This window comes from Vibrio sp. QJM3NY_21 (assembly GCF_057785975.1).
Genome location: NZ_CM173513.1, coordinates 2,592,592 through 2,707,934 on the forward strand (window position 1 = coordinate 2,592,592; position 115,343 = coordinate 2,707,934).

The window sequence follows — 115,343 nt, forward strand, 5'->3', positions numbered from 1 at the left end:
GTACAGATACTGAAGCGATTTCGCCACAAGCGAATAGACCTTGAATTTCAACGTCTGTACCGTCTTCAGTTTGTTTGATTGCTTGACCAGAAACCTGTGTAGGAACACCGCCCATCATGTAGTGACACGTTGGGATTACAGGAATTGGTTCTTTAACAGGATCAACGTGAGCGAAGGTACGAGAAAGCTCACATACACCCGGCAGACGAGATTCAAGCGTCTCTTTACCTAGATGATCAAGTTTCAGCTTGATGTGTGGACCCCATGGACCATCACAACCACGACCTTCACGAATCTCAACCATCATCGAACGAGCTACAACATCACGACCTGCTAAATCTTTAGCATTCGGAGCATAACGTTCCATGAAGCGCTCGCCGTCTTTATTGAGAAGGTAACCACCTTCACCACGACAACCTTCTGTTACCAAAACACCTGCGCCAGCGATACCCGTTGGGTGGAACTGCCACATTTCGATGTCTTGCATTGGAACGCCTGCACGAATCGCCATACCAACACCGTCACCAGTGTTAATGTGTGCATTCGTTGTTGATGCGTAGATACGACCAGCACCACCAGTAGCAAGGATTGTTGCCTTCGCTTTGAAGTAGCAAACCTCGCCCGTTTCCATACAAAGCGCGGTAGTACCTAAGATTGCACCATCTTCGTTTTTAACAAGATCCAGTGCATACCACTCAGAGAAAACCGTCGTTTTGTGTTTAATGTTTTGTTGGTAAAGCGTATGAAGCAGTGCGTGACCAGTACGGTCAGCTGCCGCTGCAGTACGAGCCGCTTGCTCACCACCAAAATTCTTAGATTGGCCACCAAACGGACGTTGGTAAATACTGCCGTTATCAAAGCGAGAAAATGGAAGACCCATTTTTTCTAATTCGATAACTGACTCAGGGCCATTTTTACACATGTACTCGATAGCATCTTGGTCACCGATGTAATCGGAACCTTTAACCGTATCGTACATGTGTTGTTCCCAGTGATCTTCATGCGCATTACCAAGAGCAACGGTGATACCACCTTGCGCAGATACAGTATGAGAACGAGTTGGGAAAACTTTAGAAAGCAATGCACAAGATAGGCCTTGCTCAGAAATTTGTAGCGCGGCGCGCATACCAGCACCACCAGCGCCAATTACTACAGCATCAAACTCACGAACAGGAATAGTCACTTACGCACCCCACAAAATAAACAGACCAGAGAAGAAATATCCTAGAAGAACCGCAACAACACCGACTTGAAGACCAACGCGCAATTTTGCACATTTGATGTAGTCAGTTAGTACTTGCCACAAGCCGATCCACGCGTGAACCAAAATTGAAGTAAGTGCTAACATGGTGAAGACTTTAGTGAAGGTACCACCAAAGAATTGCGTCCAAGATGCGTAAGAAATATCACCTGAGAAAGCACAGAAGCTCACTAGGTAGATAGTGTAAAGCGTCATAATGATGGCTGTTGCACGAATCAATAGATAATCATGCACACCATTACGACCAAAAGTAGAAACGTTGTTTACCATACTAAGATCCCCGCTAGTAGAGACAATACCGCTGTTGCTGCGAATGCAACCTTCGCGCTCTTAGCGCCAGATTCCAGCTCTTCAAAGTGACCAAGGTCCATAAGAAGGTGACGAATACCACCAGCAATGTGGTAAGCCAAAGCGGTTAAAATGCCCCACAGAATAAACTTCACGAAGAAACCGTCGACAATGTCGCTAGCTTCCATAAAGCCTACAGGGGAAGAGAGGGAAATGGATAGTAACCAAAGCAGAATTCCGATCGCAACAAAAGTAATCACCCCAGACACACGGTGTAGGATGGAAGCTATTGCTGTGATAGGAAAGTGGATGGTCTGTAAATCTAAATTAACAGGTCTTGTCTTTCTTTCTTTCACGGGCTCGCTCACTCAGCTCCATTGAGCATGATGGTCATTAAATAACCTTATGTATTGTTATGGACAAAATTTGATTGCAAACCTTCAAAATTTAACATTAACTTAACAAATAACGTAGGTTGAGCCTTAGATAATTGTAAAATAATTGTTAACAGCTAGGTTTCTGAAGACACCTCACATTTCTTCTTAGCCTTGCATTTATAAGGTTTTAACCAAACTTTTCAGCGCCACTATACGGCTGGCAACATTCTAATACAATTGATGCAACAAATAATGCTACACAGAACAGATTTTTAACGAATTTAATGTAAAAAACACTAACAAGTGCACACAAAGCTGCAGAAAAATTGACTTTCTCACGTAAGACCAGTAAAAAAATGGCACATAAACATCCTGGACGGATTAATAATAACAAAGGAGATTGTTATGGCGGATAAGAAAGCTACCCTTCATATTGAAGGTCAAGCACCGATCGAATTGCCGATTACAGAAGGTGTACTTGGTACTCCAGTCATCGACGTTCGTACACTGGGTTCTAATGGTTTTTTCACTTTTGATCCTGGTTTTCTTGCCACTGCATCTTGTGAATCGCAAATAACTTATATTGACGGTGGAAAAGGTATCCTTCTACACCGTGGTTATCCAATTGATCAACTGGCCAATAACGCTGATTACTTAGAAGTTTGTTACATTCTTTTATACGGCGAAGCTCCTTCTCGAGCTCAATACGAAGAGTTCAAGACGACAGTCACACGTCACACCATGGTTCACGAGCAAATTGCTAGTTTCTTCCACGGCTTCCGTCGTGACGCTCACCCAATGGCTGTTATGTGTGGTGTGGTAGGTGCGCTTGCTGCGTTCTATCATGATTCATTAGATGTTAATAACGACACACACCGTGAAATTGCGGCATACCGCCTAATTTCTAAGATGCCGACACTGGCTGCAATGTGTTACAAATATTCTATCGGTCAACCGTTTATCTACCCGCGCAATGACCTAGGCTACGCAGAAAACTTCCTACATATGATGTATGCAAACCCATGTGAAGAATATGAAGTAAACCCTGTTGTCGCTCGCGCAATGGACAAAATCTTTACGTTACATGCTGATCACGAACAGAATGCTTCAACGTCAACGGTTCGTTTAGCAGGTTCTTCGGGTGCAAACCCATTTGCTTGTATTGCTGCTGGTATCGCTTCTTTGTGGGGTCCTGCTCACGGTGGTGCTAACGAAGCTTGTCTAATGATGCTTGAAGAGATCGGTAGCGTAGACAACATTGAAGAATATGTAGCAAAAGCAAAAGACAAAGATGACCCATTCCGTCTAATGGGCTTCGGTCACCGTGTTTACAAAAACTACGATCCACGTGCAACAGTAATGCGTGAAGCGTGTCACGAAGTACTTAAAGAGCTAAACATTCAAGATCCACTACTAGACGTAGCAATGGAACTTGAGCGCATCGCTCTTTCTGACGAGTACTTTGTTTCTAAGAAGCTATACCCGAACGTAGATTTCTACTCAGGTATAATTCTGAAAGCGATCGGTATTCCTGTATCAATGTTCACAGTAATCTTCGCGATGTCTCGTACTATCGGTTGGATTGCACACTGGAACGAAATGCACAGCGATCCGACGAACCGTATCGGTCGTCCTCGTCAGTTGTATACTGGTGAAGAACAGCGTGATTTCCAAGCTCTACACGAGCGCGAATAGTAAAGTTTAAACTTTTCTAATCGATTGAAATCAAAAAGGGTTGATGTATTAACATTAACCCTTTTTTGTATTCCAGTATTTCGTATCACTTCAATGAAGGTACAAATATCCAGAAAGTCATAACCTCTAAACGTGGTTACACTGGATTATCAATATCGATAAATTCTACATCTAAGTCATGCTCTTTCGCTAACCACTCACCTAATGCCTTCACACCATAACGTTCTGTTGCGTGGTGGCCTGCTGCAAAGTAATGAATATCTTGCTCACGTGCAGAGTACGTTGTGCGCTCTGAAATTTCACCAGAGATAAATGCATCAATACCTTGAGACGCAGCTAACTCAATGTAGTCTTGACCACCACCAGTACACCAACCAACAGTCGTAATCATTTTATCTTGGTTTTCTGGAGTGATATGTAATGGCTTGCGGTTCAAAGCTTGGCCAATCTTTTCTGCGAACTCTGCACCAGTCATTGGTGAACTCAACTTACCAAACATCGCAACAGATTGTGGATGCCCTTCCAAGCCACCTTCAACTTCAATGTCGAGCAACTCTGCAAGCTTGGCGTTGTTACCAAGTTCAGGGTGGATATCAAGTGGTAAGTGGTAACCCAAAAGGTTGATGTCGTTTTTAATCAGAGTTCGAATGCGCTTACCCTTCATACCACGAATGGCTTCTGACTCACCTTTCCAAAAGAAACCGTGATGGACTAATAAAGCATCTGCGTTCAGTTCTACCGCTTTATCAATTAATGCTTGAGAAGCTGTCACACCAGTAACAATGCGCTTTACTTGAGAAGTACCTTCCACTTGAAGACCATTAGGACAGTAATCTTTAATCTGCTGTGGCTGAAGTTTTTCGTTAAGTAGCTTTTCTAATTGTAAGTTATTCATTTTTCTTTCCAGCTTAACTTTATAATAACGTCGTTATATCAATTTACGGGTAGAATGTCGAAAGCCCCACGATGAGTTTATGAGGAACCGATGACAGCACTGCAACGTTTTTACCAATGGGTCATCGACTCACCGCCGTTACTGAAAATTAAGCCACCGATTTCCGATCTTGGTGCATTCTTAAGCACCCATGCCATCGACTCATCACACACTTATAACGGAAACCCAAGGTTAGGTTTCCTCTACCAGCATCTATGTGAACAAGTCATTGAAGCCTCACCTGATTATTCGGTCAAGTACGATGAGATTCAAATTAATGTTGAGGGAAGAACACTCGGTGCTATCGACTTTATTTTAGAAGAAGAAAATAGCCAGAAACTGCAACACTGGGAAGTCGCGATCAAGTTTTACCTGCTCCATGAACAGACATGGTTTGGTCCTAACTCTCATGACCAATTGGATAAGAAGTTAGACAGGATGCTCACCCATCAACTTGGCATTTCCTCTTCAGCGGCGTTTGTGGAGCAATATCCAGAGATCGATGTCGACTCAAAACATCTCCTCATGCAGGGTCGTCTATATACCAACCCATTCTTAGATCAAAAAGTACCTACTGAATGTTTGGGCTATGACATTAATTCAAGCCAAGTAAACGGTTTTTGGTGTTATCAAAACCAAGCCCATTTAATTACTGATGTACTCTACCCTCTCACCAAAGAGCAATGGGCAGCTGGCACTGATGACTTCACCTGTGAACCTATCACCGAGTTTGGTGATCGCTTCGTTCATGGGCAAACTAAATCAGGGCAGTTTTGGTTTGTGATGCCACAAAGTTGGCCACACGGTTAAGACAATCTACTCATTTGCAAATTAATTCAAACACTTAGCCTTAACCGCTATACCCACAAGCTGATAAAAAAGGGCTGATGCTTTCACATCAACCCTTTCACTATTTACTTGATGACTCTACTAATCGGTATTCGATTATAGGCCAGCGGCTGCAAATACTTGATTAACAATCTCTTGAGCTTCTGCTTCGATTGCTTTCAGGTGCTCTTCACCTTTAAAGCTTTCACAGTAGATCTTGTAGATGTCTTCTGTACCTGATGGACGAGCAGCAAACCAACCGTTTTCAGTCGTCACTTTTAGGCCACCAATCGCAGCGCCATTACCCGGAGCGTGCGTTAGGCGTGCGGTAATTGGGTCACCAGCCAGCGTCTCAGCAGAAACCATCTCTGGAGACAGCTTCTTAAGTACGTCTTTTTGTGCACCGTTTGCTACCGCTTGAATACGGTTATACTTAGATTCACCGTGTTTAGCGGCAAGCTCTTCGTAATATTCTTGTGGGTTCTTACCCGTTACTGCTGTGATCTCAGCCGCAAGCAAACAAAGAATTAGGCCATCTTTATCTGTTGACCAAGGCGTACCGTCTTTACGTAAGAAAGATGCGCCAGCACTCTCTTCACCACCGAAACCAAACTGACCGTTGTATAAGCCATCAACGAACCATTTGAAACCAACCGGCACTTCACAAAGTTCACGACCTAAGTCGGCAACAACACGGTCGATTAGTGCACTTGATACTAGTGTTTTACCCACTGCAACGTCTTTGCCCCAACCTTCACGGTTACGGTATAGGTAGTCAATACAAACCGCTAGGAAGTGGTTTGGATTCATCAAGCCTTTTGGCGTAACAATGCCGTGGCGATCGTAATCAGGGTCGTTACCAAACGCTAGTTGATAGTCATCTTTAAGCGCCAGTAAGCCTGCCATTGCGTACGGAGAAGAACAATCCATACGAACCACACCATCTTTGTCTAGAGACATAAATTGGAACGAAGGATCAACCGCTTCACTGACCAGAGTAAGATCTAGGTTGTACGCTTTGCCAATTTGACGCCAGTAATCAATACCGCTGCCACCCAGTGGATCAACACCAATCTTGATGTTTGCTTTCTGGATCGCTTCCATATCAACCACGTTAACCAAGTCAGCGATGTAAGGAGCAACGAGATCAACTTCTTTCACTAGCTCAGACTGTTTAGCCTGTGCGATAGGAGTACGCTTTACACCTTGCATTTGCTCAGCAATGATGACGTTCGCACGATCTTCAATCGCTTGAGTTAGCTCAGCCTCAGCAGGGCCACCGTGTGTCGGATTGTATTTAATACCACCGTCTTGTGGTGGGTTATGCGAAGGCGTGATAACAATGCCGTCCGCTTTTTTGTCATTCACTAGGTTATGCGTAAGAATCGCGTGCGAGATACCTGGTGTTGGAGTAAAGCCATTGTTTTCTTGAATAATAACTTCAACATCGTTGGCTACAAGCACTTCTATTACAGTAGAAAACGCAGGCTCAGAGAGAGCGTGAGTATCTTTACCTAGGAAAAGAGGCCCTGTTGTACCTTGCTCAGCACGAACTTCAGCCACCGCTTGTGCGATCGCTAGGATGTGGTTTTCATTAAATGTTGATTTGTCTGCTGTACCACGGTGACCTGAAGTACCGAACAGTACTTTGTGGTCTGGGTTAGTAGCATCCGGTTGCTGTAAGAAATAGTTAGCAACTAAAGCCGGAATATTATGAAGATCTTCCTGCTGAGCTTTCTGCCCAGCACGAGGGTGCATAGCCATTTTTCGACATCCTTATATATAAAATTTAAAAACAAAAAAACCTCATAATATCTTCTTATCCATGGATATTATGAGGTTTAAATCAGATTTCGTTAAATTGAACCTGTTACTTTTTCTATCAATTCTGCTTGGAAACTCATGCGGCTCATAAGCTGTTCAACCATTTGTCTTTTACGGCTAGTGTTATTATTAGTTATAACCCAAAAAGGACTTTGTGGAATGGCTTTAGGCTTCGTTGTGTTGCCGTTTGCTAGCAAGGTCTCTTCGTTGTCTGCAAAGTAAACACGCTTGCGGCCTTTTACTTGAGTTGCTTCTGAAAAGCTTAAAGGGTCGATTTTATGCAGTGTCGATAACACAAGCATGAAACGATCAATGGCTTTCTTCAGTGATGCAAACTCATCTGATATTAGTAGTGAGCGCATTTCTTTAACACCATCGAACTTCTCTGGAGTAAAGCCTACCTCTTTGCTAACAACGATACCTTTTGGCTCAACGATTTCTTCGATCGGAACCATGCCTTGGCTATCAACCTGTAATAAGCGGCGCAGAATATCTGAAGCGCTTTCGCCAATACGTTCTGTCTGACCCGCAATAAAACGGTATAGGTCCTCATCAACCTCAATTGTTTTCATTCGCTTTTCACAATCTCAATGTTTAAACTCAGGGGGATTATAGCGAGATCCGCGCGGATACTCTACGTCAAACCCACCATGAATAAGATAAAAATGTCAGTACAGCTCAACTATAAATTAGAAGGTGCGGGTCACACCATTGTTTTGATCCATGGATTATTCGGTAATCTGGACAACCTTGGCTTGCTCGCTAGGGATCTGAAAGCCGATCACCAGGTACTTAGCATCGATCTACGCAACCACGGTCAATCCTTCCATAGTGACACTCACAGCTATAAAGCAATGGCACAAGATGTGGCTCAACTACTGAATGATCTTGAGTTAAATGATGTCACTGTGATTGGTCATTCCATGGGTGGCAAGGTAGCGATGGCGCTGACACAACATCTTACGCTGCATAAATTGATTGTCTTGGATATGGCACCAGTCGCGTACACCCAAAGTCGTCACGACAACGTATTCGCCGGCCTACAAGCCGTAATAGAAGAAAAACCGACATCACGCTCAGACGCGCTTAAGATCCTCGCAAAACATATCGAAATTGATGGGGTTCGCCAGTTCTTGACCAAATCTTTGTTCAAAACGGAACAAGGCATCATGGAATGGCGCTTCAACGTTGCTTCGTTATTGAGCAACTATCCACAAATTATTGGTTGGGAACCGATCGAGAAAACCTCGGTCAAAACCTTGTTAATAAAAGGTGGGGATTCTGATTACCTCACAGCTGAGCATCAAACCGCCGTTCAACAGCAGTTTTCCAACGCAAAGGCTCATGTTATCGCTAACACGGGACACTGGTTACACGCGGAAAAGCCAGCCGAAGTACTCCGTGCAATAAGAAAATTCATCGCTTAGATAGGTTGATTAGTCGATATAAATGAGAGCTGTGTAATCACAGCAGATTAACTTTATCTCACAACAGTGATATAGTGCGCCCAAGCAAATTTGGTATATAAGGTTCCCATGCTTTACGACTACATGAACATCATTGAATCCATTGGTTTAGATCTTCTGTTTGCCGCGATTTTCTTTCTAATCGGAATGGCAATTAAAGACGTTCTAAAGGAAGGAAATGTTCCTGCATTTGGTCGTCGCATCGTATGGTTAGTACTTTTCCTTGGCTGCGCAGGTTTTATCGCAAAAGGGATAATCCAACTAAGCTGGGAAGGAACTGGAATCTAACGATTTCCTCCGAACTTTATTACACCGACAACAGACAAAATGAAAGGTAATGATTCTATGGCAAGTGTAGGTCTCTTCTTTGGTAGCGATACAGGTAACACTGAAGCTGTTGCTAAGATGATTCAAAAGCAATTGGGCAAGCAGCTCGTTCAAGTTCAAGACATTGCAAAAAGCAGCAAAGAAGACATCGATAACTTCGATCTACTGCTGCTTGGTATCCCTACGTGGTACTACGGCGAAGCACAATGTGATTGGGACGACTTTTTCCCTGAGCTAGAAGCTATTGATTTTTCAACTAAGCTTGTTGCTATCTTTGGTTGTGGCGACCAAGAAGATTACGCAGAATACTTCTGTGATGCTATGGGTACTATCCGTGACATCGTTGAAGCGAAAGGCGGTACTATCCTAGGTCACACATCAACTGAAAGCTACGAATTCGAAGCATCGAAAGGCTTAGTTGAAGGCGATGACAGCCAATTCGTTGGTCTATGTATCGATGAAGACCGTCAACCTGAGCTAACTGATGAGCGTGTATCTAACTGGGTTAAACAAATCCACGAAGAAATGTGCCTAGCAGAGCTAGAAGACTAATTCTCTAGCGATTGTTAATTGTTACAATTAATGACCGATATGTAGATATGAAAAAACCTCCTTATAGGAGGTTTTTTGCTATTTAATGTTCATCAATCAACACTCAGCTTCTAATGCTTCGTCATCCTCTCTGAACTGCGGCTTCTTTCTCACATACAGGGTTCGCTGAATTTCTGACACCACATTCCCCTGCTTATCTTTAACGTGGATAATAAATTCGGGGAAGCACTTCTCACCAAGCTGTGTCTGACGATAGATATCATCCAGTTGCCCTTGGCTTATCTCAAAATCTGCATACAAGTCGGATTGACCCGGCTTGATAAAGTTAATACTCGCCTCTTTATCCCAAACATAATATCGCTCACCTAAAATACCCATTAACATCAAAGAGTAAACTGGATCGGTAAGAGAAAAGATACTGCCGCCATATTGAGTACGATTGGCGTTCTTATTCCACCAGCGCAGCTTTAGTATCGTCTTAACAACCCTAAAGTCAGGGCTAATGTGAGCTATTCGAATTCCCGATCCCCAAAAAGGAGGCCAAATATTGAGAGCAAATTTTACAATGTTGGGTTTATATATTTTTGCGAGTTGCTTATTCATAACAACATTCCATGTTCATATCAGAAACACCGTCAGCTTGACTGGTCATACCTCCACTATAAGTGAGATACTTCCAATTTACAAAACAGATTGTGATGTCAGTAAGTAACCCTTTGAAGTTCGTGGTTTATTGTTATGCCTGACTAAACTATAATGGTATTAATATTGAATTCTGTTAATTGCTGCAGATCATCAACAGGAAAGTATATGTCAGACAATAATCAAGCGCTAAAAGATGCTGGTCTTAAAGTGACCCTCCCACGGCTCAAAATTTTAGAAGTATTACAACAACCAGACTGCCAACATATTAGTGCTGAAGATTTATATAAAAAGCTGATCGACTTAGGTGAAGAGATAGGTCTTGCGACCGTTTATCGCGTACTGAACCAATTCGATGATGCTGGCATTGTAACTCGCCACCACTTTGAAGGTGGTAAGTCTGTATTTGAACTTTCAACACAGCATCACCACGATCACCTAGTATGTTTAGACTGCGGTGAAGTTATCGAATTCTCTGATGATCTTATCGAAGAAAGACAAAAAGAAATCGCTCAACGCTACAACGTACAGCTAACCAACCACAGTTTGTATCTGTATGGTAAAAGCATCACTGGGGATTGCAAAGGCAACCCAGACGCACATAAAGCGAAGAAGTAACACAGAACGCTGGCTTAGGCCGGCGTTTTTTATTTGGGTTGATACCGTATTAAGAATCACAGTAACTTGGCCCACAATTTGGTTATTTCCCAGACACAAAAAAACCGGCTCTAAGCCGGTTTTTTATTAAGCGTATCTTGAGAAACTAAGCTTTAAGACACTAAGCTTGGAAAAACAGAACTGAGAAAAACAAAGCCATTAAGCTTCAGTTTTACCCCAAGTATCACGTAGGCCAACAGTACGGTTGAATACTAGCGCGTCTGCTTTCGAGTCTTTCGAATCTACGCAGAAGTAACCTGTACGTTCAAACTGATACGCTTGCTCTGCCACACCTTCTGCTAGGCTAGGTTCAACAAAACCGTTTAGCGTAACAAGTGACTCAGGGTTAAGCGTTGCAGCGAAGTCATCAGCAGCGGCTGGGTTTGCCACAGTGAATAGACGATCGTACAAACGAATCTCAGCAGGCAGTGCTTTATCAGCCGATACCCAGTGGATAACGCCTTTCACTTTACGGCCATCTGCAGGGTTCTTACCGAGTGTTTCATTGTCGTAAGAACAGAAGATAGTCGTAATGTTGCCTTCTGCATCTTTTTCGATACGTTCAGCTTTGATCACGTAAGCACCACGTAGGCGAACTTCTTTACCTAGAACCAAACGCTTGTACTTCTTGTTTGCTTCTTCACGGAAGTCGTCACGTTCAATCCAAACTTCGCGTGTAAATGGAACTTCACGAGTACCCATTTCTGGCTTGTTCGGGTGATTTGCCACTGTCAGTGTTTCTACTGTATCAGCGTCGTAGTTTTCAATCACGACCTTGATAGGGTCAAGAACAGCCATTGCACGAGGTGCATTTTCGTTGAGATCATCACGGATACAAGATTCAAGTGAGCCGAACTCAATCATGTTCTCTTGCTTAGTCACACCAATACGTTTACAGAATTCGCGAATCGAACTTGAAGTGAAGCCACGACGACGCAAACCAGAGATTGTTGGCATACGTGGATCGTCCCAACCTTCAACTAGGTTTTCAACCACAAGTTGGTTCAGCTTACGCTTCGACATTACCGTATATTCAAGATTCAGACGGCTAAACTCGTATTGACGAGGTTGGCAATCAATCGTGATGTTATCTAGAACCCAATCATACAAACGACGATTATCTTGGAACTCAAGAGTACAGATAGAGTGCGTAATGCCTTCTAGCGCATCAGAAATACAGTGTGTGAAATCGTACATTGGGTAAATGCACCATTTGTCTGCAGTCTGATGGTGGTGAGCAAAACGAACACGGTAGATAACTGGATCGCGCATAACCATGAAAGATGAGCTCATGTCGATCTTAGCACGTAGACATGCTTTGCCTTCTTCGAAGCCACCGTCACGCATTTTCTCAAATAACGCTAGGTTTTCTTCAGGGCTACGATCGCGGTATGGGCTCGCTTTACCAGGCTCTTTTAACGTGCCACGGTATTCACGGATCTGCTCAGGACTTAGCTCGTCAACATACGCTAAGCCTTTATTAATTAATTCCACAGCATAAGCGTAAAGCGTATCGAAGTAGTTTGATGAGTAACAAATATCACCAGACCATTCGAAGCCTAACCAGCTTACATCATTCTTAATTGACTCAACGTATTCAACGTCTTCTTTTTCAGGGTTTGTATCATCGAAACGAAGATTACATTGTCCCTGGTAGTCCTGAGCAATACCAAAGTTCAAGCAAATAGATTTAGCGTGACCAATGTGCAGGTAGCCATTTGGCTCCGGCGGGAAACGAGTATGCACGCTACTGTGTGTACCATCCGCTAAATCTTTATCGATAATTTGGCGAATGAAATTCGATGGACGAGCCTCAGCTTCACTCATCTATAGCACCTCTATGTATTTAGTATTGTCAGAGAAAGTTATCTTTCATATCCGAGACAAAGGCGGCTTTTGCTGCCTATCAAAGATAGAAAGATCATTGTTGCTAATCATCCACAATTCTTCGCCTTTGCACAATAAGAACCATCAGTTAATTGTGATTATTTCTGCTATTCGATGAAGAATAGAACGAACCTTGTTCACTGGCCTTAAATGACAGGCACAAAAAAGCCTCCCGTGTGGGAGGCTTTCAATTTGAAACTTAGTTAAGAGCCGTTGTTACGTCTTAACAAGTACTTCCTTTACTATGGAAGTTTTACATCAGATAGGTCTTCACCTGCACCGATAGCTTTCATTTCGCCAGCGACGATTTCAGCTAGTGGGCCTAGGATAACCTGTAGGTTGTTCTCACCTAGTTTAACCACACCTTTAGCGCCAAGTTTCTTAAGAACAACTTCATCAGCGATAGAGCGGTCTTTAAGAGTTAGACGTAGACGAGTGATACAAGCATCAATTGAAGTCAGGTTTTCGTGACCACCCAGAGCTTTCAGGTATTGACGAGCAACGTCACCTTTTGGCGCGTCACCAGCAGGAGCTGCTGCAGCTTCGTCATCATCTTCACGACCTGGCGATTTCAAGTTGAAAGCGCGGATTGCGAAAGAGAAAGTGAAGAAGTATAGAGCACCGAATGCTAAGCCAATCAATAGTAGAGTGAATGGTTTAGTTGCTAGACCCCAGTTCAGTACGAAGTCGATTAGACCAGCAGAGAAACCGAAACCGTGCAGAGTACCAAACATGTTTGCCACTACTAGAGACAGACCTGTAAATACCGCGTGCATTGCGTATAGAGCAGGAGCTAGGAATACGAACATGAATTCTAGCGGCTCTGTGATACCTGTTAGGAATGAACAGAATGCAACTGAGAACAATGCGCCACCAACTTGGCTACGTTTTTCAGCAGGAGCAGCTAGGTACATTGCAAGTGCAGCACCTGGTAGACCGAACATCATTACTGGGAAGAAACCGTTCATGAATACGCCAGCGCCTTTATCGCCACCGAAGAAACGGTGTAGGTCGCCAGATTTAACTGTTTCAGTCACTTCTTTAACAACAGTAGTAATCTCTGGAGTTACTGAGTTAGCGAATGTGAATGTATGTTCTTGACCAACAACTAGAGTTTTAGCCAGTGCAGGGTCAACACAAAGTTGAGTGATGTTAGCGAATGCGCCTTGACCAGCAACGATGATTTCCTGACACGTACCCATACCGAACCAGAAGTATGAGTTCAATACGTGGTGTAGACCTACAGGGATTAGTGCACGGTTAAGAGTACCGTAAACGAATTGGCCAACAGCACCAGACGTTGATACCGCGTGAGCTAGTGCATCTAGACCAGATTGAATACCAGGCCAAACCACACCAGACACAGCACCTGCAACAAGTGCAAATAGACCGGCCATGATAGGTACTAAACGTTTACCCGCGAAGAAAGCCAGCCACTCAGGAAGGCGTGTTGCATGGAAAGCGTTGTAAGAGTGACCTGCGATGATACCTGCGAAGATACCGCCGAAGAATGACATGTTAACGTCTGCGTTAATTGTGGTTGCTGTTGCTGTTAGTACGAAGTAAGCAACTGCACCAGCAAGACCCGCTGCGCCGTTACCGTCTTTAGAAAGACCAATCGCGATACCTAGACCAAATAGCAATGGTAGGTTACCGAAGATAGCACCACCAGCTTCTGCCATGAATGGAATATCAAGTAAATCGCCTTGACCTAAACGTAAAAGAAGCGCCGCAATCGGAAGCGTTGCGATTGGTAGCATTAACGCCTTACCAAGCTTCTGTGCATATCCTAGAATATTCACCAGTTGTTTCCCCCTATAGGATTTTTTAGAATTCGTTTGAGAAACTTATTTTAGTCGCTCAATTTAGTCCTATTCAGTGTATTCAATTAATTTTGCTCCGCAAATTAAAACCTTACCATTTGTGATCGTAATCACCAGTTTTTACCAAATCCAGAGGTTTTTGCTAGCGAGATCATAAAACTTATTTTATCATTCAAAAAAATGAACGTTTATAGATAAAATCTAAACCTAACCATTAGGTAAAATGATGGTATCCCTGGGTTTACGCTGTCCAATAAACAATCATTAAAAGTGAACCTAAATGTATATCAATAATCAATTGTTCATATATTTTTCAATAACTTAAATAGCTTCCCATTTTGAAGCCGTTTGCCCATAAAAGATAAATCGTTACGTAAATGATGCTCGCAAACTAAGTCCACATTTAGGTAACGAACAAATTTTAAAGATCTCACGAAATAAGGATTAGCTGACTATGTACGCGCTAAGTAACTGTAAAATTTACACTGGTAGTGATGTTCTAACCGATCATGCTGTTGTAATCGAAAACGAACTGATCAAAAAAGTCTGTCCTATCTCTGAATTACCAGAAGGAGTCGAAGTTCGCGACCTAAACGGAGCAAACCTAAGCCCAGGCTTCATTGACCTACAATTGAATGGTTGTGGCGGTGTAATGCTTAACGATGAGATCACTGCAGACACAATGCAGATTATGCACAAAGCAAACCTTAAATCTGGCTGTACTAGCTTCCTGCCAACGCTAATCACTTCTTCTGACGAAGACATGCGCGCGGTTATTACCGCAGCTCGTGAGTATCACAACCAATACCAAAACCAATCTCTTGGCCTACACCTTGAAGGTCCGTATTTAAACGTCGCGAAAAAAGGCATTCACAGCGTCGATCACATTCGTAAATCAGACAGCGAAATGATTGAGCTTATCTGTGAGAACAATGACCTTGTTGCAAAAGTAACATTGGCTCCAGAACTCAACGACCCAGAACACATTGAGCGTCTGCGCAAAGCTGGTGTGGTTGTTTCGATTGGTCACACGAATGCAACGTACGCAGAAGCTCGTCAAGGTTTCGAATCAGGTATCACTTTTGCCACTCATCTATTCAATGCAATGACTCCTATGGTTGGTCGTGAGCCTGGCGTTGTTGGCGCGATTTACGATACGCCTGAGGTTTATGCTGGCATTATTGCCGATGGCTTCCACGTTGATTACGCAAACATCAGAATTGCGCATAAAATCAAGGGAGAAAAGTTGGTATTAGTGACGGATGCCACAGCTCCTGCAGGTGCTGACATGGAATACTTTATTTTTGTCGGTAAGAAAGTATATTACCGTGATGGTAAGTGTGTTGATGAAAACGGCACACTGGGCGGCTCAGCTCTGACTATGATTGAAGCAGTTCAGAATACAGTTGAGCACGCCGGTATCGCTTTAGACGAAGCTCTTCGCATGGCTACGCTATACCCAGCTACGGCTATCGGTGTAGAAAGCAAGCTAGGTCGAATCAAAAAAGGCATGGTTGCAAACCTAGCCGTATTTGACCGAGACTTTAACGTTAAAGCGACTGTTGTTAACGGACAATACGAGCACAATTAAGTATGAATGGCGGACAAATAGGTAACGTAGACTTAGTTAAACAACTAAACAGTGCGGCGGTATACCGACTAATAGACCAACAAGGGCCTATCAGTCGTATACAAGTGGCTGATGTAAGCCAACTCGCACCGGCAAGTGTTACAAAAATTACCCGCCAACTTTTAGAGCGCGGCCTAATTAAAGAGGTTGCGCAGCAAGCGTCTACTGGCGGTAGACGCGCTATCTCCCTAACCACAGAAGTAGAGCCTTTTCACTCTGTCGCTGTGCGCTTGGGTCGAGATTACATTCAAATAAGCCTGCATGACCTTGGCGGTCGTGAGCTGGCTTTCCAACAGCAAGACCTGAATTACTCAGACCAATCAGACCTCACCCAAGGCTTGGTCAATAACTTGAAGGCTTTCATTGCTGAACACCAACCAAAGATCGACCAACTGATTGCCATTGGTGTCACTCTTCCAGGCTTGGTTAACCCAACGACAGGTGTCGTTGAGTACATGCCAAATACAGACATCGATAACCTTGCGTTAAGCGACATTATTCGCGACACATTCCATGTTGCTTGTTTTGTTGGTAATGACGTTCGAGGAATGGCGCTTGCTGAGCACTACTTCGGTGCAAGCAAAGACAGCCAAGATTCTATTTTGGTTAGCGTTCACCGTGGTACTGGTGCTGGTATTATTGTTAATGGTCAGGTTTTCCTTGGCCATAACCGCAACGTGGGTGAAATTGGTCATATCCAAATTGATCCACTTGGCGAGCAATGCCAATGCGGTAATTTCGGTTGTCTTGAAACCGTAGCGGCAAACCCTGCCATTGTTGAACGTGTCCAAAAGCTAATTAAGCAAGGTTATGAGTCCTCGCTAACAGAGATTGAGCACATTACCATTCAAGATGTATGTGACCATGCTATCAATGGCGACGAACTGGCTAAGCAAAGTTTGGTTCGAGTAGGTAATCAACTGGGTAAAGCTATCGCAATGACGATTAACTTGTTTAATCCTCAGAAAGTTATCATTGCTGGTGATATTACAAAGGCACAAGAGATTGTTTTCCCTGCAATTAAGCGCAATGTAGAGAATCAGTCGTTAACGGCTTTCCATAGCGGCCTGCCTATTGTAGCATCACAGATCGATAAACATCCTACGATGGGAGCTTTTGCCATGATTAAGCGCGCTATGCTCAACGGTGTGTTACTTCAAAAGCTTCTTGAAGACTAAAGAAAAACAACTCTGATTTTCCGCGGGCCGTGTTTGTATAAACACGGCCCGTTTTTTTAAGCTAGGGAACTACTACTACAAGTTATGGAACTTATATTAATATCCACTGCGTTTATTGCAGGATTTATTGCTTTAAAGTGTCACCTTCCCCCATTGGTCGGCTTTTTGGTCGCTGGTTTTGGGCTATTTGCTCTGGGTTTTGAAACCAATGACACCATCATTACCTTGGCTGACCTTGGTGTCACCCTGCTTCTATTTACGATTGGCTTAAAGCTCGATATCAAAACCCTGCTCTCTAAAGAGATCTGGGCTGGCGCAACAATCCACAACCTTTTATCCACTCTGTTTTTTGCGGTCGCCCTGTTTGGTTTTAAATTCCTAGGTATTTCCTCGTTGGCAGCCATGTCAATAGAACAGATTGTTCTACTCGGCTTTGCCCTTTCATTCTCTAGTACCGTATTCGCAGTTAAGTCTCTGCAAGAGAAAGGGGAAATGAATGCGACCTATGGAACATTAGCGATCGGTATCCTGGTCATGCAGGATATCTTTGCCGTGGTCTTCTTAACGGCATCGACAGGCAAAATTCCAGAGTGGTATGCCATCGCACTGTTCGCTTTACCATTCTGTCGTCCGTTGTTCTACAAAGTCCTCGACTGGGTTGGTCACGGCGAAATGTTGGTGCTGTTCGGCATTTTCTTCGCATTGGTCGTCGGTGCAGGTTTGTTCCAGTTTGTAGGGGTTAAACCAGATCTAGGTGCTCTTATCTTAGGTATGTTGCTAGCCGGTCACCCAAAAGCTTCAGAGCTGTCGAAATCGCTGTTTAACCTCAAAGAGCTTTTCCTTGTTTGCTTCTTCTTGAATATTGGATTATCCGAGCAACCTACCATTCAAGGCTTTATGCTCGCCATCTTATTTTTGCTGTTGCTGCCAGTGAAAGGCGTGCTTTACTTCTTGGTACTCAACCGCTTCAAATTCCGTGTTCGAACTTCTCTACTAGCCTCTCTATCATTGTTTAACTACAGTGAATTTGGTCTTATCGTCGGTGGTCTTGCCTTTAAGATGGGGTGGATGTCTGGCGATATATTAGTGGCGGTGGCGATTGCGGTTTCGTTATCGTTCTTAATCGCTGCTCCTTTAAACAAAGCGGGTCATAAGCTTTATCAACAGTCAGGTAAGTGGCTCAAAGAGCACGCTGCTGAAAAGCTTCATCAACGTGATAAACGAATTGATCCTGGTCGCGCACAAGTGCTTATTCTTGGTATGGGACGTATTGGTACCGGCGCCTACGATGAATTGCGTTCACGCTATGGCAAGGTTAGCTTAGGTGTCGAAGTTCGTGAAGAAGCCGCACACAACCATAGAAGCCTTGGAAGAAACGTTATTTCTGGCGATGCAACTGACCCAGATTTCTGGGAGCGTATCTTAGATACAGCAAACGTGAAGTTAGTGATCTTGGCGATGCCTCATCACCAAGGTAATCAAACAGCCTTAGAACAGCTAAAATCACGTGATTTTAAAGGTCAAATCGCAGCCATTGCTGAATACTCCGACCAGCTAGAAACATTGAAAGAGAATGGTGTCGATGCGGCATTCAACATTTACAGTGAAGCTGGTAGTGGTTTTGCTCGACACGTATGTGAGCAATTAAACCCAAACATCAATAAGATCTAGTCCTAAACATTGTCTAGTTAACCTCTCAAAATTGCTGTTCTTTTGCACTTTTGAGAGGTTTTTGTTTAAAAAACCAACCGCAATTAGACGCCACCCACCAAAACCACCTTAAAATTAGATAACTTCTAACAGAAACCCCTTTATATTATTTTTTTGCTCACATTCGGTTGCTTTTTTTAGCCAGAATGGCAAATTGAATACAGTTGATTTAGAAATTATTTAAAAGGAAGTTCTATGTGTTCAGTATTTGGCATTCTCGACATTAAAAGTGATGCCGCAGCACTTCGCCCTATTGCTTTAGAAATGTCTAAAAAGCTTCGTCACCGAGGCCCAGACTGGTCTGGTATCTATGCTGGTGAAAAAGCAATTCTTGCTCACGAGCGTTTGGCTATCGTTGGTCTTAACAGTGGTGCACAACCACTATACAGCCAAGATAAAAAGCATATTCTTGCAGTGAATGGCGAAATTTATAACCACAAAGAACTTCGTGCACGCTATGAAGATAAGTACCAGTTCCAGACTGACTCTGACTGTGAAGTTATCCTAGCGTTATACCAAGAAATGGGCGCGGACCTTTTAGAAGAACTTAACGGTATTTTCGCATTCGTTTTATACGACGAAGAGAAAGACGAATACCTAGTCGGCCGTGACCATATTGGTATCATCCCGCTTTACCAAGGCTACGACGAGCACGGCAACTACTACGTTGCTTCAGAGATGAAAGCACTCGTTGAAGTATGCAAGACGATCAGTGAGTTCCCTCCTGGTAGCTTCTATTCTTCCAAAGATGCAGAGCCTCATCGCTACTACATCCGCGATTGGAATGAATACGCTGCGGTACAAGGTAACAGCACAAGTAAAGAAGAACTGACTGAAGCGCTAGAAGCTGCAGTTAAACGTCAACTAATGACAGATGTACCTTATGGTGTACTTCTATCTGGTGGTCTTGATTCTTCAATCACTTCAGCAGTCGCTAAACGTTTTGCTGCAATGCGTATCGAAGACGATGAGCAATCAGAAGCTTGGTGGCCACAACTACACTCATTCGCAGTAGGTCTAGAAAACGCGCCTGACCTTATCGCTGCTCGTGAAGTTGCGGATAAGATTGGTACCGTACACCACGAGATGACTTACACCATTCAGGAAGGCTTAGATGCAATCCGTGATGTTATCTACCACATTGAAACTTACGATGTAACGACGATTCGAGCTTCAACGCCGATGTACTTGCTTGCTCGTAAGATCAAGGCAATGGGTATCAAAATGGTACTGTCTGGTGAAGGTGCTGATGAGATCTTTGGTGGCTACCTGTACTTCCATAAAGCGCCAAACGCAAAAGAGTTCCACGAAGAAACCGTGCGTAAACTTCTTGCTCTAAGCATGTTTGACTGTGCTCGAGCCAACAAATCTCTTGCGGCATGGGGTGTTGAAGGTCGTGTTCCATTCTTGGACAAAGAGTTCATCGATGTAGCAATGCGTTTGAACCCTGAAGATAAGATGTGTGGTAACGGTAAAATGGAGAAACACATTCTACGTGAGTGTTTTGAAGACTACCTACCAGATTCAATTGCATGGCGTCAAAAAGAGCAGTTTTCTGATGGTGTTGGCTACGATTGGATTGACACATTAAAAGCAACGGCTGAAGAAAAAGTAACGGATCAACAAATGGAAGCTGCGAAGTTCCGTTTCCCTTACAACACGCCAACAACCAAAGAAGGTTATGCTTACCGTGAAATTTTTGAGGAGCTATTCCCTCTAGAATCAGCGGCAGAATGTGTACCTGGTGGTCCTTCAGTTGCTTGTTCATCAGCGAAAGCGATTGAGTGGGATGAGTCATTCAAAAACTGTGTCGACCCATCAGGCCGTGCAGTACAAGCCGTTCACAACGATGCTTACAACGCTTAGCGCGTTTTGAACAAACCCTAAAGACTAAAAAAGGCGCATTATGCGCCTTTTTGTTTTAAGCCTATTTTTTGCTTTGTATTACTGATTACTGCACTTATGCGTGAGCTTGTAATGCTTCGTTCTCAATACTGATCGGAACCACTTTGCTGATCATTTTTACCAGCATAATAGATCGAGCTTCACCATCTTTCTGATGGAAAATAGCTTCAACCCCAGCAAACTGACCACTATTGATCTTGACCACTTGCCCTGATTCAAACTCAACACAGCACTCTTCAGGTTCATCTTCGCAACACTTCTCAAACTCTTTCAGTTCATACACTAAGTCGCCTTGGACTTCATGTGGCCTTGCTCCAAATTTAATAAAGTCGACAACGCCACGAGTCGAACGAACTGTCGTAAAACTAGGGCCTTGCTCATAATCAAAGCGAACAAAGATATAAGACGGGAACAGCGGTTCTTTGACCTGCTTCTCTTTCCCTCTCACGACCTTCTTGACATCGATTTGAGGATAAAAGCACTCTACCCCCTGATTTTCTAGGTGCTGTTGAGCGCGTTTTTGATCACCACGCTTACAGTAAAGTAAATACCAACGTTTCATTTAACTAGCCATTTTATATTTTTAGATATTTTACCACATGCCTAAAACGGTTGAATCGCCATTAATAAAATGAATCATTGTGAGCAAGAAATATTGCGTAGCAGACCAATTTATCAACAAAAAGTTATAGGAGTTAAAAGTGGTTAAGCATTGTACAGAGATCATTTAGAGATCAAAAGGCTCATTGTTGTAAGCATATGTATCCCACCTTTAATGGGGATTTCATTCTATTTAATCTCAAACCAATACGCCAGACCAATACGCCAGACCAATATATCTAAACACTTTTATTCGATGTTGCTTTAAAAAAGCTCACTTACCAACCAGCTCAAATCTGGAAAGTTAGTTTGCAGCACACTCGAAATAATCAACATCAAAAGCAAAGAGCATTAATATCAATGACTTAACAAAATTCAGTTATCGTAACCATAAAATACACCTATTGCAGACTTTTATCCCACTGTGTATACATGAGTGACTATAAAATCTTTTAATACCTAAAATTAGTAAAACTTATGCCAAGCAATCACAACATCTTTGGCCACCCTAGAGGCCTATTTCTACTTTTTAGCACAGAGCTATGGGAACGCTTCTCCTACTATGCAATGCGTGCCATCCTTGTTTTATTTCTTACCGATACCACTATCAATGGTGGCCTTGGTTGGTCAACAAAAGATGCCCTCGATCTTTATGGCATCTATACTGGTTTAGTCTATATCACGCCATTAATCGGCGGCTGGCTGGCCGATAACTACTTAGGACAACGTAAATCGATCCTAGTGGGCGGTGTATTAATGGCCTTAGGCCAATTTACGCTCGCTCTTCCTAACGGCGCTATTGGCTTAGACCAAGTAAATGCTCTTTATCTGGGTTTAGCACTGCTTATCAGTGGTAACGGTATGTTTAAACCAAACATCTCGACCATGGTTGGCGACCTATACCAAGAAGGCGATAACCGACGTGACGGCGCTTTCACCATTTTCTACATGGGCATCAACTTAGGCGCGCTACTAGGGGGCTTAATTTCAGGTGCTGCAGTCGATTCATTCGGCTGGAAAGCTGGCTTCCTAGCCGCTGGTATCGGTATGGTTATTAGCTTAGTTATGCAATTGACGATGGCTCAGTCATGGTTAGGCAACATTGGCTCAGTACCTGCAGCTGCACGAGCGAAAGCGCTGAACAAATCGAAAGAGAAAACACCACTGACCAAAGAAGAGTTCGACAGACTAAAAGTTATTCTAGTTATGGGTCTGTTCGTAATCGTTTTCTGGGCTGGCTTTGAACAAGCTGGCGGTTTGATGAACATCTACACTCAACAATATACTGACCGTATGATTGGTGGCTTTGAAGTTCCTGCAGCTTGGTTCCAATCTCTGAACCCATTCTTCATCATTACACTTGCACCAATCATTGCTGCATTTTGGGTCAAGCTTGGTAAGCGTGAACCAAACTCGCCAGTGAAATTTGCGATGGCGTTGTTTTTCTTAGCACTAGGCTTTGTGTGCATGATGGGTGCAGTAATGGAGCAAGGTGGCGACCTAACAGTCAAAACATCAATGCTATGGCTAGTCGGTGCTTTCTTCTTCCATACTCTTGGTGAGCTTTGTCTATCTCCTATTGGCCTGTCGTTGGTCACTAAGTTAGCTCCACTTCGTCTGGCATCGTTAATGATGGGTGCATGGTTTGGCTTCAATGCTGTCGCAAACTACGTCGCTGGCCTTGTGGGTTCTCACGTTGGTGAGCTTGGCGCAATGTCTATCTTCGGTGGTATCGCAATTACAGCGACAATAAGTGGCGTCTTACTGCTTCTTTGTGCAGGTAAACTTGTATCATGGATGCATGGTGTAGAAACTAACATGACGCTTGAAGCAGAGCCAAAAGCAGAAACTTCGGTTGCTTAATATCTAGATCTATTTCAAAAAGAAACATCAGGATCAAAAAGGGCTGCTCAATGAGCAGCCCTTTTGTTATTTATTCTATTGGTATATTAGTTAGCGATGAAGCGCCACTAGCTCAGCCATCATATCGATGTGTGAGTCTCTGTCGTTAAGACACATAATGTAGCTAAAGTCTGAGCCACCAGCATCAATGAACGTCTCTTTACACTGGTCAGAAATCTCTTCCAACGTTTCCAAACAGTCAACCGAGAACGCAGGAGCCATGATATCAATCTTCTTGATGCCCTTACTCGGCAGTGATTCAAGTGTCTCGTCAGTGTAAGGCTTCAACCACTCTTCTCGACCAAATCGAGACTGGTATGTCATGGTGATATCGTCCGCTGATAAGCCTAACTCAGCAGCAAGTAATTTGGTCGTCGCTTCACAATGCTGAGGGTAGATGTCACCTTCATCAGCGAGTCGCTTCGGAATACCGTGGAAAGAACACACTAAATGATCGGCTCTACCATTTTCTTCCCAATGGCTACGAACACTTTCAGCCAGTGCTTTCGCATAGCTAGGGTGAGAATAATAATCTCGAATAAAGCGATAGCTCGGGATAACAGGCATTTTTTTGAAGGCTTTAGTTAAACCATCAGAAACGGCCGCTGTCGTTGTTCCTGAGTACTGAGGATACAGAGGTAGTACGATGATGTCTTCGACACCCTGCTCCATCAGTTGTTCGACACCCGTCTTAAGACTTGGGTTGCCATAGGTCATACCCAGCGCAACCGGCATTTGCAATTTCTTCTGCAGTTTCTCAGCTTGTCTTTGTGAGTACACAAGCAGCGGTGATCCATCGTCCATCCAGACAGACTGATACAATTTAGCCACTTTCGGAGCTCGAATCGGTAAGATCACCCCATGTAAAATAGGACACCAAAGCCAACGCGTTAGGTTTACGACTCGCTTATCGTGTAAGAATTCACTCAAAAATCGACGAACGCCAGCTGGAGTCGCCGAATCTGGTGTTCCTAAGTTCACCAGTAAAACGCCCTGCTTTTTATTATTTTCCATAGATACCTGAGACCAATGTGTGATTTTCTGGAACGTAATATACTAATCTGCATAAGTTTAAGATCATTGTTACGCAACTAAATTTAAGAATAGTCGTTCTTAACCTGAGTTATCGCAACATCACCTTGATCGTTAGCCGCGTGAATCTAAGCCGCAGCGCGGAAATTATGCACAATCGATTTTATCTAGATTGGTATATGACTAAAAATTGAAACAAAAAAAGCGACCTTAACGGTCGCTTCCAATATATCAAATTCTAAAACTGGCTGTTAGCCAATTATGCTAGTGCTTTCTCAAGTTCTGCACTAACTTCAGCAACTTGCTTAGTACCATCAAATTTAAGGTACTTAGTGTTACCTGCTTCTGCTTCCTTACCGTAGTAAGAAATAAGCGGAGCCGTTTGATCGTGGTATACGCCTAGACGTGCACGAACTGTTTCTTCTTTGTCGTCATCACGAACAACAAGCTCTTCGCCAGTGATGTCATCTTTACCTTCTTCTTTAGGTGGGTTGTACACACTGTGGTATGTACGACCAGAAGGAAGGTGAGCACGACGGCCAGCCATACGCTCAACAATCACATCGTCAGCTACGTCAAATTCAACAACGTAATCAACAGCAATGCCCATTTCTTTTAGGCCATCCGCTTGTGGGATTGTGCGTGGGAAACCGTCTAGTAGGAAACCTTTCTCACAGTCATCTTGATCGATACGCTCTTTGATTAGACCAAGGATAATTTCATCAGAAACTAGCTGACCAGCGTCGATTACTGATTTTGCTTGCTTACCAAGCTCAGTACCCGCTTTGATAGCAGCACGTAGCATGTCACCAGTTGAAATTTGAGGGATACCAAATTTGTTCATGATGAAGTTAGCTTGAGTACCTTTACCCGCGCCAGGAGCACCTAGAAGAATGATGCGCATGTTTAATCCTCTTATAAAAATTATGATTTATACCGAAGCTCACTATCCCGCCTTTCTGGTTTAATTTAGGTCAAACAAGAGAGGTTAGGTAACAACTGAGGCTAAGCACAACTGTAAACAGAAGCAAAACGGTAAGTTTCGGTATAACGTTTAAAAATCATACAACTGGAGACGATAGGTTCATAGTACCAGCTGATTAGGTCGAGCATTCTATCACATTAATATTCAATTTGGCTGAAATTAAGACTAAAGAATGTATCGACAGCGTTTGCGTTCGTCTTGTTAGCAACTTTAGCAACATTTCGATGAAGTTAAGCGACGTTCATAAAAAAAGCCCGCATTGGCGAGCTTTTATTCATAATTATGGGCTTAGCCCAAAGTCGAAAGACTAACGTTTTGTTAGTAGCTCGTTGATTGCACCTAAGAATTGTGACGGATCTTCCATTGAGCCCTTTTCAGCCAGCATAGCCTGGCCAAGTAATAGCTCAACCCAGCGACCAAACGCTTGTTCGTCCGCTTCATCAGCCATCTGCTTCACCAGTGCGTGCTCAGGGTTAATCTCAAAGATGTACTTAACTTCAGGTGCAGCTTGACCCGCAGCTTCAAGAAGCTTAGCCATTTGCGTGCCCATTTCGAAGTCGTCAGTGACTACAACCGCTGGCGTTGTCGCTAGCTTGAAAGTGGTACGAACTTCTTTAACACGATCACCTAGGTAAGATTGAGTGCGCTCAACAACAGATTTGAACTCTTCTTCTGCCTCTTTTTGCTTCTCTTTCTCTTCTTCGCCTTCGAACTTGCTTAGGTCTAAGCCCGCTTTGGTGATCGATTGGAACTGCTTACCATCAAAATCAGTCAGGTAGTTCATTACGTACTCATCAATACGATCGTACATTAGAACCACTTCGATACCTTTTGCTTTGAACTGCTCCAAATGCGGGCTGTTCTTAGCGGCAGCGTAGTTATCTGCTGTTAGGTAATAAATCTTGTCTTGACCTTCCTTCATACGTTCAACATAAGACACTAGGCTGATAGCTTGGTCAGCAGAGTCAACTTCCGTTGATGAGAAGCGAAGTAAACCAGCTATTTTTTCTTTGTTCGCCATGTCTTCCGCTGGGCCTTCTTTCAGTACAAGGCCAAACTCTTTCCAAAACTCTAGGTACTTATCATTGTCATTCTTCGCCATGCGCTCAAGCATAGTCAGGACACGCTTGGTACATGCGCCACGAAGAGACTGAGTTACCTTATTATCTTGCAAGATTTCACGGGACACGTTCAGTGGTAGATCGTTTGAGTCAATCAAGCCGCGAACGAAACGCATGTAAGATGGCATGAACTGCTCTGCATCATCCATGATGAATACTCGCTGTACATAAAGCTTAAGGCCGCTCTTATGGTCACGATTCATCATATCCCAAGGTGCTTTAGCTGGGATGTAAAGTAGGCTTGTGTAGTCGTTCTTACCTTCAACTTTGTTATGGCTCCACGTTAGTGGATCAGCAAAGTCGTGAGATACGTGCTTGTAAAACTCTTGGTACTCTTCTTTCTCGATATCAGACTTGTTACGAGTCCAAAGCGCTTGAGCCTTGTTAATCTGTTCCCAATGTTTCTCTTCGGTGTCTTTACCTTCGTCATCTTTAACCGCAGTTAAGATTGAAACAGGGATACCGATGTGATCAGAGTATTTACCAATGACTTCACGCAGACGCCATTCATTTAGGAATTCTTTACCGTCTTCGCGCATATGAAGAATGATATCAGTACCACGAGACTCTTTAGTGATGTCTTCGATGGTGTAATCACCTTCCCCTGCAGAGTGCCACTGAACTGCTTCATTACTCGCTAGACCTGCTGCACGTGTGCGAACCGTTACCGCGTCTGCAACGATGAATGCAGAATAGAAACCAACACCAAATTGACCAATCAATTGAGAGTCTTTGCTTTGGTCTTCAGACAGCTTTGAGAAAAAGTCTGCAGTACCCGATTTAGCAATCGTACCTAAATGCTCAATAACGTTGTCGCGGCTCATGCCGATGCCGTTATCTGAAATCGTTAAAGTATTGGTTTCAGCGCTAAAAGATAATTTTACGCCTAGGTCTGCATCACCTTGGTAAAGGTCACCGTTTGACAAGGCTTGGAAACGAAGCTTATCAGCCGCGTCAGATGCATTAGAGATCAGCTCACGTAAGAAGATTTCTTTATTTGAATACAGTGAGTGAATCATTAGGTGAAGTAGTTGTTTTACTTCAGATTGAAAGCCACGAGTCTCTTTATTTTGCGTTGCTGTTTCGCTCATTTTTACTCCAAAACATCTATACTTTATGTTGAATACCATAGGGGCGTAACACTTGATGCCACTCTTATGTTCATTAACATGAGGATGACAAATGTAAATTCAAGGTCAAAAATCATAAAAACACTGTTTTTTTGATCTGTTTTTATTATCCTTGAGTCTGATAAATATAAAAGAACATAAAAGAAGCCATGATTTGGTGAAGAATTAACGGAACTTCACCTGAGATTTGTCTATTTCGCACTCAAAATCATCCAAAATAGAAGAATTCAATGAGCAATATCGGCACAAAGTTTATTCTCGCACAGCGGTTCGTATTCGACCCAAATAGCAATTCACTTGTTGATCAAATGAGCGACGGCGAAGTCGTGCGCCTTGGCAGCAATGAAAGCCGCATTCTCCTGATGCTGTCAGAAAGACCCAATGAAGTTATCACTCGTAATGAATTGCACGAGTATGTTTGGCGAGATCAAGGCTTTGAGGTTGATGACTCAAGCTTAACGCAAGCAGTTTCGACCCTGAGAAAGATGCTCAAGGACTCGACCAAATCTCCAGAATTCGTAAAAACGGTACCTAAACGCGGTTACCAATTTATTGCAACCGTTGAACGCTCTGCACCACTTTCATCAAATGATCAGCCAGTAGCGGCTGAAATTGCAGAAAATGACGTAGAACCTATCTTAACGTTTGCAACGCCTACAATGACCGAAGAAGCAATGACTGAAGCTGTTGAGCCCGAGTCAATTACAAAGTTTCAAGAAACCAAAGTTGAAGTAGAACCAGCAACAACACCAACTGCGACCCCGGTTAAAAGCACCAATAAGTGGTTAGCGTTTTCGTTATTGCTTGCGGCTTTCATCATGCCCATTCTGGTTTTAACGTTTACTAACCCCGCAGAATCCGAGTTCAGAACATTGACTGAAGTGGATGGTGTAAAAATTCAAACCCCAATCAATCATCCTGATCTCAGCAGTTGGCTACCTGCGATAGAGAAGTGTGTATTGCGTTACAACACCAATCACACTGGCATGCTGAAACCGACTGAGGTGATTGCAACTGGTGGACAAACCAACAACCTTGCCCTCAACTACATTCACCCGCAAGATTACTCTAGCGAAAATGTAACCCTAAGAATTTACGCAAACCAGTCGGATGTAAACGACATTTGTAACGGTGGTCAGTAACATGAAATTAAAAGTATCGATTATTTTACTGGTTCTATCTGCATTTTTAAGTGGTTGGTTATATTGGGGCAGCGATGCAAAAGTAGAGCGCTTGCTCACTCAGCATGAATGGCAATCGAAAATGGTGACTCTGATTAGCGATAACAAGCAAGCTGATTCAATCGGGCCGCTTCGTAAAGTTGAATTGTCATCGAATGCGAAATACCTACCAAATGGTACGTACCTGAGAATGTCAGTGGTTAGGCTGTACAGCACTCAAACTGCACCTGCGAATGTGATCAACATATCTGAAACAGGTCAGTGGGATATTAACGATAACTATTTACTGATTTCGCCAACGGAGTTTAAAGATGTAACTTCGGCTGAGCGCCAAGACTTTTCGGAAGAGCAACTCGAACTTATCACTCAAGTGATTAAGATGGATGCAGAGCAAAGCCGACGCATTGATATTATTAATCAGAAAGCACTGCTGCTCACTAGCTTAAATCACGGTTCTACCGTTTTGTTCTCAAACTAAAACTCTGCAGTTATTTTTGTATAGAAATAGCTGAATACCATTAAACGGTAAACCAATAGAAAAGGGGCATGATGCCCCTTTTTTGTTAGCCGTTGGTATCAAATTACGGATGTAGCATTTTAAGGATTAACTATGAATACGAATCAACCAAATCTGACGCCAGCTAAAGAGACAGCAACAAAAGCGACAATCGCAATACACTATTGCCGTCAGTGTAATTGGATGCTTCGTTCAAGTTGGTTATGCCAAGAGCTGCTGCATACCTTTAGCGAAGAAATTGAACAAGTGAGCTTGCATCCAGACACCGGAGGCAGGTTCGAAATCTTTTGTAATGGTGTGCAGATTTGGGAAAGAAAGGCTGACGGAGGCTTTCCTGAAGCGAAAGTTCTGAAGCAAAGAGTGCGAAACATCATTGCTCCAGACAGAGACCTCGGCCACGTAGACTCAAAGTGAGCCTTTTCTAACGCCGCCGATTGAGTTTATTTAAAGCTCGCCACTCACAATTACGTCACCTTCAAGGCTAATGACTTTAAAGGTATTATTTTCATAGATGCCATGGCTCGCTGCGTGACCATCTCGTGGGAATGTCACCGAACTAGGGTTAAAGATAAAGATATCATCTTGGTATTCGGCAACTGGAATATGGGTATGTCCATGGGCAATAATATCACCCGCTTTTAGTGCTGGTCGTTTAGTGGTGTTATACAAATGACCATGGGTTAGAAAGATACGCTGACCTGATTCCAATAACACCCATGAGTAATCCATCATCATTGGAAAAGACAACAACATCTGATCCACTTCACTGTCACAGTTACCACGAACGGCAATGATCTCTTGAGAAAACGCATTCAACTTCTCTGCAACCGCCGGCGGATTGTATCCTTCGGGAATCGGGTTTCTTGGACCATGATTCAGAATGTCACCCAATAGCACTAAATATTGCGCACCAGACGCTATGTAGAGTTCTAATACCTTTTCTGTTGCTGGCAACGAACCGTGTAGGTCTGAAGCAAAAAATAATTTCACACGTACTTCTCCATAAAATTTATGAGCCTATTGTACGTATCTAAATGCTACACGTCATCTCTCACCATACCGTTGATCACGATATTATTGTAACTAACCATACCGACTATTTTGTTATCACGAACTACTGGCGCGCGACTGATACCAAAGCGTTCAAACAGGCGAGCGCAATACTTTACGTTCATCTCAGCAGACACGCTTAGCGCTGGCTTGGTCATGATTTCATAAACATTGGTTCGCTTGGGAGATCGATTCTTAGCCAACACTTTCTTTGCTATATCATTCATCAACACGATACCGTACTCATCATCCTCGTGGCGTTTATCGACAATGATTGCCTTCACTTTGTGCTTCTTCGCCATCTCTATCGCTTCTAACACCGTAGTTAGCCCATCGATAATCACATACGTATTGGCCATGACATCGCCTACTCGGATCTTTTCACTGGTACTCATAGCTCATCCTCCACAACCTTTGTTAACGTCTCAACTTGGTGCGCAACGCCTACTGCATCTTCCACATCTATCTGTACTGCAATACCCTGTCCCGATTCTTGGTCAAACTCCCCCACTTCACTAATTCTTTCGAGAATATGCCTTGCTAGATGCTCCTCAACGACAAACAGCAGCACATCTTTTTGCACCTCTAATGTTAATCCGAAGAAGGTGCGCTTTTGGTTTAAGCCCTGCCCTCTGGCATTATTAATCACGGTTGCTCCGGTTGCGCCCGCATCACGCGCGGCATCGAGCACAATGTCGGTTTTGCTCTCTTCTACAAACGCTAGGATAAGTTTAAAGCGCATCTTTGCTCTCCTTAGAGGTGTGTAAACGGTTTAACCATTGGGTTATTTGGGCGTAGCTCATCACCGAAATGATGGGGAACAAACTCGCAAAGGCGATTAAGCCGAAACCGTCTATTACTGGATTTCGCCCTGGTACAGTTGAAGCAAGCCCTAATCCAAGAGCCGTCACTAAAGGCACAGTCACGGTAGATGTCGTAACCCCGCCTGAATCGTAGGCCAATGGAATGATCAATTTGGGGGCGTAAAAGGTTTGAATCACAACAATTACATAGCCACAAATAATGTAGTAATGGATAGGATCGCCCGCAACAATACGGTAGCTACCCAATGAGATACCGATGGCAACGCCTAATGCCACAGCGATTCTCAGTCCGTTAACACTGATACTGCCACCGGATACTTGGTTTGCCTTAATCGCTACAGCAATCAAAGAAGGCTCGGCTATCGTGGTACTAAAACCAATACAAAACGCAAACAGGTAAACCCAGTAATAATCAAACCAAGCCAATGAAAGACCAGAGCTGATCTTAAACTCAGTCAAAAAGCTTGGTTCGGTGAGTTGCATTGCCATCGTCTCCCCTAGAGGGAATAACGCGAGCTCCAACCCCATCAAAAAGAGTGATAAGCCAAGAATGACGTAAAAGAAACCGATGAGCACTTTGGCAAGGTTATTGACAGGCTTACGCAGTACCGCTAACTGAAAACCGAAGATGATCACCGCAATCGGAATCACATCCATTACAGTGCCTAGAAAGGTGTCGATAAATTGCTGCACACTGATCATGTCACCACCATCCCGTACACCATGACAAACATCATCGGCAGAAGTGAAGCAAACGCGATCAATCCAAAGCCATCAATCATAGGATTTCGTCCTTTAATCGCAGAGGCTAAACCTACGCCTAATGCGGTCACTAACGGAACGGTGATCGTCGATGTTGTCACGCCGCCAGAGTCGTACGCAATCCCAATAATGTTTTCCGGGGCAAATGCAGTGAGCACCACAACTCCAATATAACCACCGATGATCATGTACTGAATTGGCCAACCTTTTAAGATCCGAAGTACACCTAATAGAATGGCAATACCGACCGATAACGCCACGGTGAAGCGCAGGCCATCGGCATATTGTTCCCTTTCATCTAAAGAGTTGGGAATAACACCACCTTCAGCTGCAACTTCTGCTGCTTCAGCAGCCACTGCGGTTAACGCGGGTTCGGCAATGGTGGTACCAAAGCCTAAACAAAAAGCGAAGGTCAATAACCAAAATACGCTCCCCTTACGAGCAAAAGCTTGAGCCATAGACTCGCCAATTGGGAACAGACCCATTTCAAGGCCAAAGATAAAAAAAGTCAGTCCAAAAACCACCAGCACTAAGCCAGTTAGAATAGACAAAAGATGAGGGAGTGGCTCTTGCAAAACAGCAAGCTGGAAGAAAGCAATCACCGCCACGATCGGCAAGAGATCCCTTAGACTACCTAACATGGCTCGAAACAAAGCAAGCACTGCCGTCATCGCAACTCCTAGTCATTGAAATTGTATCTGGTTATTAATTACTAATAATCATGGCAAATCCTTATCATTCCTTATGTGACAAATATTACGCAGTTGGTAACATATCCGAGTAAAGTCCATAAGTGTGATAGCGGTATACATCCTAACTTGATGAATTTAATTTCATTCTTTCGTAAATTGATACGGCGTAATTTGGGTATCACACGATTGAAACCAACTGATCGTTATAGTGATTTTTTCGTATTGATTGGCGTTCAAAAACAAGCCATGTCTATAATTATGTTTAATAGGGAGATTGGTATGAAGATATTGTTAACTGGTGGTACGGGATTTATTGGTTCTGAATTGGTCAAAAGCTGGAACACTGACGACGTGACATTATTGACGCGGAGCCCCGAAAAAGCGAAACAAAACCTAAATCATCTGAACCAGAATAACCTTCATTACATTCAATCTCTTGATGAACTGAGCGATCTCAATGACTTCGATGTAGTGGTCAACCTTGCTGGCGAACCTATCGCTGACAAGCGTTGGAGTGCGGAGCAAAAAGAGAGGATCTGTAACAGCCGCTGGCACATTACTGAAAAACTGGTCGAGTTAATTCATACCAGCAGCAACCCGCCGAAGGCTTTTATTAGCGGCTCAGCCGTGGGTTACTATGGTGATCAACAGCAACATCCGTTTGACGAATCACTACAAGTAGAAGATGAAAGCTTTCCTCACAAAGTTTGCGCTCATTGGGAAGAGATAGCCAAGAGAGCACAATCAGAAAGAACACGCGTGATACTACTGCGAACAGGTATTGTACTTGGTGAAAATGGCGGTGCGCTCAAAAAGATGCTTATGCCGTACAAACTAGGAGTTGGTGGACCGCTAGGTTCAGGCGAGCAATACATGCCTTGGATTCACATGCTGGATATGGTGAGAGGCATCAACCACTTATTGTCGATGCCTCACGCTCAAGGGGAATTTAATATGTGTGCCCCACACCCTGTCACCAACAAGCTGTTCAGCAGCACACTCGCCAAACAACTACGCCGACCTCATTTATTGTTCACGCCTAAATGGGCAATGTCGCTTCTTATGGGTGAATCTTCTTGTCTGCTCTTTGACAGCATTCGTTCCAAACCAAAGAAGCTCACTGAAACGGGATTTATCTTTAGTTACTCAAGAATCGAACCGGCACTAAAAAACTTGTTACAACATCAAGACTAATTCTTTACTCTAAAGCGATAGAGACTCTAATAAAGGATTAAGTGTGAACAAGTCGATTCTTATCACTGGTTGCTCAACAGGCATTGGCTATACATGTGCTCATGCACTTCAAAAAAGTGGCTTTCATGTCATTGCATCTTGCCGTGACCCACAGGATGTTCAACGCCTTCAAGATGAAGGCCTCACTTGTATTCAATTAGATCTTTCCAACCAAGAGAGTATCGAGAATGGCGCCAAGCTTGCAATTGCACTCGCACCTAACGGGTTGTATGGGTTATTCAATAACGGCGCTTACGGTCAAGCAGGCGCGCTAGAAGACTTACCGACCCAAGGTCTTAGGGAGCAATTCGAAACCAACTTCTTTGGTTGGCATCATCTTGTTTGTCAGATACTCCCGCACATGCGCGAACGTGGTGAAGGCCGAATCGTGCAAAACAGTTCCGTATTAGGTTTTGCCGCCATGAAATATCGTGGCGCTTATAATGCGTCAAAGTTCGCTATTGAAGGCTGGACGGATACCTTGCGTTTAGAGCTGCATGGCAGCGGTATACACATCTCGTTACTGCAACCTGGGCCAATTGAGACTCAATTTAGAACCAATGCCCTGAAAGCATTCAATAAATGGATCAACATTTCTGGCAGTGCTCACCAAGACGCTTACCAACAACAAAAAGACCGACTCGAAAATGAGTCATCGAACAACGCTTTTGTTCTGCCACCTGAGAGTTGTATCGAACCTGTATTTCACGCACTTTCGGCCAATAAACCCAAGCTAAGATACCGAGTTACGACTCCGACTAAAGTGTTCGCGGTATTGAAAAGGATTCTACCGAGTCGCTGGCTAGACCCTATTTTGAGAAAAGCTGCATAATTTTCTAACTTTGAATGCACAGTCGCAAACTTTAATGTAACGATGTAATTTTTCCGTAACAATAAGATGTCATGATTTATCCTATCTCATCAATTACTCCCAATTGGTGAATCTAATCTGGATATTTCATGACTTTAAACCGCCTTAATTGGGTAGGTGTGAGTGTGGCGATTACGTTGTTTATTCTGTTTTGAGTATCTCACGCAATACCTCACTGACCACCTCAATGATTACGCTATGCCTTCTATGTAGAGATAAACATCCTATCAACGTCGAAGCATAGCGTTTTTTTATTTTTGTCTCTTTTTATCTGAGATACCCCAGTTAGATCTTGAAGTTACCGACTTATCCCCCCATATTTGCAACGTATCCATAAACAAACCTCAAGGAACGTAAATGCAATCTCCGCATATTGTTGAACTTAATGAGCAGAACTTTCGTCAAGTATTAGAAGGTTCGATGCAGACCCCTGTACTCATCCAATTTTGGGCACCAATGAGCCAAGAGAGCGCCCAAGTCATTCCTGAACTGCAAACATTAACTCAGCAATACAATGGCGCTTTCACCCTAGCCCTATTGAACTGTGAGCAGGAGCAAGCCATTGCTAGCCAATTTGGGGTTCAAGCACTACCGACTATTGCACTGTTTGTTAACGGTCAGCCTGTCGATGGGCTTGGTGGCCCTCAGAGCTTAGAAGCCATTGTTGAAATGCTAAACAAGCACCTTCCTAGCCAAGATGAACTGGCATTACGTCAAGCTCTGGAACAAATGCAAGCAGGTGAGCACACGCAAGCACTAGCAGCTATGCAGCAACTCCCAGCAGAACTGACGAATAAAGGTGAAGTAAAACTGGCGATCGCAGAGTGTTTGTTAGAAACGCAACAGTTTGATCTGGCTGAAACTCAGCTAGCCACCATTCCTCTAGAGTACCAAGACAACTACTACAAAGGCTTAGTCGCGAAACTTGAACTTCACAAGCAAGCAGCAGACAGCCCTGAAATACAGGCATTAGAAACCGCTCTGCAGCAAGACCCGAATGACGCTAAGACTGCCTCTGAGTTAGCATTGCAATATCACCAAGTGAACCGCAACGAAGAAGCGATGGAGCTGTTGTGGTCTTTCCTAGCAAAAGATCTAAATACTTGCGATGGCGATATGAAAAAGGAGTTCATGGACATCTTAAGTGCGCTTGGGCAAGGAAACCCAGTTGCCAGTAAGTACCGTCGACAACTGTACTCTCTGCTTTACTAACAAAACCCTAAAATCGTTAGATTGAACATCGAAAACTGACAATTTAATCAATTAGTTTATCGAATTAAATAGTATAAAATGGGCCATAAAATCAATATTTTATGGCCCATTTCTCGTTTATAAATTTGCTCAGAATTTAAATATGAGCCAGTATCAATAGTGAACTATCAAAAACTTAAACTTGCAAAGGATTTTGTATGGCTATTGATACATTGATTACTATTGGCGTCTTTACTGTCGTCGCACTACTGTTCATTTTCGCTGGTGTCAAAACCGTTCCACAGGGCAATAACTGGACCGTAGAACGCTTTGGCCGCTATACACAGACACTCAAACCAGGCCTAAACCTGATCATTCCATTTATCGATAAAGTCGGACAACGCATCAGTATGATGGAACGAGTTCTCGATATCCCAGCTCAAGAAGTCATCTCCAAAGATAATGCTAATGTCATGATTGATGCAGTTTGCTTCGTACAAGTTATCGATGCACCGAAAGCGGCTTATGAAGTAAATGACCTTGAGCATGCGATCCGTAATTTAACCCTCACCAATATCCGTACTGTGCTTGGCTCTATGGAACTGGATGAAATGCTTAGCCAGCGTGACATGATCAATACCAAGCTGCTAAATATCGTGGATGAAGCAACTAACCCATGGGGCGTAAAAGTTACTCGTATCGAAATCAAAGATGTACAGCCACCAGCTGATCTAACCGCCGCGATGAATGCCCAGATGAAAGCTGAGAGAAACAAACGTGCCGACATTTTATCGGCTGAAGGTGTAAGACAAGCTGAGATCCTAAAAGCAGAAGGTCATAAGCAATCAGAAATCTTAAAAGCAGAAGGTCAAAAGCAAGCAGCAATCCTGCAAGCAGAAGCTCGTGAGCGTGCAGCAGAAGCAGAAGCTAAAGCAACAGAAATGGTCTCGACAGCCATCGCTCAAGGTGATATGCAAGCGGTCAATTACTTTATTGCACAAGGTTACACCGACGCACTGAAGTCTATTGGCCAAGCTGAAAACGGCAAGATAATCATGCTACCACTCGAAGCGACTGGCCTAATGGGTTCTGTTGCAGGTATCGCAGAGATGTTTGCACAAAGCAACGACAAGGGTAGTAAGGACTAACTTATGTTCGAGTTACTAGAGCAAGTAAACCACTGGCATTGGTTAGCATTTGGTCTAGCGCTGCTAGCCCTAGAGCTGGTTGGTACTGCTGGTTACTTTTTGTGGATAGGCATATCAGCCATGTTGGTCGGAGCGCTATTAGGCGCGCTACCAATCGGTTGGCAGATGCAATGGTTGTCCTTTGCGAGTTTTTCACTTATCACCACTTGGTTGTGGTGGAGAAGACAACTATCTAATGACAAGCAGTCAGACGCTGGACGAGAGCTAAATCAAAGAGAAAAACAACTTGTAGGGCAAACAACTCGAGTCGATACTGACATTCAAAAAGGCAAGTGTCGTATCCGTCTAGGTGATACTACGTGGTCAGCTGTTAGTGCTGACGACTTAGAAGCAGGCACAGAGGTGATCGTCACTGCTGTAGATGGCATAGTATTAACGATTACTCCAACTAAAGAGTAATTCAAGCATTCCTTATTAAAGCCATAAGTAACAAAATTATGGCTTTTTCTCTACAAGTGAATCAATGATCGGGCAATGGCTATTTGAGTCACCTGGACATTGTTCAACCCACTCTTTTAATGTCTTCTGAATTGCCAATAGATCTTCAATTTTTTTGTTTACTTCTTCCAATTTACTAAGCGCTTTTGCTTTAACGTCGGCACTTTCTCGACTAGGATTGTCAGCTAATTCAACAAGCGCACGGCATTCATCAAGCGAAAAACCAGCGCTTCTTGCTTTCGCAACGATCCCAAGCTCTTTAATCTGCTTCTTATCATAACTTCTATAACCATTTTCCGAGCGGAAAGGCGCAGTGATAACCCCTTTGTCTTCGTAAAGACGAATAGATTTCGTTGATAAGTTAGTAAGCTTAGCCGCTTCACTTATGTTCATGATATTACTCTAATAACCAGTTGCACTTTATGCATTTATGAACCTTTACTGCCTTTGATGCAAGAAAAAATAATACGCCTAGAGTTCGTCAATACATAACAAATATAATTTGAGAAAATAAAGTCTTCTGTTTATAACCGTTTTGCTTTCAACAAAGAAAATACCTTCCATTTACGGACACTTCCAGACACCACGAATCAATAAGTTACTGATTGATATGTTGAAATTAACTTTTGTTATTTTTCATTAAAAATTTTTATAGAACTTTGATCTTTCATCAACCGTATACATAATTGAGTATTAAGCATGACGTCTAATGCTATTTATTTTTTGGTAAGTGTAAAGGATGGCAAACATGAAACTTTTAACTTTAGCGCTAGCTTCAGTATTTATTTTTTCAGCTCCAGTCTCTATTGCGCAAAACAACTCAGGGAAAGTATTTGGTGCAGGTGTTCAGTGCACATTTAGTGACGGGGCAGTAAAACATCTCCCCCGTGAATTATGTAAGGCTTATGGTGGTTCTCATCAATAAAGCTTCATTTGGTAGGTAGGGGTTAAAATACTTCAACCTACCTAACTCGGTAAAAATCAGCTCCAATAAATGCGTCCCATCCTCTTTGCCACTCAGCTTTGATCATCACCTCCCGAGGCATATCTGCACATTGTTCTGTGTACCTTGTTCCTTTGATGCCTTTTTCAAAAGCTTTATAAGGATCACAGAACTCTGATTTTCCTTTTTCATATCCGGCAAGATAAGCAGATTCATCAAACTCCACCTTTTCTTGTATATCAACTAATGAGTCATTATCTATCGCGTAGCCACGGGATCCAAAACGCTCCCCTTGACCATACCAAAACTCAGATGCTGTTTTCGGTGAAGAAGTGCATGCTGCTATGCTAAAAGCAATTAGTGTAACGGGAATAATACGTTTCATAAATATCTCCTAAAAAGCAAAAAAGCTGGGCAAATGCCCAGCTTTATCTATTTCATATCTAACTTATTTAACTCCGAAAGGAATTGTTAGTGCTAGTTTGAAATCAGTTTCATCATTAAACGCGTTTGAGTAAGCGCCCCAATCTGGCGCGTCTGAATCATTAAAGAAGTTAGTGTAGTAGAAGCTGATGTTAGCATCTTTCAATGCACCAGCTTGAATTGCGTAGTTTGCGAAGAAGCTGTATGCATATTCTACTAGCTCATCGTAACCGTCTGCTTTCGCACCCGCACCGTAAGCACCACTCACACCAGCGCTGAAGCCTGTACCACCAACATCAGAGAAATCACGAGTTGAAGATAGGAAGAACGCATATTCGCCATCGTGGTTAAAGTCAGAACGGTTGTTCCACCAAACGTCGTAAGCACCGTTTGAACCACCATACTGTTCTGTTAGGCGGTAAGCCATGTTACCAACATTGCCACGAGTATCTTCAGAGTCAGCAACTGTATATGTCGCTTCAGCACGGAAGCTGTATTGACCCATAGTTTTAGACGTTAATAATGCCGCTTGGAAAGCTGTGCTGTCATATTGGTTGTCATCATCAACTACATATAGTTGTGGAGACCAGAATAGGCCGCCATCTGTCGTGCCTTTAACTTTAGCATGGAAGTTTTTACGATCACCGTCAGTCAAGCCACCGTAACCAACATCAAGTCCAATTCCATTACTTAGAGTATAACGAGCACCCATCGAGTATACATCGCCTACGTCTTTACCAGGGCTGCCCCAGAAAGAGCCATCGCGGAATTCATATGTTTCTTTGAACCAAGGGGCTTTGTACTGGTCTGCATAAACGAAACCAACAGAAAGGTCACCAAAGTTACCACCGATCTCACCACCACGGTATGTACCAGGAGCAAATGACCAGTTAACGCCTAAAGAACTAGGTACAGACGGTTGGAAGTAACCAAGTTGCGCATTGATGTTCTCGCCAAGCTTGAATTTTAATGCTGCTTTAGCGAAAGAAACACCGTTGTCAGTTTGGTAAGAATCACAGCCTGTACTTGCACCGTAAGCAGAATCACAGTCAAAAAAGTTCATCTCGTGTTCAAATGAACCGCCAGTTTCTTCACCAGCCCACATGTCGAATGTGCTATACACTACTGCGTCAAAACCAACTACATCCGCAACATAACCAGAGTGAAAACCCAAATTAGCAAAAATAGAACCGTGATCTAAATTTGTGGTTTTAGCAGTATCTGGCCCAGCAATTGGATTACCACCACCATCTTTTGGCTTGCCAGCTCGGTCACGAGCACGCATGAAAAAGTTTAGGTTGCCACTAATTGTAGATTCAGAGAAAAACTCTGATGCCTGACTTGCATACTCAGGACCGATTGGATCTTCAGCCATAGCTGGAGCAGCAGAAAGTGCACCCACCATTGCTGCAGTAATCGCAGATACTTTGAAAATTTTGTTTTCCATGGAATAAAACTCCTAAAAATGGATATAGCTGTTTGAATATTCCCCGCCTAAAGTTGGCCGCCGTAGAGAGAAATACCTTTTCTTGTTTGAGAACCCTAAACTCGAATTCTCTATTTCCTTTCTGGTTATGCACATCGTGTGCATCCATGGCATTAAGACTAACTTCGCCCTCAAAAAGATCAATGAGAACTTAATTTTCATCTAAAAAAATATGAGTTGGTGCAAATTTAGTAGGTACTTAGTGATCCAGATCGATAAATTGTAAAGATCATAACCGGAAATGATAAATTAAATTAATATCAACCACTTACACATAATTCACCCTTAAAAAATAGAAGTGACTCGCATTTTCAATACAACTACAACGGCATTTCATTAATGTTGAGCAGCGTCACTGTCCTGATTTTAGAGTTCGTATAGGAACAAAATTCTCAACAATTAAAAAGCCATCATTTTTATATCAGAAACAAAAAAGGCACTCCGTTGAAAGGAGTGCCTTTGAGCTTTTTTTATCTGTATTTACTTACGAAATAAGGGCAATTAGATCTTCTTCCGTTCTTATTTCGATACCTAAATCTTGTGCTTTAGTCAGTTTAGAACCAGCGGCTTCACCAGCGAATAATATGTCGGTTTTCTTAGAAACACTGCCTGTCACTTTTGCACCTAAAGCTTGTAACGCAGCTTTAGCTTCACTTCGACCAAGTTGAGATAGAGAGCCTGTTAATACAACCACTTTCCCTTCTAACGGTAGCTCTTGATCATCTGCAGCTTCTTCGATTGCAGGCCAGTTAACACCAAGCTCTAGCAACTGCTCGACTACGGCTCTGTTTTTCTCCTGCGAGAAGAAGCTCGTGAGATGACTTGCTACGATGTCACCAATATCTGACACTTCAACCAACTGTTCATGAGTTGCTGCTTGAACCAACTCCAGCGTCTTAAAGTGCTGAGCTAAGTTCATAGCCGTCGCTTCACCCACTTCGCGAATCCCTAAAGAATAAAGGAAACGCGCTAATGTCGTGTCTTTAGCTTTATTAAGCGCACTCACTACATTCTGCGCTGATTTAGGCCCCATTCGGTCAAGAACCGTAATCACGCCCGCACTTAACTTAAAGAGATCGGCTGGAGTTTCTACCATTTCACGGTCTACAAGCTGCTCTATCACTTTTACGCCAAGGCCATCAACATCCAGAGCCTTTCTAGACACAAAGTGCTTAAGCGCTTCTTTACGCTGTGCCTGACAGACTAAGCCACCAGTACAACGCGCTACAGCCTCTCCCTCAACGCGCTCTACTGCAGAGTTACATACTGGGCAAGCATCAGGGAATACAATGTCTCTAGCGCTATCAGGGCGGCGATCTTGCACAACAGCTACAATCTGTGGAATAACATCACCAGCACGACGAATGATTACGCTATCTCCGACCTTCACACCTAAGCGAGCAATTTCATCAGCGTTGTGCAACGTAGCATTACTTACCGTCACACCACCAACAAAGATAGGTTCTAGTTTAGCCACCGGCGTAATCGCGCCTGTACGACCCACCTGAAACTCAACATCGTTAAGTAACGTAATCTCTTCTTGAGCGGGAAACTTGTATGCAATCGCCCAGCGCGGCGCTCGTGCCACAAAGCCTAGAGTTACTTGTGCGGCAATGTCATCAACCTTAATCACCACCCCATCAATTTCATAAGCCAAGGCGTCACGACGAGTCATAATATCTTGATAGTACGCTTTTACGTCCTCAATCGAGCTTAATTGCTTAGTTTCAGGACACATTGGCAAACCCCAGCCTTTCAGCTGCAAGAAGCGTTGATAGTGGCTATTCGAAAGCTCAGCTCCTTGAACAACACCGACACTGTATGCGTAGAAAGCCAGTGGACGTTTCGCTGTAATGCGAGAGTCAAGTTGACGCAGGCTACCTGCAGCGGCGTTGCGTGGGTTAACAAAAACTTTGTCGCCTTTCTTCAAAGCCATCTCATTCAGTTTATCGAAGCCTGCTTTAGGCATAAACACTTCACCACGAACCTCAATGCGTTCTGGCCAACCTTCGCCTTGCAACTTAAGCGGAATCGAGCTGATCGTTCGTACGTTTTCTGTGATGTTTTCGCCAGTAGCGCCATCACCACGCGTTGCTGCCTGAACTAAGGTGCCATTTACATAGAGTAGGCTTACCGCTAAGCCATCAAGCTTAGGCTCACAACAGAAAGTCTTAAGATTGGCCATTGGCGCTCTATCAGACATACGCTTATTAAACGCATCCAAATCTTCATCAGAGAATGCATTGTCCAGAGAAAGCATCGGGATCTCATGAGTCACTTGAGTGAAGCCATCGAGAGGCTGACCACCGACACGTTGGCTCGGAGAATCCACCGTCACAAGCTCTGGATTCTCTTCCTCGATCTTTAGCAACTGTTGCATCAATCGATCGTACTCGACATCAGGGATCTCAGGGCTATCTTCTACGTAATAACGAACGGCATGATAGTGCAGAGTTTCTCTTAACTGCTCTAAGGTAACTTGAATCGATTCTTTCATATCATTCTCTGTCGTGATTGAAATATCAAAAAGGGCTCCCTTAGGAGCCCTTTTCTATAAATATAGATTATTTACAAGGCTAAACAATACGGCTAGGCATTCGTAGCGGTCATAAAGTCTCTGATTTGCTTGCGGTAGTCTGACAAACGATTGGGCGTCATTAAGTTACGTGACTCGTCCAAAACGTTTCCGCCCATATCATCAGCAATTTTCTGAGCTGCACTCAGCATTACATTAAAGTTCTGATCGGCTTGACCGTAACAAGGCAGCGTCATGAAGAACGAAATACCTTTCGTTGTAAAGTCAGCGGGATCATCATGTTCTAGAGTTCCCGGCTGCATCATGTTCGCAACACTGAAAATAACTTTTGGCTCATCGCTAGATTGTGCAAAACAGTGGTAGATAGACATCTCACCATAAGTTAGGCCGTTATTCTCCATGCTACGGAAAAGTTCAGTACCCACAAACGGGATCTCTCCAGCACAGTGAACATTGAGAACAATAACTTCTAGGCCAAGCTCTTCATCTGGCTTAGCTTCTTCAGTAGACGCTGCGTTTTGTGTAGCAACGACTTCTTTAGCAACGTCTACTTGAGTAACAAGCGGTTCACTTGGCGTCAGTGCTTTGTTAGGAGCTAGCGGCTCGGTAACCGAATCAGAAGCTTCTTCAAACGAACCGTACTGCTCTTGAAAACCAGCATGACTTTCTTTTTGCTCGTCAGTCAATTCAAAGCTTGGAACCTCTGGTTCAGTGGCCTCTTGTATGTCTTCAGGTTCACTCTCGATCTGAATTGGTTCTTCTTTAACACTGAAGGAAGGAAGATCATTCAATTCGATGTCGTCTTCGATAACTTCTTTCGTTTGTGGCGCAGTAAGCGGATCTGAGTCAATCAGCGGATCAGTCTCAGATGGTGAGACTGCAAAATCCGGCTCTTTACGCTCTTTTCGGATTATCTCAAAATCATCTTCTGGGGCGAATGAACGGTTTGGGATCGTTTCTGCTTCATCTAAGCTGTCGTTATCAAGCTTACCAAGCGGCTTATCTCCAAACTTTGCTTTCCCTTCTTTTTTACTCGTCCATAGACCATGGAACAATAATGCGGCGATAGCTAATGCGCCAACAATAATGAGTACAAATCGCAATTCCTGCATTTTTCGCTCTCAGCTTTCTTAGTCGACTAGCTATAAACACGCTGTCACTAAGTTGGGTTAATTTGGCTAATCTCACTACTCTATCAAAAGTAGCCACTGTTTTAGAACAACTTAATACAATTAGTTCCTTACATGGTGTGATTTTCACCACGCTTTTTTTCTTAATTTCGGTCTAGTACACTAGGGATGTTTGCTATTTAACCAAATTCACATGTGACCTAATTTTAATATGACTATTGAATCTGTTCCCCGCTCAGGCTTTGGCTATTTTATTTTCGGAATAAAAATCGCTTTGTCGCCGAGCATTCGTAAGTTTGTTTTACTTCCACTCATCGCTAACGTGTTACTCGTTGGTGGTGCTTTGTTTTATATCTTTTCCAACCTCAACACTTGGATTGAAGGATGGATTGGTGCATTGCCAAGCTTCTTGTCGTGGTTGTCATACATTTTATGGCCGCTACTTGTCATAACCGTCTTGGCCACGTTCTCGTATTTCTTTAGTACGCTCGCTAACTTCATTGCCGCACCGTTCAATGGATTACTCGCAGAAAAGGTAGAAGAGCTGCTTAGTGGCAAAAAAGTAAATGACGATGGTTTACTTGATGTCCTCAAAGATACGCCACGCATATTAGCGAGAGAATGGCGCAAGCTTGTCTACGTTCTGCCAAAAGCGATCGGTTTATTCCTACTTTTGTTAATTCCAGCACTAGGACAAACCGTTGCACCGTTTTTATGGTTCATCTTCACCGCATGGATGCTCGCTATCCAGTACGCTGATTACCCATTTGATAACCATAAAATCAAATTCGATGATATGAGAAACATTTTGAAACAAAAACAAGGTAAGACCTACAGCTTCGGCGCGCTTGTTTCTGTGTTTACGACAATCCCAATTTTAAACCTAATCGTAGTGCCAGTTGCGGTTTGTGGTGCCACAGCCATGTGGGTTGTTGAATTCAAAGAACAAGCATTACACTCTCATCGATAAACGAGCCAACTTACCTTTCCGCGCCTATCTTTGAGAATCCACTTACCAATAAAGATAGGCGTGAACTCTGCTACATATCTATATGATATAACTTTTTAATCCTTTTACCTTTTTTTCAAGTTGTTTAATCTAAATTCAAGCTGAACAAACATCGAAAGACACTAGACGGTAAAGTGATTGATATACTACGTTTAGTTCTGTCATTAAATGAAGGAATATCGCATGAGCAAGATCTACGAAGACAACACCCTAACGATTGGTAACACACCGCTAGTCCGCCTTAACAAAGTAAGCAAAGGTAACGTCCTAGCTAAGATCGAAGCTCGTAACCCAAGCTTCAGTGTTAAGTGTCGTATCGGTTCAAACATGATCTGGGAAGCAGAAAAAGCAGGTACTCTTAAACCAGGTATCGAGCTTGTTGAACCTACCAGTGGTAACACCGGTGTTGCTCTTGCATTCGTAGCTGCGGCGCGCGGTTACAAGCTAACACTAACTATGCCTGAGTCAATGAGCCTAGAACGTCGTAAGCTACTTAAAGCGCTTGGCGCAAACCTAGTGCTAACTGAAGCACCAAAAGGTATGAACGGCGCAATTGCGAAAGCAGAAGAAATTGTTGCTTCAGACCCAGACAAGTACCTACTACTACAACAGTTCAACAACCCAGCGAACCCACAAATTCACGAGCAGACAACGGGCCCTGAAATTTGGGAAGCAACCGACGGCGAGATCGACGTGTTTGTAGCGGGTGTTGGTACGGGTGGTACTATCACTGGTACAAGTCGTTACATTAAAGGTGAAAAAGGCAAAGCCATCACTTCAGTAGCGGTTGAACCAGCAGAGTCTCCAGTGATTGCACAAGCGCTTGCAGGAGAAGAAATCAAACCCGCTCCGCACAAAATCCAAGGTATCGGTGCAGGTTTCATCCCTGGAAACCTAGATTTAGAGATTATTGACCGAGTTGAATCGGTAACTTCTGAAGAAGCGATTGAGATGGCTCAACGCCTGATGAAAGAGGAAGGTATTCTAGCGGGCATCTCATCTGGCGCAGCAGTAGTAGCGGCGAACAGAATCTCGGAACTACCTGAATTTGCAGGAAAAACTATTGTTACCGTACTGCCAAGCTCTGGCGAACGTTACCTAAGTACAGCCCTATTTGCAGGCATCTTTACGGAGAAAGAGAACCAACAATAATATGTGGTCAAATCAATTTTTCGTCCAAAAAAGCCCCGTTTAGGGGCTTTTTTGTTGATCCCTGCCCCACCTTTGGTAATATCGGGTCTGTTTTATTTTTCGCTTCAAAATAAAAGAAGCAATAAACAAATTCTGAAAGTCATGAGTACTCAACAAAAGACGACCATGGCTGGATAAAAATTTATAACCAGTCTAAGTTCTAACACGAACATAGCGTACTAGCCTCTAGCGAACTTACGTTAAAGCAGTTAAGCTGAACTGGTTACAAACTTACAAAAAATAAATTAATTGGGGTATATCAAATGTACGAGAAGCAAGTAGAAATCACAGCAGAAAACGGCCTTCACACACGTCCAGCTGCACAGTTCGTTAAAGAAGCAAAATCTTTCGATGCTGACATCACAGTGACTTCTAACGGCAAAAGCGCTAGCGCGAAAAGCCTGTTCAAGCTACAAACTTTAGGCCTAGTAAAAGGTACTAACGTTACTATTTCAGCTGAAGGCCCTCAAGCTCAGCAAGCAGTAGACCACCTAGTTGCTCTTATGGATCAACTACACTAATACGGTCTCCTTCTTTCAAAGCCATTTTGCACAGCAAAGTGGCTTTGTTCGAAATAGATAGCGATAAGCGCGACATTTAGTCGACGACTTAAAGTCACACATTCTCCCGTTTACAGTTGAACAACTAAGGTAAGGCTATGATTTCAGGCATCCTAGCATCTCCTGGTATTGCTTTCGGTAAAGCACTACTACTTCAAGAAGATGAAATTGTCCTAAACACTCAATCTATCTCAGACGATCAAGTTGAAGCAGAAGTTCAGCGTTTTTTTGACGCTCGTAACAAATCTTCTCAACAACTTGAAGTTGTAAAGCAAAAAGCACTTGAAACTTTTGGCGAAGAAAAAGAAGCAATCTTTGAAGGCCATATCATGCTGCTTGAAGATGAAGAGCTAGAAGAAGAGATTTTAGCACTCATCAAGAAAGACAAAATGCACGCAGACAACGCGATCTACACAGTGATCGAAGAGCAAGCTGTTGCACTTGAGTCACTTGATGATGAGTACCTAAAAGAACGTGCGACTGATATCCGTGATATCGGCACTCGCTTCGTTAAAAATGCACTAGGCATTAACATTGTGTCTCTAGCAGATATCAATGAACAAGTTATCCTAGTTGCTTACGACCTAACGCCATCTGAAACTGCACAAATCAACCTAGACTACGTTCTTGGTTTCGCTTGTGACATCGGCGGTCGTACATCTCATACTTCAATCATGGCACGTTCACTTGAGCTTCCAGCTATCGTTGGTACTAACGATATCACTAAGCAAGTTAAGAACGGCGACATGCTTGTGCTAGACGCGATGAACAACAAGATCATCATCAACCCTTCTGACGCTGAATTAGCAGAAGCTAAGAAAATCAAATCTGATTTTGAAGCAGAAGCGGCTGAACTAGCAAAACTTAAAGACCTACCAGCTATCACGCTTGATAACCATCAAGTAGAAGTTTGCGGCAACATCGGTACAGTTAAAGACTGTGACGGTATCCTGCGCAACGGTGGCGAAGGTGTTGGTCTGTACCGTACTGAATTCCTATTCATGGACCGTACAGCACTTCCTACTGAAGAAGAGCAATACGTTGCTTACAAAGAAGTAGCTGAAGCAATGCACGGTGAGTCAGTGATTATCCGTACAATGGATATCGGTGGCGATAAAGATCTTCCATACATGGATCTTCCACAAGAAATGAACCCGTTCCTAGGCTGGCGTGCAGTACGTATCAGCTTGGATCGCCGTGAAATCTTACGTGACCAACTACGCGGCATTCTTCGTGCATCTGCACACGGTAAGCTACGTATCATGTTCCCAATGATCATTTCTATTGAAGAGATCCGTGAACTGAAAAAAGCAATCGAAGAGTACAAAGTTGAACTTCGCGCTGAAGGTCATGCTTTCGATGAAGACATCGAAATTGGCGTAATGGTTGAGACTCCAGCAGCTGCTGCAATCGCACACCACCTTGCTAAAGAAGTGGCTTTCTTCTCTATCGGTACTAACGATCTAACGCAATACACTCTTGCAGTTGACCGTGGTAACGAGATGATTTCTCACCTTTACAACCCACTATCTCCAGCGGTTCTTCTTGTAATCAAGCAAGTAATCGATGCTTCTCATAAAGAAGGCAAGTGGACAGGTATGTGTGGCGAGCTAGCAGGCGATGAGCGTGCAACTCTACTTCTTCTTGGTATGGGTCTAGATGAGTTCTCTATGAGCGGTATCTCTATCCCTAAAGTTAAGAAAGTAATCCGTAACTCTAACTTCGCAGAAGTTAAAGCTATGGCTGACGAAGCGCTATCTCTACCTACAGCTGCAGAAATTGAAGCTTGCGTAGAAAAATTCATCGCTGAGAAAACTCAGTAATCACCAAGAGCTTAATAAAGTTAGACGGCTAAAAATAGTCGTCTAATTTGTTAGATTGGTATAGTATATTCTACAGAATAAAACTAAACGTTAGGAGCATGACACAATGGGTCTGTTTGACAAACTGAAAAAGCTTGTATCTGATGACAGCGCTGATGCTGGTGCAATCGAAATCATCGCACCTCTTTCTGGTGAAATCGTAAACATCGAAGACGTGCCAGATGTAGTTTTCGCTGAAAAAATCGTTGGTGACGGCATCGCTATCAAACCAGCTGGCGATAAAATGGTAGCTCCAGTTAACGGTACTATCGGTAAGATCTTCGAAACTAACCACGCATTCTCTATTGAGTCTGACGACGGTGTTGAGCTTTTCGTTCACTTCGGTATCGATACTGTTGAACTTAAAGGCGAAGGCTTCACTCGTGTAGCTGAAGAAGGTCAATCTGTTAAAGCTGGTGACACTATCATCACTTTCGACCTAGCGCTTCTAGAAGAGAAAGCGAAATCTACGCTTACTCCAGTTGTTATCTCTAACATGGACGAAATCAAGGAGCTGAACAAGCTTTCTGGTTCTGTAACTGTTGGCGAAACTCCAGTTCTTAAAGTAACTAAGTAATTTCGATTACTTATCTGCTTTAATTAAAACGCTACCTAAGGGTGGCGTTTTTTGTGCCTGCTATATTTGTTCAATACCTCAGATAGGCATTACTGACTATCACACCGAAACCCTTCTCCTAGCTCCCTCAACCAATGAAAACTACACTGACCGTTTATCTCCTGCTATCCGACCTAGTTTTTTACTAAACGTTGTTAAGCGCTATTCAAGGCATTTCGCCTATACATCAAATTACACTTGTGAATTTTAACAAACAGAGATCTCTGATATCTCGTTCTACTCGATTCTGAGATACGACTAAAGACTTCGATTCAGGTAAACAATGGATCAATACCGCCCTATAGTCGTCATTCCCTACAGCGAGAGACGAACATGATAGGAAATCTCGCTTTTACTTCTATTTACCAAAAAAAATTTCCAAATACACCTTCGCCAAATAGCAGACAATAAAAAACCCAGCCGAAGCTGGGTTTGTTTAGCGCTCATCTCTCACCACGAGCTAATTTGTGGAAGCCTAACGTTAACGCTTATGATCAACAGCGCTTATAACCAACTTGGCAACGTGGCCTTTCAATCGATTAACCTAGTAGGCTAAGTGCCGAGTTCGGAGCTTGCTTCGCTTGAGCAAGGATCGAGCTTGAAGCTTGAGAAAGGATCTGAGACTTAGTCATCTGAGTCGTTTCTTTCGCGAAATCGGTATCTTTAATACGGCTCTTAGATGCGTTAACGTTCTCGTTAATGTTGTCTAAGTTGCTGATAGCGTGGTCGAAACGGTTTTGGAAAGCACCCAGTTCAGCACGGTGGCTATCTACATACTTAAGTGCCGCATCGATAACTGCAACAGATTCTTGCGCGCCGCCAACTGATGTTACGTCGATAGTATCAACCGTTACTTCTTTGCCAGATTGCATGCCTAGTTCGCCAGCAAGGCTACCTGAGAATGCCACTTCGCCTTCAACTTTGTTGTTGCCAGTAAACATTTGTAGGTTGCCGTCTTCAGTTACAGACGCTTTAACAGAATCTTGTTGACCGTTGATGTACGTTGCTAGCTCTTCGATGTCATCGCCCGCTTTCGCAGACACATCGATTTCTTGTGCTTGACCGAAGTTATCAGTGAACGACATTTTTAGGTCGTTTGCGCCAGCTTGAACATTCCAGTCTTTATCTTTCGCGTTCTCAGTTTGGTAGCTTTTACCACCCATCTGAGCGTTATCAGAGCGCATGTCTTTCAGTTGAAGCATTACCGCTTCACCGTTGTCCGCACCGATTTGGAATGATTTAGTGCCGTGAGTACCGTTAAGCAGCTTGTTGCCACCAAAAGACGTGGTTTCCGCGATACGGTTCAGTTCGTCGTTCAGAGCTGTTACTTCTTCTTGAATCGCTACACGCTCAGATTTTGAGTTTGAGCCGTTTGAAGATTGTAGAGACAAATCACGCATACGTTGCAGGATGTTTGTTGTCTCGTTCATTGCACCTTCAGCAGTTTGTGCAATAGAGATACCGTCGTTCGCGTTACGTACAGCAACATCAAGACCACGACTCTGAACGTTCAAACGGTTCGAGATTTGTAGGCCCGCAGCGTCATCTTTCGCGCTGTTGATTTTAGAGCCTGAAGCTAGACGCTCCATTGATGTTTGTTGTGCGCTGTTTGCGTTGTTTAGGTAACGTTGTGCTGTCATCGCTGAAACGTTGGTATTTACATTCACTGCCATGGTGACTTCTCCAATTGATTTTCCGGTATAGCGGTTTCCGACGTCTCGGAAAACCAAGTAGTTATCTCTAAGTTACTATTAATAACGGCGTGAATGCTGAAACCTTTAGGAAAAAAACAACAAAATTAAAGAAATAGCGATAAAGAAGAAGAAAGCGTGACTGGCCGTAAAATTATCAAAAAAAGATGAGAAAAGCGCTAAAGTTGTCGAGATGTCAGTCGAGCGAGAAGTTGTATTTTTATTAACCAAAGGGCTTTAGTTAAGCTGAACTACCTTTATAAGATTTGAGGTAATTTATTAACCGAGCAAGGTTAAAGCAAGATTCGGCGCTTGCTTTGCTTGAGCCAGTATTGTGGTGCTCACTTGCTGCAATATTTGCTGCTTGAGCATTTGAGTGGTCTCTTTGGCGTAATCGGTATCTTTGATTCGGCTGTTGGATGTCGCCAAGTTCTCATGAACATTTTCGAGATTATTAATCGCATGATCAAAGCGGTTTTGCATTGCGCCGAGTTCGGAGCGATGACTATCCACGTACTTCATCGCCGTATCTAAAATAGAAACTGCACGCTGCGCGCCACCCACATCGGTCACATTGATGTCATCGACTGATTCGTAATAACCCGCAGACATCGAAAGCTCACTGGCTAACGAACCTGAAAAAGAGATCGTGCCCGCAGTATCTTCACCAGACATATAGATCTGAAGCTGCCCTTCATCATTAACTGAAGCCGAGACCTGATCTGTTTGACCATTAATATAGGTCGCCAACTCTTCGATATCATCGCCCGCTTTCGCCTTGATGGTGATCTCTTGTGGCTGACCAAAACGGTCGGTAAACGACATCGTCATATCATTCTGGTTGGATTTGACTGCCCACGAGTCACTTGCCATGCCATTGGCGACATAGCTAAAACCACCCATATTGATGTCATCGGTGCGCATGTTTTTCAAACCTATCTGCACCGCTTCACCAGAACTGCCACCGATTTGAAATGACGAACTACCAAAACTACCGTTAAGAAGTTTTTTACCGCCAAATGAAGTCGTTTCAGCAATTCGATTCAACTCATCATTTAGAGCTGTCACTTCTTCTTGAATCGCTGTCCTTTCAGACTGGCTATTCGAACCATTACTCGCCTGCAGCGACAAATCTCGCATGCGTTGCATGATATTGGTGGTTTCATTCATCGCTCCTTCTGCAGTCTGCATAATGGAGATTCCATCGTTAGCGTTTCGAACCGCGACATCAATGCCGCTCATCTGCGCTTCTAATCGATTCGAAATTTGTAAGCCAGCCGCATCGTCTTTTGCACTATTAATACGGCTCCCTGAAGCTAAGCGCTCCAAAGATTGATTCAGCATGCTATTAGCATTAGAGAGGTTTCTCTGAGCCACTAGCGCTGAGACATTTGTATTAACAGTTATAGCCATAGACCTTCACTTACAAAAAGATGAATAAAACTCACGATTGCTCTTATATCGACCAATTCATCTAAAGCTTTAATAAAAAAGGAGCCCTGAGGGCTCCCTTTGTTTATTCTTTTTGAGACGATTTACTTAACCGTTAATGCACTCAACATGTCAGTCGACGGGGCAAAGTAATAAGCGCCTGTCACCGCTTTAGTAAAACGAAGCAGTTGGTCTGTTTTACCATCTGTCACGCCGTACATACTCTCTAGCATCGCATCAAAATTATGACGAACGTTACAGTAAGCAATGAACAATAAGCCGTGGTCGCCCGTTGCTGTGCCGTAAGGCAGGCTGTGACGAACAATTTTCAGGCCCTTGCCTTCTTCTTTGATATCCACACGACCAACGTGAGACGCCGCAGGAACATCGTCTAATTCAATTGAATCGGGCTTAGTACGACCAACGACTTTCTCTTGTGCCGATACATTCAATCGATTCCAAGCAGGCAGGTTATGCACAAAACGTTGCACCATCACATAGCTACCACCCGCAAATTCACCTTCAGGCACAATCGCTACTTCAGCGCGCTGTGCGTCTTTCGGGTTTTCAGTGCCATCAACGAAGTCGGTCATGTCACGTGAATCTAGGAAGCGGTAACCGTAGGTTTCATCAACTACTTCAACGTCCGCAGCTATTTCAGATAGCAATTTACGTAGGATGAAAAAGTGCAGATCGTGTCGATTTGAATGACAGTGAATCAGAACATCAGACAATGTGCTCGGTGCAGTGACATCACCTTCCCCAAGCGCAGGGAAATCAATGAGGTCAGACGGAGCAGCTTGCTCGAACTTATCCCAAAAAGCCTTTGAGAACGCAACTGACGCCGTTAAGTTCGCATCGGGTTGAGTTTGGTTGAGTTCTTCGATTAGCGCAGGAATCTTTTGAATTTCCGCTAATACGTTAGCAGCGTTAGCATTCACTTTTAGTTGAACGTAAAGAGCGAAAGGCCCTGCTTCTGGCAAGATAGCACTTTGAACGTTAGGCTGCTCATTTGAGACATTAAGCATAGATTATTCCTTCCAGTTTTAGCTTCTAAGTATAATTGTGAATAGGACAAATGTTTTGATGAGAATCAGTCTTCGAGCTCAACCACTTTAAAGCAATCCCTAGCGGCATGACTATTGGTTAGAAAAAGCGCTAACCATAGGAGCAATAACAGGGTGATGCCATTTGACCAACGGAACCATCCATTATCCAGATAGATTAAATAAATGGTATGAGACCCCTGTGCCAAGATAGCCACCATGGTGACCCAACGCCCCCAAGATACGACTTTATTGAGGCGCTTTCTCTCTGGTGTTCTGAGTCCAAACAACCACATGAGTAACAAGATCGGAATACTCAATGCAATCCCAACATAAAACATTTGATGATCTGGATAGATGATTTCGAGGATATCAGTGCCCGACTCTCGGCTTGCACCTGCAACAATGAAAACGACCAAAGCTTTCGCCAGAAATAGCCAACCTAACCATAATAGGATTGGGGCTTTTAAAAAGCCGTGCTTGTCGTATTGTTCTATGGAGTACCGCACAAATCTCACTTTCACTTATTTTCAAACCAACACTTTAACGCAAATCATTCATACTTAACTAGGTTTGCGTTATCTTATTGGTTAATCCGTTTTAATTATCGAACTCAGTATGAAAAAGAAAACTAATACACCATCTGTTGAATCACAACAAGAAGCACTGAAGATAGCCAAAGCGACACAAAAGCCAGCTCAAACCAAAGAACAAACCAAGTTGATTGCTCAAGGTATCGAGAAAGGCATCGCACTCTATAAAAAGCAGCAGAAAGAACGTGGCCGCCAAGCCGATAAAGCTAAAAAACGCGTACAGAAAGAGAAGCAGACTCTGCAAGCGAACCAAGACCAAGAACAGAATGTCGAATCGAACAAAGAAACAACATCAAATCACGCCAGTAAATTGCCGTGGTTGTTATTGTTCGCAAGCTGGATAGGCTTCGCGATTTATTTGATGAAATAACAGGATAAGCGTATGAAAAAGGAATTAATCGCTTTGGCTATGAGTAGCGTGCTACTTGGTTGCACGACACCGACATCAATGCCTCATAGCGAAGCTGACAACGTGCAAATGGATTTCCACGGCCTTATCAATATTGCGCAGTGCGAGTATAAAGGGGAAGTCACTGGCAGCGAGGGCCATTGGTATAGTTACCTGTTTTACCCAAACGACACCTTGATTCAGGGCGCCATGAATGAGCTCAAGTCAAATACGATTGAGCTAGGTGCAGATACCGTGATATTTACACTCCCCCAAGACTTTTCCACTTCCGTGACTATGTTGGGCACTGCCTATCTGTGTAATTAGGGAGAAACATAATTAGGTAGCTCGGTGCTCAAATGAGCAAGATGCTACCACTTCGATTTCTACTTCTACTGCAAAAAAGAAAGCCAGCTTTCGCTGGCTTATGCACTAAATCCAAGGCTTGTTGCTATATCGCCTTTACGTTGGATAACCCATTGACTGTCAAATGGACCCCAGTCGGATAACTGGTAATAGCCATCATTATGACGTCGCCCATCTTGAACAAACATAAGTTCGATACCGATCCCCGGTAACGCCTTGAGTACATCTTGAATAGTACGACGAGGCCAACCCGTTTTTTCGATGAGTTTAGGCACATTTGGCCTATCAAGGCTTTCCACTAACAATGCTAAATATAGCCGCCTTGCAAAAACAGGACTCAACTCCATTGACACCTCCTATATATGTGCAACTCAATTATTTCTTTTTTCGCTGACAACATGTTGAGGTTGATCAATAAGTCTCCAATAGTGACATTTTCTTACTGTTTTTTTTCACTCTATGAAATATTCCTCACTCTATTTTGTCTGAATTGCAGCTTCCTGATAGGATTCAACTCATAACAACGAAATAAAATCACCCAAAGGAAGAACAATGACTATCACTATGTTTGGCATTCCGAACTGCGACACCATTAAAAAAGCAAAGAAATGGCTCGAAGCTGAAGGGATCAAGTTCGAATTTCACGATTATCGCAAACAAGGCATCACTGAAGAGTTGGTTACGACCTTCTGTTCAGAATTTGGCTGGGAACTTGTATTGAACAAACGTGGTACAACTTATCGCCAACTTTCACAAGAACAGAAAGATACATTAACGGAAGACAAAGCCGTGACTCTGCTTGTTGAGCAACCAGCAATGATTAAGCGACCGATACTAAAAGTAGACGGCAAGCTTCATATCGGATTTAAAGCCGACCAATACGCCGCTATTTTTGCTTAGAGCACTGTATTTAGATAGACAACTGGACGTTGTTCTCGGAATCAGCGTCCTAAAAATTAATGACTAGACGTTTTATTTAAACAAGGAATTCAAGGATGACAGATAGCCCAACTTTGGCTCTGGCAAAAGACCTCATTAGCCGCCAATCAGTAACACCTGAAGATGCCGGTTGCCAAGACCTGATGATTGAACGCTTAAAAGCACTCGGCTTTGAAATCGAAGTGATGGTATTTGAAGATACGACTAACTTTTGGGCTCGTCGTGGTACAGAAGCTCCTCTGTTTGCTTTTGCTGGACACACTGACGTCGTGCCAGCAGGCCCTGTTGAGCTTTGGGATACCAAGCCATTCGAACCGACGATCGTCGATGGTTTCTTACACGGGCGCGGCGCAGCAGACATGAAAGGTTCTCTGGCTTCAATGGTTGTTGCTGTTGAACAGTTCATTGCAAAACACCCTGACCACACAGGCTCGATTGGTTTCCTTATTACTTCTGATGAAGAAGGCCCTTTCATCAACGGTACGGTACGTGTTGTTGAAGCATTGATGGCTCGTGGTGAGAACATCGACATGTGTATTGTTGGTGAACCATCAAGCACTGAGTATGTGGGTGATGTTGTGAAGAACGGCCGTCGTGGTTCTATCACTGGCGATCTAACGATTAAAGGCACACAAGGCCACGTTGCTTACCCTCATCTAGCAAACAACCCAATTCATAGCTCTCTGCTTGCAATCAATGAGTTGGCAACGACTGAGTGGGATAAAGGTAATGACTACTTCCCGCCGACGAGCTTCCAGATCCCAAATGTAAGTGCAGGAACCGGAGCTTCGAATGTAATTCCTGGTGAGTTTAATGTTCAATTTAACCTGCGTTTTAGCACAGAACTAAATAACGATATTATCGTTGAACGAATCACAGCAATACTCGACAAGTACGATTTCGAATATGACCTAAAATGGACATTCAATGGCGACCCGTTCTTAACAGACGCAGGCTCACTGCTTGATGCTATTGTTGATGCCGTTGGTCACATTAACAACGTAAAACCAGCCTTACTGACCACAGGTGGTACATCTGACGGACGCTTTATTGCACGCATGAAAGGACAAGTCGTCGAACTCGGCCCTGTGAATGCCACCATTCACAAGGTTAACGAATGCGTGAAAGTGGCTGACTTAGAGAAACTAACCGACATGTATGAGAGAACATTAGTGAATCTGTTCGCTAAATAGTTCTTTCATCAGCGATTCATAGTATCTAATTATTGAGAGACGCGTTATGACACCAGAGCAGCTTACCGGACAATCCGATTCTCATCTGGAACCTAACCTCATAGGTACCAAGACATTTCTGGTTCACAGTGATGTTAAAGATGACCTAAACAGTTTGATTGAAGCTGCTCAAGTCGCTGGGTTTAAAATGGAGATTGCCAGTGGCTTTCGCGACTATGAAAGGCAATCTCTGATTTGGAACCGTAAGTTTTCTGGTGAAGCACCGATATTAGACTCAGAAAGCCAGCCACTTGATGCTTCAAGACTCAGTGAACATCAAAAGTTGTCGGCTATCTTAAGGTGGTCTGCGCTTCCTGGGGCGAGTCGTCACCATTGGGGTTGTGACTTTGATGTCTTTGCTCGTAATCACTTACCTGAAGGCACACAGCTTCAATTAGAACCATGGGAATACCTTACTGGCCACCAGCAGGCGTTTTACCAATGGCTATCTGTTCATGCTTCGCAATTTGGGTTCTTCTTTCCGTACAGCCAAGACCTTGGTGGTGTTGCAATAGAACCGTGGCATATTAGCCACCGTAAAGTTTCACAGTCGTGTTTATCACAGTTATCTCCCACTTTACTTGGCAAGCAACTCCAATCTAAGCCAATATTAGGATATGAGATTATTGTGGAGCAGCTAGACGAGATCTACGCGCGCTTCGTAGCGAATATCAGTCATTAGGAGCGCTTATGTTGGAGTGGCTTACAAACCCTTGGGTTATCATCATCATAGTGGTTAGTGTTGTGGTGGGTAACATTGCCGCTCTCAAACAAACCGCGAATATGGATCTGACAGGTCGTAGTAAACGAGAGAAAGACCTAGATAAGCTCAATCGCTTGGACAAAATAAACCAAGAGAAAGATCAAAAAGAAGAATCTACGAACAACAAAGACATTTAGTCTTGTTACTTTTTATGAGCTCGCCTAGTTTGCTAATAGCCATCTGATTAATAAACAAATACAAAAAAAAAGAGGACACATTGTGTCCTCTTTTTTATTTACTTTGCTAATTACAGAGCTGATTTAACGCAGCTCTGTAATTTATTCTGCCGTGCTTACTCAGCTTTCGCTTCTTCGTCATTTTTAGTTTGGTCAGCAACGTGTGCTAATACCGGTACCATTGATTTCAATAACGCTTCTTCTACTGGTTTACCTGATGCATCCGTTACGTTAATAGACGTACGGTTGCCAAGGTCACCAAACAAGAAGGTGTAAGTACCTGGCGCTAAATCAATAGGCTGTAAGCCAATTTGTTCCCAGAACTCATCATCTGGCGCTGCATACTTAGCTTTCACTGTACCTTGAGATTGATTACGCTCTTCAAGCTCGAAGCCCATCGTCGGTAACAAGGTAGGCAGACGCTGCCACAATACATTGTATGGTGTACGAGCAATGATCACAGGGAAGCCACTGCGGTCCGCACCCATTGAAATTGGAATGCGTTTCACCAATTCTTGCGCTTTCAACGCCGCTTCAGCACGAAGGTTCTCATCGTACTTGGCCATGACTAAGTTAGTTAGGAACGCGTTGTAACGCTCTTTATTGGTTGCCGATACTGGTTTCTCTTCAGAACCTTCACGCCAATCAATAAGGTTAATTTTGAAACCATGGCGGTTGTTCGCTTGGAAACGAGAGAGAGAATAACGGCTGCCAATCTCTACTTCTTCGTCTTCAGAAACCCAAGTAACCCAGTCGGTCTCAATATCATTCTCTGATTGCTCACGAATGCCAATACCACGCTGAGCCAACATATCTACAGCAGTTTGCCACACTCGGTCGGCTTCTTCTGCACGAAGGAGCCACAGAGTCACTTCACCATTTTGACGCTCAGCACGAGCCCCAGGGATCAGTTCAAGAACCTGCTGAGGTGGACGAATATCCACTTCACGACCTGTACCACCGCTAAACTCACCACTTGGGATATCAAAGTTTGGGTAAAACTGAGGTTGAGCATCTTCAGGCAATTGCCATTGTGAAAACTCAGGTGTTTCTAAGTATTCGAAATCATCTTTGGCTTGGCGACGTTGAGTCGGGCTGCCAGAACATGCTGTAAGAACGAAAACAGCCAGTGATCCAATCACTAGCTGGTGAGAATACTTCATTTACACTCCTAAATGCCGAAGGTTCGCTTCGGCATCACTTCATACGTTTTTAGTAAATGCACGCTTCAGTCATTGCTTGAGCAACAACAGGTCGAGCTGGTTCTGACAATTCAGTCAGCGGTAGACGTAAGCCACCTTCAGCAATCAGACCCATTTTGTGAACCGCCCACTTTACGGGAATAGGGTTAGACTCAACGAACAAGTTCTTATGTAGAGGCATCAAGCGCTCATTGATCGCTTCAGCTTCTTCAAACTTACCTTCTTTCGCTAGCTTGAACATGGTCGCCATATCAGCGGCTGCAACATTGTTCGTTACAGATATCACACCATCGCCACCACGCTTAACAAATTCTAGGCCTGTTAAGTCATCACCACTTAGTAAGATAAAATCTTCGCCACAAAGTTCACGGTGAATTGCAATTCTGTCGAGATCACCCGTCGCATCTTTCAGTGCAACGATGTTTTCAATCTTAGCAAGGCGAGCAACTGTTTCTGGTAACAAGTCAACAGCAGTACGACCCGGTACATTATATAGAATCTGTGGAACGTCGCTTACTTCAGCAATTGCTTTGTAGTGTTGGTACAAGCCTTCTTGAGTCGGCTTGTTGTAGTAAGGCGTTACGCTTAAGCAACCAGCAATACCAGAACCATTTAATAAACGGCTGAATAACACTGACTCGTGAGTTGCGTTCGCGCCAGTACCTGCGATTACAGGGATACGACCATCTGCAAATTCAACGATCTTATTGACGACTTTGACATGCTCTTCAATAGTGAGTGTTGAAGACTCACCAGTTGTGCCAACCGCAACCAGACCATCACTACCTGCAGCAACATGGTACTCAACTAGCTTTTTAAGGCTGTCGAAATCCACTTCACCATCTGTATTAAATGGCGTAACTAGCGCAACGATACTTCCTGAAAACATGTCTATCTCCCTTAATTTATTCTTTTTGCATGTTACTGTAAGCCAATCAATAAACACAAGACATTAAAGTGGCTTACTGGCAACATCTGCATTAAATATTGTCGTATGTTTGAGGTAAAACGACTTATAACAGCGTTCGACCTAAAATTTGGGTAACCTGCGTTCAATCTAGCGGATACCGCATTGCTAGATGTCAGTAGCAAGTAAGCTGTGCCCTCTCTTCAATTTCTTGTTTTTCACGCTCTAGATATTCCTATCATTTACGGCGCATTAGAAGCAAAGCGCCTCATAAAAAGCCCCGTCCACACGCTTATTCCTCGTTCTAACTGTGCTAACATGCATGCATCAATGGAATATATAGAGACGTGATTTTATGACTCAACATCTAGTAATCACAGCTGTGGGCACTGATCGCCCAGGTGTTTGTAACCAAGTGGTACATTTAGTCACCCAATCAGGCTGTAACATTATTGATAGCCGTATCGCCCTATTTGGCGAAGAATTTACGCTTATCATGCTGCTGTCTGGAAAGGCAAACAACATCACCCGCGTTGAAACAACTCTGCCCTTGCTTGGCCAAGAGCACGACTTGATTACAATAATGAAGCGAACCTCAACTCATGATGTTATTGAGAACTCCTACACTGCAGAGGTATTCGTTGAGTCAGACGATAAAATCGGCCTTACCGAACAGTTCACTCAGTTCTTTGCCGACCGTAACATCGGCCTCAACTCACTGAGCGCACAAACCATCAATAAGTCCAAGGTTCAGCTCGATAACGACCAATTCCATATCTCTATTACCGCTTCTGTGCAATCAGAATGTAACTTGATGCAGCTACAAGAAGAATTCAATTCGCTGTGTCAGAGCCTATCAGTCCAAGGCTCGCTCAATTTTATTAAAAACAGTCTTTAAAAAGGAAATGTCATGAATACGCTGACAGCTGGTGTTCCAGCACCTGCTTTTTCTCTTCCCGATCAAGATGGCAATATAGTATCTCTTGGTGACTTCAAAGGTAAAAAGGTACTTTTCTACTTTTACCCAAAAGCAATGACCCCTGGTTGTATTGTACAAGCTGAAGGCCTGCGTGATATCAAGGCACAACTTGACGATCTCAACGTTGTCGTTTTGGGTGTAAGTGTTGATCCAGTAAAACGCCTACCAAACTTCGTTGAGAAGAAATCTCTGAACTTCACACTGCTATCTGATGAAGACCACAGCGTTGCTGAACAGTTTGGGGTTTGGGGTGAGAAAAAATTCACCCTTAGAAAAAAAGAATGACAGAAAACCTTGATATATTTTTATGACAAATCTATCTTTGATATGTGGGTAGCATATCGAGGATTGTTTTGTGATAGAAACGTACAAAGAAAAATGTTCTGATGTTTATGATGACTACCGACTTCTTTCTGTCGAAGTCGATACATTAGCAAAGCTGAGAATCTCTACAAATACCGATACTGAATCAGGGGAAGTAACATACTCTCCCGCTCTATCTCCTTCCAATCTAAAATCACGCATAAAGAATACCGATATCATCGTTGCCCCTGACGGTAGAGTGGTTTATCCACAGTCACTTTATCTAGTATCTAAATTGCGTGGTGAAGCGGCTGTAAAAGACACAGGTTCAATCGCAAAAGGTTTGCTAGCTTTCACTCGTTATTTGGATTCGACTCACCACTCTCAAGTTGATGAAGATGGTCATGAAGTACCATGTGAATACCTAACGTATAAAACCCTATCGAAGTACGAAGAAGAAGGTGCTCCCTGGCGATTTGCTGAATTCCTGCTTGCGAACTGCAATGATATTGAAGGCTCTAGTGGCAGCGAGGCTTTTAGTTTATCTACCGCTCGCACCTATATGGGCGTGGTAATTGGATTCTATAAGTGGATGCAAAAAAACGGCTACATCAAAAATAACAATGAAAATATCGTTACCCACTACACCACAGAAACAGTGCATCAAGAGTTAAACCAACACGATATGCTGGCTCATACAAAAGCTGGCTCTCGGCGTACATATGAAACTTCCAATATCATGAGGATGTTCCCTAAAAAACAAAATACGCCTACTCACAAAAAGCTCAAGCCCATGCATCCCGAGCACAAAGTCTTATTTAATGGACATATAACGTCACTCCCAAAGACGACAAAACTCATCTTTCGCCTATGTGTCGAAGCAGGACTTAGAATAGATGAAGCAATTCACTTCCCAGCTCACGATATCGGAAACGCTGACTACAGTGACTTGGAAACTGTACCAGTCGCAATTACCCACACTAAAGGCAGTAAGGCGCGTACCGTAGATATCCCCATCGAACTGTACGAAGAGCTAGAGATACACAAAGAAAGTCACGCGCATTTTAAAAACCTAAACAAGCGCAATGAGCTTATTGAGGCAGGCAACGAATTGGATACCGTTGAGTACCTATTTCTCTCAAACAAAGGTGTGCCTTACTCAGCCAATACATTAGAAACGCACTTTTCAAACCTAAGAAAGCAGATTCGCGAAGTGGACTCTTCTTGGTATTACCGAATTCATGATTTACGTTCTACCTTTGCTACTCACTGGCTTTGGGAAGAGTCAGAAGAGCGAAATGTTAGCTATGACTACCTTATGGGTGAATTAGCGGAATTGATGGGACACGCCAGCACATCGACCACCGAAAAGTACATTCAGTACATGAATAAGCTAGACGACCAAATCAACACGGCTAAAGCCAAAAACCGCAAAATAAACGGAGGTTGGTCGTAATGGCAAAAAGCAAAATCGCAAAACAGTCCAAAACCGTCAAGCATCTACGAAACAATCAAAATGTTGTTCCTTTGAATTTTGAGATTCCTTATCAAGATAATAAATCAAACCAAGTACGGCAGTTCGATGTTTCTCACCTATTGCATTTAGGGAGCAGCGAAGAAAACGAAAAGATAAACAGTCGAGCCGTATTTATCAGGTCTTTTTGCAAAAAGGCTAATCAATATGTCAGCAATGGCAATTCAGCACGAAGCGTCACAGCAAGCTACATAAACTTGCGCAGCTATCTGGCTTTTTGTGATGCAATAAATGTTAATCCATTCAACGAAAACGGCTATTTGAAGTATGCTGGCAACGATGGCGAGTTAAGGCATCGTATCAAGATGTTTACCCCTTCAAAACGCCTATGGGAATATAATCACGGTGATGAGTTAGGGATTAAAGAATCAACCGCTTCAGGAATGCTTTCAACTCTTCGTACTGCCCTTGAATGGTGCGGTTTGCCTATTTCAGATTGGGCGAGACACCACCGAGTGTTTACTGGAGAAAAAACGCCGTTTCAGGGGTACTCAGATGAAGAAGAAAAGTTTCTGGTCACACGATTAGAGACATTATTTTTCACTCTTGCGCCACAGCTCATTGCGACTAAAGAAAGCCATACCCCTTTACCAGAAACACTGCCTCTTATCATTAGACTTGGTTTGCATGAGGAAACAGTTCACATCCCCACATCATTGGAAACTCAACGGGGAGGTCGAGATAAAAGTGGCACCAAGGTTAATGCTCGCTCTGCCTTTAACCTAACGATGGGCGCTGCCTATCATTTAATGTGTTTTTTCACATCATTGAACGACAGCAACATTCGAAACATTGCCCACCCAATTCATTTTCATACAGAAGAGCGTGATAAGAGCCTGCAAGTAGTCAAAGTCTCAAGCCATAAGCCTCGCGCCAACAGTGAAGTCGATGCTCTGTTAGTGGGTGAGTCGTTTGACGTTGATAAGCGCGATGGCGTGAAGTTTATAACGTTGTTAAAGCGCCTGTCCACACTCTACGGCAGTGATGAAGATGGCTATGAGTTACTTTTTACCCTCAATAATCATTCAGACGTCGATGGTAGCTTTAATTTGTCAGAGTTAAATAAACAACTCGTTAACCAACTGCACCTGTTATCGCCTTATCGGGCTGGTAGCCTGCCTTGGTTTAAAGAGTTGTTTTACGCCTATCGAAACCAACAGTGCATCTCATTAAAGAAGGTCGTGAATCACTTAGGTCGCAATGTTGTTCAGAAGGAAGTGCAGGCAACTTCCAAAAGTATAGCAGGACAGGGGGCGAGCACCTGTGCCTACTGCATTTTATCTTGTTACACAGACTTACCGCTCAAAGGAATTTTACTTCCACTAACCTACTCAGAAAAAGATAGTGATGGCAACGTTACCGTTTCTTTTTACTATAGAAATGGCGAACATGAATGCTTCAAAGTCCCTGCTTCTGATTTAGCGCTAATCAAAGATATTGAGCAATATACGACAGAAAAAGCAGACAAACAGCCTAAGAAATACGAACGGCTGCTTTTAACAAAAACCTCCCAAAATACTCCTTCAGATTGGGAAGGCATCAACCCTATTTCAGCAAGTCTAATGACAAGATGGTCTGTTGAAACCAACCATTACTATTTATCTCTTCAATCAAGTCGCTGGCGAGAAATGAACAGCAACCAAGCTTATGCCGAGGGTGGAATTCAAACCGTTCAAAGCTTGCTGCAAAACAAACAAGAAACAATAGAGAGAAGTTACATCAACGGGCTTCCATCCCTCAATAAAGTCATTCTCTCTCAGGGTATAGAGGTCATCGAAAATCTCTTTGACAATAACTTAGAGCAAGCAAAAGACGCTGTGGCTAGAAGACGTGGTATTCCTATACTGACATACGAGGAAGGTGAGAAAAAGCGTAAAACTAACCCCAATGGAATCGCCTGCAATGGTAAGCAAGTCATTATCGATGGTAAGAATACACAACGTGAAACGAACTATGCGCTAGGCGTAGACTTGCCTTGCGCCGAGTTTGATATGTGTCACAAGTGCCAATCTGCCAAAGCGGTAGATGAGGTTGACGCCATTTATAAGCTTATTTCATACATCGATGTGTTGAAGGAGGGGCTTGATATGTTCCCTGATTCGAAAGGAGAGGCTCTAGAAAAAGTCGAGCAGTTTGAGTTTACGCTCGATGGGGCAAGTAACGATGTATTCGATGCAGCCATGAACAAATTTCATACCCAAGGTCGTCACCCACGAGTGTCCATCGACCATGCGGTTCTATCCCTATAGTTACAGAGGCTCACATGATAAAACTCTTTGACCTAGAGATCCAAAACAAGCTTCTTAAAGCACAACAAAATGTTGGCGTTCATGCCAATTACTTAATAGATGTATTAAAGCCAGCGATTGAGCGCGGCGATTGGGAAGAACTCGAAGCCCTTGAGATAGGCTTTACAGTAACAGGTGAATCACTAGGTAAAATTGGTGATGATGAAGCCTGGAGAAACCTACAACCTTATATTGACCCGCAAGCAAAGAAAAAACAAGCACTAGACTTTACGAACGATGGTAGAGTGATCGAGCGCAACCTAAAAAACGAGCTTAAAGCTCTCCTTCTTAAAATGATGTGGCTTTCACCTCATGACCATTCCTTTGCCACTCTTTATGATGCGTTAAATGACCTAAAAAAAGTCATCAACCCGCTTTTAAATGAGGGGCTTAACACGCTGTCTGCGTTAAACTTTGACCGCCTCGAAACTTGGGCACTAACAGTCTTGACCGATATTGACTTCGAAAGAGTACCAATTTACGTCGGGTTAAATCGCCTTTACGTGGAAGCCAAAGGTTTGCCATTTGAGGTTAACCTAAATAAAAAACTTAACGCCTCAGATTTTGGTTTAGCTCTTAAAGAAGCAAAACAACATACCGTCATTCCACAAAGGCTCTACTGTGTGGGGCTTCAAAAGTCAGAAGAGATGATAAATAAAGCTTACGCTTTTCGTCATAAACTAGGGCAATTAGCAGATTACATTACCACCTATTTTGAAAAAGCCTATGTAGGTTATGCTAAGTATCTGGTCAGTGGTGAAGCTAGACAAAAAAACGGTGGTATTAAATGGTATTTAGCCAAGACGACAAAAGAAAACAAACAGCGTACCATTGCTTTTCAACAAGCCTTCAGTGCGCTGAATTCTCCAAATGAAGAAGAAATATTGACGCTTCTTCACCACCATAAACCAGAGATTCACCACAGCTACATTGATAGCTTCCACACCGAACGTGAGCTAACGATTGGGCAATGGACAATCACCAACCTAAGAGGGGCTCTAGCGCTTTTTAAAACACTTAATGGTGGCTGCTTGTGGGGATTAATGGCTCGAACAGGGATGAGAGGCGATGAGATGTATGCCCTGAACACCGCTCAGGGCTGTACCGAAGAAATAATCGAACGCCAAAATATATATGTTATCCATGCCGACTTATCAAAAACCACCAAAGGCTCTCAATCAAAACAAGATGAGTTTGTTACCACCGAGGTTGGTATGAAAGCTTATGAAGCCCTTCAAGCGCTGCATACACCACTTAGAAAAAGGCACCCTAGCTCACAATCCTTCTTCCATAAAATAAAAGAGGATTTCAGTGAAATAAGAAAAAAAGCAATAGGAGAGCACTCTCAAGCTTGGTTTAAAGGCGTAATGGGTAAAGAGCTTACGCTAACCAATGAAGACATTGTTGACCTGAAAGTATCTGACCCCAATTTGTCGTTTGAATTGGGTAGCAATTACGAGTTTACCCCACACCAACTTCGCCGCTCTTTTGCTTACTACTTAATTGGTTATGAGCTTTGTAACTACCCGCAACTCAAACAGCAATTTAGTCATGTATCTATGGCAATGACGCGGCACTACGCAAAAAATGCCAGTAAATTTCAAAAAATCAGACAAAAGAAAAAGACACTTGCGAATGAAATTGATGAAGAACGAATCGACCAGAAAGCCCGTGTCTACTTAAGCATATATGATAAATTGGCAAACAAGGAGAGAGTTGCAGGCGGTAAAGGCAAAGAGTTTGCTAAAAGCATGACCAAAACCAACCGTAATTTATTCAAAGACAAGATAGATAATGACATGCTTTCTCTTAATTATTGGAAAAAGCAAATTCGAAATCAAAACCGACACCTTCATGCGGTTGCGCCTGGGATATATTGCACTTCGACCACTTGTGGATTAAGAACGCTTGTTAACCTAATAGAATGTGTAGATTGCAAGAATGACTACATCGTGGATGCCGTTTTTGCCGAAGCAAAGCGTAAAGAAGCTGAAATTCACATGCTTTACGATATTGAAAATAATGAACTCACCCCTCAAACGGCCTCTGAATTTTACATTAAAATTCAAGCGGCTGAACGTATTATGGGTGATTTAGGTATCGACTATGAGCCGGTTGTTTTCCCTAATGAAGTTAGAGAATTACTCATCCCATTCGGAGTTGTTTCATAATGTCACAGACAACAAAAAAGAAGCTAATTGACGCGTTAGAAAGGATGCTGAGCGGTGATGTAGCAAAGTTAACATCGAGAGAGCTGCGTAATAAGGCGCGAAAAGGCAAACTCAAAATCAACAACAGTAGCATTGAAAAAGAAGCTGGGCTTTCTGCTGGTGCACTCAGAAGGCATAACGATGTCGTTCTGATGATAAAAAACAAATCATTAGAAGTACAAGTTGCTCAAGATAAGAATACAGACTCCCCTATTGAGGTGCTTCAAAAAGAAATAAAGGCGCTCAAAGGTGAACGAACACAAGCCAACAAGAAGAAAAAAGAATATTACGATGAAGCTCAAAGCCATAAAGAAGCGTTGGCTACTCAAGCTGCCATTCATGTAAAAGTAGTTCAAGAACTAATGGAAATGCTTCCTGCTTCAGAGCGCGAGAAAGCCATGGATAAAGTCGTTAACACTAGGCCCGATAATATCGTTGAAGGCAACTTCAGAAAGTAACTAAACCTAGTTTAGAGTTACTACTAGACAACACCACCAAGCATAGATAAAACTACACACTGAAATAATAACAAAGCTCGATTCAGAGTAAATTAAAGAAAGTAAGGATAACCCATGGCTATCGAAGCAGGACAAATCGCTCCAGATTTCACATTAAACGACCAAGACAACAACCCAGTAACCCTCTCTGAACTGAAAGGAAAAAAAGTACTACTCTACTTCTACCCTCGCGCTTCAACGCCAGGCTGTACTGTTCAGGCTCAAGGGTTACGCGATACCAAAGCAGAGCTAGATGCCCACAACGTTGTTGTACTTGGTTTAAGCCCTGACACACCCAAGAAACTGACTAATTTCATAAACAAACAAGAGCTCAACTTCACATTGCTAGCCGATGAAGAGCACGAAGTTTGTGAAAAGTACGGTGTTTGGCAACTTAAGAAGTTCATGGGACGTGAGAATATGGGCGTGGTTCGTACAAGCTTCCTTATCGATGAATCTGGGAATCTTGAGCATGTATTTAATAAGTTCAAAACCAAAGACCATCATGAAGTTGTTCTAGATTACCTCGACAACAATTAATATTGATACTCTAAATTACCCATTGAGCCAGTATATTTTCCACTGGCTCCTATTCAGAAACTCTTGCCGTATCATGTATCAAAAGGCAGATAAACCTCTTCAACTCCCAACTCCTCAATCGGCAAGGAAACAGCCCCTTTACTACAAGATTTCAGCTCTTCAGGGCAAGCTGACTCTTCCAGATCAACTGAGCAGAGAGTACCAAACTCTTTGAGCGTAGTGCCATCAACAGCTCCACTCGCATGCAAACTAATTATTGTTTGGTGGACAGAACTCAAAATATCACTCATGTATACCTACCCCCGTTTAAAGTTATGAAGAGACTCTTTTGCCTGACTGATTAATAGTTCTTTTTCTTCTTCGTTCATTTTTGCGATTAAACAGACTAGCTCAGCAGACCTATCATCTTCACAAAAGAAGTAACTCAAAGGCACACCAAGTTCATCTGCAATTGACTTTAACGTACTGATATCCGGTGTATGTTTTCCCTTTTCGTATTGATTCATTCTCGGACTTGCGGAGCTTTCATCCATACCTATACGCACTCCCAAAGCTTTTTGGGAGAGTTTCGCTTTTTTGCGCGCTTCTTTAAGGCGCTCAGGGATTGGGTTAGTAAATGACACTTATAGTTCATGTCTCTGATCTCAAGGTAACTAAGATTTTCTTAGTTTTACTGATTTCTGTATACTAAGCAATCCTTAGTTTTTGGTTGGTGTAATTTTGGAAATGAAACGGGCTCGAAGAATTAATGCGGTCATGCACAAGTTATTGATAGAAAATGGGTTAGATGGATTCACCGTGCTAGAAGCGAGAGATTTGTGGCTATCCCTTGATAATGTGGACTCCAATTCTGCTGAAGCTCGCAAAAAGGTGTACCGAGCAATTTTTCACTTTGAAAAGAAAATTTGGTTGCGAAGTGAGGGCTCAGGTCGAAAAAAGCGCTACTTTCAAACGGAACAATTTAAAGAGTTACATAACAATGTAACCACGAACAACCAAGCGGATATAAACCCTAAAGTACCCACTCAAAACTATTCCATTTTGAGCAATGAACGTAATGAATATAAGGGTGAACTTGAGATCGTACTTGGGGAGATTGACGAATATCAATCGATCGTATCTCGATTTCCTGAGCTAGAAAATAAACTAGCCCCTTTGCATCAAGAGGCTAAAGAGCGCGCCGCTTTATTGCTCGGTAAAGTGAATGTTTTAACAAAGGTTCTTAGTACTCTCTATGAAGGAAGTGAACCGTGTTAAGGGAGTGGCAAAGTGAATGCTCTGACAGAGCGTTGGAAAAATATCAATCCAACTGCTCCCATTTCTTTTGCCAAGCGACACCTGGAGCAGGTAAGACAGTACTTGCCGCTAATATTGCGTCAAGGTTGTTACAAAGTGACATGGTAGATCTTGTATTGTGCTTCTCACCATCGTTGACGGTTTCTGATGGTATAAAAAGAACCTTTTCGTCAATACTTAAGTGTACGTTTAATGGCGGCATGGGATCTGTCGGGCAATCTTTAACATACCAATCTATCCAATTCCTCAATGACGAATTTTGGCAAACATTACGGAATCACAGGGTCTTTGTTGTCTTTGATGAAATACACCATTGCTCTGGCTCTGAGGTTGAAAATGCGAACATTTGGGGACAGCAAGTTCTCTCTAAGATTCAAGGACTTGCTACTTTTACCCTCGCACTTTCAGGTACACCATGGCGTTCAGACTCTTTACCCATTGTGATGGGTGAGTACAGCGACCCAGACGGACAGCTTCTTGTCGATTACCAATACACTCTTAAACAAGCTATAGCTGATGGTGTTTGTAGAACGCCCAAAATCGTCTTGGTTGATAATGAACACTTGTCTGTTAGTAGTAGCGGAAAAGTCGAATCCTTTTCATCAATATTAGAGATGCTTAAACAGACAAAAGCATCCTACCAGAGTGTTATTCACAACCAAGAGGCGATGGAATATCTACTCGGTTTAGGATGTGAGCAGCTAGAAAAAGTACGTCTCAGATCACCCAATGCCGGTGGGCTGATTGTTGCAGCGTCGGTTCAACATGCGCAAACAATCAAAGAGGTGCTGTCTCAAAAGTTTGGGCAAACCGTTTCTATCGTCACTTATCGACATGAAGAACCGCTAGTAGAAATAGAGCGTTATCGACAAAGCGACGCACAATGGATTGTTAGTGTAGGTATGATCAGTGAGGGTACTGATATTCCGCGCCTTCAAGTATGTTGCCATATGAGTTCAGTCAAAACTGAATTGTATTTCAGGCAGGTGCTCGGACGAATACTTCGTGTGAATAATACAATAAACCAACAAGCGTGGTTATTCACTTTTGCAGAGCAAAGCCTGATTGAGTTTTCTGAAAGGATTGAACAGGATATTCCTGAGTCTCGTCTCTATGTAAGTATGAGGAAACCTATCGAAACAGAGTTCTCTGGTCGAGGAAATAGCTTAGGTATCGCGCCTCCGCTTGAGTCCCAAAACAGCGGGATAACAACAGTATCTTGGGAAAGCAGTACAGACCGTTCAAATGCTCTCTATGGAACATTAGGGATGTCTGATGAGCTTCGACTTGGTGCATTTAAGCAGAGGGTGATCTCGGCTTTCTCTTCCATGTAGTTGAAAAAACCATAGACTACAATTTCACTAAAGGCACATTGGGAAGGCCTGCATGAATTACTTTGCAGAGGACCCTTTCTAGGTAATACAAACCTGGAGGGTAAATAAAAAAGCTAAAACAGCAGTACCGGAACCGTATAAAATACCAGCGCCAATATCTTTCGGATCTTTATCCCAGCGTTCGCAGTGGAACTCACAAGCACTTTTCTACTAAGCAGGAAAAGAGCTATTACTTTCTTCATAAGATTGAGTGTAGAGGTTACCCAGTTAAGCTGCGCGCTGCACGAGGAAGAGCATTAGCTAACCCATGGGACGACTACCCATCGTATGTGTATGGCCTAGCAAAAAGTTGGAAGCATAACTCGAAGCGCCAAAAACAATACTACCGATAACCTATCAAAGCTCTCTATTCTGGAGAGCTTTTTTATACGCCCCCTCTCAGTCGAAGGATAACTTATCAGTAACGCCATAACAAATTAATCTTAAGTCGTTGATTTAAAGAATAATATCTTATTCTTTACGCTGATACCTCTTAAGTGGCCACTCACATCGCAAGTTGCGATGCGCAGGTTGCGACGTGAAGTTAAAACCACCTAGAATCTTGCTTTCTGTAAGAAGGGTTACACGTGCTTCTAATTAACACACTAGAGGGCAGATCATTATGTTGACGGCGCTAGGAAACACACTTTTACCCCTTTACGCGTTAGACTTTTACCTATCCACATCCCGTTAACATTAGCTTGCCCGACTTAAACTTATCCGGTGAGTTGATAATCAGCCTCCTTGATTAGGTCACATTTTGCAGCCTAGCCTCCTTTGATGTGGCATAACTTATTGATTATTAGTTGAGTCAATATGAAAAAGGCTGCATTATTCAGGACAAAAGACGACAAATTGTCGGCGAATAAGTGTTATAGCTCAAAGAGCTAATTTTTAGTTTAGGAGTTTTTGTGGATTCGACAAAATATCAGGTTTTTATCAGTTCTACCTACAAAGACTTAGAGGAAGAACGCGAAAGTATTATTAAAGCGGTATTGGAGATGTATCACATACCTATTGGTATGGAAATGTTTAGTGCTGAGGATGAAGAGCAGTGGGAAATCATTAGAAGAACTATTGACGTTAGTGATTACTATGTACTCATTCTCGGCTTACGATACGGTTCAAAAACGTCTGATGGAATTAGTTTCACTCAAAAAGAATATGAGTATGCTTTGGAAAAGAAAATTCCAGTTTTAGCATTTGTCATGAGTGATGATGTATCCCTACCTAAAAGTAGGCGAGATGATGACCTAAGTGATATTAATGCATTTCGCTCTACAGTCCTTGATAACTCCAAAATGGCTCAGTTCTGGGAAACAAAAGATGAATTGATTAAGAGTGTTTCGATTTCACTGATGAAGCAAATCATGCAGAAACCCGGAGTTGGCTGGGTTAGAGGCGATAAACTGGGTGTTGAAGAAGATTTATCAAAAGAGTTAACGAGCTTAAGCAAAGAAAATCGAGCTTTACGAGAAAAAATTGTTGAACTTGAGTCTAAAATATCTCCGAAGATTCCTAAAATTGAAGTAAATGTAGCATCTCCGTCAGTAAGTCGAGATTATCACGACCTTGAGCCTAAAGTATTACCAAGAAAACTAAACTCGGGTGATATACCTCGCCACTTGACTAAGTATTTAGATGATGCGGCAGTTGATAAATTTAACAACTCATTACCATCAGAATCACAGCTGATGGAGTACAATATTTCAAATAATCGCTATCATAAACTACAGAATTACTCTACTCCGTTGGTTATTGAGGTGTCTAATATTGGCACGTGTAAAGCTCAAAATGTCTATGTAGAAATTGTTTTTCCTGACACTGTAGCTGTATATGACCAAAGTGAGTCTTTTGTTGAACCTGAGAATCCAATTCCCGAAAACCCATTAGTCGAAGCAGAGGTTCAATATGAAAAAGAGAAGCTTGCTTCATTAGCTTCCTTACATGCTGCGATGCTAGGCGTGGATAATTTCAATAATATTCTAGGAAATTACTCGTTAGCACCTAATGTGGGCAGCTTGTCGCATCTAAGTGCAATAAATCGTTCTTGGTGGACAAGACTTGATGGGAACAAGGTAACTATCAAAATAGAGAGTTTGTTACATACTAGAACCATGACATTTGATGACGAATATCTTATTGCGCCTTTAGCACTCGCAAGTGGAGAGCTTAAAGTAAATGTTATATGTGAAGAATATGCTCAAGAAGATATCAAAGTAATGGATTTTCACATTAAATAACAAGAGCTATAACAAACGACTATGGCGTCAATAGCTAATTTCTAGCTGTGTTTTCATTCCACATGACGCCGTCACGAAGCATTTAAGGCTTCAAGACACTTTTGCTAATCTTGTATAAGCAATTTAGAGCTATAGGTCTAAATCGTTTATGTCCCATCGCTTGATAGTGGGGGCTTAGAATTGAAGAGTGTCTATCAAGTTGGAGGCTCTTAAAAGCTGAGAATACAGTATATTCATATCACGGGGATAATTTGATGTCATTTAGCACAGATACTCAGAAGATAAGAAACTCTATAAAACGCTATACAAAAGAGTCAGTCGTGCAACATTTATTGACTCGACTACATACCGTTTATCCTGGTGAGCCTAAAGCAATAGGTCGACCTTGGACTGTCTGCTTAATGCTTGAGTGGGCATTAGAGCTAGAACCCAACCAAGGCGCTATTCCTGCGACTGAAAAAGATGTTTGGAATATATTGAATAAAATTTGGGCGTTACAAGGAAAAGCTACCAACTTTGCTGATGAGGATAATGTTTGGTTGTCTCTAAGAGCGTTTTTTCTAACACAACTCAGATTTCAAAGTAACCAGATAGTGCACAACTATTTTTTGGTCAGGTTGTTCTCGATCATGTGTAATGAAGGTGCAAGTCGCTCTTTTCGAGATAGCTTCAAAGTTCAGACAGGTATTGAGTTGGAAGACTTTTTTGTTTTGTCGGTGTTTTTCTTTTCTATATTTTACAGGTCAAAAAAGCCTGTCATTAAGTACAAAGAGTTCTTGCCCAAGCTCTCACCTGCATATCCAGTGGCCGTAATAAAACAATACCTCAGTTTAGTTGGAGCAAACTTTGAACAGTTGCAACAATTGATGAAAATCCGAAGAGGAGAAACTAGAGGTGATGGAGGTGTAAGAGTGGAAGAGTACTTTTCTGAACCACTATTGCTTGAGAAACCAATACTTATTCTACCTGAGGGTATATCAACCGCTCATCCATACGTTGCAAGTATCGGATTGAGCGAATTTGTGCTCAGAACGCTTAAAACTGCTGATTCGAGAGGTTTTCGAGACAAGTTTACTAAAGAGTTTGAAAACTATTTAGCATATGTTTTTGATGAATATGGATTTGAAACGACAAGAGAAGAGCAACTGAAGGCAGTTTATAGAAATAACAAAATTCAAGGTAAGGTTGTCGACTTCTTACATCAACGAAACGGAACTTCGATATTTATTGATGCAAAGGGTGTAGAACCAAACCAAAAAATACTTGTGACTGACCAGAGCAACATTATTAAGGACAAGTTAAGGGATACTCATCTGAAAGGTATAAAACAAGCAGGTGAGTGTGCAGATAAGTTAAGTGGTGTTGGTTTTGATGATCTTGCTGACTTTAATAACAGATATGCCCTCATAGTGACTCACCAAGACTTCTACCTTGGTAACGGTGCTAAACTAGCCTCTTATTTAGGGGATGAGTATAGACAAAGAATAGATGAAGCTGTTGCTGGTAGGATACCTTTGAAAAACGTCCACTTCTGTTGTATTGCTGATCTTGAGGGAATACTTGCGCTTTGTAATGAGACTGAAACCGAAATAAGTGAGTTTTTGGACTTTTGTGCCGGCGAAGAAGAAGCTCCAGAAACCGCAAAATTTGAAATGCGTCAGCACATTCAAGCATATGCAGAGAAGCTAGCATCAGAGAAAAAATCTCCCATTGGCAGCGATAGGCTTGTAGAAAACTTTGAATACTTAACTTCTGAGCTTGCTGATAAAATGTCAAAGTCTCGGCAGTATTGGAACGAAGGCTTAGTGAAAGCTCCAGAGTTTTTACAGCAACTTAGAATAGTCAAAGAGCTAGTATAGTTATTTTTTTGAGTTAGCATCAATTAGTGATTAGGCATCAGCTAACCATCCGTTTCTAGATGATGCGCTATCCAGCTCCACTACAAGTTATGTACTGAACGTCCATTTTTACTAACGGTGACAGGTCTTGCGTTTTGCTACTGGATAATAGACTTAGTTTTACTAATCCTATATCGGCAAAGGAAAGGGCAAAGTCTAGCTCTCTTCTGTCCAAAATCTTCACAGGCTGAATTTTTACCAGTGGCACTTTCTAACTCAAAAGTGCCACTTTGTAAGCTAGTACTGACTCTCATCGATAGACATGAGTAAATTCCTTTGACGAGAACATACACTTTCAACTTTTCCGAGTTGTTAAGATACTGATAGCACACGCTTGTGTAGGTAAAAAGTTAATAGGTTATATGTATGCTGAGCATTATTGATATAGTGACAATCATAGCAATGGTTGCAGCTGTTATCGCTGCAATCCCAATTGTTAGAGATTGGTGTCCTATAAAGCTGTCTGATAAAGAACGTGATGTTCTGTTATTAGCGAAAGTTGATGATGGATATCCATATATGATTTTGTTCGTTTGTGGTTTAAGTAAAAGGTCTTATGTTCAGACCCCCTTCAAGCACGACTCAAACATTTATGTTTCTGACGAAATAGCTTCACTTACATGCAAAAAACTAATCAATGTCGCATTTTTACGTCAGGGTGGAGACTATGTGGGAGATGGTCAATTTGTTTGGTACACGTTGACTCAAGAAGGCATTAAAGTTTTGAACAGGTTAAATCAAACACAGAGTTCATGACCTAAACCAATGTGATTAAGGTAAGCACAAGAAGCTATTCTCGTGACCTATTATGGCAAATGAGCGTAACACTCCCTTGCCCCATTCCTTTTCAGCGCGAAAGTTTACTCACAATCTGTGATTGTACGTTTACCTTACCTGTAGTTATCCGAGGGAGTGTCGAAGTAAGCTTTTTAAAAATTATGCGTCATTTTGCAATCTAATACACAATATCTATCATTAACCCATTGATTGTAAATTGATCAATGATTAAAAAGGCTGCATGATAGGAGTATAAAAAGCGTTATGTGTAATCCAAAGTTCAGGGAAAGAATGAAAGTACTTATTGCAGGAGCCAATGGATATATTGGTAGCCACGTGACGAAGATGTTTGTTGAAAGTGGTTTTGAAGTTTCGACATACAGCAGGGCTAGCGGTGTCCTACCTGATGCTAGAAAGCTCACTAAAGTGCCCGCAGATTTATCTGGTTACTTTGATATTGTTGTAAATTGTGCTCGTCCACATTGGTCAGAATTTTCGCCAGAGGAAATAGTTGATATAGAGTCCAAGCTGCTAACGCAGTTGGATAGGCTAGCGGCTGAAGGTGCGACCAAAATTCACACTTCGGGCGTTTGGCTATTCGGTAATGCGTCTCACAACGACCTCAAAGTGTTTAGGTTGAAGCCTTTAGATGTGGTGAAACTGGACGCAGTTACAATAGGTCGTGCTATTAAAAAGAAGTGGCATGTAGTTTATTGTCCTAGTTTGGTTTATGGCGGTGAAAACTGTCAGCTAAAGCGAATTGTCGACTCTTTATCTGACCAAACGATTCAAGTAGCTATACCATCTCAAGGTCATAACCAATACATCCACGTCAATGACATCGCAAGGTTTTATTTATCGTTGGTGCAAGGTCGAATTTCCTCAGCACAACATTTTATTGCCGAGACTAAGGGGTATAGCCCTGAAGAGTTTTCCCAGTTGTTGCTGGACTCTCGAATCATAAAAAAAGTCAGCAAAAGTAATTGGCGTGAGTTTGAAAATATCTTTGGCTTTTCGGCAGTAGAAATAGAAAAACTGAATCTTAAACTTCCAGTTAGCCCTTTGTTTGAACCGAAAGAGTCCTTAAGGAAGTACATAAAAAATTACACATACAAGCGTTTAAGGTTTCAAGATACTTTGTCTAATCCCAATCTCGCATGTTAGAACCAATACTCTAACGCGCTTCTGTCCAGAACCTTCACAGGTGGCACTTCGTAACTCGTGTGATCACCAAGCGATTCTGTCGCAATGACAACCCACTTCATCTTATAGCACTGCCTAAGTTTTTTTATGACAAACTTCCGCTTGGGAAAGCGTCAAAATCAGCCCGATTTACAAAAAATTATGACAACTGCTATAATTGAGGTTCAAAAAGAGAAATTATTAACCTAACCCACTGTTAAATATATAGTTTGTTATAAATCGTCAAAAGTTGGGTCTGAAAAAATTTCCAAGGGTAAAACAGCATGGGTAAAGTGTACGACGGTCTGCACCGTATTAGCTTCCTAATTGATGAAGAAGGCCAGATTGAACACGTCTTCAACAAGTTCAAGACTAAAACTCACCACGAAGTGGTTCTAGACTACTTCAATCCAGAAGCTTAATGTTGTTTCTAGTGAATTAATGACCTAATTTCATACCTAGATGATCTAAGTTAACAATTGACTAAGCCAAATACAAAAAGGCCGAATATCATGGATATTCGGCCTTTTTAATACTTACTCAACTGTATTGTTCTTCAATTACGATTGATGCTCAGGGTCATCGTCGAGAGCATGACTCGGTAAAGCATTCCAAACCGCTTTTACCAGCGTAGCAAGCGGGATAGCGAAGAACACGCCCCAGAATCCCCACAATCCGCCAAACACCAATACCGCTACAATAATCGCTACTGGGTGTAGGTTCACGGCTTCAGAGAACAGAACAGGAACGAGCACGTTGCCATCTAGTGCTTGGATAATACCGTAAGCAAGAAGCAGCCAGTAAAATTGAGGCTCTAATCCCCACTGGAACAGGCCAACAATCGCAACTGGAACGGTCACAGCTGCCGCACCGATATAAGGAATCAGTACCGAGAAGCCGACCGCGACAGCCAACAGAGCTGAATAACGCAAATCTAGAATCGCAAAGGTCACATAGCTGACACCACCGACGATCAAGATCTCAAGCACCTTGCCGCGAATATAGTTCGAGATTTGCTGGTTCATCTCAACCCAAACCTTGGTCGCTAGACGACGATTTTTCGGTAGCACGCCACTCGCCATGCTGATCATCTCTTCTTTATCTTTTAGTAAGAAGAAGATAAGCAGCGGCACAAGAATCAAGTAAACCGCAAGCGTAGCCAAGCTCACAAGAGAAGCTAAAGAACCTTTAACAACACTTTCACCAAAGCCCAATGCTTTATTTTTCGCGTTAGACACAATCGATTCAACGATCTGCAAGTTTGCTAACTCAGGATAGCGCTCAGGAATCGTCGCGATGAACTTCTGTAAGCCGCCATACATGCTTGGAATATCATTGATGAGATTACCCACTTGCTCCCAAATGGTCGGTACCAAACCAAATATCGCCAATAGCATCACGCTAAAGAACATTAAGATCACCAACATCACTGAAGGGGTTCTTGGAACACTGAGTCTTTGAAGTTGGGTAACCGGCCACTCAAGTAAGTAAGCCAACACAATAGCCACCAACAATGGCGCGATGAGATGACCAAAGAAGTAGATCGTAATAAAGCCGAATAGAATGATGGCAACCAAACTGACAGCATGGGGATCAGAGAAACGTCGTTTATACCAACGATTGACCATTTCAAGCATCTGACTGCAATTCCTTTTTAGTGACGAGGATATGATGGTAATTAGAGCAAACCTCAGCGATGACGTCATAGGCTTGCTTAGACAAAAAAGTAACAATATCTTTCATCGAGCTGTTATCAGAGACATAAATTGACAATGACTGTCCTACTTCTAACTTTACACTGTGACGCTTGGCTAATAATAAAGCCATTGGACATCGCTCTTGGCGTAAATCTAGAATATTAGGTGTCATTCTTGGGCTCGATGCTTATTATAAGGGTCGTATTGTAATCTGTTTTTGAAAACGCGCCATCATTCATTCATCTTCCTTAATGATAGCGCACGCACTTAGTAAAGGTTAAATCAGATAAAGAACCAATTTGCATTGCTCTTGTCTTACTGTCAGAAGAAACGGAGTATTACTGACTAATATGTTTAAACGCGCTCGTTCAATTGCTTGCTTATGCATCGCAGCCACATTAAGCACCCCAACTTTGGCAAATACCAATGGTTTGGAGCTACCGGATATCGGCACCGCTGCTGGCGGCACCCTCACTATCGACCAAGAACTTATCTATGGTGATGCCTACATGCGCATCATCAGAAGCAGCCAGCCCATCGTCAACGACCCTGTTCTAAACCAATATATCGATACGCTCGGCCATCGCCTTGTCGCGAACGCGAATGATGTAAAGACCCCTTTTCAGTTCTTTATGATCCGTGACCGCAACATCAACGCCTTTGCATTCTTTGGTGGTTATGTTGCTTTGCACTCAGGTCTGTTCCTGCATGCACAATCTGAAAGTGAGTTGGCTTCAGTATTAGCGCACGAAATCGCGCACGTTACCCAACGTCACTTAGCGCGTAGTATGGAAGATCAAGCTCGCCGTTCTCCAGCAACCATCGCAGCGCTAGCAGCCTCTGTATTATTGGCCATTGCAGCACCTGAAGCAGGTATCGCAGCTCTAACTGCCACAACCGCTGGTAACATGCAGAGCCAGATCAACTACACCCGTAGTAATGAAAAAGAAGCTGACCGCTTTGGTATCAACACACTGGCGAAAGCAGGGTTCGATGTGAATGCGATGCCGCGTTTCTTCGGTCGGTTGGCTGATGAATACCGTTATGCCAGCACACCACCCCCAATGCTGCTGACTCACCCATTACCAGAAGATCGAATCACCGATTCACGCGCTCGCGCTCGCAGCTATCCGCCACTAAAACTGGCCCCATCACTGGACTACCATCTAGCAAGAGCTCGCATTGTCGCGCGCTATGCGGGCATTAATAATGATGCTGCTCTAGATTGGTTTGAACGTAAGCTGAAGAAAGCACCTAAAGCCTTGGTTCCATCATTAGAGTATGGCCAAGCACTGGTTTACCTAGATTCTAAAAAATTAGACAAAGCTGAGCCGATTCTGACCAAGCTCATCAATAGTGATCCAACCAATCTATTCTATTTAGATGCGATCTCAGACCTGCACATTGAACAGAAAAAGCCTGAGATTGCGATTAAAGAACTCGAATCAGCGCTGGTTCGCCAACCAAACAACCCGGTTCTAACCATTAACTACGCCAATGCGCTGATTGAAAATGAAGACCTACAGGAAGCCGTTCGCGTGTTGCAACGTTACACGCACGATAACCCGAACGACACCAACGGCTGGCACCTACTTTCAAAAGTAAATACAAGCCTGGGTAATAGCGACGAAGAACTGGCTGCTCGTGCAGAGATCTTGGCACTGCAAGCCAACTGGAACAAAGCGATTCAGTACTATACGCAGGCTAGCCAAATCGCAGAGCTCGGCAGCCTAAAACAAGCACGTTACGACGCCCGAATTGATCAACTAATGATTCAGCGTGAACGCTTCTTGTCGTTACAGTAAGTGTATTTATTGGCAACGGTTAGTTGTCAGAAGAAAAAGAAAGCTCAACGTTACATAGTTAAAGAAGCCACTCAAGTGGCTTCAACTGAACAATTAAATCAAAAATAATAATGAGGAAGAACCATGTCCGTCGTGATTTATCATAACCCACGCTGCTCAAAGAGCCGTCAAACTCTCGAACTGCTTGAAACAAACGGCGTACAGCCAGAAGTTATCAAATACCTAGATACGCCTTTAACTATCGAGCAACTTAAAGTGCTTTTCACGCAGCTTGGTTTTGACAGTGTTCGCGAAATGATGCGCACAAAAGAAGCGGATTACAAAGAGGCTAATCTTGGCGATGCATCGGTTACCGATGAAGATCTATTCTCAGCAATGGCGACAAATCCAAAACTGTTTGAACGCCCTGTTGTTGTTGCGAACAATAAAGCAAAGATTGGTCGTCCACCAGAACAAGTGCTAGAGATTCTGTAAGCCAATATGAGCATCAACATTCTTGTTCTCTACTACAGCCGCCACGGCAACACTCAGGCTCTAGCAAGACAAATTGCACGTGGGATAGAATCCATCCCTCACTGTGAAGCTATGCTAAGAACGGTGAACGACGTGTACACGGTAGAAGAACAGCCTGACTCGCGTTATCAACCAACCGATCCTATTGCGACGTTACAAGAACTTCGATGTTGCGATGGCTTAGCGCTAGGCAGCCCAGTTTGGTTTGGCAACATGGCTGGGCCTATGAAGCACTTTTGGGATAGCACTACATCACTGTGGATAAATGGCGATCTGATCGATAAACCAGCTTGTGTGTTTACCTCTTCTTCATCATTGCATGGCGGGCAAGAGACCACACAACAAAGTATGATGTTGCCACTGCTTCACCATGGCATGTTAGTGGTGGGCATCCCCTACTCAGAACCTGCGCTGCATACCACTCAAACTGGTGGTACACCCTATGGTGCGAGTAGTACCGGAGAGAGCGCTTCATTAAGCAAAGATGAAATTGAGTTGGCGCAAAACCTAGGCAAACGCCTAGCGCGCATCGCAATAAACCAGAAGGGAATTTCTCAATGATGTATATGCCAGAGAAGGCGATGTCTCCCACAACCAAGCTATTCCGCTACCTTGCTCTAGCGGGCAACTTGTCGCTTTTATTCTGGGTGATTGCTTGGCAGATGACACTTTCGCCGCATCCTCATCTAAGTAATGTAACGCTTGCGATCGCTTGGGCTATACCGCTGTTACTCCCATTACCGGGCATTCTAGCAGGTAAACCTTATACGCATGCTTGGGCGAACTTTGTCTTAATGCTCTACTTCCTACACGCATTAACTATTTTGTATGTAGACGGTGGCGAGCGCTTATTAGCGGCTGTAGAACTGCTTCTGACGACTCTAGGCTTCGCGGGCAATATCTTATTTACTCGCTTTAGAGCCAAAGAATTAGGCATCAAACTTAAGCGCCTTTCTGAAGTAGAAAAGACCGAGAAAGCTAAGTTCGAGCAGTAACCTGAATTAGGTTGTCCTGACCTAGTATCAATAGAAAAAAGTGACAACAAACAAAAAGCCCTGCGAGATTTCTCTTGCAGGGCTTTTTTCATGAATTCATTTCAATCGGTCATGTCAGAAGACAATCACTAGCGAACCCATTCGTATACTAGGCTTGGCTTAGCATGTACTGGCGCAACAACTGTTAGCTCTTCCGAGCCAGACGTATTTGTTAGCTCAGCATCCGCTTCAGTTGATAACTCACTAACTTTGATGACTTGAACACTTGGGTCTGCTTCGTTAACCGTCGCTTCTGCGCCATCGTTCAGGGTCGCATCAGTAACAGCTGCTGAATCATCGCCTACAGACATGGCGTTGTCTTGCGTTTCAAATTCAGGGCTCACTTCAGGTTCAATGTAAGATTCTTCAACCTTTGCGACTTGGCGAATGCTTTCCACTTCTTGCTCAAACTCTTGTTGAGTCGACAATAAGTGAATTCGGAAAGTTACTTCGTTATTCTGAATTTTCAGAATATCTAAGCTTGCCACCGAGTTTAAACGCTTAAGTGCATTCTCCAATTGGAAGAAGTCTTGTGCGTTATTCAGGCTAATAAATTGCGTTAAAATCGACTCTGATGATTCACTTGCTACTGTAACCGCACTTTTACCTGCGTAGTAGTTACTGATTTGGTCGACAAGTTTCTTAGAAGTCGTCGCGCTGTTGCCCGATAGCGAACCACTGACTGGCGATTTTGGTGCGCTCGTCAATTGGTTTGGCTTTTGATCGTATAGAGTCCAACGTAGACCTGAAGATTGAGCTTTTATCACAAGAACAGCATCAACCGGGTAACGCTGACTCGCTTTACTGATTGGTGTAACAAAGCTACCCCAAAGATCAGAAGTCGCAATACCCGTAATGTCATCAAAATCACCCACAGGTAGCGTTAGAGGCAAACCGCGCTCTTTTGCGTTGGCTTGTAAACCTGCCGCTAATTGTGAGTTGGAGTGTTCCCACACAATATTCTTGTCGTAGTTCTGTTCTTCCACCAGCCAAACAAGGATGTTTGAACGCGTGTCAGGCCAGTACGGCAACTGTGCTTGCGTCAATAGAGAACGGATTTGAGCACCGTTAAAACGCATACGCAATGTTGATTGGTCATTGCTTTCGCCAAAACTCATTTGAGACATGTACTGCGAACTTTTACGCATCGCCTTTTGAATCGTCTCATTCGAAGCGACATCGGTTTGGCCAGTCGCACGTATCAAAACCTGCTCCATGCCGGTATTTCTTGCCACTTGTTCTGGCTGTTTGTTTTCAGCGTTAATCGCAACTTCAGCACTAAAAATATCTACTTGAGTTAAGGCATAACTCGGAGAGGCTAATAGTCCCATCAACAACAATGCTATGTAGCGCATACTGATCCTAATATTCAAATCTTGTGCCTAGATGATAAGCAACTATGGATTGAGGGGCAAGGTCGATAGCGCCCACTGTGTTTAATAACCTTAAAATATCACCTGGCCATGATAAATCGCTCACTTATAAACTGAGTTTTTCAGGCAAGGATGGATATAAAACATCACTAAGATAAATAAATTTGATCTATTTGGTGTGGCAATCGATTGCTAAGTGATAGAATCCCGCGAATTTTATTTTTCACTTTTCATATAACGACCATTTTTAAGGACATAACATGAAAAATGCTCTGCAAGGTGCGCAAATGCTGTTTGTAGCGTTTGGTGCGCTTGTACTCGTGCCGCTACTAACAGGACTTGATCCCAACGTTGCACTCTTTGGCGCGGGTATCGGTACCCTTTTGTTCCAACTTATTACACGCCGTTCAGTGCCAATCTTCTTAGCGTCTTCTTTTGCATTCATCGCGCCTATCATGTTTGGTATTCAAACTTGGGGTGTTGGTGCAACCATGGGCGGCATAATGGCAGCAGGTGTTGTGTATGTCTTAATGGGCGCGTTGATTAAAGTGCGTGGCGTAGCCTTCATCCATAAACTGCTTCCACCCGTGGTGGTTGGCCCTGTGATCATGGTTATCGGCTTAGGTCTTGCGCCTGTTGCAGTAAACATGGCGCTAGGTAAAACCGGCGATGGTGCGGTTCAACTTATCGATGCAGACGCCGCGTTATGGATCTCGTCTATTTCATTGCTAGTGACGATTGTCATCAGTGTTTTCTCGAAAGGCTTCCTTAAATTACTGCCTATCTTTGGTGGCATTGTAGCGGGTTACGTAACGAGCTTGGTATACGGCGTAGTTGATTTTACCCCCGTAGCTCAAGCAGATTGGTTAGCACTACCAAACTTCACTGCACCAGAATTCAACATCAACGCTATTTTCTTTATGGTGTTTGTGGCAATTGCACCTGCTGTTGAGCACGTGGGCGACATGCTTGCTATCTCGAACGTTACCGGCAAAGACTACCTTAAGAAGCCAGGTTTACACCGCACTATTACTGGTGACGGTGTGGCAACAATTGCCGCTTCAATGCTGGGCGCTCCACCAAACACTACGTACAGTGAAGTAACAGGTGCAGTAATGCTGACCAAAGCATTCAACCCAGTGATCATGACTTGGGCTGCGGTAACAGCGATTGTTCTTGCATTGGTCGGTAAGCTAGGCGCGCTACTTCAAACGATTCCTGTTCCTGTGATGGGCGGCATCATGATTCTACTGTTTGGTTCAATCGCGACGGTAGGCTTGAATACTCTAATTCAGAATAAAGTAGACCTACATAAATCACGCAACCTTGTGATTGTGGGTATTACGTTAGTCTTCGGTATTGGCGGCATGGCATTTGGCATCGGTGACTTTAGCCTACAGGGCGTAAGCTTATGTGGCATCGTGGCAATCCTACTTAACCTAGTCCTTCCAGAAGAATTAGGCGACAACACCGTAGTAGACAAAGCTCAAATCGATTAATTTATCGGTAAGGCTGGATTCAAAAAAATCACAACCTAACAAGATCAAAAAAGGGAGAGCATCGAATGCTCTCCCTTTTATTTATACGGCTAATTAAGCAGGTTCAGTTAAATTTAAAACTCTTTGAATTAATTTAAACCGAAACTGAATTACTTAGTACCGAAGATCTTATCACCAGCATCGCCAAGACCAGGAACAATGTAGCCCTTGTCGTTTAGCTTCTCATCGATTGCAGCCGTGTACAGCTCAACATCTGGGTGCGCTTTTTCTAGAGCAGCGATACCTTCAGGAGCAGCAACAAGCACAAGAATCTTAAAGTGCTTACAACCTTTCTCTTTCATAAGGTCGATAGTCGCGATCATAGAACCACCTGTCGCAAGCATTGGATCTACCACTAGAGCAATACGCTCATCGATGTTAGATGCAAGCTTGTTAAAGTATGGTACTGGCTCAAGCGTTTCTTCGTCACGGTAGATACCAACAACGCTGATACGTGCACTTGGGATGTGCTCAAGAACGCCGTCCATCATGCCTAGACCAGCACGTAGAATTGGCACTACCGTTACTTTTTTACCTTTAATTTGGTCAACTTCTACTGGACCGTTCCAACCGTTAATCGTCACACGCTCAGTTTCAAAATCTGATGTCGCTTCGTATGTTAGAAGGCTACCCACTTCTGTCGCTAGCTCACGAAAACGCTTAGTGCTAATGTCACCTTCACGCATCAGGCCAATTTTATGTTTTACTAGCGGGTGTTTCACTTCAACAACTTTCATTTCCAACTCCGGCAATATTTAAACAAACCTGTAGATTATACACGAACTGTGGGGTTATTTCAGAATCTTTATTCTAATAAAAAAAACCGCGCAAACGTTTGCTCTTGGTAATCAAGCCCTGTTAGAATAGCGCCGTTTTCACATCCAACTTAAGTTCGAGGACTATCCCGTGAGTGGTAATACTTCTTCTCTAAGCTACAAAGACGCTGGTGTTGATATCGACGCAGGTAATGCACTAGTAGACCGTATCAAAGGTGCTGTTAAACGCACTCGTCGCCCTGAAGTAATGGGCGGTATTGGTGGCTTTGGCGCCCTATGTGAACTTCCAACGAAATACAAAGAGCCGGTACTTGTTTCAGGTACTGATGGTGTTGGTACTAAACTTCGCCTTGCTTTGGATCTGAAAAAACACGACACCATTGGTATCGACCTAGTGGCAATGTGTGTGAACGACTTAATCGTTCAAGGTGGTGAGCCGTTATTCTTCCTAGACTACTACGCAACAGGTAAGCTAGATGTAGATACAGCTGCAGACGTTGTTTCTGGTATCGCTGAAGGTTGTGTTCAAGCTGGCTGTGCACTAATCGGTGGTGAAACGGCTGAAATGCCTGGTATGTACGAAGGCGATGACTACGATGTTGCTGGCTTCTGTGTTGGTGTCGTAGAAAAAGCTGACATCATTGATGGTACTAAAGTAGCAGCAGGCGACGCACTTATCGCTGTTGGCTCAAGTGGTCCACACTCAAACGGTTACTCTTTGATTCGTAAAGTTCTAGAAGTTTCTGGTGCTGATAAGAATGAAGAACTAGAAGGTCGCACTATCGGTGAGCACCTACTAGAACCTACTAAGATTTACATCAAATCGGCACTTAAGATGATCGCAGAGCATGACATTCATGCTATTTCGCACATCACTGGTGGTGGTTTCTGGGAGAACATCCCACGCGTACTTCCTGAAGGCACTAAAGCAGTGATTGATGGAAAAAGCTGGGAATGGCCTGCTATTTTCAGCTGGCTACAAGAGAAAGGAAACGTGGAGACATTTGAAATGTACCGCACTTTCAACTGTGGCGTAGGCCTAATTGTTGCTCTACCTAAAGATCAAGCAGACGCTGCTGTTGAACTACTGAAAGCTGAAGGCGAAAACGCTTGGGTTATCGGTGAGATCGCAAACGCTGAAGCTGGCGAAGAGCAAGTTGAAATTAAATAAGTGATACGTTCACTTACTTAGTTAATAAATGAGGACCTATTGGTCCTCATTTTGCTATTTAGCACGCAGAAAACCTTAGTTTATGTAGGTAAATTGTAAATACTTTAGTTAACCAATCGCATGACCCACTCTATGAAGAACAGCCATTCTATGAATAACAGTCACTCTAAAAAAAACATCGTCGTTTTAGTCTCAGGAAGCGGAAGCAACTTACAAGCTATTTTGGATGCCTGTGACAGCCACACGATTGACGCCTCTGTTAAGGCAGTTTTCTCAAATAAAGCGGATGCTTTTGGTCTAGAGCGCGCAAAATCAGCAGGTGTTCACGCTCACTCGGTGAATCCAAAAGAATTTAACTCGCGTGAAGAGTTTGATCATGAATTGATGGTTCAGATCGATGCTTACCAACCCGACCTGATTGTACTCGCTGGCTACATGCGCATTCTGAGTTCAGAGTTTGTTCGTCATTACGCGGGTAAAATGATCAATATCCACCCTTCTCTATTACCTAAGTATCCTGGGCTGCACACCCACCAGCGTGCTATTGATGCAAAGGACAAAGAGCATGGCACCAGCGTCCACTTTGTTACCGAAGAGCTCGATGGTGGCCCAGTGATCTTACAGGCTAAGGTGCCAGTATTTAAAGATGATGATGCTGACATATTAGCAAGCCGAGTGCTCACCCAAGAACACTGCATTTACCCTATGGTCTGTAAATGGTTTGCCGAAGATCGTTTATCGATGGTAAACGGGCAAGCTGTCTTAGACGGTAAAATATTAGGCAAACACGGTTACGCAGAAGAGTAATTCGTATAGCTATTCTCGCAAAGTAAATCACTAAAGAGCAAGCCCTTAAAAATCAGAAAATAAAAAGGCCGCTTATTGACTTATTGGTTCAGTAAGCGGCCTTTCTTATGTTCGGATCAAAAATGATACTATTCGGAACGTTTAGCTCAATGGCTCAGTTGGTGCTTGGCTTGCAACCTTTTTAGGTGCATAAGCAACATCTTCCAAGGCTTTATGGTTATTGCCGATCAGCTCACCAAAATGAAACAACGCATATTCGCCCGGCTTCATTCTAAACCACTCTTCATTGCATGTTAGAGGCTGAGTTGCTACCACCGTGACCACATCATTCGGCGTGGTCTCTTCTTGGAAGTTTATCTCAACATCTTCATCAATCAGGCTCGCATTGCCAAAAGGCGCGCGTCTTGTTATCCAGTACAAATGATTCGTACAGTAGGTCATCACGTACTCACCATCACTGAGTAACATGTTGAAGACGCCTTTCTCTCTTAGCTGATCACAACACTCAGCGACAAAGCGAAACATACCTTCCATGTCTTGTGGTGGTTCAGGAAAACGATCTTCTAATTGTTTCACTAACCAACAGAAAGAAAGTTCACTGTCCGTCTCACCGACCGGTCTGAAACGACCACTAACCAGATCATCGTAATCCGTTAATTGGCCATTATGGGCGAAGGTCCAGTATCGTCCCCAAAGCTCACGGGTAAATGGGTGAGTATTTTCTAGATTAACGCCACCACGATTAGCTTGACGGATATGACTGACAACAGCTTGACTTTTAATTGGGTAGTTTTGAACCAACTCAGCGATCTTGGATTCACAACTAGGGTTAGGATCTTTAAACGTACGGAAACCCTTTCCTTCATAGAAAGTAATACCCCAGCCATCGCGGTGCGGGCCGGTATTGCCTCCACGCTGCATAAGACCAGTAAAGCTAAAACAAATATCAGTTGGCACATTCGCGCTCATACCGAGCAATTCACACATGGTTTAATCTACTCCCTATCAAAACCAATGGAGCCTAAGTTGGGCCCCAAATGTCTTTAAAACTATTATTCCATTTCTTTTTCAACAAGCTGAATCACAATGTGGATGATCTTAATGTGAATCTCTTGGATGCGGTCAGCGTAACCAAAATGTGGAACTCGAATTTCGATATCGGCACAACCTGCCATTTTACCGCCATCTTTACCGGTTAGCGCAATGGTTTTCATGCCTTTAGCTTGAGCAGCTTCAATCGCTTTTAAAATGTTGGCAGAGTTACCAGAAGTCGATAAACCAAACAACACGTCACCCTTACGGCCTACCGCTTCTACATAACGAGAAAATACGTGGTCGTAGCCAAAGTCGTTACTTACACAAGATAAATGGCTAGGATCTGAAATCGCAATACCAGCGTAACCTGGACGATTTTCACGGTATCGGCCAGTAAGCTCTTCCGCGAAGTGCATCGCATCACAGTGTGAGCCACCGTTACCACAAGAAAGTACTTTACCCTCTTGCTTAAATGAATCTGCAATCAGTTTTGCGGCAGCTTCAATTTGGGCAATGTTATGGTCATCACTCAAGAACTTGTTAAGAACGTCAGCAGCTTCGTTCAATTCACTTTTGATTAGGTCATGGTACATAAGGCTTATCTCTTATTTTTTTGACGCAACTTAAAGTGCGCGAAATGAGAACTGGGGGTTTCCCCCTCTTTATCACTGAGTTTACCCACAAACATGAAATAGTGTCGACACTTAAGCCCAAAGATTGCCACCTTTATTAGCCTGTCGCTGCCGATCCGCCCAAATATTCGCCACCAACCTCTCACAATTAGAACTTTAACTCTATTGAGATCACTTTTTATCCACTTTAGAGTTTTACAAATATTTAATATTTTGTTTACACTTGACTGGTTAGACCTCTTACCTAAACTTAATAACAATAAGTGATCTCTGAAAAGGAAATCGATCATGAACATATTGCTCTCCCTACTCGGCATGACAGCAGTCTTAAGCGTCTGTCTTTACCATAGAGTTAGCCTAGTACGCGCATTAATCGTATTAACCGGCACAATGGTAGCATTAACACTGTTTGGCGGCGTAGCTGTCACTGGCTGGCTTTGTTATCTCTTAGCCATTGCGATTTTTGCTGTACCGGCAATTCGTCAGACCATCATCAGTCAAAAAGCGCTTTCTTTGTTTAAAAAAGTACTGCCTGCAATGTCTCAGACAGAAAAGGAAGCATTAGAAGCGGGTACTGTGTGGTGGGAAGCAGAGCTGTTCAAAGGCAAGCCTGAATGGAAGAAACTTCAAAACATCGCTGACCCGAAGCTGTCTGAAGCTGAGCAAGCATTTTTAGATGGTCCAGTAAATACAGTGTGTGAAATGGTCAATGATTACCAAGTAACGCATGAGCTGGCTGATTTGCCACCAGAAGTATGGCAATACCTGAAAGACCATAAATTCTTCGCAATGATCATCAAGAAAAAATATGGCGGTTTAGAGTTCTCGGCTTACGCTCAGTCTTTAGTACTACAGAAGCTAACAGGCGTTTCTAGCGTATTGTCATCAACCGTTGGCGTACCTAACTCGTTAGGCCCCGGTGAGCTATTGCAGCACTACGGTACAGAAGAACAAAGAAACCACTACCTACCCCGTTTAGCGGAAGGTAAAGAGATCCCTTGTTTTGCCCTAACTAGCCCGGAAGCTGGCTCAGATGCAGGCTCAATCCCTGATTACGGCATTGTATGTAAAGGCGAATGGCAAGGCGAAGAAGTCTTAGGCATGCGCCTCACTTGGAACAAGCGCTACATTACCCTTGCACCTGTCGCAACAGTATTGGGACTTGCGTTTAAATTACGAGATCCAGACGGCCTACTTGGTGACAAGCAAGAGCTCGGTATCACTTGCGCGCTTATCCCTACAGATTTAAAAGGCGTGAAGATTGGTAATCGTCACTCCCCACTTAACGTACCGTTCCAAAATGGCCCAACCCAAGGTGATGATCTCTTCGTTCCTATCGATTTCATCATTGGTGGCCAGAAGATGGCCGGACAAGGCTGGCGTATGCTGGTTGAGTGTCTATCTGTTGGTCGTGGTATCACACTGCCTTCAAACTCAACGGGCGGCATTAAATCGGCTGCGCTGGCAACCGGTGCTTACGCTCGTATTCGTCGCCAGTTCAAACAACCTATTGGTCGAATGGAAGGAGTTGAAGAGCCGCTTGCACGCCTAGCAGGTAATGCCTACGTAATGGATGCGGCAAGTAACCTAACGGTTGCAGGTATCGATCTTGGCGAAAAGCCTTCGGTTATCTCAGCAATTGTGAAGTACCACTGTACTCACCGTGGCCAACGCAGCATCATCGATGCGATGGATATCGTCGGTGGTAAAGGCATTTGCTTAGGTCCATCAAACTTCTTAGCTCGTAGCTACCAAGGCGCGCCAATCGCGATAACCGTGGAAGGTGCCAACATCCTAACTCGTTCGATGATCATCTATGGTCAAGGTGCAATTCGTTGTCATCCTTACGTACTGAATGAAATGGAAGCCGCTTATTCTGAAAGTAGCGATGCACTGGATAAGTTTGATTCAGCGTTAGCAGGACACGTTAGCTTTACGATGAGCAACCTAGTCCGCAGTTTGTGGTTTGGTTTAACTGATGGTCGAGGCTCAGACACGCCAACACCATCTAATAAAGCGGACAAACAGACTCAACGCTACTACCAAAAATTGAACCGCTACAGTGCCAACTTAGCGCTACTTTCTGACATTTCAATGGCCGTTTTGGGTGGTTCACTGAAACGCAGAGAGCGCCTATCAGCAAGATTAGGCGATATCCTAAGCCAACTGTACCTAGGTTCAGCAACACTTAAGCGCTTCGAAAGTGAAGGCAGCCACGCTGAAGATTTACCGTTAGTACATTGGGGTATGCAAGATAGTTTACGTCAGACTGAAGTTGCGATTGATGAGTTCCTAGCGAACTTCCCTAATCCTGTGATTGGTCGCTTACTTCGTGTTGTGTTGATGCCATTCGGTCGCATTCGTCGTGCGCCAAACGACAAACTGGACAGCCAAGTCGCGCACATTCTACAAACGCCAAGCGAAACACGTTCTCGTATCGGCCGCGGCCAATACTTGGAAGCGACTGAATACAACCCAGTGGGTAAGATTGAAAAAGCACTAGAAGTCATTCTTCAAGCAGAACCTCTATTCGACAAAGTCTGCAAAGAGACACATCAAAAACGTGCCTTCTTACGTCTTGATCTTGTCGCTCAATTGGGACTTGAGAAAGGTATCTTAACGGAGAAAGAAGCTGCGTTGCTTGTCAGTGCAGAGGAACATAGACTGTACACGATTAACGTTGACGACTTCTCTCCAGAGGAGCTTGCAGCAAAGTCTCAGTACCCAGACCAATCGATTGATAACGTCGCTTAAGGTCAGAAAAAGAAACAACAACGGGACTCCTATGAGTCCCGTTTTTTTTGGTCATGACATCGTTGTCACAAATTTTAATGCTGACATTCTCGAAGCTTACTTTCTCGAGATTTGTTCTCTCGAAGTTTGCTCTCTCAAGACAACTCCAATGATATAGACAAGTTACTTTGGTGCCTTAAGCTGCATCTCTGGTTGAGCTTTTTTCTTCGCCTTTACCCGACGAACCACAAACCAAATCAATAAACCTAATAGAATCGCGACCACATTACCCACCGCAATAATGATCATACTGCGCTGCCTGTCATCTTCACGCTTCTGAAGTATCATCAACTCTGCTGCGATACGCTTTTGCTCAGCAAGCGCTTGTTCTTGCAGGCGTCGTGACTCCGCTAAATCGATATCTTCAACAACGCTGTACGAGTGCTCGGTAATGGGAAAGATCAGTGGACGTTGGCTTGAGGCATCAGTGGCGTAAACCATCCCCGACCAGTTATAAATCCCCAAATCGCCATTATAAGGCAGCTCTAAAGCGACTTTCATTGCATCGACCTCAGCTTGGCCCTGCTTATACATTTCGTATTCATCCGGAGCTTTGTGTTCAACATGAACCGCTAACGAACTAGGCGCAATCATGCCCGGCTCCCCTGAAACGACAATCGAATGAGGCTGCCCCTCTTTTCGAGACTGAATGAAGGTTGTAGTGATCGGTGTTGGGTACACCAAAACTTCTTGCTCTTGTGCTCGCAGGAACACACCATTGCCAGAAGTAATACGCGCGCGGTATTTACCTGGCTCAATATCAATCGGCAACGACACAGTGAAAACGCCATCTCCGGCTTTTTCATCAAGACCACTGCCATCGTCGGCAAACTCGCCCATCACAACCGGAATTGGGCGCGCCTCTCTCACTAAAGACTCTTCATTTTCAACGAACTTAGTAAAAGTGACCTTAAGTTTCACGCGATCTAAAAAATCACGCAGCACAAGAGGCTTGCCGTCAGAGCTCAAACGAGCCGTAAATTTAATGTGTTCGGTTTGATACAGTTTGTCTGGGAAGTCATTGGCATCTAAAACAAGGTGAGACAATAGCTTGATGTTGTTCTTAGGTGAGACTTTACCAACCGCTTGCCAAGGTCCTGGCATCGGTTTGTCGATAGATATGATGTCCATGGATGATTCTTCGTACCAACGGACATTATCAGCATTGCGCCAAGAGTAGTATTTCTTGCCATCCGGACGAACTAAAACGACAGGTTTAGAGTTATCGGCTCGATAAATCACAAAGGTGACTTGTTCAATACTGGGATCAACTCGAAAACGGTTGTCCAATAAACTCATTACGGATTCTGTTGCCGCATGTAAGCTAAAGCTTAACAGCAATAAGTAACCGGTAGCCAATACCCTTAACATAGTTTCTCCCTACTGACGCCAGAGGCAGCTTCCGCTTTTCTCGACGAGATCTAAACGACTTTGATGCGCTTCTACTTCATCGGCCGTAGCTCGTAAAACCTTTAGGGATTTTCGACCACTTTCTGCTCTTCGTATACTTTCACCTTCACCTTCCTTTTGCCCTGCGTTAAATTGCAGCGAAGTTTGCCCACCTGTCATCAATAAATAGACGTCGGCTAGGATCTCCGCATCGAGCAATGCACCGTGGAGGGTACGGTGCGAGTTATCAATACCGTAACGATCACATAAGATATCTAGGTTGTTTCTTTTGCCTGGAAATATCTTCTTCGCCATGGCCAAGGTATCGGTAACTTTACAGTAGTCATCCGTTTTACCTATCGCTGGGTTGAGCTTCTCAAACTCATAGTCCATAAAGCCCGTATCGAAGGGCGCGTTATGAGCTACCAGCTCAGCACCTTTGATAAAGTCGAGAAACTCTTTATGTATGTCTTGGTATTCTGGCTTATCAATCAAGAATTCATCGGTAATACCGTGAACGCCAATCGCCTCTTCTTGAATCGCACGATCGGGCTTTATATAGACGTGGAAGTGACGCCCGGTCAGCCTACGGTTGATGATCTCTACCGCACCAATTTCAACGATGCGATGCCCCATATAGTGAGGGCCACCTTCTGTATTCATACCGGTGGTTTCGGTATCGAGTACAATGATGCGCTTATTTTCGTCCGAACTGTTTTTTTCGTTCGTGTTTTGTTCTGGAGTGCTACTGGTATTCATAAGGATAACTGTGTCAGACTATGCCGATAATGTGCTTGAGGTAATAGTATCAAATCATGACGAAACAAGTTGAAATTTTCACTGACGGTTCTTGTTTAGGCAACCCAGGCCCTGGTGGCTATGGCATCGTACTTCGCTATAAAAAAGTAGAAAAGACACTAGCCGAAGGCTTTACACTAACGACCAACAACCGTATGGAAATGCTCGCAGCTGTCATCGCTCTCCAAGCACTCAAGGAACCTTGCTCTGTGATTCTGACCACGGATAGCCAATACGTTCGCCAAGGCATCACACAGTGGATCCACAACTGGAAAAAGCGTGACTGGAAAACCGCCGACAAGAAACCGGTTAAAAACGCAGACCTGTGGCAAAGGCTCGATAAAGAAACTGCTCGTCATCGTGTTGATTGGCGCTGGGTTAAAGGACACGCTGGACACCGAGAAAATGAAATGTGTGATGATTTAGCGCGAAATGCAGCGGAGAATCCGACTCAAGAAGATACGGGCTATCAACCAAGCTAACCGTCTTTTAAATGAGATGCAGATTTCAGAAACAGATTCATACTTTCCAAACCTGATTGATAACTTCTTAAACTAATTGACAATTTCTCAACCGAATTAGCAGATCAAAAGCCGACAACTAATCGGCTTTTTCTGTTTTCAACGGATATGAAGCTTTAGCGGAATCCATGGTACGACGCGTATTGGTTCTAAAGCTTGCTCCAACCGGAGAGAAACGTCGCTTAAGGTGCCAATGTGGCTTGATAGGCTTAAGTGGGTAAGTTCGTTTACGAGCAACAATAAAGTATTGGCTACCAGCAAAGGAAGCACAGCCGCCCAAGCTGTTCTCTAACCACGTCCACATCGCCTGATACTTACTCATCGGAAACAGTGCATAGGTATCGCAGTGAATCACTTCGTAGTTCAATACACCTAACCAGTCTTTAATTCGGTTTGGCGTGTACATACGTCCACTCCAAGGCAAGCTGTTCTTTCGCCAAGGCATTAAACTTGCGAGTCCGGTAATACTAAACGGATTGAAGCCAGTAATGATGATATAACCATCGTCCATCATCACTCGGTCGACTTCTCTCAATAATCGATGCGGGTCATTGCTATAATCTAACTGATGACTCAGCACCACAACATCAAAGCTTTTCTCCAAAAAGGGTAAATTATAGACATCCGCTATCACATTATGTAATGGGTTCTGGATATCTAGGTTTACTTGATGTTGAATGTTGCATGTGCAGCTAGAAATCTCACTACTGAGACCGCCAAGCTTGAGCATATGGTAACCAAATAGCTTTGGGCACCACTCATCGAGTCGAGTTTGAATAGATTCTCTCAACCAGTCCCCATTGTGCAATTGTGCCCAAGTGTAAGGACGCTCAAACTTCTTTCTGCTACGTGCTGGCTTCATCAATAACCTGTCTCACTTATTCTGTCTCACTAAAAGTGACTGGAGAATCAATAATGTTACATATCAAAAGCATACCTGCATTTAACGACAATTACATCTGGCTGATTCAAAATAGCGATCGCCGTTGTGCTGTCGTCGACCCTGGTGATGCGGCTCCAGTATTAGAGTACTTAGCACATCATGAGCTAACTTTAGATGCAATCTTGATTACACACCACCACCATGATCACATTGGTGGCGTTCCAGAACTAGTCAGACAGTTTCCAAGCATCGATGTTGTGGGTCCAAGGAATGAACCAATCCCGACCTTAACTCACCCCGTTGATGATGGTGATCAATTAGAATTGTTTGGTGAAGTCTTTTTAGTACTCGGGCTCAGTGGCCACACAGCTGGTCACATTGGTTATGTAGGCGATGCCAAACTATTTTGTGGCGATGTGCTGTTTTCAGCAGGTTGCGGTCGAATCATGGAAGGCACGCCACAGCAAATGTTTGATGCACTGAACAAGATCACAGCACTTCCTCAAGAAACCGAGGTTTACTGTGCTCATGAATACACCGCCGCGAACATCGCTTTCGCATTAGCGGTTGAGCCTGACAACCAACATTTGCAGCAATATCGCGACCAAGTAAACCGACTGCGAGCTCAGAATAAGTCGACCATCCCCACAAATTTGAGACAAGAGAAGTTTGTGAACCCTTTCTTGCGCTATACCGAGCCAAGTGTAGTGAAATCAGTATCTAATCGTACTGAGCAGACCGATCCTTTATCGGTATTTACCGCTTTACGTGCGTGGAAGAACGAATTTTAACAAATACAGACTTGTCACTCATAGGGGGTGGCAAGTATTATCACCGGCCGTTAATTAAAAAGGCTGTAACATGCGAGTTAAGTACAGCTGGGCTTTGGTATTACTACTTTCTGGTTGCCAATTAACTCAGTCAGAGAATCCAGACCAAGCTTCCGAGCAAACCAACACACCTCCTACTAAAGAAGTTTCTCAAGCGAACGTTTCATCAGAAGCAGCAGCCAAAGAAGATCAAAAAGTTGAAGCACCTGTCGTTACTCCACAAACACAAGAAGATGTTTGGAAACGTATTGCGATGCAACTAGAAATGGAAGTACCCGACCAAAAGAAGGTTGATTACTACCGAACTTGGTATTTAAAACACCCTAGTCATCTAAAAACCGTCTCACAACGTGCTGAACCTTTCCTTTATCTAATCACCACTAAGATTGAAGAAAAAGGCTTACCACTAGAATTGGCACTATTACCCGTTGTAGAAAGTTCTTTCGATGCATTTGCCTACTCTCATGGCAGCGCAGCAGGTCTATGGCAATTCATTTCTGGCACAGGCAAAGACTACGGACTTGAACAGAACTTCTGGTACGACGGTCGTCGTGATGTCGCTGCCTCTACTGACGCCGCATTGGATTTCCTCTCAGACCTTAACCGACGTTTCGATGGCGATTGGAACCATGCCATTGCTGCCTATAATAGTGGCGGCGGTCGTGTAAACAGTGCTATCCGCAAGAACAAGAAGCTGGGTAAGCCAATCGACTTCTTCTCTTTGGACTTGCCAAAAGAGACCAGCAGCTACGTACCTAAACTCCTTGCGCTAGCTGATGTGATTGCCAACCAAGAAAAGTATGGCATCGATATCCCTGCGATTCCAAACAAGCCAGTACTGACCCTGGTTAACCCAAACGAACAGCTTGATTTAGCGATTGCTGCAAGCTACGCAGGTATTCCAGTCAAAGAACTGCAAGGCTACAACCCCGCTTATAACCAATGGGCGACCGCACCTGAAAAGCATCAGCAATTATTGCTTCCCCTAAGCTCTGTTGAAAAGTTCAACAAAGAAGTGGCGGCCAATAAAGGCAAAGGCATGAAGTTGGTGCGTTACAAGGTTCAGTCTGGTGACAGCATTAGCGTACTAGCAAGTAAATATAACACCACCAGCAAAGTGATCCGCTCTGCAAACGGTTTGAGCAACAACAATATTCGTATTGGACAGCACTTACTTATCCCAACATCCACCAAAGACGACAAGACATACGCACTAAGCGCTTCAAATCGCCTAGCAAGCACACAGTCGAAGAGTCGTGGTCAATATAAGCTTAGTCATACCGTAAAAAGTGGTGACAGCCTATGGACGATTGCACGCGCAAATAAGGTATCTCACCAATCACTGGCTAAGTGGAATGGTATGGGGCCACGCGACACGCTTCGAATTGGTCAAGAACTGGTCATTTGGAAGAATAGTTCCGACGGTGCCATCATCCGAACTGTCTTTTATAACGTAAGATCAGGTGACACAGTCAGCGGTATTGCATCAAAGTTCAAAGTAAAAAGCGCAGATGTTGTAAAATGGAACGCTTTGCAGAACAAGAAATACCTACAGCCAGGACAAAAACTGAAGCTGTATGTTGATGTAACTAAGGTAAGTGTATGAACCCGTCAAGTAACCCACTCGTCATGCTGTTGGATATATTCCGTTCACCAACAGCTTGTTTCTTAGCGCTTTATCAGCGAAGTGCTTGGGGATGGCAACCCTACGTCGTATTAATGCTCAGCCCGTTTTTATTCTGGGGTGCTTATTTTTCGAATGTAGATTTTGCATGGTTAAGTGCAGAATTGTCACAACAACTGGCTCAAACGAACCCTGACCAATTGGCGTTACTTGACAGTAATACCTTACTCGCGAGTGAAATCATCAGCGATGTGTTTAGCCGTACGTTAACCATCATTCTGTTGGCATTCTGGTTTAACCTAGCAACCAAACCAAGCCAGCATCAACATAGCTTTTGGCGATGGTTTGCAGCGGCATCGGTTGTGATATTCCCGGCTGTTTTAGGTGATGTAGCAAGCTACGCAAGCCTGATACTCAAGCATGGACAAGTGATGAGCTACGCTGCTGACTTGAACAGCTTAAACGGCTTAATCAAGTTACCACTAACCAATGATTGGTCGCAGTTTGCCAGCTCTTTACCACTGTTATTACCATGGTATATCGTGTTGGGTTATGCCGCGGTATTGACGTGGACTGAGTTTGAGCGTGGTCAAGCATTGGTCATCTCTGGCTTGCCATGGGTTGGCTACTACCTAATCTGGGCGCTCTACATTTTAATCTTTTAAGTTGAAGAGGTAAGGCTAGCGAAAACTCTCTAGCTTATTACCCAAAGTAACCACAGTAACCACAGTAACCACAGTAACCACAGTGTGAACGGTGAATGGCAAATAGCTAAGATCCAATGACTAATAAGCTAATAACTTCTTACTATTTAGCCTTAAAGGTCACTCGCATAGGGTTATGATCAGAAGCGTCCGTAATGGGCGCTTTTGCATTTTCTACCTCTAACCCTCGATAGAACACATGGTCGAGCACCAATCCTGTCATAAATTGAGTTCGGTTATCCGGTTCAAAGGCAACCTCCGTCAAACCGACCTGTTCCAACGCGCCTTTCAATACCGCAAAGCGAGCCTCACTCCAGCTATTAAAATCTCCAGCAAAAATAACAGGTCCACGATACTGTTGCAGATTGTCAGTTAAGCTCTTCAGCTGAGCCTCGTAATCTTCCGTACCAAAGGTAAAGTTCACAGCATGGATATTAATCACAGCCAACTCTTCGCCATTGCTTAGTTGGTAACGCGACCAAAGCGCCGATTTAGGCAATTGAAGCCAAGGTTCTTCATGAGTATAAGCACAAGCTTCGATCGGTAAATGCGTCGCTAAGTTAAGTACGCCAGCACTTTGTTCAAAGGCTTCAAACGCATTCACACGAGTGCTTCCCCACTGGCCGCTTGTCACCCATTGGCGAAGCTCTACTGTCATACTCGCTTCTTGCAGCAATACAAGATCGCTTCCTGCCGTCAATTTGTTCAGTTCACTCTGCCAATTACTGCGATTTTGCTTGTAGATATTCCACACGGTAATGCTTAGTCCATCAGACACATCAATCGCTTTCGGTGCGGAGTTTTGGTAGCAACTGTAGATGTCGTTACTGGTACTTTGAGAGGAAGTGATCAGGTTGGGTTTATTCGGGATCACGAAGATAAAATGAAAACTAACGACAGCAAGCGTTATCAATACGGCGATAACAATGATGGTTTTCTTAAACATACAGCACCCTACCAGAAATGAAAAAGGAGCGATAAACGCTCCTTTTAGGGTAATAGTTTTTTTATACGGCGTCTTCGTCTTCTTCGCCAGTACGAATACGTACCACACGTTCAACGTCAGTAATGAAGATCTTACCGTCGCCGATTTTACCGGTTTGAGCCGTTTCGATAATGGTATCAACACACTGGTCAGCCACTTCGTCGGTCACAACGATTTCCAATTTCACTTTAGGTAAAAAGTCGACCATGTACTCTGCGCCGCGATATAGCTCAGTATGACCTTTCTGGCGTCCAAAGCCTTTAACTTCAGATACTGTCATACCCGTAATACCCACTTCTGCAAGTGCTTCACGTACATCATCAAGTTTGAATGGCTTGATAATGGCTTCAATCTTTTTCATGTTCATCCCTTAAACTGTACGAATAGCTCATTATCGGTTAGCTATAGTAAACATTCAATGAAAAAAGCCAGAGCTTTAAAGCTCTGGCTCGAAATTTATCATCTTGTTTAATCAGCGCTTTGAGAAGGTTTTACTTAAGGCTTGCGTAGTAAGCGGCTAGATTCGCGATATCTTCATCACTCAGCATAGAAGCCTGAGCCTGCATCACAGCGGCCAAGCCACCATTACGCTGTTTTGTTTTGTAAGCGTTGATCGATGAAACGATGTACTGCTCGTTTTGTCCTTTCAGGTTTGGGTAACCTGGGATCATAGCGATACCATCGGCGCCATGACAAGCCGCACAGATTGCTGCTTTAGCTTGGCCCGCAGCAACATCACCCGCCAGAGCGTTACCACTCAATAGTCCAAGTCCGAGAACTAATCCTAGTGTAATTTTCTTCATTGCATATTCCATTAATTATTTTTATTAAAGTGACGGTGAATTGTGACACAAACTTTTTCTACTTGCTCCAAAGCGCTTCACAATCTTGACCTTCGTAGTTTTTATCTACGAATAAGCCTAAAACAGCGATCACTCGATCGCCATCCATTAATATCGGCGTTCTGCGTCTTAACCAACTGGGTACTTGGTATTCTTGAAACAGCTTCTTGAGCTTTCTACTATGCCCGCGCCCAACAGGGTGAGCCGAAAGTCCTTCAGGGTTAAAGATCACTCTTAGTGTTGCACTTGTATCCGACAAACTAAAGCTTTGCACATCACGGTTGTTAGATTCGCCCTCACTCAGTGCTGAATTTAAGCGTAGCTCCCCTAAGCCATCGGGTAGCGTCACACTCTCTCCCATTAAAAGATGGCTTTGCCAGTCGGATAGGTCTTTAGTCTCTCTCACTAAATAGAGCTGATGATTAAAACGTCGAACTTCGGCATCATTCAACACCAGCTTAGGGTTGGCGTCCGCCTGAGCACATGCAACTTCATCCCAAATAAGCTTGAGCTGCTTTTGACTCGGCATCGGTTGATTACAATGACTCAACCACATTCTTAGCAGTCGTGCTCGTAGTAAATCTGAGTGTTGAGATAACGCCTCAATACTTAAGTTTTGGCTATCCCCTAAAGCTTGCTGAAAGTGTGATTCAAGCAACTCATCCAATAGTAACTCTTGATCTGCACATAATTGAGCACTACGACTGACCGCCTCTCGGAAACTAGGCCAGCGCTCAGTCAGTGCCGGAGTAACTTGATGACGAATAAAATTGCGGTCAAAGCGAACGTCTTGATTACTCTCATCTTCGACCCAAGTTAAACCCATGTCGTGCGCCGACGCTTCAATGTCTGATCGAGTCACTGAAAGTAGCGGTCGAACGATAAACGCTTCGCCAAACGGCATCACCTTCGCCATTGAAGAGAGCCCTTTCGGACCACTGCCACGCTTCAACGCCAACAAGAAAGTCTCTACTTGGTCATCGATGTGTTGACCTGTAACTAATACATCACCCTGTCTAATATGCTTTTTAAAGGCTTGGTATCGCGCGTCTCGAGCCAGCTTTTCTACGCTCTCACCACTGTCGGTATCCAGCGAGACTCGTTCTATAACTAACGAAACCGACAAAGCATCACACCATGCTTGGCATTGCTCAGCCCAGTGATCAGCATTGTTGCTTAAACCGTGGTGAACGTGCACCGCGCAGCACTCAATGCCATGCGTTTGCGCGTACTGCGCTGCTAACTCTAACAAGACTCGAGAATCAACACCGCCACTGAAAGCCACGACCAACCTACTAGGCTTGAGTGCGCTTTGATTAAGTACAGATGTGAAGGTTTCGATTAAGTGAGTCATGAGCGAGTGAACCATGAGAGTAGGTTTGAAGGGAGAATATTTTAATAATAAAAAAGGGTTGGCACTGAGTCCAACCCTTTCATCATCTTGTTACTTGAAGCTGCCTCATTTCAAGGCACGCTTATCAGCAGTAACCGTAGCTCATTAGGCGTTGGTAACGACGCTCAAGCAGAGCTTCGTTATCAAACTGCTCTAGCTCTTCTAGCTGTTTAACTAGCATGTCTTTCATGTTCTGAGCCGTTTGTACTGGATCGCGGTGCGCGCCACCTAGAGGCTCAGGAATGATTTCATCGATAAGCTCAAGCTCTTTAAGACGAGGAGCAACTAGGCCCATCGCTTCAGCAGCTTGTGGCGCTTTATCTGAATCACGCCATAAGATTGAAGCACAACCTTCTGGAGAGATTACTGCATACGTAGAGTACTGAAGCATGTTCACGTAGTCACCAACACCAATCGCCAGTGCACCACCAGAACCGCCTTCACCCACAACGTTACAAATAACCGGAACTGAAAGGCCAGCCATAACTTTTAGGTTTTTAGCGATAGCTTCAGATTGACCACGCTCTTCTGCACCAACACCTGGGTAAGCACCCGCTGTGTCGATAAAAGTAATAATTGGCATGTTGAAACGCTCAGCCGTTTCCATTAGGCGAAGTGCCTTACGGTAACCTTCTGGCTTTGGCATACCAAAGTTACGGATCACTTTCTCTTTAGTCTCACGACCTTTCTGGTGACCAATAACCATAACAGGACGACCATTTAGACGAGCCATACCACCCACAATAGCTTTGTCGTCAGCGTAAGCGCGATCGCCCGCCATCTCTTCAAATTCTGTGAAGGCATGCTCCAGGTAATCTTTGGTGTAAGGACGTTGAGGGTGACGAGCAAGTTGAGCTACCTGCCATGCACCTAAGTCACTAAAGATTTTCTGTTTAAGCTCTAAGCTTTTTTTCTCTAGTTGTTCGATTTCTTTGTCTAGATCTACCGCTGTGTCACCACCGTGACGCGAAACGTCACGTAGCGCTTCGATTTTTGCTTCAAGTTCAGCGATAGGCTTTTCAAATTCTAGAAAGTTCAGGCTCATCTATGAATCCTTGTTGATTCAGCTCCGTATTCACGAAGCTAAATTTTAGTTAAATTCGAGTTCTACTTGGCTATTTCCAAGCAGCTGTTTTAATTCGTCTAGTAATGTATCACTTGGCGTCACACGCCATTCTGTGCCCAATGTTAACCGCGCTCTAGCGTCGGCACGCTGGTAGTATACATTGACTGGGACCGTTCCGGCTCTATAAGGTTCTAAGATTTGACTAAAGCGTTCAAAAAATTGACCATTAATTTGGGATTGGTCGATAGATATCGACACCCCACGAGCATATTTCTCACGGGCGCTTCCTAAGTCCATGACCTCGCGCGCGGTCATTTTAAGCCCACCATTGAAATCATCAAAGCTGACCTGTCCAGAAACGACCACTATTTTATCTTTTTCGAGCAATTCAGCGTAACGATCAAGTGCATCCGAGAACAACATTACTTCCATTCGCCCCGACCGGTCGTCGAGGGTCATCAAACCAATTCGAGTTCCGCGCTTCGTGGTCATTACCCTAGCAGCAATGACCAAACCTGCAATCGTTAAAGACTGATCACGACGCGTCGGCGTCGCATCTTTCAAGCGACAGCTGGTGTATTTCGCGAGCTCTTTAATGTACGCATTAACCGGGTGACCCGTTAAATACAAACCTAACGTCTCACGCTCACCTTCAAGCCAAACCTTTTCAGGCCACTTCGGTACTTGGGTATACTTGTGTTCCACCTCTTCCGGAGCGTCAGTCAACACGCCAAACATATCCGATTGACCAAAAGACTCAGCGTGGTGATGTTGGCTTGCCGCCTTAACCGCATCTTTCAATGAGGCCATCATCGCCGCTCGGTGAGGACCTAATCTATCTAACGCGCCGGATAGAATCAACTTTTCAATAACACGTTTGTTGACCTTCTTCAGATCAAGACGTGCACAGAAGTCGAATAAATCTTTAAAGTAACCGCCTTTATTTCGCGCTTCAATGATGGCTTCAATAGGGCCTTCACCCACCCCTTTAATCGCACCGATACCATAAACAATCGCGCCGTCTTCATCGACATTAAAGCGGTATAGACCCGAGTTGATATCGGGTGGAAGGAGCTTGAGCTTCATACGGAAACACTCATCGACAAGGCCAATAACCTTTTCGGTGTTATCCATATCTGCGGTCATTACCGCTGCCATAAACTCCGCTGGGTAGTGGGTTTTCAGCCACAGCGTTTGATAAGAAACCAGTGCATATGCCGCTGAGTGAGATTTGTTGAAGCCGTAGCCCGCAAACTTCTCAACCAAGTCAAAGATCTTCATGGACAGTTCGCCATCAACACCATTGGCTTCAGCACCTTCTTTAAAGGTACCGCGCTGTTTTGCCATCTCTTCAGGCTTTTTCTTACCCATCGCACGACGCAACATATCGGCTCCACCAAGCGTATAACCCGCAAGGATCTGAGCGATTTGCATTACCTGTTCTTGATACAGGATGATGCCGTAAGTTGGTTCTAGTGTTTCTTTTAACGATTCGTGTTGCCACGTTTCATCAGGGTAAGATACAGCTTCTCGGCCGTGTTTACGGTCGATAAAGTTATCTACCATGCCTGATTGCAGAGGGCCCGGGCGGAACAAAGCTACCAATGCGATGATATCTTCAAAAGAGTCGGGTTGTAGACGCTTGATCAGGTCTTTCATACCGCGTGATTCCAGTTGGAATACCGCCGTCGTTTCAGAATTTTGTAATAGGTTAAATGACGCTTGGTCATCTAGAGGAATCGATTCAATACGAACCGGCTCTTTACCCTCTTTCTTCAAGCGTGGGTTTACGAGGCCTAACGCCCAATCGATGATAGTCAGGGTACGTAGACCCAAGAAGTCGAATTTAACCAAACCGGCGGTTTCAACGTCATTCTTATCGAATTGCGTTACCGGGAAGTTGCCTTCCGCATCGGCATAAATAGGTGCAAAGTCAGTGATCGTGGTGGGTGAGATAACAACACCACCCGCGTGCTTACCGGCATTTCGCGTACACCCCTCAAGAATACGACACTTATCAATCAGTTCGCGTACTTCTTCATCACCGTCGTAGAGTTCTGGCAATGCTGGCTCAGCAAGGAAGGCCTTCTCTAGCGTCATGCCCGGATCTGGCGGAACCAGCTTAGAAATACGGTCAACGAAACCAAACGGGTGGCCCAATACACGGCCAACGTCACGAATTACCGCTTTTGCCGCCATAGTACCAAAGGTGATGATCTGAGAAACGGCATCACGACCGTACATCTCGGCTACGTGATCAATAACTTGGTCGCGTTTATCCATGCAGAAGTCGATATCGAAATCGGGCATAGATACACGTTCTGGGTTCAAGAAACGTTCAAACAGCAAGTCATATTCAAGTGGATCAAGATCTGTGATATCCAATGCGTAAGCCACCAAAGAACCGGCACCAGAACCACGACCCGGACCTACTGGTACGTCGTTATCTTTTGACCACTGGATGAACTCCATTACGATCAAGAAGTAACCCGGGAACCCCATGTTGTTGACAACTTCAAGTTCAATCTTGAGTCGCTCATCGTATTCAGGTCTGCGTTCAGCTCGAATTTTCTCATCAGGGAATAGAAACGCTAAACGACGCTCAAGGCCTTCTTCTGATTTTTTAATCAAGAAGTCTTCAATCGCCAAACCTTCCGTTGGGAAGTTAGGTAAGAAGTATTCGCCCAGTCGAACAGTTACGTTACAACGCTTAGCAATCTCGACACTGTTTTCCAGTGCTTCAGGGATGTCTGAGAACAACTCACACATCTCTTCTTCACTACGCAAGTATTGTTGTGAGCTGTAGTTTTTCGGTCGACGTGGATCAACCATTGTAAAACCGTCGTGAATCGCCACACGAATTTCATGGGCGTCAAACAAGTCTTCAGAGATGAAAACCACTTCGTTGGTCGCGACAACAGGCAGGTCTTCTTGTTCAGCAAGCTCTAGTGCAAAGTGCAGATAAGACTCTTCGTCCGGGCGCCCAGTACGAATTAGCTCCAGATAAAAACGGTCTGCGAAATGTGTTTTGTAAAACTCAACGCTGCTTGCAACCAACTCTCGATTGCCTTTCAGCAGCGCCTTACCAATCTCACCCTCTTTTGCTCCCGATAGAAGAATCAGGCCTTCGGCATGTTCAATCAGCCACTCTTTATCAATAACTGGCTGATGTTGAACATGACCACGAAGGTAAGCTTTTGAAATCAATAATGTTAGGTTGTTATAACCTTTATTATTCGTTGCAATAACAGTGAGTTTGGTTAATTCATCGCCAAAATCCGGAGACTGCATCAAGAAGTCAGCACCAATAATTGGCTTAACCCCACACCCATGGGCAGTACCGTAAAATTTCACCAAGCCACATAGGTTAGTAAAGTCGGTCAATGCTAGAGCGGGCATACCCATTTCAGCGACTTTCTTAACTAATGGTGGCACCTTAGATAGGCCATCCACCATCGAAAAATCACTGTGTACGCGTAGGTGAACAAATTTTGGATCTGACATTATTTTTCCTGAGTTCTAGGTTTAGGCCTAGGATTACAACTGTGTGTATTCTATTTTTTTCTACCGCAAATAAGCAACTTTATTCGATGCCTTGCTCCGGTCAACATGAGTCTAAGCAATATAAAGCTCTAACCAATACTAAGCCCTAATCAATATACAGCCTTAGCCGACGAGTTTTAGTCTAGACCTAAAATGCGCTTTACTGGCTTAAAGCTTTTGCGGTAATGCTCGGTGACACCGTGTTTTTCAATCGCCTCGAAATGCGCTTTGGTCGGATAACCTTTATGTTGAGCAAAACCAAACTCTGGATGAAGTTTATCAAGTTCTTCCATCTCTTGGTCACGAACAACTTTAGCGATGATAGATGCCGCGCTGATTTCAGCAACTCGCAAGTCCCCTTTTACAATAGCAAGACCATCCATCGGCAGTTCAGGAACGCGGTTTCCATCGATTAGTGCCATATCAGGTTGAACGCTTAGCCCTGCGATAGCTCGCTGCATAGCAACCATGGTCGCTTGCAGAATATTCCACTCATCAATTTCTTGCGGGGAACAACGACCAACAGACCAAGCCAAGGCTTTCTCTTTGATTTCAGGAAACAGAGCCAGACGCTTCTTCTCAGACAGTTTCTTTGAGTCGTTCAAACCTTCGATTGGATTATTAGGGTCGAGGATAACCGCAGCGGTAACAACATCACCAACTAACGGCCCGCGCCCTACCTCATCAACACCAGCAAATAACTGGTAGCCTTGAGGATACTCAAAAGGAGGAAGCTCTTTTTTCTCTTTTACTGCCATAATTCTTCTCTTAATGTTTTGTAAACAAGCACTTTATGACTCAACACATGGTCGATCTATCAATTTCAATACCGCATTAGCGGCTTGTTTATCCGCGTCTTTACGAATCCAATGATGCATCTCGGTAAAGCGTTCGATTAATACGCTGTTATCAGCGGATAGCATCTTATCGACAGACGGAAACAAGAAGTCTGGGTGACACTCTTCAAGAATATGCTCTTTCACAATCTCTTCGCCAGCCAAAATGTTCGGCAACGATACGAATTCAGTAATCGATAATTTCTTAACAATATAACCCGTCAGTTTATTTACTTTGTAGCCAACGACCATCGGGCGTTTCAGCAACATGCATTCGAGAGCAACAGTACCCGAAGCTAACAGAACAGAATCAGCAGCGGTAATCACGTTGGTGGCGGTATCTTCTACCAACGTAAATTCAAGTTCAGGTGCCGTCGATTGCCAAATTTCAGTGAACTGCTTTTTACGCTGCTCATTAACGAGCGCAACAACAAAATTGATATCAGGGTATTTTTGCTTAATACGCTGGCAAGTTTCAATAAAGGGTTGAGCAATCAAACTCATCTCACCACCGCGACTACCCGGTAATACGGCTAACCAAGGCTTATCTTGATCTAAACCTAAAAGCTCGCGAGCTTCTTTTTTATTTGGTTCTAGTGGAATGGTGTCTGCCAATGTATGGCCAACAAATTCACAAGCAACATTATATTTATCGTAGAATGCCTTTTCGAACGGCAAGAAAGCCAGTACCAAGTCGGTTGCTTTGTCGATTTTAAAGATACGCTTTGGACGCCATGCCCATACTGAAGGGCTGACATAATGAACGGTCTTAATACCCGCGTTCTTAAGATCCAATTCAAGTCTTAGGTTGAAGTCTGGCGCATCGATACCAACGAAGACATCTGGTGGGTTTTGAGTGAAATAGTTAACCAGTTCCGCTTTCACTTTTAACAAACGAGGTAAACGACCAAGCACTTCTACAAGCCCCATCACGGCAAGCTCTTCCATTTCGAAAAGAGACTCACAACCAAGCGCTTTCATTTTTGGTCCGCCAATACCCACGAATTCAGCATTCGGATATTGTGATTTGACCGCTTTAATAAAACCCCCGCCAAGCGTGTCACCCGAGAGTTCTCCGACGACGATACCTACGCGTAGAGGTTCATTCGAAACAAAGTCCGAGCTATTGGTTGCTGCTTCTTGCTGTGCCATAGTTTTCCAATTCCCTTCTTGCCTAAAACAAAAAAGACCGCCCAATGAGTAGCGATCTTTTTGTTATACCAATCTGATTAAGTCATTATTGTCGTACTTGCGCTGATTGGTAAACAATCATATCAAGTATTAACGAATAATACCGCGCTCAGAGTTCTCTAGCATTTCTAGCATAGGAGTAACCGAAGTAAACTCTTTTGCCATTTCAACTAAAGCCGCTTTCGCTTCTTCAAGTGTTTTACCTGAACGGTATAACTCTTTGTACGCTTTCTGTAGTGCACGAATTTCTGGTTTCTCAAATCCGTTACGCTTCAGGCCCACTAGGTTAAGGCCAAATGGAGCCGCATGGTTACCCTGTGCAAGCACGTACGGCAGTACATCTTGAACAACAGCAGAACAGCCGCCAATGTAGGCGTAAGCACCTATTGAACAGAACGGGTGAATCGCAGATAGCGCCATTACACCAGCGTAGTCACCCACTGTTACGTGACCGCCAAGAATAGCGTTGTTACCAATGTGAGTATGGTTACCAACAATAACATCGTGTGCTACGTGAGCATTAACACAAAGTAAGTTGTCATCACCGATCACTGTGGTTGCTTTGTCTTGAGTTGTACCACGGTGGATTTGAACCGCCTCACGAATCACGTTGCGATCACCGATCACAACTGTTGTCTCTTCGCCACCGTATTTCTTATCTTGGTTCTCTTCACCGATAACAGCGTGTGGGAAGATGCGGTTTTCTTTACCAATGGTTGTGTGACCTTTGATCACCACATGCGACATCACTTCAGTGTCGTCACCAATTGTCACGTTACCAGCAATGTAAGTGAAAGGCCCAACCGTCACGTTAGCACCGATAGTTACATCACCTTCGATTACTGCTGCCGGGTGAATTTTCGCTGTTTCATGAATCATATTAAAACTCTCTACGAGCACATTTAAGTTCAGCTGAACATACAACTACGCCGTCAACTTTAGCAACGCCGTTAAACGATGCAATACCACGACGCTCTTTTAAGAATTCAACTTCGATAATCAGTTGGTCACCTGGCACTACTGGCTTGCGGAATTTTGCTTTATCTACACTTGCAAAGTAGTAAAGCTCGTTACCAGAAGGGGCACCAAATGATTTAAATGCTAGAAGACCAGTTGCTTGCGCCATTGCTTCTAAGATCAACACGCCTGGGAATACAGGAAGTTGAGGGAAGTGGCCGGTGAACTGAGGTTCGTTAACAGAGACATTCTTAATCGCAGTCAGTGTTTTTTCTTTTTCAAAGCTAGTCACACGATCAACCATTAAGAATGGGTAGCGATGAGGTAATAGTTCCTGAATTTCAGTAATGTTCATCGTTGTCTGTTCAGTAGTCAAAGTCGTATTCCTATGTATATTCTTTATTTAATTAGAAGGATTATAAACGAAAAAGACTCGCTGTACGCGAGCCTTTTATTAGAAATGCTGGAATTATGATTCCGCGCTCTTCTCGATAAGTTTTTCAACGGTTTTCAAACGCTTGTTCATTTCATCAATACGATGTACACGCGTTGCTGTTTTACGCCAATCTTTGTTTGGCTGTAAAGGAATACCCGAAGAGTACATGCCTTTCTCAGTGATACTGCGCATTACCATCCCCATACCGGTGATTGTAACGCCGCCAACGATTTCAATATGACCATTAATCACACAACCGCCACCAATAATACAGTACTTACCTATCGTCGTGCTGCCTGCGATAATAGTACCACCTGCAATAGCAGAACCATATCCGATGTGAACATTGTGAGCAATTTGAAGCTGGTTATCTAAGATAACGTTATCTTCAATGATTGTGTCATCTAATGCGCCACGGTCGATGGTTGTACACGCGCCAATTTCTACACGGTTACCAATGCGAACTGAACCGACTTGTGGAATCTTAACCCACTCACCTTTCTCGTTCGCATAACCAAAGCCATCAGAGCCAATGACAGTGCTTGATTGAATCAAACACGCGTCACCAATCACGACTTCATGGTAAACACTTACATTAGCCCATAGCTTAGTGCCTGTGCCAATATTTGCATTTTTACCAATAAAACAACCAGCTCCGATGATCACATCATCACCAAGTACCACACCAGACTCAATCACAGCGTTCGCACCGATAGACACATTTTGTCCAATGGTTGCATCGCTTGAAATTGAAGCAGAATCAGCGATAGCCGCTGCGGGTGCAGGAGTAGTATCAAGCGCTTGAGCAACTTTAGCAAAAGCAACGTAAGGGTCGCTGACCACAATCACGTTGGTCTTACACAGTTCGCGCTCACTCTCTTTAACCATAATAGCGGAAGCTTTACAGTCACCAAGGTGCTTGCTGTACTTCACGTTCGAAAGGAACGTAATGTTTCCTTCTTGCGCTTTATCCATAGGAGCAACTGCTGAAACGGTAACTGTACCGTCTCCGTGTAGCTCTCCCCCGGTAATCGTTGCCAATTCGGCTAAAGTCAGATTCTTCATAAACTTATTTCAGTGATTTAATTACTTGCTCAGAGATGTTGTATTCCGGCTTGCCGTACTGCAGAGCTTGAATATCAACAATCATGTCGTAGCCTTCTTTCTCTGCAACTTTAGTTACAGCATCTTGAATCACTTTGAATAGCTTCTGCTTCTCTTGTGCTTCACGACGTTGGCTTGCTTTTTCTAGAGCTTGAGCTTTGATTTTGTACTTACTGTCTAGTTGACCGACTTCGATACGAAGCTTCTCAACTTCGTCAGGACCTAGTAGTTCACCATCACGCTTAAGCTTTTCAATCTTAGTTTTTGCTTCTGCTTGAATGCTCTGCAGCTCAGCTGCTTTATCTTTGAACTCTTCCTGCATTTTTTGAAGAACAACTTCGCGTTGAGGTAGAGCCTGGAATACTTGTGCAGTGTTTACATAACCCACTTTTTGCGCAGCTTCAGCAGCTGTTGCAAAGAAAGAAGAGCTAAGAACTACAAGGCCTAAACCTGCTGCTTTAATCATATTTTTCAAAATATTGTCCTTTAAATATTAGAAAGTTCTACCAATGGTAAATGTGAAGAATTCCTCATCATCACCTTCGTAAATTTTAACGGGTTTCGCTAGAGAGAAAACCAATGGGCCCATCGGCGACATCCATTGAAGGGCTGCACCATAAGATGAACGGTAATTTGTTGGATCAGAGTAGTCGTAGTAGTACTGACCACCGCTAGTAGGTCTATTACGATCTACAAATTCCGTATCCCAAACACTTGCCATGTCGAAGAAGACACTGGTTCGAATTTGGCTGCGTGCTTCATCAGAAGCAAACGGCGTAGGTACAATTAACTCTAAACTTGCCAAGGCAACCGCATTACCACCAACCGAATCATCGGTTGCAGAGCTGTACGTAGGGTTGTTACCCGTACTGCTCCCGTAAACGGCTTTTGGACCCGCTGAGTTAGAGCCAAAGCCACGCAACGTTGTAAAGCCACCTGCGTAGTAGTTCTCGTAGAATGGGAACAAGTTATCATTACCATCCGTTTGACCGTAACCATTACCATAGCCTAATCGGCCACGCATCAAAAGTGTGAACTCATGCTTTTTGGTCAGCGGGATGTAATGTTTTACATCGTACTGAGCTTTGAAGTACTTAGCGTCAGAGCCTGGTACAGTCATTTTGGCGAAAGCACGTTGGTGGTTACCCTCGGTTGGGAAGAAACCACGGTTAAGGTTGTTACGAGTCCAAGAGATATTGATATCGAAGTCATCGGTTAAGATGTTTTCGTCACCATATTGGTCAATACTTCTCGCGAACTGTTCCACTTGGATATAGGTCGGAACGTTACCGATCTTGTTGTGCGTATAGCCAACACCAAATTCGATACGGTTCAATTCATCCATAGGGAAGCCCCATGTCAGGCTGGTGCCGTAACTTTGGTTGGTATAATCGACAATACCCGCTTCAGAGGCTTCGAATTCGTTGTAGAAGATCTTACCGCCTAAGCTCACTCCATCAAGGTTCCAGTATGGGTCTCGGTAGTCTAAGCTCACGTTCTTTTGGTAATCGTTCATCATGGCACTTACGCCAACACGGTTACCTGAACCCGCAAAGTTATCTTGTTGCAAACCAACTTGGAAGCTGACACCTGATTCGGTACCGTAACCAACACCAAAGTTGATGCTGCCTGAGTTCGCTTCCTTAACGTTGTAAACCAAGTCAACTTGGTCTTCACTGCCAGGAACACGCACTGTTTGTACATCAACCGTTTCAAAGAAACCTAAACGGTTAAGGCGGCTCTTACCGGTGTCAATTGACTTAGAGTTAAGCCAGCTGCCTTCCATTTGACGCATTTCACGACGTAGTACTTCATCTTTGGTCGAGTTATTACCCGTAAATCGAATATCACGAACGTAGATACGGCTGCCCGCTTCTACATTAATCACCAATGACACTTCTTTGGTCTCATCGTCAAATTCAGGAATAGTACGTACTTGTGGGTACGCATAACCAGACTCACCAAGAATACGCTTTACGCCCTCTTCTAGTGATGTAACAGAAGAGCCGTTGTACGTATCGCCGTCTTCAAATGGTACTAATGCTTCAAAATCAGCCTCACGGCCAATCAGCTCACCACGAAACGCGACATCTTTAACGGTGTAGGCTTCGCCTTCATCAATACCAAGCGTGATGTAAACGCCTTTCTTATCTGGAGAGATCGCTACTTGTGTGGAATCCACCTTAAATTTAAGGTAACCACGGTCAAGGTAGTACGATTTCAACGCTTCGATATCACCCGCTAATACTTGCTTCTGGTATTTTTCATCCGCAAGGAAATTCCACCATGCAACATCAACATTCAGGTTGAAACGGCTCAGTAGCTCAGCATCAGAGAAGACTTCATTACCAATAAAATTGATTTGCTGAATCTTAGCGGATACGCCTTCAGTAAATACAAACTTAAGGTCAGAACGGTTACGAGGCAAAGGTGTCACAACCGCTTTTACTGTCGCGTTGTACTTACCAACACTGTAGTAAAAATCTTCAAGGCCTTTCTCGATGTTACTCAGCGTTGTGCGGTCAAGGGCTTCACCTTCACGAACACCAGATGCATCTAGGTTCTGCTGAAGCTGCTCTTCTTTGATCGCTTTGTTCCCTGAGAATGAAATGCTTGCGATGGTCGGTCGTTCTTTTACTTGAACAACTAAAACACCTTCATCGCGAAGGACCTTAACATCCTCAAAGTTACCTGAAGCATACAGTGCACGAATGATCTCAGATACATCGCCTTCATCCACTTCATCGCCAATACGCACTGGCATTTTCAGTAGGGCTGCACCAAGTGCAACACGCTGTAAACCTTCGATCTTGATATCTTGAACTACAAAGTTTTGTGCTCCGTTCGCAGCCACACTAGTGGCCAATAGACTTGCGAACAGAATTTGCTTAATCGCCATACTTATTCTAATTATTCCTTGCTACTACCAATGCCTGTGAGAAACCATTCACAGACGAGTAAAATCATTAAATATTGCCAGAGCCATCAAAGAGAAGAGGATTGCTCCTCCCACTCTGTATCCCATTTCCTGAATTTTTTCAGGAACCGGTTTACGAGTAATGGCCTCAATAGCGAAAAAGAGCAAATGTCCGCCATCAAGCATAGGCAGCGGAACCAAATTAATAATACCCAAATTGACACTAATCAGAGCCAAAAAGCCTAAGAAGTAAACCAAACCGTAATCAGCGGTTGTACCTGCGCCTTTAGCAATTGAAATCGGGCCACTCAAGTTGTTTAAGCCAACATCGCCAACGATGAGCTTCTTGAGCATTGTCAGCGTCAAACCAATGATTTGACCTGTTTTATCAAATGCTTTTCCTACAGACTCAATTACACCAAATTGTAACTCAAAGCGATAATCTTCTGGCCATTCTGCGACTTCTGGAGCAATACCCGCATAGCCGATTATTGAACCATCAGAAAGCTCTCGACTTTTTGGCGTCATAGACAACGACTGTTCAAAACCATTACGCAATACAATAAGGTTCATTGATTTCATCGGGTTCGAGCGAATCAACTCAACAACCGACTGCCACTGTTCAATTGGCTGCCCATTAATTTCAACAATTTTGTCACCAGCTTCTAGCCCCGCAGAGTATGCAGCGCCATCATCAATAACTTGAGCAAGCACTGTTGATATCTCTGGAGAGTACGGTCTAAAACCAAGCGTTGTCATTGCAGACTCAGTTTCTGGGTTGAACGACCAGTCTGAAATATCCAATGTCATCTGTTGCTC

At 43.5% G+C, this 115,343-nt stretch carries 110 protein-coding genes and 2 pseudogenes (2 of these 112 only partly in view); 57 read left to right on the forward strand and 55 right to left on the reverse strand.

Going from position 1 to position 115,343, the window contains the following annotated elements:
* The 3 genes in view from sdhA to sdhC are tightly spaced (each overlapping or abutting the next) and all read right to left on the reverse strand, a layout consistent with a single transcriptional unit that may run on beyond the window.
* Positions 1 to 1,183, reverse strand: the 5' portion of a protein-coding gene (gene sdhA / locus AC3CID_RS11370; protein WP_488526563.1) for a succinate dehydrogenase flavoprotein subunit. It extends 584 nt beyond the left edge of the window; 1,183 of the gene's 1,767 nt are visible here — the first part of the coding sequence; its start codon is at positions 1,181 to 1,183; its stop codon lies beyond the left edge, outside the window.
* Positions 1,184 to 1,531, reverse strand: a complete 348-nt coding sequence (sdhD, locus tag AC3CID_RS11375) for a succinate dehydrogenase, hydrophobic membrane anchor protein (RefSeq protein ID WP_004734215.1) — start codon at positions 1,529 to 1,531, stop codon at positions 1,184 to 1,186.
* Complete coding sequence (sdhC, locus tag AC3CID_RS11380) at positions 1,525 to 1,917, reverse strand: succinate dehydrogenase cytochrome b556 subunit (RefSeq protein WP_012604532.1); 393 nt, start codon at positions 1,915 to 1,917, stop codon at positions 1,525 to 1,527. Before sdhC ends, sdhD begins: the two co-directional genes overlap by 7 nt.
* A gap of 414 nt (positions 1,918 to 2,331) precedes the next feature.
* On the opposite strand from sdhC, the gene AC3CID_RS11385 reads away from it, so the two are divergent.
* The gene (locus tag AC3CID_RS11385) at positions 2,332 to 3,621 is read left to right on the forward strand and encodes a citrate synthase (protein WP_004734217.1); all 1,290 of its coding nucleotides are present in this window, start codon (positions 2,332 to 2,334) and stop codon (positions 3,619 to 3,621) included.
* 136 nt (positions 3,622 to 3,757) lie between these two features.
* Here the strand turns inward: AC3CID_RS11385 and AC3CID_RS11390 are convergent, their stop codons facing one another.
* Complete coding sequence (locus AC3CID_RS11390; RefSeq protein WP_054547183.1) at positions 3,758 to 4,516, reverse strand: Nif3-like dinuclear metal center hexameric protein; 759 nt, start codon at positions 4,514 to 4,516, stop codon at positions 3,758 to 3,760.
* Between the two features lie 90 nt (positions 4,517 to 4,606).
* Between AC3CID_RS11390 and AC3CID_RS11395 the strand changes: the two genes are divergently transcribed.
* Positions 4,607 to 5,365 carry a DUF1853 family protein gene (locus tag AC3CID_RS11395; protein ID WP_488526564.1) on the forward strand — a complete coding sequence of 253 codons (759 nt, stop codon included), beginning with the start codon at positions 4,607 to 4,609 and terminating at the stop codon, positions 5,363 to 5,365.
* Between the two features lie 135 nt (positions 5,366 to 5,500).
* Here the strand turns inward: AC3CID_RS11395 and pgm are convergent, their stop codons facing one another.
* Both pgm and seqA read right to left on the reverse strand, forming a co-directional pair.
* The gene (gene pgm, locus AC3CID_RS11400; RefSeq protein WP_054547181.1) at positions 5,501 to 7,147 is read right to left on the reverse strand and encodes a phosphoglucomutase (alpha-D-glucose-1,6-bisphosphate-dependent); all 1,647 of its coding nucleotides are present in this window, start codon (positions 7,145 to 7,147) and stop codon (positions 5,501 to 5,503) included.
* A 92-nt stretch (positions 7,148 to 7,239) separates the two neighbouring features.
* Complete coding sequence (gene seqA, locus AC3CID_RS11405; protein ID WP_004734221.1) at positions 7,240 to 7,779, reverse strand: replication initiation negative regulator SeqA; 540 nt, start codon at positions 7,777 to 7,779, stop codon at positions 7,240 to 7,242.
* Between the two features lie 93 nt (positions 7,780 to 7,872).
* Here seqA and AC3CID_RS11410 point away from each other — a divergent pair, with 93 nt between their 5' ends.
* From AC3CID_RS11410 to fldA, 3 genes are all read left to right on the forward strand, one after another.
* On the forward strand, positions 7,873 to 8,634 hold the full coding sequence (locus AC3CID_RS11410) for an alpha/beta fold hydrolase (protein ID WP_102450870.1): 762 nt from the start codon (positions 7,873 to 7,875) through the stop codon (positions 8,632 to 8,634).
* 108 nt (positions 8,635 to 8,742) lie between these two features.
* Positions 8,743 to 8,961 carry a DUF2788 domain-containing protein gene (locus AC3CID_RS11415; protein ID WP_004734223.1) on the forward strand — a complete coding sequence of 73 codons (219 nt, stop codon included), beginning with the start codon at positions 8,743 to 8,745 and terminating at the stop codon, positions 8,959 to 8,961.
* 57 nt (positions 8,962 to 9,018) lie between these two features.
* Positions 9,019 to 9,552 (forward strand): flavodoxin FldA, encoded by a 534-nt coding sequence (fldA, locus tag AC3CID_RS11420; protein ID WP_004734224.1) that lies wholly within the window; start codon positions 9,019 to 9,021, stop codon positions 9,550 to 9,552.
* Between the two features lie 96 nt (positions 9,553 to 9,648).
* On the opposite strand, the gene AC3CID_RS11425 is transcribed toward fldA, so the two are convergent.
* Positions 9,649 to 10,155: a DUF4442 domain-containing protein gene (locus AC3CID_RS11425; protein ID WP_146456020.1), complete on the reverse strand. Its 507-nt coding sequence runs from the start codon at positions 10,153 to 10,155 to the stop codon at positions 9,649 to 9,651.
* A 207-nt stretch (positions 10,156 to 10,362) separates the two neighbouring features.
* On the opposite strand from AC3CID_RS11425, the gene fcrX reads away from it, so the two are divergent.
* Positions 10,363 to 10,812: a ferric iron uptake transcriptional regulator FcrX gene (gene fcrX / locus AC3CID_RS11430; RefSeq protein WP_004734226.1), complete on the forward strand. Its 450-nt coding sequence runs from the start codon at positions 10,363 to 10,365 to the stop codon at positions 10,810 to 10,812.
* A gap of 198 nt (positions 10,813 to 11,010) precedes the next feature.
* On the opposite strand, the gene glnS is transcribed toward fcrX, so the two are convergent.
* Together glnS and nagE are read right to left on the reverse strand one after the other, a co-directional pair.
* Entirely contained in the window at positions 11,011 to 12,678 is a 1,668-nt protein-coding gene (gene glnS / locus AC3CID_RS11435) for a glutamine--tRNA ligase (protein WP_017085952.1), read from the reverse strand.
* A gap of 302 nt (positions 12,679 to 12,980) precedes the next feature.
* The gene (nagE, locus tag AC3CID_RS11440) at positions 12,981 to 14,498 is read right to left on the reverse strand and encodes an N-acetylglucosamine-specific PTS transporter subunit IIBC (protein ID WP_029222048.1); all 1,518 of its coding nucleotides are present in this window, start codon (positions 14,496 to 14,498) and stop codon (positions 12,981 to 12,983) included.
* Between the two features lie 517 nt (positions 14,499 to 15,015).
* Here nagE and nagA point away from each other — a divergent pair.
* The 4 genes from nagA (at position 15,016) to asnB (ending at position 20,945) form a co-directional block, all read left to right on the forward strand.
* The gene (gene nagA, locus AC3CID_RS11445) at positions 15,016 to 16,152 is read left to right on the forward strand and encodes an N-acetylglucosamine-6-phosphate deacetylase (protein WP_488526565.1); all 1,137 of its coding nucleotides are present in this window, start codon (positions 15,016 to 15,018) and stop codon (positions 16,150 to 16,152) included.
* A 2-nt stretch (positions 16,153 to 16,154) separates the two neighbouring features.
* On the forward strand, positions 16,155 to 17,369 hold the full coding sequence (gene nagC, locus AC3CID_RS11450) for a DNA-binding transcriptional regulator NagC (RefSeq protein ID WP_004734232.1): 1,215 nt from the start codon (positions 16,155 to 16,157) through the stop codon (positions 17,367 to 17,369).
* An 84-nt stretch (positions 17,370 to 17,453) separates the two neighbouring features.
* Positions 17,454 to 19,040 (forward strand): cation:proton antiporter family protein, encoded by a 1,587-nt coding sequence (locus tag AC3CID_RS11455; RefSeq protein ID WP_017093863.1) that lies wholly within the window; start codon positions 17,454 to 17,456, stop codon positions 19,038 to 19,040.
* Between the two features lie 234 nt (positions 19,041 to 19,274).
* Positions 19,275 to 20,945 carry an asparagine synthase B gene (gene asnB / locus AC3CID_RS11460; RefSeq protein WP_004734234.1) on the forward strand — a complete coding sequence of 557 codons (1,671 nt, stop codon included), beginning with the start codon at positions 19,275 to 19,277 and terminating at the stop codon, positions 20,943 to 20,945.
* 94 nt (positions 20,946 to 21,039) lie between these two features.
* Here asnB and rfaH read toward each other — a convergent pair whose 3' ends face one another.
* Positions 21,040 to 21,546, reverse strand: coding sequence for a transcription/translation regulatory transformer protein RfaH (gene rfaH / locus AC3CID_RS11465; RefSeq protein WP_004734235.1), 507 nt, complete (start codon positions 21,544 to 21,546; stop codon positions 21,040 to 21,042).
* Between the two features lie 515 nt (positions 21,547 to 22,061).
* Between rfaH and AC3CID_RS11470 the strand changes: the two genes are divergently transcribed.
* Positions 22,062 to 23,447 (forward strand): peptide MFS transporter, encoded by a 1,386-nt coding sequence (locus AC3CID_RS11470; protein WP_004734236.1) that lies wholly within the window; start codon positions 22,062 to 22,064, stop codon positions 23,445 to 23,447.
* Positions 23,448 to 23,537: 90 nt separating this feature from the next.
* Here the strand turns inward: AC3CID_RS11470 and hemH are convergent, their stop codons facing one another.
* The 3 genes from hemH to htpG form a co-directional block, all read right to left on the reverse strand.
* The gene (gene hemH, locus AC3CID_RS11475) at positions 23,538 to 24,500 is read right to left on the reverse strand and encodes a ferrochelatase (protein WP_054547642.1); all 963 of its coding nucleotides are present in this window, start codon (positions 24,498 to 24,500) and stop codon (positions 23,538 to 23,540) included.
* 277 nt (positions 24,501 to 24,777) lie between these two features.
* Complete coding sequence (gene adk / locus AC3CID_RS11480; RefSeq protein WP_488526566.1) at positions 24,778 to 25,422, reverse strand: adenylate kinase; 645 nt, start codon at positions 25,420 to 25,422, stop codon at positions 24,778 to 24,780.
* Between the two features lie 388 nt (positions 25,423 to 25,810).
* Positions 25,811 to 27,715, reverse strand: a complete 1,905-nt coding sequence (gene htpG / locus AC3CID_RS11485; RefSeq protein WP_004734239.1) for a molecular chaperone HtpG — start codon at positions 27,713 to 27,715, stop codon at positions 25,811 to 25,813.
* 269 nt (positions 27,716 to 27,984) lie between these two features.
* On the opposite strand from htpG, the gene AC3CID_RS11490 reads away from it, so the two are divergent.
* The 3 genes from AC3CID_RS11490 (at position 27,985) to AC3CID_RS11500 (ending at position 29,866) form a co-directional block, all read left to right on the forward strand.
* Positions 27,985 to 28,896: a winged helix-turn-helix domain-containing protein gene (locus AC3CID_RS11490; RefSeq protein ID WP_372244360.1), complete on the forward strand. Its 912-nt coding sequence runs from the start codon at positions 27,985 to 27,987 to the stop codon at positions 28,894 to 28,896.
* 1 nt (position 28,897) lies between these two features.
* The gene (locus tag AC3CID_RS11495; RefSeq protein ID WP_054547640.1) at positions 28,898 to 29,413 is read left to right on the forward strand and encodes a regulatory protein ToxS; all 516 of its coding nucleotides are present in this window, start codon (positions 28,898 to 28,900) and stop codon (positions 29,411 to 29,413) included.
* Between the two features lie 132 nt (positions 29,414 to 29,545).
* Positions 29,546 to 29,866 carry an Rdx family protein gene (locus AC3CID_RS11500; RefSeq protein WP_479297647.1) on the forward strand — a complete coding sequence of 107 codons (321 nt, stop codon included), beginning with the start codon at positions 29,546 to 29,548 and terminating at the stop codon, positions 29,864 to 29,866.
* A gap of 30 nt (positions 29,867 to 29,896) precedes the next feature.
* Here the strand turns inward: AC3CID_RS11500 and yfcE are convergent, their stop codons facing one another.
* The 5 genes from yfcE to AC3CID_RS11525 are packed head-to-tail and all read right to left on the reverse strand — an operon-like array spanning position 29,897 to position 32,759.
* Complete coding sequence (gene yfcE, locus AC3CID_RS11505) at positions 29,897 to 30,442, reverse strand: phosphodiesterase (protein ID WP_054547638.1); 546 nt, start codon at positions 30,440 to 30,442, stop codon at positions 29,897 to 29,899.
* Between the two features lie 47 nt (positions 30,443 to 30,489).
* A complete protein-coding gene (locus AC3CID_RS11510) occupies positions 30,490 to 30,897 on the reverse strand; it encodes a CBS domain-containing protein (RefSeq protein WP_050651629.1) in 408 nt (135 codons plus the stop codon).
* On the reverse strand, positions 30,894 to 31,244 hold the full coding sequence (locus tag AC3CID_RS11515; RefSeq protein ID WP_004734245.1) for a P-II family nitrogen regulator: 351 nt from the start codon (positions 31,242 to 31,244) through the stop codon (positions 30,894 to 30,896). Before AC3CID_RS11515 ends, AC3CID_RS11510 begins: the two co-directional genes overlap by 4 nt.
* Positions 31,234 to 32,028 (reverse strand): DUF1538 domain-containing protein, encoded by a 795-nt coding sequence (locus AC3CID_RS11520; RefSeq protein WP_017090179.1) that lies wholly within the window; start codon positions 32,026 to 32,028, stop codon positions 31,234 to 31,236. The genes AC3CID_RS11515 and AC3CID_RS11520 overlap by 11 nt, the downstream gene beginning before the upstream one ends.
* Positions 32,025 to 32,759: a DUF1538 domain-containing protein gene (locus tag AC3CID_RS11525; RefSeq protein WP_017079455.1), complete on the reverse strand. Its 735-nt coding sequence runs from the start codon at positions 32,757 to 32,759 to the stop codon at positions 32,025 to 32,027. The genes AC3CID_RS11520 and AC3CID_RS11525 overlap by 4 nt, the downstream gene beginning before the upstream one ends.
* Positions 32,760 to 33,059: 300 nt before the next feature.
* Here AC3CID_RS11525 and AC3CID_RS11530 point away from each other — a divergent pair, with 300 nt between their 5' ends.
* From AC3CID_RS11530 to AC3CID_RS11550, 5 genes are all read left to right on the forward strand, one after another.
* On the forward strand, positions 33,060 to 33,974 hold the full coding sequence (locus tag AC3CID_RS11530) for a TIGR01777 family oxidoreductase (RefSeq protein WP_488526567.1): 915 nt from the start codon (positions 33,060 to 33,062) through the stop codon (positions 33,972 to 33,974).
* A gap of 43 nt (positions 33,975 to 34,017) precedes the next feature.
* Positions 34,018 to 34,845, forward strand: a complete 828-nt coding sequence (locus AC3CID_RS11535; protein WP_171314081.1) for an SDR family oxidoreductase — start codon at positions 34,018 to 34,020, stop codon at positions 34,843 to 34,845.
* Positions 34,846 to 35,241: 396 nt separating this feature from the next.
* Positions 35,242 to 36,096, forward strand: coding sequence for a co-chaperone YbbN (locus tag AC3CID_RS11540; RefSeq protein ID WP_054547634.1), 855 nt, complete (start codon positions 35,242 to 35,244; stop codon positions 36,094 to 36,096).
* Positions 36,097 to 36,293: 197 nt separating this feature from the next.
* Entirely contained in the window at positions 36,294 to 37,223 is a 930-nt protein-coding gene (locus tag AC3CID_RS11545; protein ID WP_004734251.1) for an SPFH domain-containing protein, read from the forward strand.
* Positions 37,224 to 37,226: 3 nt separating this feature from the next.
* Positions 37,227 to 37,682: an NfeD family protein gene (locus tag AC3CID_RS11550; RefSeq protein WP_146456009.1), complete on the forward strand. Its 456-nt coding sequence runs from the start codon at positions 37,227 to 37,229 to the stop codon at positions 37,680 to 37,682.
* A gap of 36 nt (positions 37,683 to 37,718) precedes the next feature.
* Here AC3CID_RS11550 and cueR read toward each other — a convergent pair whose 3' ends face one another.
* Positions 37,719 to 38,114 (reverse strand): Cu(I)-responsive transcriptional regulator, encoded by a 396-nt coding sequence (gene cueR / locus AC3CID_RS11555; RefSeq protein ID WP_146456007.1) that lies wholly within the window; start codon positions 38,112 to 38,114, stop codon positions 37,719 to 37,721.
* A 355-nt stretch (positions 38,115 to 38,469) separates the two neighbouring features.
* Between cueR and AC3CID_RS11560 the strand changes: the two genes are divergently transcribed.
* Positions 38,470 to 38,646 (forward strand): hypothetical protein, encoded by a 177-nt coding sequence (locus AC3CID_RS11560; protein ID WP_171312668.1) that lies wholly within the window; start codon positions 38,470 to 38,472, stop codon positions 38,644 to 38,646.
* A gap of 37 nt (positions 38,647 to 38,683) precedes the next feature.
* On the opposite strand, the gene AC3CID_RS11565 is transcribed toward AC3CID_RS11560, so the two are convergent.
* From AC3CID_RS11565 to zipA, 4 genes are all read right to left on the reverse strand, one after another.
* The gene (locus AC3CID_RS11565) at positions 38,684 to 39,049 is read right to left on the reverse strand and encodes a DUF2799 domain-containing protein (RefSeq protein ID WP_488526568.1); all 366 of its coding nucleotides are present in this window, start codon (positions 39,047 to 39,049) and stop codon (positions 38,684 to 38,686) included.
* Between the two features lie 63 nt (positions 39,050 to 39,112).
* Entirely contained in the window at positions 39,113 to 40,534 is a 1,422-nt protein-coding gene (locus AC3CID_RS11570) for a multidrug transporter (protein WP_488526569.1), read from the reverse strand.
* Positions 40,535 to 41,057: 523 nt separating this feature from the next.
* Positions 41,058 to 43,070 (reverse strand): NAD-dependent DNA ligase LigA, encoded by a 2,013-nt coding sequence (gene ligA / locus AC3CID_RS11575; RefSeq protein ID WP_488526570.1) that lies wholly within the window; start codon positions 43,068 to 43,070, stop codon positions 41,058 to 41,060.
* Positions 43,071 to 43,162: 92 nt separating this feature from the next.
* On the reverse strand, positions 43,163 to 44,221 hold the full coding sequence (zipA, locus tag AC3CID_RS11580; protein ID WP_237290329.1) for a cell division protein ZipA: 1,059 nt from the start codon (positions 44,219 to 44,221) through the stop codon (positions 43,163 to 43,165).
* Between the two features lie 229 nt (positions 44,222 to 44,450).
* On the opposite strand from zipA, the gene cysZ reads away from it, so the two are divergent.
* From cysZ to crr, 5 genes are all read left to right on the forward strand, one after another.
* On the forward strand, positions 44,451 to 45,209 hold the full coding sequence (cysZ, locus tag AC3CID_RS11585) for a sulfate transporter CysZ (protein WP_488526571.1): 759 nt from the start codon (positions 44,451 to 44,453) through the stop codon (positions 45,207 to 45,209).
* Positions 45,210 to 45,431: 222 nt separating this feature from the next.
* Positions 45,432 to 46,400, forward strand: coding sequence for a cysteine synthase A (cysK, locus tag AC3CID_RS11590; protein ID WP_050620962.1), 969 nt, complete (start codon positions 45,432 to 45,434; stop codon positions 46,398 to 46,400).
* A gap of 302 nt (positions 46,401 to 46,702) precedes the next feature.
* A complete protein-coding gene (locus tag AC3CID_RS11595; protein ID WP_004734263.1) occupies positions 46,703 to 46,960 on the forward strand; it encodes an HPr family phosphocarrier protein in 258 nt (85 codons plus the stop codon).
* A gap of 137 nt (positions 46,961 to 47,097) precedes the next feature.
* Positions 47,098 to 48,822 carry a phosphoenolpyruvate-protein phosphotransferase PtsI gene (gene ptsI / locus AC3CID_RS11600; protein WP_017079443.1) on the forward strand — a complete coding sequence of 575 codons (1,725 nt, stop codon included), beginning with the start codon at positions 47,098 to 47,100 and terminating at the stop codon, positions 48,820 to 48,822.
* Positions 48,823 to 48,928: 106 nt separating this feature from the next.
* Positions 48,929 to 49,438 carry a PTS glucose transporter subunit IIA gene (crr, locus tag AC3CID_RS11605; protein WP_004737851.1) on the forward strand — a complete coding sequence of 170 codons (510 nt, stop codon included), beginning with the start codon at positions 48,929 to 48,931 and terminating at the stop codon, positions 49,436 to 49,438.
* Positions 49,439 to 50,016: 578 nt separating this feature from the next.
* On the opposite strand, the gene AC3CID_RS11610 is transcribed toward crr, so the two are convergent.
* The 4 genes from AC3CID_RS11610 to AC3CID_RS11625 all read right to left on the reverse strand — a co-directional run bounded on the left by AC3CID_RS11610 (position 50,017) and on the right by AC3CID_RS11625 (position 54,154).
* On the reverse strand, positions 50,017 to 51,150 hold the full coding sequence (locus tag AC3CID_RS11610; protein ID WP_237290330.1) for a flagellin: 1,134 nt from the start codon (positions 51,148 to 51,150) through the stop codon (positions 50,017 to 50,019).
* 297 nt (positions 51,151 to 51,447) lie between these two features.
* On the reverse strand, positions 51,448 to 52,581 hold the full coding sequence (locus tag AC3CID_RS11615; RefSeq protein ID WP_473575988.1) for a flagellin: 1,134 nt from the start codon (positions 52,579 to 52,581) through the stop codon (positions 51,448 to 51,450).
* A 122-nt stretch (positions 52,582 to 52,703) separates the two neighbouring features.
* Complete coding sequence (locus tag AC3CID_RS11620) at positions 52,704 to 53,627, reverse strand: Dyp-type peroxidase (RefSeq protein ID WP_488526572.1); 924 nt, start codon at positions 53,625 to 53,627, stop codon at positions 52,704 to 52,706.
* Between the two features lie 65 nt (positions 53,628 to 53,692).
* Positions 53,693 to 54,154 (reverse strand): DUF2919 domain-containing protein, encoded by a 462-nt coding sequence (locus AC3CID_RS11625; RefSeq protein ID WP_065205012.1) that lies wholly within the window; start codon positions 54,152 to 54,154, stop codon positions 53,693 to 53,695.
* A 109-nt stretch (positions 54,155 to 54,263) separates the two neighbouring features.
* On the opposite strand from AC3CID_RS11625, the gene AC3CID_RS11630 reads away from it, so the two are divergent.
* Both AC3CID_RS11630 and AC3CID_RS11635 read left to right on the forward strand, forming a co-directional pair.
* Positions 54,264 to 54,608 carry a DUF2956 domain-containing protein gene (locus AC3CID_RS11630; protein ID WP_054547624.1) on the forward strand — a complete coding sequence of 115 codons (345 nt, stop codon included), beginning with the start codon at positions 54,264 to 54,266 and terminating at the stop codon, positions 54,606 to 54,608.
* Between the two features lie 12 nt (positions 54,609 to 54,620).
* Entirely contained in the window at positions 54,621 to 54,953 is a 333-nt protein-coding gene (locus AC3CID_RS11635; protein WP_054547623.1) for a DUF4156 domain-containing protein, read from the forward strand.
* Positions 54,954 to 55,051: 98 nt separating this feature from the next.
* Here the strand turns inward: AC3CID_RS11635 and AC3CID_RS11640 are convergent, their stop codons facing one another.
* Complete coding sequence (locus AC3CID_RS11640) at positions 55,052 to 55,339, reverse strand: winged helix-turn-helix domain-containing protein (protein WP_004734273.1); 288 nt, start codon at positions 55,337 to 55,339, stop codon at positions 55,052 to 55,054.
* A 205-nt stretch (positions 55,340 to 55,544) separates the two neighbouring features.
* Between AC3CID_RS11640 and AC3CID_RS11645 the strand changes: the two genes are divergently transcribed.
* The 4 genes from AC3CID_RS11645 to AC3CID_RS11660 all read left to right on the forward strand — a co-directional run bounded on the left by AC3CID_RS11645 (position 55,545) and on the right by AC3CID_RS11660 (position 58,063).
* Positions 55,545 to 55,892 carry an ArsC family reductase gene (locus tag AC3CID_RS11645; RefSeq protein WP_017096175.1) on the forward strand — a complete coding sequence of 116 codons (348 nt, stop codon included), beginning with the start codon at positions 55,545 to 55,547 and terminating at the stop codon, positions 55,890 to 55,892.
* 95 nt (positions 55,893 to 55,987) lie between these two features.
* Positions 55,988 to 57,124 (forward strand): succinyl-diaminopimelate desuccinylase, encoded by a 1,137-nt coding sequence (gene dapE / locus AC3CID_RS11650; protein ID WP_488526573.1) that lies wholly within the window; start codon positions 55,988 to 55,990, stop codon positions 57,122 to 57,124.
* A 46-nt stretch (positions 57,125 to 57,170) separates the two neighbouring features.
* Positions 57,171 to 57,845: a M15 family metallopeptidase gene (locus AC3CID_RS11655; RefSeq protein WP_488526574.1), complete on the forward strand. Its 675-nt coding sequence runs from the start codon at positions 57,171 to 57,173 to the stop codon at positions 57,843 to 57,845.
* An 8-nt stretch (positions 57,846 to 57,853) separates the two neighbouring features.
* The gene (locus AC3CID_RS11660) at positions 57,854 to 58,063 is read left to right on the forward strand and encodes a DUF2897 family protein (protein WP_145564223.1); all 210 of its coding nucleotides are present in this window, start codon (positions 57,854 to 57,856) and stop codon (positions 58,061 to 58,063) included.
* A gap of 155 nt (positions 58,064 to 58,218) precedes the next feature.
* On the opposite strand, the gene bamC is transcribed toward AC3CID_RS11660, so the two are convergent.
* Both bamC and dapA read right to left on the reverse strand, forming a co-directional pair.
* Complete coding sequence (gene bamC, locus AC3CID_RS11665) at positions 58,219 to 59,265, reverse strand: outer membrane protein assembly factor BamC (protein ID WP_145564221.1); 1,047 nt, start codon at positions 59,263 to 59,265, stop codon at positions 58,219 to 58,221.
* Positions 59,266 to 59,314: 49 nt separating this feature from the next.
* On the reverse strand, positions 59,315 to 60,193 hold the full coding sequence (gene dapA, locus AC3CID_RS11670) for a 4-hydroxy-tetrahydrodipicolinate synthase (RefSeq protein ID WP_029224892.1): 879 nt from the start codon (positions 60,191 to 60,193) through the stop codon (positions 59,315 to 59,317).
* A 373-nt stretch (positions 60,194 to 60,566) separates the two neighbouring features.
* Here dapA and AC3CID_RS11675 point away from each other — a divergent pair, with 373 nt between their 5' ends.
* From AC3CID_RS11675 to bcp (AC3CID_RS11705), 7 genes and pseudogenes are all read left to right on the forward strand, one after another.
* A complete protein-coding gene (locus tag AC3CID_RS11675; protein WP_017073798.1) occupies positions 60,567 to 61,109 on the forward strand; it encodes a glycine cleavage system transcriptional repressor in 543 nt (180 codons plus the stop codon).
* 12 nt (positions 61,110 to 61,121) lie between these two features.
* Positions 61,122 to 61,454 (forward strand): annotated as a pseudogene (bcp, locus tag AC3CID_RS11680) (thioredoxin-dependent thiol peroxidase); the annotation flags it as partial.
* 91 nt (positions 61,455 to 61,545) lie between these two features.
* The gene (locus AC3CID_RS11685; RefSeq protein WP_488526575.1) at positions 61,546 to 62,949 is read left to right on the forward strand and encodes a tyrosine-type recombinase/integrase; all 1,404 of its coding nucleotides are present in this window, start codon (positions 61,546 to 61,548) and stop codon (positions 62,947 to 62,949) included.
* On the forward strand, positions 62,949 to 65,276 hold the full coding sequence (locus tag AC3CID_RS11690) for a hypothetical protein (protein ID WP_488526576.1): 2,328 nt from the start codon (positions 62,949 to 62,951) through the stop codon (positions 65,274 to 65,276). Before AC3CID_RS11685 ends, AC3CID_RS11690 begins: the two co-directional genes overlap by 1 nt.
* 14 nt (positions 65,277 to 65,290) lie before the next feature.
* Positions 65,291 to 67,486: a site-specific integrase gene (locus tag AC3CID_RS11695; protein ID WP_488526577.1), complete on the forward strand. Its 2,196-nt coding sequence runs from the start codon at positions 65,291 to 65,293 to the stop codon at positions 67,484 to 67,486.
* Positions 67,486 to 67,983, forward strand: a complete 498-nt coding sequence (locus AC3CID_RS11700) for a bacterioferritin comigratory protein (RefSeq protein ID WP_488526578.1) — start codon at positions 67,486 to 67,488, stop codon at positions 67,981 to 67,983. Before AC3CID_RS11695 ends, AC3CID_RS11700 begins: the two co-directional genes overlap by 1 nt.
* A gap of 114 nt (positions 67,984 to 68,097) precedes the next feature.
* The gene (bcp, locus tag AC3CID_RS11705) at positions 68,098 to 68,562 is read left to right on the forward strand and encodes a thioredoxin-dependent thiol peroxidase (protein WP_488526579.1); all 465 of its coding nucleotides are present in this window, start codon (positions 68,098 to 68,100) and stop codon (positions 68,560 to 68,562) included.
* A 71-nt stretch (positions 68,563 to 68,633) separates the two neighbouring features.
* Here bcp (AC3CID_RS11705) and AC3CID_RS11710 read toward each other — a convergent pair whose 3' ends face one another.
* Together AC3CID_RS11710 and AC3CID_RS11715 are read right to left on the reverse strand one after the other, a co-directional pair.
* On the reverse strand, positions 68,634 to 68,852 hold the full coding sequence (locus AC3CID_RS11710; RefSeq protein WP_488526580.1) for a hypothetical protein: 219 nt from the start codon (positions 68,850 to 68,852) through the stop codon (positions 68,634 to 68,636).
* A gap of 6 nt (positions 68,853 to 68,858) precedes the next feature.
* Positions 68,859 to 69,185 (reverse strand): helix-turn-helix domain-containing protein, encoded by a 327-nt coding sequence (locus tag AC3CID_RS11715; protein WP_017090157.1) that lies wholly within the window; start codon positions 69,183 to 69,185, stop codon positions 68,859 to 68,861.
* 103 nt (positions 69,186 to 69,288) lie between these two features.
* Here AC3CID_RS11715 and AC3CID_RS11720 point away from each other — a divergent pair, with 103 nt between their 5' ends.
* From AC3CID_RS11720 to AC3CID_RS11750, 7 genes and pseudogenes are all read left to right on the forward strand, one after another.
* Positions 69,289 to 69,819 carry a hypothetical protein gene (locus AC3CID_RS11720; protein WP_488527293.1) on the forward strand — a complete coding sequence of 177 codons (531 nt, stop codon included), beginning with the start codon at positions 69,289 to 69,291 and terminating at the stop codon, positions 69,817 to 69,819.
* Complete coding sequence (locus tag AC3CID_RS11725; protein WP_488526581.1) at positions 69,813 to 71,192, forward strand: DEAD/DEAH box helicase; 1,380 nt, start codon at positions 69,813 to 69,815, stop codon at positions 71,190 to 71,192. The genes AC3CID_RS11720 and AC3CID_RS11725 overlap by 7 nt, the downstream gene beginning before the upstream one ends.
* 950 nt (positions 71,193 to 72,142) lie before the next feature.
* A complete protein-coding gene (locus AC3CID_RS11730; RefSeq protein WP_488526582.1) occupies positions 72,143 to 73,474 on the forward strand; it encodes a DUF4062 domain-containing protein in 1,332 nt (443 codons plus the stop codon).
* 254 nt (positions 73,475 to 73,728) lie between these two features.
* On the forward strand, positions 73,729 to 75,333 hold the full coding sequence (gene gapS1, locus AC3CID_RS11735) for a GapS1 family protein (protein ID WP_488526583.1): 1,605 nt from the start codon (positions 73,729 to 73,731) through the stop codon (positions 75,331 to 75,333).
* A gap of 405 nt (positions 75,334 to 75,738) precedes the next feature.
* Positions 75,739 to 76,128 carry a hypothetical protein gene (locus AC3CID_RS11740; protein WP_488526584.1) on the forward strand — a complete coding sequence of 130 codons (390 nt, stop codon included), beginning with the start codon at positions 75,739 to 75,741 and terminating at the stop codon, positions 76,126 to 76,128.
* A gap of 312 nt (positions 76,129 to 76,440) precedes the next feature.
* On the forward strand, positions 76,441 to 77,313 hold the full coding sequence (locus AC3CID_RS11745; RefSeq protein WP_488526585.1) for an NAD-dependent epimerase/dehydratase family protein: 873 nt from the start codon (positions 76,441 to 76,443) through the stop codon (positions 77,311 to 77,313).
* Positions 77,314 to 77,615: 302 nt separating this feature from the next.
* A pseudogene (locus AC3CID_RS11750) lies at positions 77,616 to 77,753 on the forward strand (thioredoxin-dependent thiol peroxidase); the annotation flags it as partial.
* Between the two features lie 138 nt (positions 77,754 to 77,891).
* On the opposite strand, the gene AC3CID_RS11755 reads toward AC3CID_RS11750, so the two are convergent.
* Both AC3CID_RS11755 and AC3CID_RS11760 read right to left on the reverse strand, forming a co-directional pair.
* The gene (locus tag AC3CID_RS11755) at positions 77,892 to 78,968 is read right to left on the reverse strand and encodes an AI-2E family transporter (protein ID WP_488526586.1); all 1,077 of its coding nucleotides are present in this window, start codon (positions 78,966 to 78,968) and stop codon (positions 77,892 to 77,894) included.
* Complete coding sequence (locus AC3CID_RS11760) at positions 78,961 to 79,200, reverse strand: sulfurtransferase TusA family protein (protein ID WP_017107216.1); 240 nt, start codon at positions 79,198 to 79,200, stop codon at positions 78,961 to 78,963. The genes AC3CID_RS11755 and AC3CID_RS11760 overlap by 8 nt, the downstream gene beginning before the upstream one ends.
* 178 nt (positions 79,201 to 79,378) lie before the next feature.
* On the opposite strand from AC3CID_RS11760, the gene bepA reads away from it, so the two are divergent.
* From bepA to AC3CID_RS11780, 4 genes are all read left to right on the forward strand, one after another.
* On the forward strand, positions 79,379 to 80,833 hold the full coding sequence (gene bepA, locus AC3CID_RS11765) for a beta-barrel assembly-enhancing protease (RefSeq protein WP_054547616.1): 1,455 nt from the start codon (positions 79,379 to 79,381) through the stop codon (positions 80,831 to 80,833).
* Positions 80,834 to 80,956: 123 nt separating this feature from the next.
* Positions 80,957 to 81,307: an arsenate reductase (glutaredoxin) gene (arsC, locus tag AC3CID_RS11770; protein ID WP_017084132.1), complete on the forward strand. Its 351-nt coding sequence runs from the start codon at positions 80,957 to 80,959 to the stop codon at positions 81,305 to 81,307.
* 6 nt (positions 81,308 to 81,313) lie between these two features.
* The gene (gene wrbA / locus AC3CID_RS11775) at positions 81,314 to 81,907 is read left to right on the forward strand and encodes an NAD(P)H:quinone oxidoreductase (RefSeq protein WP_171312545.1); all 594 of its coding nucleotides are present in this window, start codon (positions 81,314 to 81,316) and stop codon (positions 81,905 to 81,907) included.
* Entirely contained in the window at positions 81,904 to 82,341 is a 438-nt protein-coding gene (locus tag AC3CID_RS11780; protein ID WP_004734315.1) for a DUF2069 domain-containing protein, read from the forward strand. The genes wrbA and AC3CID_RS11780 overlap by 4 nt, the downstream gene beginning before the upstream one ends.
* A 128-nt stretch (positions 82,342 to 82,469) precedes the next feature.
* Here the strand turns inward: AC3CID_RS11780 and AC3CID_RS11785 are convergent, their stop codons facing one another.
* Positions 82,470 to 83,735 carry a DUF2066 domain-containing protein gene (locus AC3CID_RS11785; RefSeq protein ID WP_488526587.1) on the reverse strand — a complete coding sequence of 422 codons (1,266 nt, stop codon included), beginning with the start codon at positions 83,733 to 83,735 and terminating at the stop codon, positions 82,470 to 82,472.
* A 278-nt stretch (positions 83,736 to 84,013) separates the two neighbouring features.
* Here AC3CID_RS11785 and AC3CID_RS11790 point away from each other — a divergent pair, with 278 nt between their 5' ends.
* Complete coding sequence (locus AC3CID_RS11790) at positions 84,014 to 85,252, forward strand: uracil-xanthine permease family protein (RefSeq protein WP_488526588.1); 1,239 nt, start codon at positions 84,014 to 84,016, stop codon at positions 85,250 to 85,252.
* Between the two features lie 149 nt (positions 85,253 to 85,401).
* Here the strand turns inward: AC3CID_RS11790 and upp are convergent, their stop codons facing one another.
* The gene (upp, locus tag AC3CID_RS11795; protein ID WP_004734318.1) at positions 85,402 to 86,028 is read right to left on the reverse strand and encodes a uracil phosphoribosyltransferase; all 627 of its coding nucleotides are present in this window, start codon (positions 86,026 to 86,028) and stop codon (positions 85,402 to 85,404) included.
* Between the two features lie 169 nt (positions 86,029 to 86,197).
* Between upp and purM the strand changes: the two genes are divergently transcribed.
* Both purM and purN read left to right on the forward strand, forming a co-directional pair.
* On the forward strand, positions 86,198 to 87,238 hold the full coding sequence (gene purM / locus AC3CID_RS11800; protein ID WP_054547613.1) for a phosphoribosylformylglycinamidine cyclo-ligase: 1,041 nt from the start codon (positions 86,198 to 86,200) through the stop codon (positions 87,236 to 87,238).
* A gap of 120 nt (positions 87,239 to 87,358) precedes the next feature.
* Positions 87,359 to 88,045, forward strand: coding sequence for a phosphoribosylglycinamide formyltransferase (gene purN / locus AC3CID_RS11805; protein ID WP_488526589.1), 687 nt, complete (start codon positions 87,359 to 87,361; stop codon positions 88,043 to 88,045).
* A gap of 141 nt (positions 88,046 to 88,186) precedes the next feature.
* Here the strand turns inward: purN and AC3CID_RS11810 are convergent, their stop codons facing one another.
* Together AC3CID_RS11810 and lpcA are read right to left on the reverse strand one after the other, a co-directional pair.
* Complete coding sequence (locus AC3CID_RS11810) at positions 88,187 to 89,032, reverse strand: class II glutamine amidotransferase (RefSeq protein ID WP_017079424.1); 846 nt, start codon at positions 89,030 to 89,032, stop codon at positions 88,187 to 88,189.
* Positions 89,033 to 89,097: 65 nt separating this feature from the next.
* Positions 89,098 to 89,673 (reverse strand): D-sedoheptulose 7-phosphate isomerase, encoded by a 576-nt coding sequence (gene lpcA, locus AC3CID_RS11815; protein WP_004734322.1) that lies wholly within the window; start codon positions 89,671 to 89,673, stop codon positions 89,098 to 89,100.
* 327 nt (positions 89,674 to 90,000) lie between these two features.
* On the opposite strand from lpcA, the gene fadE reads away from it, so the two are divergent.
* Positions 90,001 to 92,466 carry an acyl-CoA dehydrogenase FadE gene (fadE, locus tag AC3CID_RS11820; RefSeq protein ID WP_237290336.1) on the forward strand — a complete coding sequence of 822 codons (2,466 nt, stop codon included), beginning with the start codon at positions 90,001 to 90,003 and terminating at the stop codon, positions 92,464 to 92,466.
* Between the two features lie 162 nt (positions 92,467 to 92,628).
* On the opposite strand, the gene AC3CID_RS11825 is transcribed toward fadE, so the two are convergent.
* Positions 92,629 to 93,876 (reverse strand): TIGR03503 family protein, encoded by a 1,248-nt coding sequence (locus AC3CID_RS11825; RefSeq protein ID WP_488526590.1) that lies wholly within the window; start codon positions 93,874 to 93,876, stop codon positions 92,629 to 92,631.
* A gap of 9 nt (positions 93,877 to 93,885) precedes the next feature.
* The gene (gene dnaQ, locus AC3CID_RS11830) at positions 93,886 to 94,653 is read right to left on the reverse strand and encodes a DNA polymerase III subunit epsilon (protein ID WP_017084141.1); all 768 of its coding nucleotides are present in this window, start codon (positions 94,651 to 94,653) and stop codon (positions 93,886 to 93,888) included.
* Positions 94,654 to 94,709: 56 nt separating this feature from the next.
* Between dnaQ and rnhA the strand changes: the two genes are divergently transcribed.
* Complete coding sequence (gene rnhA / locus AC3CID_RS11835) at positions 94,710 to 95,174, forward strand: ribonuclease HI (protein ID WP_488526591.1); 465 nt, start codon at positions 94,710 to 94,712, stop codon at positions 95,172 to 95,174.
* A gap of 118 nt (positions 95,175 to 95,292) precedes the next feature.
* Here the strand turns inward: rnhA and AC3CID_RS11840 are convergent, their stop codons facing one another.
* The gene (locus AC3CID_RS11840) at positions 95,293 to 96,075 is read right to left on the reverse strand and encodes a class I SAM-dependent methyltransferase (RefSeq protein ID WP_488526592.1); all 783 of its coding nucleotides are present in this window, start codon (positions 96,073 to 96,075) and stop codon (positions 95,293 to 95,295) included.
* A gap of 53 nt (positions 96,076 to 96,128) precedes the next feature.
* On the opposite strand from AC3CID_RS11840, the gene gloB reads away from it, so the two are divergent.
* From gloB to AC3CID_RS11855, 3 genes are all read left to right on the forward strand, one after another.
* Complete coding sequence (gene gloB / locus AC3CID_RS11845; protein ID WP_004734329.1) at positions 96,129 to 96,887, forward strand: hydroxyacylglutathione hydrolase; 759 nt, start codon at positions 96,129 to 96,131, stop codon at positions 96,885 to 96,887.
* Positions 96,888 to 96,957: 70 nt separating this feature from the next.
* Positions 96,958 to 98,532, forward strand: coding sequence for a LysM peptidoglycan-binding domain-containing protein (locus AC3CID_RS11850; RefSeq protein WP_065205026.1), 1,575 nt, complete (start codon positions 96,958 to 96,960; stop codon positions 98,530 to 98,532).
* The gene (locus tag AC3CID_RS11855; RefSeq protein ID WP_488526593.1) at positions 98,529 to 99,215 is read left to right on the forward strand and encodes a YIP1 family protein; all 687 of its coding nucleotides are present in this window, start codon (positions 98,529 to 98,531) and stop codon (positions 99,213 to 99,215) included. The genes AC3CID_RS11850 and AC3CID_RS11855 overlap by 4 nt, the downstream gene beginning before the upstream one ends.
* 142 nt (positions 99,216 to 99,357) lie before the next feature.
* Here AC3CID_RS11855 and AC3CID_RS11860 read toward each other — a convergent pair whose 3' ends face one another.
* The 14 genes from AC3CID_RS11860 to rseP all read right to left on the reverse strand — a co-directional run.
* Positions 99,358 to 100,200, reverse strand: a complete 843-nt coding sequence (locus AC3CID_RS11860) for an endonuclease/exonuclease/phosphatase family protein (RefSeq protein ID WP_114633895.1) — start codon at positions 100,198 to 100,200, stop codon at positions 99,358 to 99,360.
* 61 nt (positions 100,201 to 100,261) lie between these two features.
* Positions 100,262 to 100,600: a nitrogen regulatory protein P-II gene (glnB, locus tag AC3CID_RS11865; RefSeq protein ID WP_004738609.1), complete on the reverse strand. Its 339-nt coding sequence runs from the start codon at positions 100,598 to 100,600 to the stop codon at positions 100,262 to 100,264.
* Between the two features lie 130 nt (positions 100,601 to 100,730).
* A complete protein-coding gene (locus tag AC3CID_RS11870) occupies positions 100,731 to 101,042 on the reverse strand; it encodes a c-type cytochrome (RefSeq protein WP_029222103.1) in 312 nt (103 codons plus the stop codon).
* Positions 101,043 to 101,100: 58 nt separating this feature from the next.
* Positions 101,101 to 102,435: a tRNA lysidine(34) synthetase TilS gene (tilS, locus tag AC3CID_RS11875; protein WP_488526594.1), complete on the reverse strand. Its 1,335-nt coding sequence runs from the start codon at positions 102,433 to 102,435 to the stop codon at positions 101,101 to 101,103.
* Between the two features lie 124 nt (positions 102,436 to 102,559).
* Positions 102,560 to 103,519 carry an acetyl-CoA carboxylase carboxyl transferase subunit alpha gene (accA, locus tag AC3CID_RS11880; RefSeq protein ID WP_171329180.1) on the reverse strand — a complete coding sequence of 320 codons (960 nt, stop codon included), beginning with the start codon at positions 103,517 to 103,519 and terminating at the stop codon, positions 102,560 to 102,562.
* Positions 103,520 to 103,564: 45 nt separating this feature from the next.
* A complete protein-coding gene (gene dnaE, locus AC3CID_RS11885; RefSeq protein ID WP_488526595.1) occupies positions 103,565 to 107,044 on the reverse strand; it encodes a DNA polymerase III subunit alpha in 3,480 nt (1,159 codons plus the stop codon).
* A gap of 176 nt (positions 107,045 to 107,220) precedes the next feature.
* Complete coding sequence (rnhB, locus tag AC3CID_RS11890) at positions 107,221 to 107,841, reverse strand: ribonuclease HII (RefSeq protein WP_004734338.1); 621 nt, start codon at positions 107,839 to 107,841, stop codon at positions 107,221 to 107,223.
* 33 nt (positions 107,842 to 107,874) lie between these two features.
* Complete coding sequence (gene lpxB / locus AC3CID_RS11895; protein WP_488526596.1) at positions 107,875 to 109,071, reverse strand: lipid-A-disaccharide synthase; 1,197 nt, start codon at positions 109,069 to 109,071, stop codon at positions 107,875 to 107,877.
* Positions 109,072 to 109,200: 129 nt separating this feature from the next.
* Positions 109,201 to 109,989, reverse strand: a complete 789-nt coding sequence (lpxA, locus tag AC3CID_RS11900) for an acyl-ACP--UDP-N-acetylglucosamine O-acyltransferase (RefSeq protein ID WP_004734340.1) — start codon at positions 109,987 to 109,989, stop codon at positions 109,201 to 109,203.
* A 1-nt stretch (position 109,990) separates the two neighbouring features.
* A complete protein-coding gene (gene fabZ, locus AC3CID_RS11905) occupies positions 109,991 to 110,443 on the reverse strand; it encodes a 3-hydroxyacyl-ACP dehydratase FabZ (protein WP_004734341.1) in 453 nt (150 codons plus the stop codon).
* Positions 110,444 to 110,536: 93 nt separating this feature from the next.
* The gene (gene lpxD / locus AC3CID_RS11910; protein WP_017079409.1) at positions 110,537 to 111,568 is read right to left on the reverse strand and encodes a UDP-3-O-(3-hydroxymyristoyl)glucosamine N-acyltransferase; all 1,032 of its coding nucleotides are present in this window, start codon (positions 111,566 to 111,568) and stop codon (positions 110,537 to 110,539) included.
* A 4-nt stretch (positions 111,569 to 111,572) separates the two neighbouring features.
* Positions 111,573 to 112,073, reverse strand: a complete 501-nt coding sequence (locus AC3CID_RS11915) for an OmpH family outer membrane protein (RefSeq protein WP_004734343.1) — start codon at positions 112,071 to 112,073, stop codon at positions 111,573 to 111,575.
* A 27-nt stretch (positions 112,074 to 112,100) separates the two neighbouring features.
* Positions 112,101 to 114,506 carry an outer membrane protein assembly factor BamA gene (bamA, locus tag AC3CID_RS11920; RefSeq protein ID WP_372317803.1) on the reverse strand — a complete coding sequence of 802 codons (2,406 nt, stop codon included), beginning with the start codon at positions 114,504 to 114,506 and terminating at the stop codon, positions 112,101 to 112,103.
* Positions 114,507 to 114,554: 48 nt separating this feature from the next.
* On the reverse strand, positions 114,555 to 115,343 hold the 3' portion of the coding sequence (rseP, locus tag AC3CID_RS11925) for a sigma E protease regulator RseP (protein ID WP_017093243.1). 570 nt of this gene lie beyond the right edge of the window; the window shows 789 of its 1,359 coding nt (coding positions 571-1,359); its start codon lies off the right edge, out of view; the stop codon is at positions 114,555 to 114,557.

Excerpts from the sequence above, each read along its gene's own strand:
- sdhD (WP_004734215.1), bottom strand. The coding sequence starts at position 1,531 with ATGGTAAACAACGTTTCTACTTTTGGTCGTAATGGTGTGCATGATTAT.
- AC3CID_RS11385 (WP_004734217.1), top strand. The coding sequence starts at position 2,332 with ATGGCGGATAAGAAAGCTACCCTTCATATTGAAGGTCAAGCACCGATC.
- AC3CID_RS11390 (WP_054547183.1), bottom strand. The coding sequence starts at position 4,516 with ATGAATAACTTACAATTAGAAAAGCTACTTAACGAAAAACTTCAGCCA.
- AC3CID_RS11395 (WP_488526564.1), top strand. The coding sequence starts at position 4,607 with ATGACAGCACTGCAACGTTTTTACCAATGGGTCATCGACTCACCGCCG.
- pgm (WP_054547181.1), bottom strand. The coding sequence starts at position 7,147 with ATGGCTATGCACCCTCGTGCTGGGCAGAAAGCTCAGCAGGAAGATCTT.
- seqA (WP_004734221.1), bottom strand. The coding sequence starts at position 7,779 with ATGAAAACAATTGAGGTTGATGAGGACCTATACCGTTTTATTGCGGGT.
- AC3CID_RS11410 (WP_102450870.1), top strand. The coding sequence starts at position 7,873 with ATGTCAGTACAGCTCAACTATAAATTAGAAGGTGCGGGTCACACCATT.
- AC3CID_RS11415 (WP_004734223.1), top strand. The coding sequence starts at position 8,743 with ATGCTTTACGACTACATGAACATCATTGAATCCATTGGTTTAGATCTT.
- fldA (WP_004734224.1), top strand. The coding sequence starts at position 9,019 with ATGGCAAGTGTAGGTCTCTTCTTTGGTAGCGATACAGGTAACACTGAA.
- AC3CID_RS11425 (WP_146456020.1), bottom strand. The coding sequence starts at position 10,155 with ATGAATAAGCAACTCGCAAAAATATATAAACCCAACATTGTAAAATTT.
- fcrX (WP_004734226.1), top strand. The coding sequence starts at position 10,363 with ATGTCAGACAATAATCAAGCGCTAAAAGATGCTGGTCTTAAAGTGACC.
- glnS (WP_017085952.1), bottom strand. The coding sequence starts at position 12,678 with ATGAGTGAAGCTGAGGCTCGTCCATCGAATTTCATTCGCCAAATTATC.
- nagE (WP_029222048.1), bottom strand. The coding sequence starts at position 14,498 with ATGCTACCAATCGCAACGCTTCCGATTGCGGCGCTTCTTTTACGTTTA.
- nagA (WP_488526565.1), top strand. The coding sequence starts at position 15,016 with ATGTACGCGCTAAGTAACTGTAAAATTTACACTGGTAGTGATGTTCTA.
- nagC (WP_004734232.1), top strand. The coding sequence starts at position 16,155 with ATGAATGGCGGACAAATAGGTAACGTAGACTTAGTTAAACAACTAAAC.
- AC3CID_RS11455 (WP_017093863.1), top strand. The coding sequence starts at position 17,454 with ATGGAACTTATATTAATATCCACTGCGTTTATTGCAGGATTTATTGCT.
- asnB (WP_004734234.1), top strand. The coding sequence starts at position 19,275 with ATGTGTTCAGTATTTGGCATTCTCGACATTAAAAGTGATGCCGCAGCA.
- rfaH (WP_004734235.1), bottom strand. The coding sequence starts at position 21,546 with ATGAAACGTTGGTATTTACTTTACTGTAAGCGTGGTGATCAAAAACGC.
- AC3CID_RS11470 (WP_004734236.1), top strand. The coding sequence starts at position 22,062 with ATGCCAAGCAATCACAACATCTTTGGCCACCCTAGAGGCCTATTTCTA.
- hemH (WP_054547642.1), bottom strand. The coding sequence starts at position 24,500 with ATGGAAAATAATAAAAAGCAGGGCGTTTTACTGGTGAACTTAGGAACA.
- adk (WP_488526566.1), bottom strand. The coding sequence starts at position 25,422 with ATGCGCATCATTCTTCTAGGTGCTCCTGGCGCGGGTAAAGGTACTCAA.
- htpG (WP_004734239.1), bottom strand. The coding sequence starts at position 27,715 with ATGAGCGAAACAGCAACGCAAAATAAAGAGACTCGTGGCTTTCAATCT.
- AC3CID_RS11490 (WP_372244360.1), top strand. The coding sequence starts at position 27,985 with ATGAGCAATATCGGCACAAAGTTTATTCTCGCACAGCGGTTCGTATTC.
- AC3CID_RS11495 (WP_054547640.1), top strand. The coding sequence starts at position 28,898 with ATGAAATTAAAAGTATCGATTATTTTACTGGTTCTATCTGCATTTTTA.
- AC3CID_RS11500 (WP_479297647.1), top strand. The coding sequence starts at position 29,546 with ATGAATACGAATCAACCAAATCTGACGCCAGCTAAAGAGACAGCAACA.
- AC3CID_RS11510 (WP_050651629.1), bottom strand. The coding sequence starts at position 30,897 with ATGAGTACCAGTGAAAAGATCCGAGTAGGCGATGTCATGGCCAATACG.
- AC3CID_RS11515 (WP_004734245.1), bottom strand. The coding sequence starts at position 31,244 with ATGCGCTTTAAACTTATCCTAGCGTTTGTAGAAGAGAGCAAAACCGAC.
- AC3CID_RS11520 (WP_017090179.1), bottom strand. The coding sequence starts at position 32,028 with ATGATCAGTGTGCAGCAATTTATCGACACCTTTCTAGGCACTGTAATG.
- AC3CID_RS11525 (WP_017079455.1), bottom strand. The coding sequence starts at position 32,759 with ATGACGGCAGTGCTTGCTTTGTTTCGAGCCATGTTAGGTAGTCTAAGG.
- AC3CID_RS11530 (WP_488526567.1), top strand. The coding sequence starts at position 33,060 with ATGAAGATATTGTTAACTGGTGGTACGGGATTTATTGGTTCTGAATTG.
- AC3CID_RS11540 (WP_054547634.1), top strand. The coding sequence starts at position 35,242 with ATGCAATCTCCGCATATTGTTGAACTTAATGAGCAGAACTTTCGTCAA.
- AC3CID_RS11545 (WP_004734251.1), top strand. The coding sequence starts at position 36,294 with ATGGCTATTGATACATTGATTACTATTGGCGTCTTTACTGTCGTCGCA.
- AC3CID_RS11550 (WP_146456009.1), top strand. The coding sequence starts at position 37,227 with ATGTTCGAGTTACTAGAGCAAGTAAACCACTGGCATTGGTTAGCATTT.
- cueR (WP_146456007.1), bottom strand. The coding sequence starts at position 38,114 with ATGAACATAAGTGAAGCGGCTAAGCTTACTAACTTATCAACGAAATCT.
- AC3CID_RS11560 (WP_171312668.1), top strand. The coding sequence starts at position 38,470 with ATGAAACTTTTAACTTTAGCGCTAGCTTCAGTATTTATTTTTTCAGCT.
- AC3CID_RS11565 (WP_488526568.1), bottom strand. The coding sequence starts at position 39,049 with ATGAAACGTATTATTCCCGTTACACTAATTGCTTTTAGCATAGCAGCA.
- AC3CID_RS11570 (WP_488526569.1), bottom strand. The coding sequence starts at position 40,534 with ATGGAAAACAAAATTTTCAAAGTATCTGCGATTACTGCAGCAATGGTG.
- ligA (WP_488526570.1), bottom strand. The coding sequence starts at position 43,070 with ATGAAAGAATCGATTCAAGTTACCTTAGAGCAGTTAAGAGAAACTCTG.
- zipA (WP_237290329.1), bottom strand. The coding sequence starts at position 44,221 with ATGCAGGAATTGCGATTTGTACTCATTATTGTTGGCGCATTAGCTATC.
- cysZ (WP_488526571.1), top strand. The coding sequence starts at position 44,451 with ATGACTATTGAATCTGTTCCCCGCTCAGGCTTTGGCTATTTTATTTTC.
- cysK (WP_050620962.1), top strand. The coding sequence starts at position 45,432 with ATGAGCAAGATCTACGAAGACAACACCCTAACGATTGGTAACACACCG.
- AC3CID_RS11595 (WP_004734263.1), top strand. The coding sequence starts at position 46,703 with ATGTACGAGAAGCAAGTAGAAATCACAGCAGAAAACGGCCTTCACACA.
- ptsI (WP_017079443.1), top strand. The coding sequence starts at position 47,098 with ATGATTTCAGGCATCCTAGCATCTCCTGGTATTGCTTTCGGTAAAGCA.
- crr (WP_004737851.1), top strand. The coding sequence starts at position 48,929 with ATGGGTCTGTTTGACAAACTGAAAAAGCTTGTATCTGATGACAGCGCT.
- AC3CID_RS11610 (WP_237290330.1), bottom strand. The coding sequence starts at position 51,150 with ATGGCAGTGAATGTAAATACCAACGTTTCAGCGATGACAGCACAACGT.
- AC3CID_RS11615 (WP_473575988.1), bottom strand. The coding sequence starts at position 52,581 with ATGGCTATAACTGTTAATACAAATGTCTCAGCGCTAGTGGCTCAGAGA.
- AC3CID_RS11620 (WP_488526572.1), bottom strand. The coding sequence starts at position 53,627 with ATGCTTAATGTCTCAAATGAGCAGCCTAACGTTCAAAGTGCTATCTTG.
- AC3CID_RS11630 (WP_054547624.1), top strand. The coding sequence starts at position 54,264 with ATGAAAAAGAAAACTAATACACCATCTGTTGAATCACAACAAGAAGCA.
- AC3CID_RS11635 (WP_054547623.1), top strand. The coding sequence starts at position 54,621 with ATGAAAAAGGAATTAATCGCTTTGGCTATGAGTAGCGTGCTACTTGGT.
- AC3CID_RS11640 (WP_004734273.1), bottom strand. The coding sequence starts at position 55,339 with ATGGAGTTGAGTCCTGTTTTTGCAAGGCGGCTATATTTAGCATTGTTA.
- AC3CID_RS11645 (WP_017096175.1), top strand. The coding sequence starts at position 55,545 with ATGACTATCACTATGTTTGGCATTCCGAACTGCGACACCATTAAAAAA.
- dapE (WP_488526573.1), top strand. The coding sequence starts at position 55,988 with ATGACAGATAGCCCAACTTTGGCTCTGGCAAAAGACCTCATTAGCCGC.
- AC3CID_RS11655 (WP_488526574.1), top strand. The coding sequence starts at position 57,171 with ATGACACCAGAGCAGCTTACCGGACAATCCGATTCTCATCTGGAACCT.
- AC3CID_RS11660 (WP_145564223.1), top strand. The coding sequence starts at position 57,854 with ATGTTGGAGTGGCTTACAAACCCTTGGGTTATCATCATCATAGTGGTT.
- bamC (WP_145564221.1), bottom strand. The coding sequence starts at position 59,265 with ATGAAGTATTCTCACCAGCTAGTGATTGGATCACTGGCTGTTTTCGTT.
- dapA (WP_029224892.1), bottom strand. The coding sequence starts at position 60,193 with ATGTTTTCAGGAAGTATCGTTGCGCTAGTTACGCCATTTAATACAGAT.
- AC3CID_RS11675 (WP_017073798.1), top strand. The coding sequence starts at position 60,567 with ATGACTCAACATCTAGTAATCACAGCTGTGGGCACTGATCGCCCAGGT.
- AC3CID_RS11690 (WP_488526576.1), top strand. The coding sequence starts at position 62,949 with ATGGCAAAAAGCAAAATCGCAAAACAGTCCAAAACCGTCAAGCATCTA.
- AC3CID_RS11695 (WP_488526577.1), top strand. The coding sequence starts at position 65,291 with ATGATAAAACTCTTTGACCTAGAGATCCAAAACAAGCTTCTTAAAGCA.
- AC3CID_RS11700 (WP_488526578.1), top strand. The coding sequence starts at position 67,486 with ATGTCACAGACAACAAAAAAGAAGCTAATTGACGCGTTAGAAAGGATG.
- bcp (WP_488526579.1), top strand. The coding sequence starts at position 68,098 with ATGGCTATCGAAGCAGGACAAATCGCTCCAGATTTCACATTAAACGAC.
- AC3CID_RS11710 (WP_488526580.1), bottom strand. The coding sequence starts at position 68,852 with ATGAGTGATATTTTGAGTTCTGTCCACCAAACAATAATTAGTTTGCAT.
- AC3CID_RS11720 (WP_488527293.1), top strand. The coding sequence starts at position 69,289 with ATGAAACGGGCTCGAAGAATTAATGCGGTCATGCACAAGTTATTGATA.
- gapS1 (WP_488526583.1), top strand. The coding sequence starts at position 73,729 with ATGTCATTTAGCACAGATACTCAGAAGATAAGAAACTCTATAAAACGC.
- AC3CID_RS11740 (WP_488526584.1), top strand. The coding sequence starts at position 75,739 with ATGCTGAGCATTATTGATATAGTGACAATCATAGCAATGGTTGCAGCT.
- AC3CID_RS11745 (WP_488526585.1), top strand. The coding sequence starts at position 76,441 with ATGAAAGTACTTATTGCAGGAGCCAATGGATATATTGGTAGCCACGTG.
- AC3CID_RS11755 (WP_488526586.1), bottom strand. The coding sequence starts at position 78,968 with ATGCTTGAAATGGTCAATCGTTGGTATAAACGACGTTTCTCTGATCCC.
- AC3CID_RS11760 (WP_017107216.1), bottom strand. The coding sequence starts at position 79,200 with ATGACACCTAATATTCTAGATTTACGCCAAGAGCGATGTCCAATGGCT.
- bepA (WP_054547616.1), top strand. The coding sequence starts at position 79,379 with ATGTTTAAACGCGCTCGTTCAATTGCTTGCTTATGCATCGCAGCCACA.
- arsC (WP_017084132.1), top strand. The coding sequence starts at position 80,957 with ATGTCCGTCGTGATTTATCATAACCCACGCTGCTCAAAGAGCCGTCAA.
- wrbA (WP_171312545.1), top strand. The coding sequence starts at position 81,314 with ATGAGCATCAACATTCTTGTTCTCTACTACAGCCGCCACGGCAACACT.
- AC3CID_RS11780 (WP_004734315.1), top strand. The coding sequence starts at position 81,904 with ATGATGTATATGCCAGAGAAGGCGATGTCTCCCACAACCAAGCTATTC.
- AC3CID_RS11785 (WP_488526587.1), bottom strand. The coding sequence starts at position 83,735 with ATGCGCTACATAGCATTGTTGTTGATGGGACTATTAGCCTCTCCGAGT.
- AC3CID_RS11790 (WP_488526588.1), top strand. The coding sequence starts at position 84,014 with ATGAAAAATGCTCTGCAAGGTGCGCAAATGCTGTTTGTAGCGTTTGGT.
- upp (WP_004734318.1), bottom strand. The coding sequence starts at position 86,028 with ATGAAAGTTGTTGAAGTGAAACACCCGCTAGTAAAACATAAAATTGGC.
- purN (WP_488526589.1), top strand. The coding sequence starts at position 87,359 with ATGACCCACTCTATGAAGAACAGCCATTCTATGAATAACAGTCACTCT.
- AC3CID_RS11810 (WP_017079424.1), bottom strand. The coding sequence starts at position 89,032 with ATGTGTGAATTGCTCGGTATGAGCGCGAATGTGCCAACTGATATTTGT.
- lpcA (WP_004734322.1), bottom strand. The coding sequence starts at position 89,673 with ATGTACCATGACCTAATCAAAAGTGAATTGAACGAAGCTGCTGACGTT.
- fadE (WP_237290336.1), top strand. The coding sequence starts at position 90,001 with ATGAACATATTGCTCTCCCTACTCGGCATGACAGCAGTCTTAAGCGTC.
- AC3CID_RS11825 (WP_488526590.1), bottom strand. The coding sequence starts at position 93,876 with ATGTTAAGGGTATTGGCTACCGGTTACTTATTGCTGTTAAGCTTTAGC.
- dnaQ (WP_017084141.1), bottom strand. The coding sequence starts at position 94,653 with ATGAATACCAGTAGCACTCCAGAACAAAACACGAACGAAAAAAACAGT.
- rnhA (WP_488526591.1), top strand. The coding sequence starts at position 94,710 with ATGACGAAACAAGTTGAAATTTTCACTGACGGTTCTTGTTTAGGCAAC.
- AC3CID_RS11840 (WP_488526592.1), bottom strand. The coding sequence starts at position 96,075 with ATGAAGCCAGCACGTAGCAGAAAGAAGTTTGAGCGTCCTTACACTTGG.
- gloB (WP_004734329.1), top strand. The coding sequence starts at position 96,129 with ATGTTACATATCAAAAGCATACCTGCATTTAACGACAATTACATCTGG.
- AC3CID_RS11850 (WP_065205026.1), top strand. The coding sequence starts at position 96,958 with ATGCGAGTTAAGTACAGCTGGGCTTTGGTATTACTACTTTCTGGTTGC.
- AC3CID_RS11855 (WP_488526593.1), top strand. The coding sequence starts at position 98,529 with ATGAACCCGTCAAGTAACCCACTCGTCATGCTGTTGGATATATTCCGT.
- AC3CID_RS11860 (WP_114633895.1), bottom strand. The coding sequence starts at position 100,200 with ATGTTTAAGAAAACCATCATTGTTATCGCCGTATTGATAACGCTTGCT.
- glnB (WP_004738609.1), bottom strand. The coding sequence starts at position 100,600 with ATGAAAAAGATTGAAGCCATTATCAAGCCATTCAAACTTGATGATGTA.
- AC3CID_RS11870 (WP_029222103.1), bottom strand. The coding sequence starts at position 101,042 with ATGAAGAAAATTACACTAGGATTAGTTCTCGGACTTGGACTATTGAGT.
- tilS (WP_488526594.1), bottom strand. The coding sequence starts at position 102,435 with ATGACTCACTTAATCGAAACCTTCACATCTGTACTTAATCAAAGCGCA.
- accA (WP_171329180.1), bottom strand. The coding sequence starts at position 103,519 with ATGAGCCTGAACTTTCTAGAATTTGAAAAGCCTATCGCTGAACTTGAA.
- dnaE (WP_488526595.1), bottom strand. The coding sequence starts at position 107,044 with ATGTCAGATCCAAAATTTGTTCACCTACGCGTACACAGTGATTTTTCG.
- rnhB (WP_004734338.1), bottom strand. The coding sequence starts at position 107,841 with ATGGCAGTAAAAGAGAAAAAAGAGCTTCCTCCTTTTGAGTATCCTCAA.
- lpxB (WP_488526596.1), bottom strand. The coding sequence starts at position 109,071 with ATGGCACAGCAAGAAGCAGCAACCAATAGCTCGGACTTTGTTTCGAAT.
- lpxA (WP_004734340.1), bottom strand. The coding sequence starts at position 109,989 with ATGATTCATGAAACAGCGAAAATTCACCCGGCAGCAGTAATCGAAGGT.
- lpxD (WP_017079409.1), bottom strand. The coding sequence starts at position 111,568 with ATGAAGAATCTGACTTTAGCCGAATTGGCAACGATTACCGGGGGAGAG.
- AC3CID_RS11915 (WP_004734343.1), bottom strand. The coding sequence starts at position 112,073 with ATGATTAAAGCAGCAGGTTTAGGCCTTGTAGTTCTTAGCTCTTCTTTC.
- bamA (WP_372317803.1), bottom strand. The coding sequence starts at position 114,506 with ATGGCGATTAAGCAAATTCTGTTCGCAAGTCTATTGGCCACTAGTGTG.